This window comes from Mucilaginibacter sp. PAMB04168 (assembly GCF_039634365.2).
In the GTDB taxonomy this organism is placed as follows: domain Bacteria; phylum Bacteroidota; class Bacteroidia; order Sphingobacteriales; family Sphingobacteriaceae; genus Mucilaginibacter.
The window spans coordinates 5248105-5363447 of record NZ_CP155079.2 but is presented as its reverse complement, the minus strand read 5'-3'; the positions used below and the strand labels follow the sequence as shown (position 1 = coordinate 5363447).

At 44.0% G+C, this 115343-nt stretch carries 111 protein-coding genes and 1 tRNA gene (2 of these 112 only partly in view); 47 read left to right on the top strand and 65 right to left on the bottom strand.

Annotated elements, in window-relative coordinates; genetic code table 11:
* Positions 1-3020, bottom strand: the 5' portion of a protein-coding gene (locus tag ABDD94_RS22620) for an outer membrane beta-barrel protein (RefSeq protein ID WP_345954132.1). The gene continues 1 nt to the left of window position 1, outside the view; the window shows 3020 of its 3021 coding nt (coding positions 1-3020); the start codon lies at positions 3018-3020; its stop codon straddles the left edge of the window (only 2 of its three bases are visible, at positions 1-2).
* A gap of 528 nt (positions 3021-3548) precedes the next feature.
* Here ABDD94_RS22620 and ABDD94_RS22615 point away from each other — a divergent pair.
* Positions 3549-3821, top strand: coding sequence for a hypothetical protein (locus ABDD94_RS22615; RefSeq protein WP_345949863.1), 273 nt, complete (start codon positions 3549-3551; stop codon positions 3819-3821).
* A gap of 53 nt (positions 3822-3874) precedes the next feature.
* Here the strand turns inward: ABDD94_RS22615 and ABDD94_RS22610 are convergent, their stop codons facing one another.
* Both ABDD94_RS22610 and ABDD94_RS22605 read right to left on the bottom strand, forming a co-directional pair.
* Positions 3875-5107 carry a PDZ domain-containing protein gene (locus ABDD94_RS22610; protein WP_345954131.1) on the bottom strand — a complete coding sequence of 411 codons (1233 nt, stop codon included), beginning with the start codon at positions 5105-5107 and terminating at the stop codon, positions 3875-3877.
* 178 nt (positions 5108-5285) lie between these two features.
* The gene (locus ABDD94_RS22605; protein WP_345949865.1) at positions 5286-6260 is read right to left on the bottom strand and encodes a YihY/virulence factor BrkB family protein; all 975 of its coding nucleotides are present in this window, start codon (positions 6258-6260) and stop codon (positions 5286-5288) included.
* A gap of 75 nt (positions 6261-6335) precedes the next feature.
* Between ABDD94_RS22605 and ABDD94_RS22600 the strand changes: the two genes are divergently transcribed.
* On the top strand, positions 6336-6803 hold the full coding sequence (locus ABDD94_RS22600) for a phosphoglycerate mutase family protein (protein ID WP_345954130.1): 468 nt from the start codon (positions 6336-6338) through the stop codon (positions 6801-6803).
* Positions 6804-6915: 112 nt separating this feature from the next.
* Here the strand turns inward: ABDD94_RS22600 and ABDD94_RS22595 are convergent, their stop codons facing one another.
* The 3 genes from ABDD94_RS22595 to ABDD94_RS22585 all read right to left on the bottom strand — a co-directional run bounded on the left by ABDD94_RS22595 (position 6916) and on the right by ABDD94_RS22585 (position 10295).
* Positions 6916-8142, bottom strand: a complete 1227-nt coding sequence (locus ABDD94_RS22595; protein WP_345949867.1) for an alanine dehydrogenase — start codon at positions 8140-8142, stop codon at positions 6916-6918.
* An 81-nt stretch (positions 8143-8223) separates the two neighbouring features.
* A complete protein-coding gene (gene tsaE, locus ABDD94_RS22590; protein WP_345954129.1) occupies positions 8224-8655 on the bottom strand; it encodes a tRNA (adenosine(37)-N6)-threonylcarbamoyltransferase complex ATPase subunit type 1 TsaE in 432 nt (143 codons plus the stop codon).
* An 89-nt stretch (positions 8656-8744) separates the two neighbouring features.
* Positions 8745-10295, bottom strand: a complete 1551-nt coding sequence (locus tag ABDD94_RS22585; RefSeq protein ID WP_345949869.1) for a bifunctional response regulator/alkaline phosphatase family protein — start codon at positions 10293-10295, stop codon at positions 8745-8747.
* 143 nt (positions 10296-10438) lie between these two features.
* Here ABDD94_RS22585 and ABDD94_RS22580 point away from each other — a divergent pair, with 143 nt between their 5' ends.
* The 8 genes from ABDD94_RS22580 (at position 10439) to ABDD94_RS22545 (ending at position 20026) form a co-directional block, all read left to right on the top strand.
* Positions 10439-11665: an HD domain-containing protein gene (locus ABDD94_RS22580; RefSeq protein ID WP_345954128.1), complete on the top strand. Its 1227-nt coding sequence runs from the start codon at positions 10439-10441 to the stop codon at positions 11663-11665.
* A gap of 57 nt (positions 11666-11722) precedes the next feature.
* A complete protein-coding gene (gene lpxD / locus ABDD94_RS22575; RefSeq protein ID WP_345949871.1) occupies positions 11723-12775 on the top strand; it encodes a UDP-3-O-(3-hydroxymyristoyl)glucosamine N-acyltransferase in 1053 nt (350 codons plus the stop codon).
* A gap of 17 nt (positions 12776-12792) precedes the next feature.
* A complete protein-coding gene (locus ABDD94_RS22570) occupies positions 12793-14190 on the top strand; it encodes a bifunctional UDP-3-O-[3-hydroxymyristoyl] N-acetylglucosamine deacetylase/3-hydroxyacyl-ACP dehydratase (protein ID WP_345952126.1) in 1398 nt (465 codons plus the stop codon).
* A 2-nt stretch (positions 14191-14192) separates the two neighbouring features.
* Positions 14193-14975, top strand: a complete 783-nt coding sequence (gene lpxA / locus ABDD94_RS22565) for an acyl-ACP--UDP-N-acetylglucosamine O-acyltransferase (protein WP_345949872.1) — start codon at positions 14193-14195, stop codon at positions 14973-14975.
* A 73-nt stretch (positions 14976-15048) separates the two neighbouring features.
* Positions 15049-15678 carry an ATP-binding cassette domain-containing protein gene (locus ABDD94_RS22560; RefSeq protein WP_345954127.1) on the top strand — a complete coding sequence of 210 codons (630 nt, stop codon included), beginning with the start codon at positions 15049-15051 and terminating at the stop codon, positions 15676-15678.
* A 137-nt stretch (positions 15679-15815) separates the two neighbouring features.
* On the top strand, positions 15816-18662 hold the full coding sequence (locus tag ABDD94_RS22555; RefSeq protein WP_345954126.1) for a pitrilysin family protein: 2847 nt from the start codon (positions 15816-15818) through the stop codon (positions 18660-18662).
* Positions 18663-18714: 52 nt separating this feature from the next.
* Positions 18715-19278, top strand: a complete 564-nt coding sequence (gene efp / locus ABDD94_RS22550; RefSeq protein ID WP_345954125.1) for an elongation factor P — start codon at positions 18715-18717, stop codon at positions 19276-19278.
* A gap of 169 nt (positions 19279-19447) precedes the next feature.
* Entirely contained in the window at positions 19448-20026 is a 579-nt protein-coding gene (locus tag ABDD94_RS22545) for a 5-formyltetrahydrofolate cyclo-ligase (RefSeq protein ID WP_345954124.1), read from the top strand.
* 69 nt (positions 20027-20095) lie between these two features.
* Here the strand turns inward: ABDD94_RS22545 and ABDD94_RS22540 are convergent, their stop codons facing one another.
* The 4 genes from ABDD94_RS22540 to ABDD94_RS22525 are packed head-to-tail and all read right to left on the bottom strand — an operon-like array spanning position 20096 to position 22418.
* Positions 20096-20863, bottom strand: coding sequence for an exodeoxyribonuclease III (locus tag ABDD94_RS22540; protein ID WP_345954123.1), 768 nt, complete (start codon positions 20861-20863; stop codon positions 20096-20098).
* A 13-nt stretch (positions 20864-20876) separates the two neighbouring features.
* Positions 20877-21377 (bottom strand): GNAT family N-acetyltransferase, encoded by a 501-nt coding sequence (locus tag ABDD94_RS22535; RefSeq protein WP_345954122.1) that lies wholly within the window; start codon positions 21375-21377, stop codon positions 20877-20879.
* A 2-nt stretch (positions 21378-21379) separates the two neighbouring features.
* Positions 21380-22072, bottom strand: coding sequence for a peptidylprolyl isomerase (locus tag ABDD94_RS22530; protein WP_345954121.1), 693 nt, complete (start codon positions 22070-22072; stop codon positions 21380-21382).
* 1 nt (position 22073) lies between these two features.
* Positions 22074-22418 (bottom strand): hypothetical protein, encoded by a 345-nt coding sequence (locus ABDD94_RS22525; protein WP_345949878.1) that lies wholly within the window; start codon positions 22416-22418, stop codon positions 22074-22076.
* Positions 22419-22519: 101 nt separating this feature from the next.
* Here ABDD94_RS22525 and ABDD94_RS22520 point away from each other — a divergent pair, with 101 nt between their 5' ends.
* Positions 22520-23497 (top strand): alpha/beta hydrolase, encoded by a 978-nt coding sequence (locus ABDD94_RS22520; RefSeq protein WP_345954120.1) that lies wholly within the window; start codon positions 22520-22522, stop codon positions 23495-23497.
* Between the two features lie 150 nt (positions 23498-23647).
* Here ABDD94_RS22520 and hisS read toward each other — a convergent pair whose 3' ends face one another.
* From hisS to fumC, 5 genes are all read right to left on the bottom strand, one after another.
* A complete protein-coding gene (hisS, locus tag ABDD94_RS22515) occupies positions 23648-25018 on the bottom strand; it encodes a histidine--tRNA ligase (protein ID WP_345954119.1) in 1371 nt (456 codons plus the stop codon).
* Between the two features lie 148 nt (positions 25019-25166).
* Positions 25167-25607, bottom strand: a complete 441-nt coding sequence (locus tag ABDD94_RS22510) for a low molecular weight protein-tyrosine-phosphatase (protein WP_345949881.1) — start codon at positions 25605-25607, stop codon at positions 25167-25169.
* 89 nt (positions 25608-25696) lie between these two features.
* Positions 25697-26491, bottom strand: a complete 795-nt coding sequence (locus ABDD94_RS22505) for a S1/P1 nuclease (RefSeq protein WP_345954118.1) — start codon at positions 26489-26491, stop codon at positions 25697-25699.
* A gap of 3 nt (positions 26492-26494) precedes the next feature.
* Positions 26495-27025: a fumarate hydratase gene (locus ABDD94_RS22500; RefSeq protein ID WP_345954117.1), complete on the bottom strand. Its 531-nt coding sequence runs from the start codon at positions 27023-27025 to the stop codon at positions 26495-26497.
* A 50-nt stretch (positions 27026-27075) separates the two neighbouring features.
* On the bottom strand, positions 27076-28473 hold the full coding sequence (gene fumC, locus ABDD94_RS22495) for a class II fumarate hydratase (protein ID WP_345954116.1): 1398 nt from the start codon (positions 28471-28473) through the stop codon (positions 27076-27078).
* A 187-nt stretch (positions 28474-28660) separates the two neighbouring features.
* Here fumC and ABDD94_RS22490 point away from each other — a divergent pair, with 187 nt between their 5' ends.
* From ABDD94_RS22490 to ABDD94_RS22480, 3 genes are all read left to right on the top strand, one after another.
* Complete coding sequence (locus tag ABDD94_RS22490) at positions 28661-29218, top strand: hypothetical protein (RefSeq protein ID WP_345954115.1); 558 nt, start codon at positions 28661-28663, stop codon at positions 29216-29218.
* Positions 29219-29299: 81 nt separating this feature from the next.
* Positions 29300-29629 carry a nucleotide pyrophosphohydrolase gene (locus ABDD94_RS22485; protein ID WP_345954114.1) on the top strand — a complete coding sequence of 110 codons (330 nt, stop codon included), beginning with the start codon at positions 29300-29302 and terminating at the stop codon, positions 29627-29629.
* A gap of 4 nt (positions 29630-29633) precedes the next feature.
* Positions 29634-30497: a DUF4349 domain-containing protein gene (locus ABDD94_RS22480; RefSeq protein WP_345954113.1), complete on the top strand. Its 864-nt coding sequence runs from the start codon at positions 29634-29636 to the stop codon at positions 30495-30497.
* Positions 30498-30565: 68 nt separating this feature from the next.
* Here ABDD94_RS22480 and ABDD94_RS22475 read toward each other — a convergent pair whose 3' ends face one another.
* The 6 genes from ABDD94_RS22475 to ABDD94_RS22450 all read right to left on the bottom strand — a co-directional run bounded on the left by ABDD94_RS22475 (position 30566) and on the right by ABDD94_RS22450 (position 36023).
* Entirely contained in the window at positions 30566-31288 is a 723-nt protein-coding gene (locus ABDD94_RS22475; protein WP_345956005.1) for a 2-phosphosulfolactate phosphatase, read from the bottom strand.
* A 54-nt stretch (positions 31289-31342) separates the two neighbouring features.
* Entirely contained in the window at positions 31343-32434 is a 1092-nt protein-coding gene (gene gcvT / locus ABDD94_RS22470) for a glycine cleavage system aminomethyltransferase GcvT (RefSeq protein WP_345954112.1), read from the bottom strand.
* 45 nt (positions 32435-32479) lie between these two features.
* Positions 32480-33685, bottom strand: a complete 1206-nt coding sequence (locus ABDD94_RS22465; protein WP_345954111.1) for a glycosyltransferase family 4 protein — start codon at positions 33683-33685, stop codon at positions 32480-32482.
* 52 nt (positions 33686-33737) lie between these two features.
* Positions 33738-34394, bottom strand: coding sequence for a ribonuclease HII (locus ABDD94_RS22460; RefSeq protein WP_345954110.1), 657 nt, complete (start codon positions 34392-34394; stop codon positions 33738-33740).
* Between the two features lie 233 nt (positions 34395-34627).
* Positions 34628-35365, bottom strand: a complete 738-nt coding sequence (locus ABDD94_RS22455) for a DUF4932 domain-containing protein (protein ID WP_345954109.1) — start codon at positions 35363-35365, stop codon at positions 34628-34630.
* Between the two features lie 460 nt (positions 35366-35825).
* The gene (locus tag ABDD94_RS22450) at positions 35826-36023 is read right to left on the bottom strand and encodes a hypothetical protein (RefSeq protein ID WP_345949892.1); all 198 of its coding nucleotides are present in this window, start codon (positions 36021-36023) and stop codon (positions 35826-35828) included.
* Between the two features lie 178 nt (positions 36024-36201).
* Between ABDD94_RS22450 and ABDD94_RS22445 the strand changes: the two genes are divergently transcribed.
* Positions 36202-36783 (top strand): hypothetical protein, encoded by a 582-nt coding sequence (locus tag ABDD94_RS22445; RefSeq protein ID WP_345954108.1) that lies wholly within the window; start codon positions 36202-36204, stop codon positions 36781-36783.
* Between the two features lie 146 nt (positions 36784-36929).
* Here the strand turns inward: ABDD94_RS22445 and ffh are convergent, their stop codons facing one another.
* Entirely contained in the window at positions 36930-38258 is a 1329-nt protein-coding gene (ffh, locus tag ABDD94_RS22440; RefSeq protein ID WP_345949895.1) for a signal recognition particle protein, read from the bottom strand.
* Between the two features lie 278 nt (positions 38259-38536).
* Here ffh and ABDD94_RS22435 point away from each other — a divergent pair, with 278 nt between their 5' ends.
* A complete protein-coding gene (locus tag ABDD94_RS22435) occupies positions 38537-38860 on the top strand; it encodes a hypothetical protein (RefSeq protein ID WP_345954107.1) in 324 nt (107 codons plus the stop codon).
* 23 nt (positions 38861-38883) lie between these two features.
* On the opposite strand, the gene ABDD94_RS22430 is transcribed toward ABDD94_RS22435, so the two are convergent.
* Positions 38884-39636 carry a hypothetical protein gene (locus ABDD94_RS22430; protein ID WP_345954106.1) on the bottom strand — a complete coding sequence of 251 codons (753 nt, stop codon included), beginning with the start codon at positions 39634-39636 and terminating at the stop codon, positions 38884-38886.
* Between the two features lie 178 nt (positions 39637-39814).
* Between ABDD94_RS22430 and ABDD94_RS22425 the strand changes: the two genes are divergently transcribed.
* Positions 39815-40588: a LuxR C-terminal-related transcriptional regulator gene (locus ABDD94_RS22425; RefSeq protein WP_345954105.1), complete on the top strand. Its 774-nt coding sequence runs from the start codon at positions 39815-39817 to the stop codon at positions 40586-40588.
* Between the two features lie 347 nt (positions 40589-40935).
* Here the strand turns inward: ABDD94_RS22425 and ABDD94_RS22420 are convergent, their stop codons facing one another.
* The 6 genes from ABDD94_RS22420 to ABDD94_RS22395 form a co-directional block, all read right to left on the bottom strand.
* Positions 40936-42066: a DUF3078 domain-containing protein gene (locus tag ABDD94_RS22420; RefSeq protein WP_345954104.1), complete on the bottom strand. Its 1131-nt coding sequence runs from the start codon at positions 42064-42066 to the stop codon at positions 40936-40938.
* Positions 42067-42126: 60 nt separating this feature from the next.
* Positions 42127-42456 carry a hypothetical protein gene (locus ABDD94_RS22415; RefSeq protein WP_345954103.1) on the bottom strand — a complete coding sequence of 110 codons (330 nt, stop codon included), beginning with the start codon at positions 42454-42456 and terminating at the stop codon, positions 42127-42129.
* Between the two features lie 3 nt (positions 42457-42459).
* Positions 42460-43191 (bottom strand): hypothetical protein, encoded by a 732-nt coding sequence (locus tag ABDD94_RS22410; RefSeq protein ID WP_345954102.1) that lies wholly within the window; start codon positions 43189-43191, stop codon positions 42460-42462.
* A 116-nt stretch (positions 43192-43307) separates the two neighbouring features.
* A complete protein-coding gene (locus tag ABDD94_RS22405) occupies positions 43308-44168 on the bottom strand; it encodes a glucosaminidase domain-containing protein (RefSeq protein WP_345954101.1) in 861 nt (286 codons plus the stop codon).
* A gap of 173 nt (positions 44169-44341) precedes the next feature.
* Positions 44342-44872 (bottom strand): glucosaminidase domain-containing protein, encoded by a 531-nt coding sequence (locus ABDD94_RS22400; RefSeq protein ID WP_345949903.1) that lies wholly within the window; start codon positions 44870-44872, stop codon positions 44342-44344.
* Positions 44873-44875: 3 nt separating this feature from the next.
* The gene (locus ABDD94_RS22395; RefSeq protein WP_345954100.1) at positions 44876-45514 is read right to left on the bottom strand and encodes an O-methyltransferase; all 639 of its coding nucleotides are present in this window, start codon (positions 45512-45514) and stop codon (positions 44876-44878) included.
* Between the two features lie 120 nt (positions 45515-45634).
* Here ABDD94_RS22395 and ABDD94_RS22390 point away from each other — a divergent pair, with 120 nt between their 5' ends.
* Positions 45635-46378 (top strand): glycosyltransferase family 2 protein, encoded by a 744-nt coding sequence (locus tag ABDD94_RS22390; RefSeq protein WP_345954099.1) that lies wholly within the window; start codon positions 45635-45637, stop codon positions 46376-46378.
* A gap of 167 nt (positions 46379-46545) precedes the next feature.
* Positions 46546-47181 (top strand): NAD(P)H-binding protein, encoded by a 636-nt coding sequence (locus ABDD94_RS22385; protein ID WP_345954098.1) that lies wholly within the window; start codon positions 46546-46548, stop codon positions 47179-47181.
* A 48-nt stretch (positions 47182-47229) separates the two neighbouring features.
* On the opposite strand, the gene ABDD94_RS22380 is transcribed toward ABDD94_RS22385, so the two are convergent.
* The 3 genes from ABDD94_RS22380 to ABDD94_RS22370 all read right to left on the bottom strand — a co-directional run bounded on the left by ABDD94_RS22380 (position 47230) and on the right by ABDD94_RS22370 (position 51219).
* Positions 47230-47460: a helix-turn-helix domain-containing protein gene (locus ABDD94_RS22380; protein WP_345954097.1), complete on the bottom strand. Its 231-nt coding sequence runs from the start codon at positions 47458-47460 to the stop codon at positions 47230-47232.
* A 124-nt stretch (positions 47461-47584) separates the two neighbouring features.
* The gene (locus tag ABDD94_RS22375) at positions 47585-48571 is read right to left on the bottom strand and encodes an aldo/keto reductase (protein WP_345954096.1); all 987 of its coding nucleotides are present in this window, start codon (positions 48569-48571) and stop codon (positions 47585-47587) included.
* A gap of 218 nt (positions 48572-48789) precedes the next feature.
* Positions 48790-51219 (bottom strand): prolyl oligopeptidase family serine peptidase, encoded by a 2430-nt coding sequence (locus tag ABDD94_RS22370; protein ID WP_345954095.1) that lies wholly within the window; start codon positions 51217-51219, stop codon positions 48790-48792.
* A gap of 90 nt (positions 51220-51309) precedes the next feature.
* Here ABDD94_RS22370 and ABDD94_RS22365 point away from each other — a divergent pair, with 90 nt between their 5' ends.
* Entirely contained in the window at positions 51310-51843 is a 534-nt protein-coding gene (locus tag ABDD94_RS22365; RefSeq protein WP_345954094.1) for a GNAT family protein, read from the top strand.
* Here ABDD94_RS22365 and ABDD94_RS22360 read toward each other — a convergent pair.
* The 5 genes from ABDD94_RS22360 to ABDD94_RS22340 form a co-directional block, all read right to left on the bottom strand.
* A complete protein-coding gene (locus ABDD94_RS22360) occupies positions 51830-52486 on the bottom strand; it encodes a hypothetical protein (protein ID WP_345954093.1) in 657 nt (218 codons plus the stop codon). The genes ABDD94_RS22365 and ABDD94_RS22360 overlap by 14 nt on opposite strands.
* Positions 52483-53313 carry an ABC transporter permease gene (locus tag ABDD94_RS22355; protein ID WP_345949912.1) on the bottom strand — a complete coding sequence of 277 codons (831 nt, stop codon included), beginning with the start codon at positions 53311-53313 and terminating at the stop codon, positions 52483-52485. The genes ABDD94_RS22360 and ABDD94_RS22355 overlap by 4 nt, the downstream gene beginning before the upstream one ends.
* A complete protein-coding gene (locus ABDD94_RS22350; RefSeq protein WP_345954092.1) occupies positions 53313-54164 on the bottom strand; it encodes an ABC transporter ATP-binding protein in 852 nt (283 codons plus the stop codon). The genes ABDD94_RS22355 and ABDD94_RS22350 overlap by 1 nt, the downstream gene beginning before the upstream one ends.
* Positions 54164-54709: a hypothetical protein gene (locus ABDD94_RS22345; protein ID WP_345954091.1), complete on the bottom strand. Its 546-nt coding sequence runs from the start codon at positions 54707-54709 to the stop codon at positions 54164-54166. The genes ABDD94_RS22350 and ABDD94_RS22345 overlap by 1 nt, the downstream gene beginning before the upstream one ends.
* A 114-nt stretch (positions 54710-54823) precedes the next feature.
* Positions 54824-57718, bottom strand: coding sequence for an SNF2-related protein (locus ABDD94_RS22340; RefSeq protein WP_345954090.1), 2895 nt, complete (start codon positions 57716-57718; stop codon positions 54824-54826).
* A 183-nt stretch (positions 57719-57901) separates the two neighbouring features.
* On the opposite strand from ABDD94_RS22340, the gene ABDD94_RS22335 reads away from it, so the two are divergent.
* Both ABDD94_RS22335 and ABDD94_RS22330 read left to right on the top strand, forming a co-directional pair.
* Entirely contained in the window at positions 57902-58516 is a 615-nt protein-coding gene (locus ABDD94_RS22335; RefSeq protein ID WP_345954089.1) for an HAD family phosphatase, read from the top strand.
* A 201-nt stretch (positions 58517-58717) separates the two neighbouring features.
* The gene (locus ABDD94_RS22330; RefSeq protein WP_345954088.1) at positions 58718-59401 is read left to right on the top strand and encodes an SIMPL domain-containing protein; all 684 of its coding nucleotides are present in this window, start codon (positions 58718-58720) and stop codon (positions 59399-59401) included.
* A 163-nt stretch (positions 59402-59564) separates the two neighbouring features.
* On the opposite strand, the gene ABDD94_RS22325 is transcribed toward ABDD94_RS22330, so the two are convergent.
* Both ABDD94_RS22325 and ABDD94_RS22320 read right to left on the bottom strand, forming a co-directional pair.
* Positions 59565-60398 carry an N-acetylmuramoyl-L-alanine amidase gene (locus ABDD94_RS22325; protein ID WP_345954087.1) on the bottom strand — a complete coding sequence of 278 codons (834 nt, stop codon included), beginning with the start codon at positions 60396-60398 and terminating at the stop codon, positions 59565-59567.
* Positions 60399-60452: 54 nt separating this feature from the next.
* Complete coding sequence (locus ABDD94_RS22320) at positions 60453-61292, bottom strand: neutral zinc metallopeptidase (protein WP_345949921.1); 840 nt, start codon at positions 61290-61292, stop codon at positions 60453-60455.
* Positions 61293-61534: 242 nt separating this feature from the next.
* Here ABDD94_RS22320 and ABDD94_RS22315 point away from each other — a divergent pair, with 242 nt between their 5' ends.
* From ABDD94_RS22315 to ABDD94_RS22305, 3 genes are all read left to right on the top strand, one after another.
* A complete protein-coding gene (locus tag ABDD94_RS22315) occupies positions 61535-62959 on the top strand; it encodes a glycogen/starch synthase (protein WP_345954086.1) in 1425 nt (474 codons plus the stop codon).
* On the top strand, positions 62956-64218 hold the full coding sequence (locus tag ABDD94_RS22310; RefSeq protein WP_345949923.1) for a glucose-1-phosphate adenylyltransferase: 1263 nt from the start codon (positions 62956-62958) through the stop codon (positions 64216-64218). The genes ABDD94_RS22315 and ABDD94_RS22310 overlap by 4 nt, the downstream gene beginning before the upstream one ends.
* A gap of 75 nt (positions 64219-64293) precedes the next feature.
* Positions 64294-64482: a hypothetical protein gene (locus ABDD94_RS22305; protein ID WP_345949924.1), complete on the top strand. Its 189-nt coding sequence runs from the start codon at positions 64294-64296 to the stop codon at positions 64480-64482.
* 204 nt (positions 64483-64686) lie between these two features.
* Here the strand turns inward: ABDD94_RS22305 and ABDD94_RS22300 are convergent, their stop codons facing one another.
* The 3 genes from ABDD94_RS22300 to ABDD94_RS22290 form a co-directional block, all read right to left on the bottom strand.
* Positions 64687-65364, bottom strand: coding sequence for a metal-dependent hydrolase (locus ABDD94_RS22300; protein ID WP_345949925.1), 678 nt, complete (start codon positions 65362-65364; stop codon positions 64687-64689).
* A gap of 102 nt (positions 65365-65466) precedes the next feature.
* Positions 65467-65772, bottom strand: coding sequence for a YbaB/EbfC family nucleoid-associated protein (locus tag ABDD94_RS22295; protein WP_345954085.1), 306 nt, complete (start codon positions 65770-65772; stop codon positions 65467-65469).
* Positions 65773-65873: 101 nt separating this feature from the next.
* A complete protein-coding gene (locus ABDD94_RS22290) occupies positions 65874-67076 on the bottom strand; it encodes a serine hydrolase domain-containing protein (RefSeq protein WP_345949927.1) in 1203 nt (400 codons plus the stop codon).
* A gap of 380 nt (positions 67077-67456) precedes the next feature.
* Between ABDD94_RS22290 and ABDD94_RS22285 the strand changes: the two genes are divergently transcribed.
* The 7 genes from ABDD94_RS22285 (at position 67457) to ABDD94_RS22255 (ending at position 78258) form a co-directional block, all read left to right on the top strand.
* Positions 67457-70741, top strand: coding sequence for a SusC/RagA family TonB-linked outer membrane protein (locus ABDD94_RS22285; RefSeq protein WP_345954084.1), 3285 nt, complete (start codon positions 67457-67459; stop codon positions 70739-70741).
* Positions 70742-70751: 10 nt separating this feature from the next.
* Positions 70752-72320, top strand: coding sequence for a SusD/RagB family nutrient-binding outer membrane lipoprotein (locus ABDD94_RS22280; protein ID WP_345954083.1), 1569 nt, complete (start codon positions 70752-70754; stop codon positions 72318-72320).
* Between the two features lie 19 nt (positions 72321-72339).
* Positions 72340-73944: a DUF5689 domain-containing protein gene (locus tag ABDD94_RS22275; protein WP_345954082.1), complete on the top strand. Its 1605-nt coding sequence runs from the start codon at positions 72340-72342 to the stop codon at positions 73942-73944.
* A gap of 108 nt (positions 73945-74052) precedes the next feature.
* Positions 74053-75447 (top strand): calcineurin-like phosphoesterase family protein, encoded by a 1395-nt coding sequence (locus ABDD94_RS22270; RefSeq protein ID WP_345954081.1) that lies wholly within the window; start codon positions 74053-74055, stop codon positions 75445-75447.
* A gap of 136 nt (positions 75448-75583) precedes the next feature.
* The gene (locus tag ABDD94_RS22265) at positions 75584-76480 is read left to right on the top strand and encodes a glycerophosphodiester phosphodiesterase family protein (protein WP_345954080.1); all 897 of its coding nucleotides are present in this window, start codon (positions 75584-75586) and stop codon (positions 76478-76480) included.
* 120 nt (positions 76481-76600) lie between these two features.
* Positions 76601-77776: a formylglycine-generating enzyme family protein gene (locus ABDD94_RS22260; RefSeq protein ID WP_345954079.1), complete on the top strand. Its 1176-nt coding sequence runs from the start codon at positions 76601-76603 to the stop codon at positions 77774-77776.
* A gap of 131 nt (positions 77777-77907) precedes the next feature.
* Complete coding sequence (locus ABDD94_RS22255) at positions 77908-78258, top strand: hypothetical protein (protein ID WP_345949934.1); 351 nt, start codon at positions 77908-77910, stop codon at positions 78256-78258.
* Positions 78259-78332: 74 nt separating this feature from the next.
* Here ABDD94_RS22255 and ABDD94_RS22250 read toward each other — a convergent pair whose 3' ends face one another.
* On the bottom strand, positions 78333-78746 hold the full coding sequence (locus ABDD94_RS22250; RefSeq protein WP_345954078.1) for a transcriptional regulator: 414 nt from the start codon (positions 78744-78746) through the stop codon (positions 78333-78335).
* A gap of 6 nt (positions 78747-78752) precedes the next feature.
* Positions 78753-79193, bottom strand: coding sequence for an SRPBCC domain-containing protein (locus ABDD94_RS22245; RefSeq protein WP_345954077.1), 441 nt, complete (start codon positions 79191-79193; stop codon positions 78753-78755).
* Positions 79194-79341: 148 nt separating this feature from the next.
* On the opposite strand from ABDD94_RS22245, the gene ABDD94_RS22240 reads away from it, so the two are divergent.
* The gene (locus ABDD94_RS22240; protein WP_345949937.1) at positions 79342-79560 is read left to right on the top strand and encodes a hypothetical protein; all 219 of its coding nucleotides are present in this window, start codon (positions 79342-79344) and stop codon (positions 79558-79560) included.
* Here ABDD94_RS22240 and ABDD94_RS22235 read toward each other — a convergent pair.
* The gene (locus ABDD94_RS22235; protein WP_345949938.1) at positions 79557-79778 is read right to left on the bottom strand and encodes a hypothetical protein; all 222 of its coding nucleotides are present in this window, start codon (positions 79776-79778) and stop codon (positions 79557-79559) included. The genes ABDD94_RS22240 and ABDD94_RS22235 overlap by 4 nt on opposite strands.
* 152 nt (positions 79779-79930) lie before the next feature.
* On the opposite strand from ABDD94_RS22235, the gene ABDD94_RS22230 reads away from it, so the two are divergent.
* Entirely contained in the window at positions 79931-82180 is a 2250-nt protein-coding gene (locus ABDD94_RS22230; protein ID WP_345954076.1) for a Tex family protein, read from the top strand.
* A 142-nt stretch (positions 82181-82322) separates the two neighbouring features.
* Here the strand turns inward: ABDD94_RS22230 and ABDD94_RS22225 are convergent, their stop codons facing one another.
* A complete protein-coding gene (locus ABDD94_RS22225; protein WP_345949940.1) occupies positions 82323-82799 on the bottom strand; it encodes an Lrp/AsnC ligand binding domain-containing protein in 477 nt (158 codons plus the stop codon).
* 152 nt (positions 82800-82951) lie between these two features.
* Here ABDD94_RS22225 and ABDD94_RS22220 point away from each other — a divergent pair.
* A tRNA-Asp gene (locus tag ABDD94_RS22220) sits at positions 82952-83063 on the top strand.
* A 330-nt stretch (positions 83064-83393) separates the two neighbouring features.
* Here ABDD94_RS22220 and ABDD94_RS22215 read toward each other — a convergent pair.
* Positions 83394-83972 carry a porin family protein gene (locus ABDD94_RS22215; protein ID WP_345954075.1) on the bottom strand — a complete coding sequence of 193 codons (579 nt, stop codon included), beginning with the start codon at positions 83970-83972 and terminating at the stop codon, positions 83394-83396.
* A 115-nt stretch (positions 83973-84087) separates the two neighbouring features.
* Between ABDD94_RS22215 and ABDD94_RS22210 the strand changes: the two genes are divergently transcribed.
* The 3 genes from ABDD94_RS22210 (at position 84088) to ABDD94_RS22200 (ending at position 86704) form a co-directional block, all read left to right on the top strand.
* Positions 84088-84303, top strand: coding sequence for a hypothetical protein (locus ABDD94_RS22210; protein ID WP_345949942.1), 216 nt, complete (start codon positions 84088-84090; stop codon positions 84301-84303).
* 83 nt (positions 84304-84386) lie between these two features.
* A complete protein-coding gene (locus tag ABDD94_RS22205) occupies positions 84387-86108 on the top strand; it encodes a S41 family peptidase (RefSeq protein WP_345954074.1) in 1722 nt (573 codons plus the stop codon).
* Positions 86109-86200: 92 nt separating this feature from the next.
* On the top strand, positions 86201-86704 hold the full coding sequence (locus ABDD94_RS22200) for a hypothetical protein (protein ID WP_345954073.1): 504 nt from the start codon (positions 86201-86203) through the stop codon (positions 86702-86704).
* A 492-nt stretch (positions 86705-87196) separates the two neighbouring features.
* Here the strand turns inward: ABDD94_RS22200 and ABDD94_RS22195 are convergent, their stop codons facing one another.
* From ABDD94_RS22195 to ABDD94_RS22150, 10 genes are all read right to left on the bottom strand, one after another.
* Complete coding sequence (locus ABDD94_RS22195) at positions 87197-87847, bottom strand: hypothetical protein (protein WP_345954072.1); 651 nt, start codon at positions 87845-87847, stop codon at positions 87197-87199.
* A 35-nt stretch (positions 87848-87882) separates the two neighbouring features.
* The gene (locus ABDD94_RS22190) at positions 87883-89937 is read right to left on the bottom strand and encodes a prolyl oligopeptidase family serine peptidase (RefSeq protein WP_345956004.1); all 2055 of its coding nucleotides are present in this window, start codon (positions 89935-89937) and stop codon (positions 87883-87885) included.
* A gap of 302 nt (positions 89938-90239) precedes the next feature.
* Complete coding sequence (locus tag ABDD94_RS22185) at positions 90240-91250, bottom strand: ferredoxin--NADP reductase (protein ID WP_345954071.1); 1011 nt, start codon at positions 91248-91250, stop codon at positions 90240-90242.
* A complete protein-coding gene (locus ABDD94_RS22180; protein ID WP_345954070.1) occupies positions 91250-92248 on the bottom strand; it encodes a zinc-binding dehydrogenase in 999 nt (332 codons plus the stop codon). Before ABDD94_RS22180 ends, ABDD94_RS22185 begins: the two co-directional genes overlap by 1 nt.
* Before the next feature lie 9 nt (positions 92249-92257).
* Positions 92258-92431 carry a phosphatidate cytidylyltransferase gene (locus ABDD94_RS22175; RefSeq protein ID WP_345949947.1) on the bottom strand — a complete coding sequence of 58 codons (174 nt, stop codon included), beginning with the start codon at positions 92429-92431 and terminating at the stop codon, positions 92258-92260.
* Positions 92432-92571: 140 nt separating this feature from the next.
* A complete protein-coding gene (locus ABDD94_RS22170; protein WP_345949948.1) occupies positions 92572-93186 on the bottom strand; it encodes a superoxide dismutase in 615 nt (204 codons plus the stop codon).
* 78 nt (positions 93187-93264) lie between these two features.
* Complete coding sequence (locus ABDD94_RS22165; RefSeq protein WP_345949949.1) at positions 93265-93741, bottom strand: nucleoside deaminase; 477 nt, start codon at positions 93739-93741, stop codon at positions 93265-93267.
* A complete protein-coding gene (locus ABDD94_RS22160) occupies positions 93741-94076 on the bottom strand; it encodes a tRNA-binding protein (RefSeq protein WP_345954069.1) in 336 nt (111 codons plus the stop codon). Before ABDD94_RS22160 ends, ABDD94_RS22165 begins: the two co-directional genes overlap by 1 nt.
* A 191-nt stretch (positions 94077-94267) precedes the next feature.
* Positions 94268-94840: a peptide deformylase gene (def, locus tag ABDD94_RS22155; protein WP_345949951.1), complete on the bottom strand. Its 573-nt coding sequence runs from the start codon at positions 94838-94840 to the stop codon at positions 94268-94270.
* 205 nt (positions 94841-95045) lie between these two features.
* Entirely contained in the window at positions 95046-96275 is a 1230-nt protein-coding gene (locus tag ABDD94_RS22150; RefSeq protein WP_345956003.1) for a pitrilysin family protein, read from the bottom strand.
* 95 nt (positions 96276-96370) lie between these two features.
* Between ABDD94_RS22150 and hpt the strand changes: the two genes are divergently transcribed.
* Positions 96371-96904: a hypoxanthine phosphoribosyltransferase gene (hpt, locus tag ABDD94_RS22145; protein WP_345954068.1), complete on the top strand. Its 534-nt coding sequence runs from the start codon at positions 96371-96373 to the stop codon at positions 96902-96904.
* 125 nt (positions 96905-97029) lie between these two features.
* Here the strand turns inward: hpt and ABDD94_RS22140 are convergent, their stop codons facing one another.
* From ABDD94_RS22140 to ABDD94_RS22120, 5 genes are all read right to left on the bottom strand, one after another.
* A complete protein-coding gene (locus ABDD94_RS22140) occupies positions 97030-97167 on the bottom strand; it encodes a hypothetical protein (RefSeq protein ID WP_345954067.1) in 138 nt (45 codons plus the stop codon).
* 123 nt (positions 97168-97290) lie between these two features.
* Complete coding sequence (locus tag ABDD94_RS22135; RefSeq protein ID WP_345954066.1) at positions 97291-99453, bottom strand: xanthine dehydrogenase family protein molybdopterin-binding subunit; 2163 nt, start codon at positions 99451-99453, stop codon at positions 97291-97293.
* 132 nt (positions 99454-99585) lie between these two features.
* Positions 99586-100566, bottom strand: a complete 981-nt coding sequence (locus ABDD94_RS22130; RefSeq protein WP_345954065.1) for a xanthine dehydrogenase family protein subunit M — start codon at positions 100564-100566, stop codon at positions 99586-99588.
* Positions 100563-101207, bottom strand: coding sequence for a (2Fe-2S)-binding protein (locus ABDD94_RS22125; protein ID WP_345954064.1), 645 nt, complete (start codon positions 101205-101207; stop codon positions 100563-100565). Before ABDD94_RS22125 ends, ABDD94_RS22130 begins: the two co-directional genes overlap by 4 nt.
* A 117-nt stretch (positions 101208-101324) precedes the next feature.
* On the bottom strand, positions 101325-102065 hold the full coding sequence (locus tag ABDD94_RS22120; protein WP_345949957.1) for a CpsB/CapC family capsule biosynthesis tyrosine phosphatase: 741 nt from the start codon (positions 102063-102065) through the stop codon (positions 101325-101327).
* Positions 102066-102395: 330 nt separating this feature from the next.
* On the opposite strand from ABDD94_RS22120, the gene ABDD94_RS22115 reads away from it, so the two are divergent.
* The 3 genes from ABDD94_RS22115 (at position 102396) to ABDD94_RS22105 (ending at position 107232) form a co-directional block, all read left to right on the top strand.
* A complete protein-coding gene (locus tag ABDD94_RS22115) occupies positions 102396-103004 on the top strand; it encodes a thioredoxin fold domain-containing protein (protein ID WP_345954063.1) in 609 nt (202 codons plus the stop codon).
* The gene (locus tag ABDD94_RS22110) at positions 102991-105273 is read left to right on the top strand and encodes a response regulator (protein ID WP_345954062.1); all 2283 of its coding nucleotides are present in this window, start codon (positions 102991-102993) and stop codon (positions 105271-105273) included. Before ABDD94_RS22115 ends, ABDD94_RS22110 begins: the two co-directional genes overlap by 14 nt.
* A 126-nt stretch (positions 105274-105399) precedes the next feature.
* Complete coding sequence (locus tag ABDD94_RS22105; protein WP_345954061.1) at positions 105400-107232, top strand: hypothetical protein; 1833 nt, start codon at positions 105400-105402, stop codon at positions 107230-107232.
* A 235-nt stretch (positions 107233-107467) separates the two neighbouring features.
* On the opposite strand, the gene ABDD94_RS22100 is transcribed toward ABDD94_RS22105, so the two are convergent.
* Positions 107468-108922, bottom strand: coding sequence for an RtcB family protein (locus ABDD94_RS22100; RefSeq protein WP_345954060.1), 1455 nt, complete (start codon positions 108920-108922; stop codon positions 107468-107470).
* A gap of 139 nt (positions 108923-109061) precedes the next feature.
* Between ABDD94_RS22100 and ABDD94_RS22095 the strand changes: the two genes are divergently transcribed.
* Positions 109062-109322 carry a hypothetical protein gene (locus ABDD94_RS22095; RefSeq protein WP_345954059.1) on the top strand — a complete coding sequence of 87 codons (261 nt, stop codon included), beginning with the start codon at positions 109062-109064 and terminating at the stop codon, positions 109320-109322.
* Between the two features lie 21 nt (positions 109323-109343).
* Here ABDD94_RS22095 and ABDD94_RS22090 read toward each other — a convergent pair whose 3' ends face one another.
* Positions 109344-111023, bottom strand: coding sequence for a serine/threonine-protein kinase (locus tag ABDD94_RS22090; RefSeq protein ID WP_345954058.1), 1680 nt, complete (start codon positions 111021-111023; stop codon positions 109344-109346).
* A 347-nt stretch (positions 111024-111370) separates the two neighbouring features.
* Here ABDD94_RS22090 and ABDD94_RS22085 point away from each other — a divergent pair, with 347 nt between their 5' ends.
* The 4 genes from ABDD94_RS22085 to ABDD94_RS22070 all read left to right on the top strand — a co-directional run bounded on the left by ABDD94_RS22085 (position 111371) and on the right by ABDD94_RS22070 (position 114792).
* The gene (locus ABDD94_RS22085) at positions 111371-113185 is read left to right on the top strand and encodes a hypothetical protein (RefSeq protein WP_345954057.1); all 1815 of its coding nucleotides are present in this window, start codon (positions 111371-111373) and stop codon (positions 113183-113185) included.
* Positions 113186-113387: 202 nt separating this feature from the next.
* Positions 113388-113861, top strand: a complete 474-nt coding sequence (locus ABDD94_RS22080) for an OmpA family protein (protein WP_345954056.1) — start codon at positions 113388-113390, stop codon at positions 113859-113861.
* A 124-nt stretch (positions 113862-113985) separates the two neighbouring features.
* Positions 113986-114177 (top strand): cold shock domain-containing protein, encoded by a 192-nt coding sequence (locus ABDD94_RS22075; protein ID WP_345949966.1) that lies wholly within the window; start codon positions 113986-113988, stop codon positions 114175-114177.
* 162 nt (positions 114178-114339) lie between these two features.
* A complete protein-coding gene (locus ABDD94_RS22070) occupies positions 114340-114792 on the top strand; it encodes a cold shock domain-containing protein (RefSeq protein ID WP_345949967.1) in 453 nt (150 codons plus the stop codon).
* 109 nt (positions 114793-114901) lie between these two features.
* On the opposite strand, the gene ABDD94_RS22065 is transcribed toward ABDD94_RS22070, so the two are convergent.
* Positions 114902-115343: the final stretch of a bestrophin family ion channel gene (locus ABDD94_RS22065; RefSeq protein ID WP_345954055.1), read on the bottom strand. It continues 446 nt past the right edge of the window; 442 of the gene's 888 nt are visible here — the last part of the coding sequence; its start codon lies off the right edge, out of view; it ends in the stop codon at positions 114902-114904.

The window sequence follows — 115343 nt, the reverse complement described above, 5'->3', positions numbered from 1 at the left end:
TAGTAGATAGTTGGACCGCCCGGACCGCCACCGCCTGGGCCACCCATACCACCGCCGCCACCAAAACGACGTCCACCACGGTCATCACCGTTTTGGGATGGCGCGCGGCCTGCAAATTTTTGCAAACGGTAAGTAAATGTTAATAAGAAGTAACGGCCTAAACGGTTAACCTGCGATTGAGTTGTTGAGTTATTAGCACTAGTAAAAGAAAAACCAGTGTTCTGATTAAATAAATCAAAGCCCTGCAGGCGTATGGTAGCTGCATTTTGCTTCAGGAAACGGCGTTCCAGGTAAGCGTTTAATACGTTAGGGTTCGGAACAGCAAAGCTATAACCATAGTTTACTGTGCGAGCAAAATCGTAGCTCAAGGTCCAGTCTTTCCAAAGGTAATGTTTGCCATTAAAGGTTAATTCAAGGGTGCGGATGTTAGTATTACCATTAAGCAGTTGATTGTTGGTTAATGAGTTGGTTGTTTTGTTAATAGTATACCTCGTTCCTGCTTCTAAATCAATTTTATCTAAAATGTTAATTCTAAAACGCGGGTTAGGTGCAAAGGCTATATTTTTAGCTGTGTTTTTAAGAAAAGGCGATGCTACGTTGTTGGAGTCAACACTGTTAGTGAATGACAGGTTGTTGGTGTAACTTACATTTGCACCCAGTAACAATGTATATTTCCTTGCCGCCCACGGTTTGGCAAATAAAACGTTGCCTGACGCCTGGTAGTAACCATCAACGTTCATGTAATTTGAGAAGATGGTGTTCTTGAACGTGTTTAAGCTAGGGTTAGCAGCCAGGGCAGCGTTTGTAAATTTAACCGGATATACTGTAGAGGTAGTTACAATTTTATTGTTGGTTTGTGTAAAGCCAAGATTGGTGAAAAATATATTCCCTGTTTCGAAGCTAAACTTGTTATAACGCAAATTGAAACTGTTGGTAAACTCCGGATTTAAATTAGGATTGCCTTGTACGGGGTAAAGAGCATTTGAAAAGTTAATTACAGGTACCAACTGGTTGTAGCTTGGCTGATTATTAGAGCCGTTGTAATTAAAGTTTAAAGCCTGGCTTCTCGAAAAATTATAGCTAAAACGTGCTGTTGGTACAAAGTTAAGCGTAGTTTTATCAGTTACCGGATTTACATTCCTGCGGGTTAACACATCATAAGCGGTACCTGAACCATCCAACTTGCTGGGCAATACACCTGCACCTAAAGTGATGTTGTATTTTGGTTTAATAAACCGATAATTTAACCCTATGCGGTGAGTGGTAAAAGTATAATCATAATTGCTTGTACCCAGTGGGTAGTTATTAAATTGATTGTTGGCAACTACGGTATCGGTGCGGTTGTCGTTACGGTTAAAGGTGTGGTTATAAGCGTAGTTGAACTCTAAAAATGACACTTTGCTCAAGGGTTCAATGTAGGATAAGCTTACACCAGAATTTATGGAACGATAATAAGTATTTACCAACTGGTTAATTGGCACATTTAACCGGTTAACTGTAACCGGATCATAGGTATAAACCGGGTTGTCGAAGTTAAAATTGCGCGATGAATTAAAGTTTCCGTTGATACTTAGGTTTCGGCCTACACCATTAAAGCGGTGATTGTATAATAAGGTGGCACCATAATTCGGGGCCGATGAGGTACTGTTGGTATTAGTAACATAAGCCAGGTTAGGTCTGTTATTAATGGCCGACTGTAAATTTTCAATAGCATTAGTACCAACATCTGAGTAAGAAAATGTTGGATTAAACTTAAAATAATTTATAGTATCCGGCCTATACTCCATATTCCAGGTTAGGCGATGATTAGTGTTATTATCTGTTTGCGTACTGTTTTGATTACTAGTGGTAATAAGAGGCTCGCTAACGTTAGTAACAGGGTTAATGCGCGAGTTTGTATTAGTTTGAAGGTTTTGGCTTACAGTGTAAATATCCTTGTCCTCAAAGCTATAGCTACCATAAACAGATACTTTTCCCCACTGATCCCGGAAATTGGTACCAATGGTTTTGGTATTATTAATGCCTGGTTGGTTGCTGGTTTGGCCGCTGCTGCCCCGCCCCGCATTGCCACGACCGCCACCGCCGCCGCCAAAACCGCCGCCACGGTTGCCGCCACCACCACCACCGCCGCCGGTAGCACTACCGAAAGAGAAAGTGTTTACGTTGGTGTTATTTAAGTTACCTAAAACGGCTATTTGCTGGTCATTGTTAAACTTAAATATGTTTAACAAGCCAACATAACGGTTATCGTTACTAACGCCCGGGTTTTTAGGTAATGCATCATTTCCTTCACCTGCTGTTGCCTGGCCAAAATAGCCGTAGTTTTTATCTTTACGAATGGTAATGTTCAGTATCTTGTTAGGCTCGCCGGTTTTAATACCGGTAACATTAGCCTGGTCGCCATAATCGTCTACAATCTGGTAGCTGTCCACTAAATCGGCAGGTAAGTTTTTGGTTGCTGTTTGCACGTCGCCCCCAAAAAAGTCTTTACCGTTAATACGCACTTTGGTAATTTGTTTTCCTTGTGCGCTTACGTTGCCCTGTGCATCAACATCAACACCCGGTATTCTTTTCAACTGATCTTCAACCGGCGAGTTGGCGCGCACCTTGTAAGCGCTGGCCCGGTACTCAACCGTATCTTCTTTCAAAGTAACGGGATTGGTACCCACTACAGTAACCACCCCCAACTGGCGTGCTTCTGCTTTTAGCGTAATGGAGCCTACATCAGCAGCTTTCCCGTCGGCTGGCAGTGTGAAGTGTTTAATTACACCTTCGAAGCCTATTGAGCTTATAGTTAGGGTAAGTTTATTACCCTTTATGTTATTGAATGAGAATTTACCCGTAGCATCGGCAATCGTAGTTGCATTATCAGTAAGCTCGGAAGTTAGTTTGATAGTACTGCCCGGTAAGGATTGCTTTGTAGAGTCAACCACCATACCGTGTACTTCGCGTCCGGTTTGGGCGTAAGTGTAGGTGGCCAAGCCTAATAATAAGGCTAGTAGGGCGTAAAAACGTTTCATAAAGGTGTTGCAGACTTGTGTTATCAGTAATTATTAAACCTATTACAGTATCGGACTACAAAAGTTCAATTTCTTTTAGTTAAATAACTAACAATCATAGGATTGTTACATGATGATGTTTTGCTAACAGACCTTCTGACTTCACGTAAACTTCTTTTTATAAATTACAAGGCTTTTTTGATTAACCAATAATTAACAGCCAAATAGTTCGGTTAAAATCACTATATGAAGCAACGTTCTATATTTTAGATTATATCATTGCCGTTGATTATCAATAGGTTGCGTATTGTGCAGAACAATTTGTATGTATATTACTACTCATTGTACACAATAAGCAATGCTTAAAATTAATTGGATTAAGGACTTAAGTATAAAATTGATAATCAAACGCTTCTGTGATTTATGGCATGAATTGTGCGGGAACTTGCCGCGGTTTGAAGTAACCTGTTTTGGGATCTTGAGTCGACCCGTTTTTAATTAAAAGTTACATCAACTGTTTAGTCTTAAAACAAATCAACACGTATACCTATGAACACAATGCGCGCCAACCTCCAATCTAAAGTACATGACTGGACAACGCTTATGGGCTTTACACTTAATTCAACAGAGACCAATGAAAAAAGTAAAGTAACAACCAATCACTATTTTTTTGAGACCTTTAATTTTTTGGAAAAGAAGAAGACCAGTGAGCCTGAAAAGTCCAGGTATATCTGTTTTGATCCCTATGGAGAAACATTGAAAGTACGATCGCTGCTTGACTTGCAAACTGCATTTTTTGAAAATATCAGTCAGCTTAAATAATGATGTATGAGGCTTATAGTTAGCGTGCTTATTAGATAGGTAAGCGCGCCACCTTATATCCGCCGTTTTAAGGTAAGAATTACGGTTTCCACCTTTTTGTCGCGGGAGATTTCTACTAAAATGTTTCGTTTTTCTCTCGACTTGAACAGGTTGTCTATATCAATCATATTCATTTTTGTAACTGCTTTGAAGTTTATCGCGGTAATTTCATCATTAGCAGTTATGCCAGCCTCGTCGGCTGCCGATCCGGGCTCCACCCGGCTTATTAATATACGTTTGAAGTCGGCACCTGTGGCATAGTATTCCATGCCGCTCATATCATGTTCAAACGGTTCTTTAAACTTGTAATTGGGCTTCAAGTACATTATACCTTTCTGATAATCCAATACCAGCAAAAACTTCTTCAATATTCCCAATCCAATATTGCCATCGCGCGGTACAATGTAGCTTACATGTAAGTTTGAATCGGGGAAAGACGTAATTACATTGTTGAACTTGTATTTGCCTAAGTTTACCTCATTTACCCTACTTATATAGCCATTTATGGGGCCTGTTAAGCCAACACCCAGATTGGCTACAATGGCTTTCTGAAAGTAGGCCTTGTTCATTTGCAAATTTTCGAGCGATAGGGGATGACCAGCACCTAAATCAACTACAAATTTGTTTTCAACCGGGCATCCATCAGGCAAAGTAACTGTAGTTTTCAGGTAAGGTTTGCGTTCCTCAATACTTATGGGCAGCTGTATGCCTTTCCGGAGCGGTTTAAACCGGCCGCTCGTGCCGGCTGTTATAGTGCTGTCTGAAAAATTAATTTTCACAGCCAGCTGCGAAAAGAATTCATACCCTAATAAGCCGTGTATGGGCATGCCTGCGTAATTAGACAAACCAAAATGGTCTTGTTTTAAGATAGCTGCAGATACATCGTAGCTTTTTATTTTACCGTCCAGCATAATATCTAAAGGCGATGTAGCATAAGCTTCAAAAACATCGGCGTTACCGCTGCCATAAAGTTTAATGGTGCGTTTGGCGTAAATATTAATAGAATCAACCAAGGTGGGGTCGGTAATAATCATTAAACCAACCCCTGAATCTAAAACAAAATTGAATGGTCCTTTACTGTTGATGGTAACCGGCACAATAATCATATCACGCACCATCCTAAAACGGAGCTTTACCTGCTTTTTGTTATTGACCAGGTCAAAGTACTGCGCCTTTACAACAACAGCCTGGCATAGTACAAAAACAACTAAAAACAGGCACTTGCAAATATGAAGCACCTTTTTCACTTAAGTATAATTGGTAGTGTAAAGTTACAACTTAGCTTATTTAAAATGAAACCTTTAACTGTACAATCAAACGAAATAAGCTGCTTCATAAAAGAGCCAAATTGCCGGTATAAGGGCATAAAAAAAGGCAGACGCGTATACATCTGCCTTGTTGTTTTGATCCTTGAGCCCTTATAACCTAACCATCGGTTTTTAACTGCCCTTTAAGCTCTGGGTTTTGAGGTGGTAACTTATCTACTTCGCGCTCTGTTTCTGTTTGCTGAATATGCACCGCATAATCGGCCGGCTCAATATGGCTGCAATTGGCCTCCGCATAAACCTGCGTAAACTCGGCGCCTATGTATAAAATGGCAGCGGTATAGTAAATCCATACCAATAATACGATAATGGAGCCGGCGGCACCATAAGCCGAACCTTGTGCCGAATACTTTAAATACAGGCTGATAATGAACTGACCAATCATGAACAAAATAGCCGTAAAGAAGGCTCCCGAACGCACGTCTTTAAACTTAATTTTAACATCAGGTAAAAATTTGAAAATGATACCGAACAGCGTAGCAATAACCAAGAAAGATATTCCCAAGTTTACGATCTCAATTAGGCGTTCGGTAATATCAGGTAAAAACCGGCTAACCCGGTCACTAACTGCATTTACAATAACATTTACCATTAATGAAACTAGCAGCAAAAAGCCTAAGCTTACAATGAGCGAAAAGGACAGAAACCTGTTTTGGAGCATTTTTAACCATCCTTTTTTAGGCTTGGCCTTTACGCGCCAAATGGTATTGAGCGAATCTTGTATTTCGAGAAAAATACTGCTGGCACCCAGCAATAAAGTTACAATTCCAGACGCTAGGGCCACGCCCGACTTACCAGAAAACTGGAGGTTTTTTACTACATCCTGTATTTGCTTCGCCGCTTCCTTGCCTACATATTGGTCAATCTGTGCGTATAGTTTAGCCGATGCGGCATCAGGACCTAAAAATATACCCGCTAGTGAAAGTATCAGGATGAGTAATGGCGCAATGGAAAAAATAGTATAATAAGCTAAAGAGGCGCTTAATTTTAATCCGTTATCATTCGAGAAGCCGGAAAAAGTAGCCATGAGTACCTTCCATAAGCTTTTAAGATAGGTCTTGTTAAATATTTTCATAGATGAGCGAAACGTTTTTTTAATAAATTTTTTTTGTGCTTATTTGTTTTAAACCAAGTAATACTGCAACAGCACATGTATAAAAAGATCTGGTTACTGGCACTTGCCCTGGTATGCTTAAGCAATTTTGGTGCCTTTGCACAACAAACTACCATTTGGCTGGTTCGGCATGCCGAAAAACAAGCAGCAAGCGCCAGTATGATGTCGGCATCGGACCCTGAATTGTCTGAACTTGGTATTAAACGTGCGGCAGATTTGGCCGGTGTTTTAAAAGGCAAAAAAATAAACGCTATTTACAGCACCAACTACAAACGTACGCTGGCAACGGTTGCGCCGCTGGCTGCCGGTTTGAAGCTAACGCCTGCTACATATGATCCACGTGAGGCGAACACGCTGGCCACTAAATTAATTGAGGAAAATAAAGGAAAAGAAATATTGATTGTAGGTCATTCCAATACGCTTATACCGCTTGCTAAAGCCTTACAAGCTACCGTGCCTTTTGAGACACTGACGGATGACACTATGACATGCTGTTTAGGATAGTGATTGCAGATAACGGCAAAGCAAAATTAACCATTAAGCACTACGGCGATAAACACCATACTACTGAAATACCGGCTGCGTTTTTACAGGCAGTCAAATAGCTAGCTAATACTTAACGGTTAGCTACAATCAGTAAATCAAGATCCTTACATGGAATGTTAAACCGCTCGCTCAGATGCTTGTTGGTTAACTGACCATGGTAAATGTATACAGCGTTGCGTATCCCGGTTTTTTGCCAGATAACATTATTTATTCCACCGTTCTCGCCAATGTCCAGCAAAATAGGTGTAAATATGTTAGTTAAAGCATAAGTAGCCGTGCGTGCAACCCTGGAGGCTATGTTAGGTACGCAATAATGTATCACATCATATTTGCGAAATACCGGGTGCGTATGGTTGGTTACTTCTGATGTTTCAAAACAGCCGCCCTGATCTATACTCACATCAATAATTACCGAATTGGGTTTCATCCGGCTAACGGTCGACTCGGATATGATGCATGGACTGCGGCCGTCCTCCGCGCGCAGGGCGCCAATAACTACATCGCATGTAGTAACTGCCTTTTCGAGCACAATAGGCTGAATTACCGAGGTGAAGACCCGGCTGCCAATGTTGTTTTGCAAGCGACGCAATTTGTAAATTGACGGATCGAAAACCTTTACCTCCGCCCCCAGTGAGATAGCCGCACGGGCAGCATACTCGCCTACGGTCCCGGCACCTAATATCACTATTTCGGTTGGTGGTACGCCGGTAATACCCCCCAGCATTAAACCTTTGCCACCAAATACGTTACTTAAATACTCAGATGCAATAGCAATAGAGGTAGCGCCTACAATTTCGCTCATGGCCCGTACCACACTCAGTACGTTGCCCTCGTCGCGCAGGTGTTCAAATGATAACGCAGTAATGCGCTTATTAATCATGGCCTGCAAACACTCTTGCTTAAGCGTTGAGGGCTGCAGGGTTGATATGAGGATCTGGCCGGGCTTCATCAGTTCAATTTCGGCCATGGTAGGCGGCGCTACTTTAATAATAATATCAGCCTCGTAAACCTTTTTGGTGTCATAAACTATTTCGGCACCTTGTTCGCTGTAATTATTATCTAAAAAGTTAGCGGCTTTGCCGGCGTTGGTCTCCAGCAGTACGTTATGCCCGTTGTTAACCAGCAAGGCAACCGAAAATGGCGTTAGGGTAATGCGGTTTTCCTGGAACGAAGTTTCACGCGGTATGCCGATATAAAGCGTGTTCTTTTTATTCTTTGTTTCCAGCATCGATTCCTGCGGCTGCATCATTGCCTGCTTGGCCACATCCGAAAACCCACTATATAACCCTGAACTCATGTACTAATTATTTGCAAAAATTATTCCTAACGCGTTTAACGGCACCATTGCTTGAAGGTAAGCAAATTTACACAAACGGCGTTAAATACTTTCAAAGCTAAACTCCCGTGTTTGTTCATTACTTACCGCAATGCTTACTTTAATGTAATGTTGCGGCAGTAAATCTGGTATCTTTTCAGGCCACTCAATAAGGCAGTAATTACCCGAATAGAAGTACTCTTCATAACCCATGTCTAATGCTTCTTCTTGATTCTTAAGCCTGTAAAAATCAAAGTGATAAACCTGTGCGTCGCGCCCGGCATACTCGTTCACAATAGAAAAAGTAGGACTGGTAACCGCCTCCATAACGCCCAGTTGCCCGCACAGCGTTTTAATGAAGGTAGTTTTACCAGCGCCCATATTGCCGTAAAACAAAAATATTTTCTGGCTGCCCGCAAATTGTAAGAGGGCTTCGGCCGCAATGGGTAACTCAGATAGGGCGCTAATGGCTATGCTATTCAACGTCCGGTTCATATAAAAAACACAAATTTAATTCAGAAATACGCTAAAAACCTTGATATCGGCGGTAATAAATGACTGGTTTTGGCAAGCACCAAAGCAGCTTACTTTACGCCATAGGTGGCCACTGGTATAATCATCTCCTCCAATGATATGCCGCCGTGCTGGAAGGTCTCATTGTAAAAGTTAACAAAGTGGTTGTAATTGTTAGGGTATACAAAGTAGCTGTCCTCTTTAGCAAAGGCAAAGCTGCTGCTTACGTGCAATTTGGGCAGCATGGCATCGTGCGGATTGCGGATATGGAAAACTTCCTTTGCATTAAAGTTCAGGTTTTTACCTTGTTTATAGCGCAGGTTGGTATTCGTATTCTTATCGCCAATGATTTTGCTTGGATTTTTAACACGTATAGTACCGTGGTCGGTTGTAATAATAACCTTTACCTGCTTGGTCGATAAAAACTTCAGTAAATCGAACAGCGGCGAGTGCTCAAACCATGAAAGGGTAAGGGACCGATAAGCTGCATCGTCGCTGGCCAGTTCGCGTATCATTTGCATATCGGTACGGGCGTGCGATAACATATCCACAAAGTTATACACCACCACGTTTAACTCATTATTCATCAAGTTGTTAACCGAGTCATTCAGTGAGCGGCCTTCGTCAATGTTTAATATCTTATGGTAAGAGTATTTACATTCTTTACGCAAAACGCGTTTTATGTGGTCGCCCAGGAAAGCTTCTTCGTGCAGGTTCTTGCCGCCCTCGTCTTCGTCGTTCTGCCACATACCCGGAAAGCGTTTTTCCATATCCAGCGGCATCAGGCCGGCAAATATGGCGTTACGTGCATATTGAGTTGCGGTAGGCAGTATGCTGAAGTAAGTATCTTCTTCCTCCAGCCTGAAATACTCGGATATGATCGGGTTAATGATCCGGAACTGGTCATACCGCAGGTTATCTATTAGAATAAAAAACACGGGTATATTATCTAACCTGGGGAAAACCTTTTTCTTAAATAACTGGTGCGAAAGTATAGGGGCCGAATCGGGGTTCTTTACCCAGTCGATATAATTCTTCTCAATAAACTTGCAAAACTGCACGTTGGCTTCTGCTTTTTGCAGCGTCAGTATTTCGTGCATCCCGGCATCTTCTAGCCGTTCAAGCTCCAGTTCCCAGTAAATCAGTTTTTTATAAACATCTACCCATTCCTGGTAGCTCAGGTTATCATTGAGGGTCATGCCCAGCGTTCTGAAGTCCTGCTGGTAAGCCATGGTGGTTTTTTCGGTAACCAGGCGTTTATTTTCTGTCAGTTTCTTTATGGTGAGTAATACCTGCTTAGGGTTAACCGGCTTAATCAGGTAATCATCTATTCTTGAGCCAATGGCATCTTCCATCATGGGCTCTTCCTCATTTTTGGTAATCAGCACAATAGGCACATCGGCATTGATGCTTTTAATCTGCGTAAGGGTTTCCAGCCCCGTAAGGCCCGGCATGTTCTCATCCAAAAAAACCAGGTCATAATAATCATTCCGGAAAGCCTCAAGCGCGTCGCTGCCATTAGTCACGGTTTTAACCTTGTACCCTTTTTCGTTCAAAAAAAGGATATGCGGTCTTAGTAAATCTATTTCGTCGTCGGCCCAAAGTATAGTCGTTTCCTGCATGATATTTTAAGTATGTGTTGGATTATAACTTTTAACCACCTGTTTTGTTGTTATGATGCGAAAGTCTTAACAAAAAATAACACATCAATAGTTTACAAGCTAAGGGTAATTTAACACTTTTGCAAAACTATACCATAACAGGCTTGAACAAGAAAAAAATTATAAATGATCCCGTATACGGCTTCATCAACATACCTACCGATCTGGTATTTGACTTAATGGAGCATCCTTACTTTCAGCGGTTAAGGTATATTAAGCAACTAGGGATGACGCACTTGGTTTACCCCGGCGCTTTGCATACCCGTTTCCACCATGCCCTGGGCGCAATGCACCTCATGCAACTGGCTGTAAAAACCCTTTGCGATAAAGGCCAGAAAATCACAGCCGAAGAAGAAGAAGCGGTAATGATTGCCATTTTACTGCATGATATTGGCCACGGCCCGTTCTCGCACGCATTGGAGAAACATATTGTAAAGGGAATTGATCATGAGGATATCTCAACCCTGCTCATGAATAAGCTGAACGAGCGTTTTGGCGGATTTTTGGATATGGCTATTGAGATATTTAATGATACTTATCCTAAAAAATTCCTGCACCAGCTGGTATCAAGCCAGTTGGATATGGACAGGTTGGACTACCTGAACCGCGACAGTTTTTACACCGGTGTTTCGGAGGGCGTTATCAGTTCTGAGCGCATTATTAAAATGCTAAATGTGGTTGATGATGCCATTGTAGTGGAGGAAAAAGGCATATATTCCATCGAAAAATTTTTGGTGGCGCGCCGTTTAATGTACTGGCAGGTATATTTACATAAAACCGTAACCTCGGGCGAGCAGATGCTGGGCAAGATATTACAGCGTGCCAGGCTATTATCTTTGCAGGGGCAGCAACTTTTTTGTACACCGGCATTAAACCATTTCCTGCAAAAAAGTATCACAAAAGAACAGTTCATCCATGAGGACCATCATATTGAAACTTTTACCTGTTTGGATGATACTGATATAATGGCTGCAGTAAAGGTTTGGATTGGGCATGCTGATAAGGTATTGTCGCGCTTGTGCAAAAACTTTATACAGCGTAACCTATATCACGTAGATATCACCAATGCCAGGCCGAGTGAGGAACGCGTAGAAGTACTGCGGCAAGTAGCCATGAAAAAATATAATATTAGTTACGAAGAAGCCGGTTATTTCGTATTCACAGATGTGATAAGTAACAATGCCTATAAAGTAGGCGATGCTAACATTAAAATACTGATGAAAGGTGGTGCAATTAAAGATATTACTACCGCAAGCGATAACTCAAATTTAGAGGCGCTTGCCAAAACAGTAGAAAAATACATACTTTGTTATACGAAAGACCTAATATAACCTGTTAACAATGTGTTTATAATTTGTTGCTTAACTTTTAACCTTTAAATTTGCCCGATGCAATTTACTGCGCATGATATAAGTTTGATGCTGAATGGAAGTATTGAAGGTGACCCTACGGTGACTATCAATAAGTTGGCGAAGATTGAGGAGGCCTCAGCGGGCGCATTGTCATTTTTGGCCAATCCTAAATATGAGCAGTTTTTATACCATACCCAGGCTACTATAGTTATTGTTAACACAAGCCTGGTAGTTACAGAACCTGTTAAGGCAACTTTGATTAGGGTTAATGACGCTTATAGTGCGTTTTCAATACTGCTTGAGAAATATAATACCCTTAAATTAAACAAAACAGGTATAGAGCAACCCAGCTTTACCGACGCTACTGCTACAGTAGGCGAAAATCCATACATCGGCGCATTTGCTTATATAGGTGCTGGTGCCAAAATGGGTAACAATTGCAAAATATACCCAAACTGCTACATTGGCGATAATGTAACGCTCGGCAATGATGTAACCCTGTTTGCTGGTGCAAAAATATATGCCGATTGTGTAGTAGGCAATAACGTAATTATACACTCGGGGGCTGTAATTGGAAGCGATGGCTTTGGCTTTGCGCCTAACGGCAGCGGATCTTACACCAAAGTTAGTCAGATTGGTAACGTAGTAATTGAAGATAATGTGGAGATAGGGGCTAACACCACTATTGACCGCGCCACCATGGGATCAACCATTATACGTAATGGGGTAAAGCTCGATAACCTGATACAAATTGCGCATAATGTTGAGTTGGGTGGCAATACCGTTATAGCCGCTCAAACCGGCATATCGGGCAGTACCAAAATTGGCGCGAACGTAATAATAGGCGGCCAAGCAGGTATAGTTGGCCACATAAGCATTGCTAAAGGCTCGCAAATACAGGCACAAACCGGCGTTAACCGTACCATTACTGAAGAAGGAAAGAAGTGGGGTGGCGTAATATTGCAGCCTTACCAGGGCTTTTTGCGCTCACAATTGATTGTGCATCAGTTGCCCGAGTTAAAGAAAAAGATAGAGGATTTAGAAAAAACAATTGCTGAGCTGCGCAATAAGCAGGAAATTATCCACTGATGCAGCTGAACAAGTATATGAATGTAAAGCAAAGAACCATTAAAGCTCAGGTTGCCGTATCGGGCACAGGGCTACACACAGGCGAAAGCGTAACCATGACGTTTAACCCCGCGCCTGAAAATCACGGATTTAAATTCAGACGTGTTGACTTGGAGGGAAGCCCCATTATTGATGCCGATGTAGACAACGTGACCGATACCTCCAGAGGTACAACCATTACCCAGAACGGCGCAAGTGTGAGCACTGTAGAGCACGTACTGGCGGCATTGGTAGGTTTGGAGCTGGATAACGTACTGATTGACCTGAACGGACCTGAAACGCCGATTATGGATGGCAGCTCGATGCCATTTGTAAGTGCCCTGCTCGAAGCAGGCAGCGAAGAGCAGGATGCCGACCGGGAGTACTACCACATTCCGTATAATATTCATTACTCTGAAACCGACCGGAAGGTAGAGATGGTAGCCATGCCCTTGGATGACGACTATCGCTTTACCTGTATGGTGGACTATAATTCGCCGGTACTTGGTACACAGCATGCCACCATATCTTCTATAGCAGAGTTTAAAAAAGAAGTAGCCAGCAGCCGCACGTTTTGCTTTTTGCATGAGCTGGAGATGCTGATGAAGCACAACCTCATCAAAGGGGGCGATATCAATAATGCTATCGTTGTTGTGGATAAGCATGTAGATGCCGAAGAATTGGCACATTTAGCCAAGCTGTTTAATCGCAAGGATATTGACGTGGCCCCGCAAGGCATCCTAAATAATATTGAATTACGCCACCAAAACGAGCCTGCACGCCATAAGCTGCTTGATATGATTGGCGATTTGGCTTTAGTTGGCGTACCATTACGCGGTCATATTATGGCCGCGCGCCCCGGGCATGCGGCTAACGTAGCCTTTGCCAAAAAAATTAAGGCGTTAATTAAAAAAGAACGCAGCCGCAAGCATGTTAAGGTTTACAACCCTAACGCCAAGCCGGTGTATGATACGGTGCAGATCATGAACATTTTGCCGCATCGCCCGCCTATGCTGTTGGTTGATAAAATCTTAGAATTAACCAAGACCCACGTAGTAGGCTTAAAGGCCGTTACCATGAATGAGCCGTTTTTTGTCGGACATTTTCCGGGTGCGCCGGTTATGCCGGGTGTATTGCAGATTGAGGCTATGGCCCAAACAGGGGGCATATTGGTACTCAATACCGTGCCTGATCCTGAAAACTGGCTTACACTGTTTTTAAAAATTGAAAATGCCCGTTTTAAAGATAAAGTTTTACCGGGGGATACGCTTATCTTTAGATGCGATTTAATAGCACCTATACGCCGCGGCATTGCCCAGATGAAAGGCATTGGTATGGTTGGCGAAAAAATAGTTGTAGAAGCCGAACTAATGGCGCAAATTGTAAAATATAAGTAAGCATGATCCAGCCATTAGCATATATACATCCGCAAGCTAAAATTGCGGATAACGTGGTGATAGAGCCTTTTGTTACCATCCACAAAGATGTGGAGATAGGTGAAGGCTCGTGGATCGGGTCTAACGTTACGATTATGGACGGCGCCCGTATTGGCAAAAACTGCCGCATATTTCCGGGCGCTGTTATATCAGCCATTCCGCAGGATTTAAAGTTTAAAGGCGAAAACACCCAGGCCACCATTGGCGATAATACCACCATTCGCGAATGTGTGACCATTAACCGCGGCACTAAAGACCATTGGAAAACCGAAATAGGCAGCAATTGCCTTATCATGGCTTACTGCCACGTAGCCCACGATTGCGTAATTGGCGATAATTGTATCTTCTCTAACAACACCACTATTGCAGGGCATGTTACGGTTGGTAATTATGTAGTACTGGCGGGCATGGTAGCTATACACCAGTTTTGCAGCGTAGGTTCGCACGCTTTTGTAACCGGAGGTTCGTTGGTACGCAAGGACGTTCCTCCTTATGTAAAAGCCGCCCGCGAGCCTTTATCATACGCCGGCATCAATTCGGTAGGTTTACGTCGCCGCGGCTTTAGCGAGGATAAGATTAACGAGATACAGGATATATACCGTACGCTGTTTGTAAAAAATAGTAACGTAACCAAAGCTATGGAGATCATAGAAGCCGACTTTCGTCCGACTGCTGAGCGGGACGAGATCCTTAACTTCATCCAAAGCTCGCAACGGGGTATTATGAAAGGATTCGGCAATAATTAATTAGTTCATTGATGGTTATTGTTGCTGGCCGTTTCATGCCCGTAACATCATAGCCAAACCCGAACTATTAACAATGAACCATCAACTCAACATTACCCTTGCCAACGCCGGCCGCCGGTTTAACCGCGACTGGATTTTTAAGGGGATTAACTACACTTTTACTTCGGGAAACAGCTATGCAATACTGGGGCCTAACGGTTCCGGAAAATCCACTTTACTGCAATTACTTAATGGCAGCTTGTCTCCATCGGCTGGAACGGTAAGCTTTGGCTTTAACGATAAAGCCATTGATGTAGAGGTTGTTTTTAAGCACATAAGCCTTGCAGCACCCTACCTGGAATTAATAGAAGATTTTAGTTTAAGTGAGGTAATCGACTTCCATTTTCAATTTAAACCCTACATAGCCGACATAGATAAAGCCGGCCTTATAGATTTGCTGGGCATGCAAAGCAGTAAAAATAAATTGGTTCGATACTTCTCATCGGGTATGAAACAGCGGCTTAAGCTGGCCCTGGCTTTTTGCTCCGATACCGCCATGCTCATGCTGGATGAACCCACCTCAAATCTGGACACGCAGGGAACCGACTGGTATTTACAACTGGTTGAAAAATATGCAGGCAACCGCTTGATTATAGTAGGCTCTAACCAGGAGCAGGAGTACAGCTTTTGTAGTAACCGCCTCCATATTACTACCTACAAATAGCCATCGTCACCCGTAGTTATTTAATAACCTCCTTAAATGCAGGGGCGACACAAATAAGCGAAAATAATTTTTATAAAGTGCGCATCTAAAATCTCTGTACAATGCATTAAATTAGCTGCTTAGCTATATTTTACTGCATGAAAAAATCTCTACGCCTAATGCTTGCGCTGCTTGCTGCAAGTGCTACTACTTACGGGCAGGCCAAACTGGTACAAAAAGTAACCAAAACCGGCACCGAACTGGTTATTCCTTACGAGAAATATGTACTGCCTAACGGCTTAACCGTTATTTTACACGAAGACCACTCAGACCCGCTGGTACATGTAGATGTAACGTACCATGTAGGTTCGGCCCGGGAAGAGATAGGCAAATCGGGCTTTGCACACTTTTTTGAGCACATGATGTTTGAAGGGTCAGACCATGCGCTTAAAGGTGTTCATGATAAAATTACGATTGGTAATGGCGGTACTAACAATGGCTCTACCAACCACGACCGCACTAACTATTATGAAACGGTACCAGCTAACTTGTTGGAAAATACAATATGGCTCGAAGCCGACCGTATGGGGTTTTTGCTGGGTCAGGTAACGCAGGATCGTTTTGAGGTACAGCGTGCTACGGTAAAGAACGAGCGTGGCCAGAACTATGATAACCGCCCCTATGGCCTGGTATCGCAGTACTATAGCAAAAATCTTTATCCTTACGGTCACCCGTACTCTTGGTTAACTATAGGCTACATCGAAGATTTGAATCGCAGCAATGTGAATGATCTGAAAAACTTCTTTATGCGGTGGTATGGCCCTAACAATGCCACGCTTACCATTGGTGGCGATTTCCAAACAGCTTCTACCCTCAAAATGATCGAAAAGTATTTTGGCAGCATTCCTCGTGGTCCGGAAGTTAAACCGGTTGCTGTTCCGGCTGTTAGCTTAACAGCCAATCGCTATGCGTCCTATACTGATAATTACGCACGTTTGCCTATGCTGGCTATGGTGTATCCAACCGTACCTAACTTTGCTAAAGACATGCCGGCTATCGATTGCCTGGCTGAGATATTAGGCCAAGGTAAAAACTCTGTTTTATATCAAACTGTGGTGAAAAAGCAACTGGCCTTACAAGCATCTGCCTATAGCAGTAATGATGAGCTGGCTGGTGAGTTTGTGGTGCAATTGGTGCCCTTACCCGGCAAAACCCTGGCCGATATGGAGCAGCTTTACCGCGCATCGCTCGACTCGCTGGAGAAACGTGGTATTACCGACGAGGACATAGAAAAATTTAAAGGCAGCATGCTATCACAGTTTATTAACGGCCTGCAAAGTGTATCGGGTAAAGTGTCTCAACTGGCCGAGTACCAAACCTATACCGGCAACCCTAACATGACGGCCTCACAGCTAAAAGCTTATACCTCGCTTACCAAGCAGGATGTGATCAATGCCTACAACAAATACATCAAAAACAAGGGTGCTGTTGTTTTAAGCGTACTTACTAAAGGCCAAAATGTTACGCCGGCCAAAGCCGACAACTTTACGGTTGATACTACTCAGTATAAAGCGCCAAACTACGGCTATGCCGGCTTAAAATACAACCGCCCTAAAGATAACTTTGACCGCAGCCAAGTACCGCCAATTGGTGCCTCCCCGGTTACTAAAGCGCCTGTTTTCTGGCAAAAAACTTTATCTCCAGGTGTACAGGTTATTGGGTCCGAAAACAACGAAGTACCTGTAGTTACCCTCAACATCAGCATCCCTGGTGGCCGTTTGGCCGATGCGGCTAATTTGTCGAAAGCTGGTTTAGCAAGTTTCTTTACAGCTATGATGGGCGAGGATACACGTCAATATTCGGCCGAGCGCTTTGCTGCCGAGTTGCAAAAACTAGGTAGCAGTATACGCGTAAGTAATGATGTAGATGCGGTGGTTTTCCAGGTACAGTCACTTAAAACTAATCTGCCTAAAACTATGGCGCTTCTACAGGAGCGCATGCTGAGTCCTAAATTTACCCAGGAAGCATTTGACCGCTTGAAAAAGCAACGTTTAGAATCTTTTAAATTACTTAAAGCACAGCCGGCGGCTATAGCAAACAGCGTATTTGCCAAGCTGAACTATGGCGGCAATAACGTGCTGGGTTTGCCTGAATCGGGTACTGAGCAAACAGTTACCAACATTACTTTTAGCGACATACAAAGCTATTACGACAACTTTATGACCGCTAACGGCGCGAAAGTGGTAGTTGTAGGCGATGTTAAAGAACCAGAGGTAATTACCCAGTTGGCCTTCTTAGGCAAGCTACCCAACAAAAAGGTAACCCTTGCAGCTCCGGCAGCAGCTTTACCGGTAGCTAAAACCAAAATTTACATTGTAGATGTGCCCAAGGCTGCCCAAACCCAGTTTTCGGTGGGATATGGCAACAACCTGCGTTACAACCCAACCGGCGATTACTATAAAGCCTATATGGCTAACTACCCGCTGGGTACCGACTTCACTAGCCGCCTCAACACCTACCTGCGCGAAACCAAAGGTTGGACCTATGGTGCACGCAGCACGTTCTCGGCCGATAAATATGCCGGTTCATTTGCCTTTAGCTCAGGTATCCGCGCGGCATCAACCGATAGCGCATTAGTAGCCTTAATGACGGAGTTGAAAAACTTTAGCACCAATGGCCCCACAGCCGAGGAGGTAACTTTCCTGAAAAAAGCAATTAGCCAGGGTAATGCACTGCGTTATGAAACCGGTTTTCAAAAAGCCCGCTTTATCTCGTTGATACAAGAATACAATTTGCCCGCCGATTACATTACCAGGCAAACTGCACTACTAAATAGCATGACGCAGGATCAGTTAAAGACTGTTGCACACCAGTACATCCTGCCCGGTCAAATGAACATTTTACTGGTAGGCGATAAAGCCCGCATTTTACCTGGCCTGCAAAAATTAGGCTATGAGATTGTTGAACTGAATACCGATGGCGACCCGGCAACCGCAGGTAATTAACTGCTTGATTGTTTGCTGTTAAGTACCTAAGTTTGCACCACTAAAAATTATTATGTCTAAAGCATCAGAAATAAAAAACGGGAATATACTCCGCTTCAATGGGGAGTTAGTGCAGGTGGAGGAGTTTATACACCGTACGCCCGGTAACTTACGTGCCTTTTACCAGGCCCGTATGCGCAACGTAAAATCAGGCAAGCTGGTTGAGTACCGTTTCCGTACCGACGAAGAAGTAACCATTGCCCGCGTAGAAACAAGCGATTATCAATACTTGTATGAAGATGGTAACGACCTTGTAGTAATGGATAATGCCACTTACGAGCAATTTAACATACCTAAATTTTTGTTTGGCAATGCTGTTAAATTCTTGAAAGAAGGCGTGAACGTTATTATAGCTTTTGAAAGCGATGAGCCAATTATGGCCCAGGCGCCAGCCTCGGTAGAGTTGGAAATAACCTATTCTGAGCCCGCTGTAAAAGGTGATACCTCAACCAACGCCCTGAAAGCTGCTACAGTAGAAACCGGTGCCGAAATTCGCGTACCGTTGTTCATCAACCAAGGCGATAAAGTAAAAGTTGACACCACCACAGGCGCTTATATTGAGCGTGTAAAAGGTTAATCTTTTTACCATATTGTATAAAAGGCCTCCAATTCGGAGGCCTTTTTGTTTTTTAGCATTCATAAGTTACTGCAAGTATTAAGCATATTTGAACTCATATCCGGTTCTTGCTTCCAAAGATATTGCTTCGTATCTTGCAATGAGATGATTAAATCTTCATTTGCTGACTTTGACCAAAGCCGAAATACGTAAACTATACATTGCTAAGCGCAACCTGCTATCGCAAGCGGAGTACGATCATTTAAACCATCGGTTGCTGCGTCAGTTTCAACAACTTAACCTGGCCGGCATTAAGTGCATACACCTTTTTCTGCCTATTCATAAACGTAAAGAACCCGATACCTTTCTAATACGCAACTGGTTAAAAGATAATCATCGGGATATTTTGCTTGCATTTCCTAAAGCTGATTTTGCACACCATACCATGCAAAATTATGCTGATGATGAACAACTGGAGTTAAGTATTAATGCTTTTGAAATACCCGAGCCGGTAAGCGGCAATGCAATTGACCCGTTAACGATAGACATGATGCTGGTGCCGCTATTAGCATTCGATAAACAAGGCTACCGCGTTGGTTACGGAAAAGGCTTCTATGACCGCTTTATGGTCCAATGCCGGGCTGATACCCGTTTTATAGGATTGTCTTTCTTTGACCCTGTTGAGGTGATAGACGATGTGAATGAGTTTGACCGCAAAATAACAGAATATATTCTGCCCAAGAGCAACGGGAAAATGCCCATTGTTTAATATCAATAGCAAGAGCCAATCCACATTTCTTAAAATCTTGGTTTCGGGCTCTTGCTACTTATTTCTATTTTACAAAGCTAATTCCAGTAAAACCGGGCAATGATCAGAGTGTTTTGCTTCAGGCAAAATGGCGGCCCGTTTTATGGCACTCTGCAGTTCACTGGTCACCATGTTATAATCTATACGCCAGCCCAGGTTCTTAGCACGTGAGTTAGCTCTGAAGCTCCACCAGGTATAATTATGGGGCTCCTTATTCAGGTAACGAAAGGAATCGATGAAACCCGAGTCGCAAAACTCATCCATCCATTCGCGCTCGGCCGGCAAAAAGCCCGATGAGTTGGCGTTCGATTTGGGGTTATGTATATCAATAGGTTTGTGGCAAATGTTATAATCGCCAGATACTACCAGCTTGGGGTAAGCCCATTTCAGCTGATTTAAATAAGCACCAAATTCATCCAGGAAACGGAATTTAAACGATTGTCGCTCATCACCGCTAGAGCCCGAGGGGAAATAGACACTCATTACGGATACATCTTCAAAATCAACCCGGATACAACGGCCTTCACGGTCAAAATCTTCTATACCACAGCCATATTCTATGTGCTTGGGCATTTCTTTAGTAAAAATGGCGGTACCGCTGTAGCCTTTCTTTTCGGCAGGGTACCAGTAGTGCTGGTAGCCCAGCTGTTCAATCAGCAGCAAGTCGGTCAGTACATCGGGCGATGCTTTGATTTCCTGCAGGCATACCACGTCGGCATCGGTAGCCTGTAACCACGACAGCCAATTTTTGCTGATGGCTGAGCGTATGCCGTTTACGTTATAAGTAATAATCTTCATATCTATCGGGTGCCTAAACAGGCGGTAAAATTGATGTAGATTTAAAGGCAAGCTTCTTTTCCATTACAAAGTTGGTAAGCTCGGCTCCACGCACCTGTACGGTTTGTTGTTTAACAACCTCAAATCCCTGCTTTTCAAAAAATGGTTTAGCTGTTATGCTGGCATGGGTAGTTAAAGTTTCAAGAAATAAGCGTGCCGCTATTGTCTCCAACTCGCTTAAAAGCAACGAGGCTATGCCCTGTCCTTGCCTGTTGCGATCAACAAACATATAATCGAGATAGCCTTCGCTGGTTACGGATGCAAAACCAGCCAGCGCACTTTCTTCTTCAGCAACTATAAAATGCTGTGCAGCTACCTTGCCAGCCCAGTTCTCGCGATTATGATAGCCGGCAGACCATGCGGCAACCTGCTCATCATTATAGTGCTGCCGGTTTACTGTGGTCACGGTATCATAAAATAACTGCCGTATGTTGTCTACATCGCTCGCAGTGGCGCGCCTTATATTAACAGCCATATTTACCTGATCTGTAATAGCTTATCCAGCTGTTTGCACTCCCTTTTCTTAAGCACCTCAACGGTCATAGCCACATCTTTAAGCGGGCGGTCTTTTTTGTCCTTTTCTACGGCGGCAATCAAATCTACCATGTCAATGCCACTTATCACTTCGCCATAAACGGTATAGCCATGGTCAAGCTGGGGTGTACCACCAACAGACTTGTATACGTCGCGTTGCCATGCAGGTACTTTAAAGCCTTTGAGCCGCGTTTGTTCTAGTGTATCCAACCGTCCATCCGTAGCACGCTTGCCCTCCACAATATAAAACTGGCTGCTGCTTGATGCCTTTTCAGGATTATTATCACGGGCGGCGGCCAACACGCCTCGTTTATGAAAAAGACTGTCATTAAACTCGGCCGGTACGGTGTATTTTAAACCACCGTTGCCCAACTCTTGGCCAGGCTTAGCTGCTTTGGAGTCTGGGTCGCCGCCCTGTATCATAAAGTTTTGTATTACTCTATGGAACAACGTGCCGTTGTAAAAGCCTTGCTTTGCCAGCTTAATAAAATTATCGCGATGTTTAGGTGTTTGATTATACAACCTGATGATGCATTGCCCATAGGCGGTTTTAATGCGGACGTACTGGTTTTTAGGCGGCTTTGCCCAGGCAGCAGACGCTATTAATAAAAAGCAAACAACTAACAGTTTCTTCATATCAGGATTGCATCTCGTCAAAATAAGTAACTACAAGCGATTTCATGAGCATTTCCTGCTCCAGCAGCGTATAAGCGGGGATGGGTTTAACTTGTTTCCAGTGCGGCCAGCCATCCTGATCGGCACCTTCCAGTTCATAAAAACCAAGCTGACTAAACAGTTTGCAATTGGCTATGTGCATCAGCTCTTCTTTCTGGCGCTTGGTAAACTTTTTAGGGCCTTGCCCCAGTTCTTGTACGCCAATTAAAAAAAGCATCACTTTTATATCAGGCAAATCGGTGTCGAAGTCTTCTGCAATGCGCTGCTGCAGCTCGCTCCACTTGGCATTAATTTCAGCAGGTTTCATAGCCGGTAAAGATAGAGAGAATTTAGAAACAAGGAGCTATAGTCAAGAGTCCGGACCATAGTTTACGGAAACAAATTAAATACGCCTCTGTATCTATGTGTATGCGTAAAATATCCTTTTTTATTTTAGCCTGGTTAGGGTCAGTTGCAGCAGTGGCTCAGCCCGATACTTTGTCTATCACTTTAGAAAATGTGAAATACCCTTACCCTTTAAGTTTTATGCCGCTTAAGGTGGAGGGACAGGACATCCGGATGGCTTATATGGATGTTAAGCCGACAAGCGCCAATGGTAAAACGGTGATGCTGTTTCATGGCAAAAACTTTGGCGGCTATTATTGGGGCAACGTGATTGAAGCCTTAACAGCCAAGGGCTATCGGGTTGTTGTACCCGATCAGATTGGCTTTGGCAAATCGTCAAAGCCATTTATTCACTACAGTTTTCATAAGCTGGCTACCTTCAACAAAAAGCTATTGGATACGCTGGGTGTACAAAAAGCAACTATTATGGGGCATTCTATGGGTGGTATGCTGGCCACGCGCTTTACGTTGATGTACCCCAACACGGTTGATAAGCTTTTGCTTGAAGACCCGATAGGGCTTGAAGACTACCGCACTTTTGTACCCTACCAATCGGCAGAGCAGGACTATGCCACAGAGCTGAAAACCAGTTTTGAGAGCGTTAAGAAATACTATCAAACATCATATTTTACGCAATGGAAGCCGGAGTACGACTACCTGGTAAAAATTGGTGCTGGTGTAAGTAAAAGCGCTGATTTTCCGCGCTACGCCAAGGTTGCCGCACTTACCTTCGAAATGATTTACGAACAGCCGGTATGCTATGAGTTTGGGCTGATTAAGGTACCAACGGTACTATTTACCGGCAAAGAAGATAAGACTATAGTAGGTAAAGCCCTGCTTAGTGATGAAGAAAAAGCCCGGCACGGGCAGTACAAACTATTAGGACCTGCCACGGCTAAAAAGATACCCGGCTGCAAGCTTATAGAGTTTGACAACTGCGGACATATACCACATATAGAGGTACCCGATAAGTTTTTAAAAGAACTAATGGCCAATTTATAAGGATAGTTTAAAAGCTTTATCAGGAGCAACATGATAATGCCTTGTCATCCCGAACGACAGTGAGAGATCTTTTCGAGTTAATTAGCCAACTGCTTTGAAAAGATTTTTCGCATACGCTCAAAAATGACAAGTAGGTGCTCTTTATAGTATTTACATCACCGCCTTCAATATATCCTGTGCACCCAGCTTTTGTTGCTCGCCGCTTTGCATGTTTTTAAAGGTCAGCAAGCCGCTTTGCATTTCGTCGCTGCCAATAACAACCACGTAAGGGATATTTTTATTATTGGCGTAATCCAGTTGTTTTTTGATTTTTGCGCCTGCAGGGTACAATTCTGCATTGATATTGCTGTTGCGCAGCTTTTGCAGTAGGGGCAACCCGTACGCCTCGCCGGCTGCATCAAACGGGCAGATCAACACTTTGGTGGTTTGATTACTGGCCTCGGGGAACAGCTTCAACTCTTCCAGCACATCATAAATACGGTCGGCACCAAAGGATATACCGGCACCGGTTAAGCCTTTTAGGCCAAACATTCCGGTAAGGTCATCATAACGGCCGCCACCGCCAATGCTGCCCATAGCCACCTCATTGGTTTTTACCTCAAAAATAGCCCCGGTATAATAATTCAGACCGCGAGCCAGGGTAATATCCAGCTCAACCGTTGCTTTTTGCAGCGTAAAGCTCTGCAGGTAGGTAAATATGGTTTCCAGTTCGGCAATACCTTTTAAGCCCACAGCAGATGATGCCAGAATAGTTTTTAGCTTTTCTATCTTTTCGGCATTGTTCCCTTGCAACAGGATTACCGGCTCCAACTGATTTATATCTTCTTGAGTAAAGCCCTTTGTCAGGAGTTCGTTCACTACGCCATCCAACCCAATTTTATCCAGCTTATCAATAGCCACGGTCATATCCACAATCAACTCCGGCTTGCCAATAATTTCGGCTATGCCCGATAGTATCTTGCGGTTATTGATCTTGATGTTAAAATCGGTTAAGCCCAGCTTGCTCAGTGCTTCGTCGTATATTAATATAAACTCCGCCTCATTCAATAATGAATCAGAGCCAACCACATCAGCATCGCACTGGTAAAACTCGCGGTAGCGGCCTTTTTGCGGCCTGTCGGCACGCCATACCGGTTGCACCTGGAAACGCTTGAACGGAAAGGTAATATCGTTTTGGTGCTGTACTACGTAACGGGCAAAGGGTACTGTTAAATCATAGCGTAAGGCTTTTTCGGAAATAGAAGAAGCTACCAGATTAGAGTTACGTGTAGCTAATGCCTGTTCATCGGTTTTAGCTAAATAATCGCCGCTATTCAGTACTTTAAAAATAAGCTTATCTCCCTCTTCCCCGTATTTACCTAGCAAAGTGGCTGAATTCTCCATAGTGGGCGTTTCAATTTGCTGATAGCCGTATTTGCGGAAAACTGATTTTATAGTGTCGAATATATAGTTGCGTTTTACCATTTCGGCGGGCGAAAAGTCGCGCATGCCTTTAGGTACCGAGGGTTTAACAGAAGCCATGCGGCAAAGGTAATAAAATGGAGCGAGGTGTGGAGGCGGTACGAGGTGTGGAGTATCAGGTATGGAGAAATTAACAGAGCCCCAGCCTTTAAATAACAATAATTAAGTAATAAGAAAGGCTTTGCAATAGCTGCAAAGCCTTTCTTATTTAAGCCTGGGTATACTCCCGGATGATGTCTTTACAACCACCCTCAATTAGGCGATATACCGGTTCAAACTGGGTGTTGTCGTAATAGGGGTCGGGTACTTCTTTGTCGTTAAGCAAGAGTCGTACTTTGGTTTCATCCTGCTCGGTTCGGGCTTGTGCCAGCACATCGGCCAGGTTGTTTTTGTCCATTACCAATATCAGGTCAAACGTATCAAAATCGTTTACCTTAAACTGGCGGCATATCTGCTGGCTAATGTTAACACCAAACTGCCGTGCGGTGCGTACCGAACGATGGTCGGGACCCTCGCCTACATGCCAGTTGCCTGTTCCGGCAGAGTCTATCGTCCAGTTTAGTCCTTGTTCTTTTACCAGGTGCTGCATAATGCCCTCCGCCAGTGGCGAGCGGCAAATATTACCTAGGCAAACCATAAGTATCTTCATAAGTAGATGATGTTGCCCGCCGGAAAGGCGGGCGCTAACATTTATAAGTCTTTTAATGTCCTCCTGGAGGAGAGGATTTAGGAGGGCTTTTATCCAAAAATCTGGTTCAGTAAACCGGCCAGGTGTACGCCGGCTTTAACCAGTTGTTTATTTAGGGTAGCAACATATTTGAAATTATACTGGTAACCCAGTCTTTCATCGCGTTTGGTTCCGGCATATACGTTTTCAGCTATTTCCTTACTATCAAACAACCATTTGCTGATAGGTTCCTTTTGCCACGCAGTGCGTTGTGCCGGCGTGGTAAAGTTAATGGCAGCCACATATTCGGTATAGCTCAGGTTTTGGTACTCTATCAGTTTGCTATCCCAAACGGAGTGCAGGTTGCTGTTCTCATTAAACCACTGTACTTTGAACTTGTTACCACCTTCATCATCGGTGTGGGCGGTGTGCATGGGCTGGTGTATATCTTCTACAATATGGATCACCATGCGCAGGTACAACAGCTTTTTATCTTGAGGTAAGTTTTTCTTTCTTAACTCTCCGATCATAAACTGCAGCTTAGTGTAGGCATCTACACTGGTATCCTGCTTTAAAAAGTTTTGCAGTTCGGGATAATTATAGGGTTTATCAAAATCAACATAATGCCATGCAGACAGGTACTTGTAAGTGGAGTCTGATTTAATAAAGTCGGCCCAGGTGCTGGCCATGGCAATAGATTCGTTACCCAGGATGGCTTTGACCGCGGCGCGGGCTTTCGGCGTTAAATAGCTGGAGGCAATTTGTCCCGTAATACGGTGACCTTTATCGCCCCAGGCCATCGTTTGTAGCGGTGCATAAATAATAACAGCCGCAATAATTATTTTTTTAAGAAAGTTAAATTTCATTGATTACAATGGTTTGGGAACGCAAGTAGTTCTTTTAATTAAGTGTAGTTTAGAAGTTAAAACGCCTGATGTACTGGTTAAAGTAATTACAGAGTCTGACTGCTTAACGGTTTTAAACTGATCTTCGTACACGCCCGAACGAAAACAGCCGCCCGGATCTTTTAAGCTGTAATTAGCGTTGCAAAAAAAACCGCGTAAACGAAGGGTATCATTCCTTTCTTCATAATTGCCTTTGGCATATTCTGTCCACTGGCCGCGGTTCATACAGGTATCGGCACCGTAATTTACCTTGCTGTAAGTTTGCATGACGACGTAAAACGAATCACAGCTAAATTTAAACCGGTATAGAGTATAATTTAGCAATTGGGCGTCCAGAGGTTCCTTGTCTTGCCGCCACTCGCCCTGCAAATAGACCTGGCCGGGGCCCTGTAAATTAGCATTGGTACTGCAAGAAGTGAAGGCCAAGAGACAAGAACCAAAAGCCAGGATAAGCTTCAAGGATGAAATGCGGAGGATAAAAAGCTGTTTGCGCATAAACAAAAAAGTCCTCCCCTTTTTTAAGGGGAGGATTTAGAAGGGGCTTCTTATTTTAAACTGCCAATCATATCTTCAGGGCGTACCCATTGGTCAAACTGTTCGTTGGTCAACAGTTCAAGTTTAAGGGCCGCCTCGCGTAATGACAAGCCTTCTTTTAAGGCTGTTTTAGCAATTTTAGCGGCATTTTCGTAGCCAATATGGGGGTTTAAGGCAGTTACCAGCATCAGTGAATTTTCTAAATGCTTTTTAATGCCTTCGTAGTTTGGCTCAATACCGTCTGAGCAATGGTCGGTGAATGATACACAGGCATCGCCAATTAAACGGGCCGATTGCAGGAAGTTAGCTGCCATAACCGGCTTAAATACGTTTAATTCGTAATGACCGTTAGAGCCGCCTATAGATATAGCCACATCATTACCCATAACCTGGGCCGCTACCATAGTAACAGCCTCGTTTTGGGTAGGGTTAACTTTGCCCGGCATGATCGATGAACCCGGCTCGTTATCTGGAATATGGATTTCGCCAATGCCTGAGCGCGGGCCGGATGCCAGCATACGGATATCATTAGCAATTTTCATTAACGATACGGCAATTTGTTTCAGTGCACCGTGGCTTTCCACAATTGCATCATGAGCAGCCAGTGCCTCAAATTTGTTTTCGGCAGTGATGAATGGTAAGCCGGTGAATTGTGCAATGTACTCGGCAACTTTTACATCATAACCTTTAGGGGTATTAATACCGGTACCTACCGCAGTGCCGCCCAAGGCCAGTTCTGATAGGTGAGCCAAAGTGTTGCGCAGCGCACGCAAGCCGTGGTCCAGTTGTGATACGTAACCCGAAAACTCCTGACCTAACGTTAACGGCGTAGCATCCATCAGGTGAGTACGGCCAATTTTTACAACGTCTTTAAACGCTTCTGACTTTCTTTTCAGCGAGTCGCGCAGCTTTTCAACACCGGGGATGGTTACATCCATCAGTATTTTATAAGCCGCAATGTGCATAGCGGTTGGATAAGTATCGTTTGATGATTGTGATTTGTTCACGTCATCATTGGGGTGGATAAAGGTTTTGCCTTCGCCCAGTTGATTGCCTTGCAGCACGTGTGCACGGTTGGCTACCACCTCATTCACATTCATGTTTGATTGGGTACCCGAACCGGTTTGCCAAATTACTAACGGGAACTCGCTGGCTAACTCGCCTGCTAAAATCTCGTCACAAACCTGCGCAATAAGATCGCGCTTTTCGGCCGGTAGTACGTCCAAATCGGTATTGGTGTAGGCAGCCGCCTTTTTTAAATAAGCAAAAGCCGCAATAATTTCCTTAGGCATAGAGGCCTCTGGTCCTATTTTGAAATTGTTACGTGAGCGCTCGGTTTGCGCACCCCAGTATTTATCGGCCGGTACTTGTACCGCGCCCATGGTGTCATGTTCGGTTCTGAAACTCATCAATTTGCTTTTTTGTTGCGCGCAAATTTAGGGATTAGCCCTAAGAAAAACGGATAAGTAAGCAAGGTTACACCGCATTTTTTTAGAGGCGCTGCCGTTAACTAAAATAATTAGTAAAAATTTATTTGGACACCTTGCTAACACTAAACAAAAGTTTATATTTACCAAAAAAATTCAACAAACCTTTATGAAACAAATTTTTACATTATTAATTCTTGGTAGTTTACTTTTGGCATGCGGCGGCCCTGCCACCGACTCGAAAAGCGCTGACACGACTGAGGTTGACGGAGCCAAAAAAGAGGCGGGTAAATCCGAAGGTAGCAGTACAAAATGGAACTACACTAATGAGGTTGATAAAATGACTTCGAAGAAGAAGTACTTTGCCTCTATCGATTCAGACAATCAACTGGATTTTGAATTTCCGTATGATGGCGGGTCGACAGCCAGCATTCTAGTCAGAAAACAAGATAACAGCAATGAAGTTTTGCTAAGCGTTTCTAAAGGGCAATTTATTGTGGGTATAGACGGCGGTACAGTAAAAGTGCGGTTTGACGACAATAAGGCCATGACATTTCCATGCAGCGAGCCGTCAAGCGGGAGTTCAGACCTGATTTTTATTGGTAACGAGAAAAAGTTTATTAAAAACTTAAAGACTGCAAAAAAGCTACTTATTCAAGCTGAATTTTACGAAGCTGGTTTAAAAGAAATGGAATTTTCAACTGCTGGTTTTAAATGGGACCATTAACCATCGGTTTAACCTGACAAAAAAAGGGCATGCTAAGTAGTATGTCCTTTTTTGCTTACTAATTTTTGCATATTAGCTCTCATGACTATTAAAGAAGCCCAGCAACTGGTTGATAAGTGGATTAATACAACGGGTATACGCTATTTTAACGAGCTTACCAACACCGCTATCCTGATGGAAGAAGTGGGCGAAGTGGCCCGCATTATGGCCCGGCAGTACGGCGAGCAATCATTCAAAAAATCGGATATGGAAGTAAACCTGGCCGATGAAATGGCCGACGTGCTGTTTGTGCTCATTTGCCTGGCTAATCAAACCGGTATTGATCTGACCGAGGCCTTGAACAAGAACCTGGAGAAAAAAAGCATACGTGATGCCGACAGGCACCGTAATAATGAGAAACTTAAACCTTAATTATATGAAGCTTTATATCTTAATACTTGCCTGCCTGTATATCACGGCTTGCCAAAACGGCAATCGCTCACGTGTTGACTCAGTAAAATTTCCACCACCTATGGTAAAAGCTGATGAACAATATCGAACTCAAGAGATAATGCTTGCACCGCCGGCGGCGAATGCTCAACCAGTAGTTGCTAACGCGGTTTCTATAGATAAAAAAGTTATTAAGGAAGGAGAGATTAGCCTTGAAATTAATAATTTAAAAGCCGCTCGCAAAATAATAACAGATACGTTAAGTAAATTGGGAGGCTATATAGATGAAGAAAGCGAAAATAATAACGCTGATGTGCAACGCAAGGAGTACATACTTAAAATACGTATACCAGCCCAAAACTTCGACCGGTTTATAAGCGACGTATCGGCAAGTGCTGATCGTGTTGAATCTAAAAGCATCCGCATAAAAGATGTCACCACCGAATACATAGATATAAGCACCCGGCTAAATAACCAAAAACTGCTGGAGAATCGATACAAGGCTTTGCTACAAAAAGCCGGCAAAATGGCCGACATTTTGGAAGTGGAAAATAAGCTAACCGAAATTAGAACCAATATAGAAACTACACAGGGCCAGCTTAACTATCTCAACAAACAAATTGCTTACAGCTCGTTAGAGATCACCTTTTTTACCCAAAGCACTGTAGGCAAAAATGAGGGTGATGGGTTTGGTTATAAGTTTAAATCGGCAGTAAATCAAAGCTGGCAGTTACTGCAAGATATCTTTTTTGGCATCATCACTATTTGGCCGGTAGTAATTATATCCATCCTTCTCTTTTTTGTTTTTAGAGCCGTGTTAAGGAAACGTCGGCAAAGCAAAGGCATGTGATTGCTGTTATCAAACAAAAAGGTCTGTCAAGTATATTGGCAGACCTTTTTTATTTAATTGTTAATGTTTTACAGCTTTACCAGCTTCTCGCCTTCTAACACGGGTATAGCGGTAGTTAAGTCTACTTGCAGGCAAAAAGCAATATCTTTTTCAATTCCCAGTTTCTTTAAGCGTTCGCCGTGAGAGGTTTTTTGCAGGTACTCGCCAATATCGTGTTTGCCTAATTGGTACAGATCATTTGCGGCCAGGGCGGGGTCGTCTAGTTTGTAATTGCCTCCTTTGAGATGTTCAATAACCGCACCGGCAAACAGGGTATCCTCCAGGTTAAAGTTATTTTTCCAGCCGGCGCATACCAGTAGAATACTTTCGTGCTGTATTTTTAGCCAGTTGCTTAGCGCTGTCAGGTTGAGGAAAGAACCTATTACAATTCTTTTTGCCTTACGAGACAAGTGTAATGCATGAGTACCGTTGGTGGTGGTTAAAACAACCGTTTTGCCGGCAACTTTTTCGGGCGTATAAGCAAAAGGGGAGTTCCCAAAATCAAATCCGGAAACCACTTCACCGTTACGCTCGGCGGCCAGCAGGTAGCCCATGCCCTTTTCGCGGTAAGCGGCACACTCCTCTACTTCCGATACCGGGATAATGGCCTCGGCACCATTTTCTATGCCGTAACAAATGGAAGATGTGGCCCGAAAAATATCGATAATAACAACAATGTAATTTTCAACGTTGTACAGCGGCAGCAATGCAGGGGTAAGGCAAACTTCCAGGCTTTTAGTTCCGGTAACCATCAACTGGTTTTCTATTTCATTAATCACAACAAATGCTGAATAAATGTCTATAAGTTATGCGCCTGCTTTTGGTGCAAACGGCAGTTTAACAACCTGGGCTTTTACTTTATTGTCGCGTATCTTAATAAAGATCTCGCCGCCTTCTTTAGAAAAAGGCATGTTAACATAACCCATACCAATGGCTTTTTGCAAAGATGGCGACTGTGTACCTGATGTTACCCGGCCTAGTGAATTGCCTTCGGCATCCACAATTTCATAATCATGACGAGGTATGCCGCGCTCAATCATTTCAAAGCCTACTAACTTTTTGGTAATACCTTGCTGTTTCTGTGCTTGTAAAGCTTCTGAATTGGTAAAGGGCTTGGTAAATTTAGTGATCCAGCCCAAGCCGGCCTCTAATGGCGAAGTAGTATCGTCAATATCATTGCCATATAAGCAAAAACCCATTTCCAGGCGCAGGGTATCGCGTGCACCCAGCCCAATTGGCTTTATGCCAAACGGCTCACCTGCTTTAAATACAGCTGCCCAAATTTCCTCAGCATGCTCGTTGTCAAAATAGATCTCAAAACCGCCGGCACCCGTATAGCCGGTGGCCGATACTACCACATTATCTATGCCGGCAAATTTGCCCTTTTTAAAAGAATAATATTCCATTGACCCAAGGTCAATTTCGGTGAGGCTTTGCAAAGCTTCAGTAGCTTTTGGACCCTGTATAGCCAGCAACGAGGTGCGGTCCGAAATGTCTTTCATCTCCACACCGTAAGTGTTGTATTTGCTTATCCAGTTCCAGTCTTTTTCAATGTTGGAAGCGTTGACGACCAGCATATACGTTTTTTCGTCAATGCGGTAAACCAGCAAATCATCCACAATACCACCTTGCTCGTTAGGCAGGCAAGAGTATTGCACTTTACCATCATATAGTTTAGATGCATCGTTGCTGGTTACGTGCTGTATCAAATCAAGCGCTTTATCACCTTTCAGGATAAATTCACCCATGTGGCTTACATCAAACACGCCTACGGCTTTGCGTACGGTATCATGTTCAGCATTAATGCCTGCATATTGTACGGGCATATTGTAACCGGCAAAAGGTACCATTTTAGCACCTTCGCGTATATGTATATCGGTTAAAGCAGTATTCTTCATTGCGGATAATTCTGGCCGCAAAAGTACGGAAAAATAGACTCAATATCAGGCTAAAAGCGTTTGCTGGTAAAAATTGACCAGGCGCTCATTTATTTTGTGCGTATCGTGTTCTTCCTCCACCAGCTTACGTGCGTTTAAACCTATTTGCTTGCAATAATTCTCATCGGTTATGCAGCGTTTAATAGCTTTGTAAAACTCCTCGGGCGTATTGGCAATAAGGATGTTCTCTCCGTTCTTGTAATTAATACCTTCTGCCCCTAATGATGTAGAAATAATACATTTTTGCATGGCCATGCCCTCTACAATCTTAACCCGCATACCACCGCCCGATAGCAACGGGACGATCATGATGGCTCTGGCATTTACAAACTCCAGCGCGTCGTCAACTTCGCCGTGTATAAAAATCTTGCCCACCACCTCATAGTCATCAAAGCGTTCCGGAATGTCGTTACCTGCCACGTAAAAGCGGGCATTAAGATCGCCGTGTACCAGCTCATTCGAAAAATTTTCCAAAAACCACTCTATACCCTCGCGGTTAGGCATCCAATCCATAGCGCCTAAAAAGAACAGACTCGGAAACTCCGTTTTAAGATAATCGGGATTATAGCGCGACAGGTTCAAGCCTACCGGAATGATCTCAACGGCTACCGCTGCTGATGTGTGCTGTTTGATCATTTCTTTATCCTGATTAGTAAATACGGCAATGGCGTTAAACTCATCAAATTGCTTTAATTCGAACTGTTTGATGCGCTTGGCAATTAAACGCAAATAATACTTTTTAATCGGATCGTTTTTTTGCCGGGCCAGCCGCTCCCAAACCAGATACTCAATGTGGTGGGCGCGGTAAATAAGCTTCGCCTTGGTTACCTTCCGTAAGGCAGGCAGGTAGCGTGTTACAAACAATCCTTCAAACTGAATGATATCGTAATTGCCCTCGGTAACCTCTTTCACCAGCAGGCGTTCAAACTCTGCATTATAAAACCTGTCAATCGTATAAAGCTTACGGTTAAACAAGCTCATAACTGCGTGCTTCAGTGAAATGCTGGTATCGATGCTGTGGCAGTAGTAGTTGATATGGCTAATCAGGTCATCGGTAGTATCGTGACCAAACTTTTGTTTCTGGGGGTTAAGAGAGAACAACGAAACCTGGTGTCCCGAACTAACCAGGCCTCTGATGGTATTACCCACAACAATAGGATAACCGCTGTTTTGCGGAAACGGAGCAAGGTGGGTAATGATAAGTATTTTCACAAAGGCTAATTGGTTGCTAACAAAAATATTAACCCTTATGGCCTTATCAAAATTAAAAGATACTTAGTTGCGGATTTGTGACATTAAAACTACGCCTGTGATGCGGTGTAAATCCATACTGCATAACCATATTACGATGCTTAATGGTCGGATAGCCTTTATTGGTGTGCCAATCATACTCAGGATGCTCAAGTGCCAGTTGCTGCATATAGTCATCGCGGTAGGTTTTAGCGAGTATAGAGGCTGCCGCAATGCTAAAGTATTTGCCATCGCCCTGTATAATGCACTCGTGCGGCGTGCTTTGATATTTGTTAAAACGGTTCCCGTCAATAATCAGAAACTCGGGTTTAATGTGCAACTGATCTATAGCGCGGTGCATGGCCAAAAAAGAGGCGTTCAGGATGTTGATCTCATCTATCTCCGTATTGCTTACCGAGGCTACAGCATAGGCTACGGCCTGTTGCTCAATTTCGGTGCGCAGCTGGTAGCGGTCGGCTTCACAAAGCTGTTTGGAGTCGTTCAGCAGGTTGTGCTCAAAATTGTGGGGTAATATAACGGCGGCAGCAAATACCGGCCCTGCAAGGCAACCCCGGCCAGCCTCATCACAACCAGCCTCAATCAGCTCATGCTGATAACGGGCCAGCAGTACGCTTATCTCGGGCTTAGGTGCCTGGGGCTTCAGTAATGGCGCTTTTTTAATTTTAGGCATTGCTATGTTAACGGTAAATTATGACGTTTTCTTATTACGGAGTGCCACAATTTGTGCAGTTCATTTTTATTGCAAATTTACATTTTTGCTGCTTTATGCGCCGCTTTTAAAGATTTTTTATGTGCTTAGGAACCGAAAACATCCATTTTTAGGAGAAGCAAATCTGGTGTTATTTACCAAAAAAAGCCATGCAAATTTTTATCTGCATGGCTTTTTTTAAAAGTTGTTTTTATTTATTCTGATTTTGGACCTTTGATAGCTTCTTTCATGGCATAGCTCCTGCCTTCTACAGCCAGGCGAGGGAAAATGATGCACTCGCTGTAAGCATGTCCTTTAATTTCCATTGTACCTGCATAGACTTTTGTTAACGGCGATAATACTACTTGGTAGCCTTTAACAGCTCCATTTACGGTTTTTTGTGCCTCTTCATAAGTATAAGTGCTATTAGCCTTTTGTACCATTTGAGTGTACAAATCGGCATGCTGTGCATAAAACTCGTGAAAGTTGGTTGCTTTGTAGAACTTTTCGAGCAGGATGGCGTAGCGCTTAAAATCAACCTTGTTTAAATCTATACGGTAGCTGCTTTTTAAAGCAAAACGGCCATCGTTCAGTTGGAAAGCATATAAACCATCTAAGTAGCTTTTTACCAGTTTAGGGTTACGGCTCAGGTCGGCATTAAGTTGCTTAACGCCTTTGTTATCTTTGTATTTGTTAAACCAGGCCATTAACTCACGGTAATAAGCCGTGTTTTGGTTAATAATGGAAGTGTCTTTCTGAGCAAGATCGGTTAAGGCCAGCATGGTATAGCCCAATTCAAAGTTCTCGGGTACTGTTGCATTTAACTTACCGCTATTTGCACTTATATATTTTGAGTTGAAACGTGAAGCAACATTATAGCTTTTGCAGCTAGTGAAGAACATAGCAGCAGCTGATACTAGTAACGCAGCAGTTTGAGTGAATTTACGTGTCATCTTAATTAGGGGTTATAGTTTTTTTAATCAATTATGCTTGAATATAGGCAACATATATGCCGCTACACAGTAATTGCGCGGGTTGGTAACCAAAACGGTTATTTATTGAGAAAACAATGGTTAATTTAGAAGAAACAATGAGAAAACATCAATAACATTGCTTAGGGCAATATTTGAGGTGGGTATACTTAACCCTGTTGCTGTTGAATTACATCCCCAAAGGTGGGGAAACAAAGCGAGGAACAACCATGATGCCTTATAGCCGCGTATGTATGCTGTTTTGGGTTATGCACCACACGTAAGCTTTTCGTAGATGGATAACCCTATTTTGATTCTGCGAAGAAGTACATCTATAAAATAAAAACAGCTTTGAAACGCTCCTGAAAGCAGTTGTCAAAGCTGTTTTTGTATTTTGCTACGGCGCAGATTATGCGACGAGCAGTAATAAGGCTACCGCTGTTTACAGAACCTTAGTAGTAAACGGTTTTATAAATTCGGGCTGCCATTGGCCGTCTTCTTTATTAAGCACGTACTTGGCTTCATACCTTACGCCTTCTTCATCAAACGGAAATTCGATTTCAGATTGGTTCTTATCCTTGGCAATCAGTTCTTGCAGATAGCGTTCGGCTATGGGTTTTAATTCTTCAAAGCTTTTCATGGTTCTTGTAGATTGTTAGGTTTCAATTGCGGCAAAAGTTGTGCCTGTATTTAAACACCAAAGACTAAATCCAATCGCCCCCATACCGGTGTAGAAAACCTTCAATAATTATCGTTTAAAACAAATAAGATGTACAATTGTCCCTCACTTAATTAATGGTTAAATAAAAATAAGCTAAATGAAAAAATTTACTCTTTTAACAGTACTTGTTCTAATTACATCTGTCACGTTGGTTCGTGCTCAAATTCAACGTGGTAATGTTTTGGTTGGAGGTAACTTTGCCAACCTGAGTTTAGGGCTGGACGATTCTAAAGTAATCAGCTTTGATATCACGCCAAAGGCGGCTTGGTTTATTCAGGATAATATTGCACTGGGTGGCTATGTAAACTTTGGCCTTCAAACTGCGCACAATTCCAGCACCACCATTAAATACGGTGTAGGTGGCTTAGGCCGATACTACTCTGGTGCCGATGTAAATGTACTGCGCCATGGCCGGTTCTTTGGTGAAGCTAATTTAGGTGTAGGCGGTATTAACGTGAGCGATGGCGGTGGCCATACTAATGGCCTGGATTATGGTTTTGGACCGGGCTTTGCCTATTTTATTACACCTAACATTGGGTTAGAGACTTTATTGAAATACAATGGCGTTGCTGGTTTTGGCGACGCAGGCGCCCAAAGTAATCTGAACTTAAGCTTTGGTTTACAAATTTATTTACCTGGCCGTAGCACTGCCGCCAAGGTAAAAGGCGATGTACGCTAACTAAATTCCTTGCTGTACATGCTTTCTAAGTCTGCGTTTTAACACGGGCTTAGCTCCGGATTACGGCACAAAAGAAACGCCATGCTGATCAATTCAGCATGGCGTTTTTATATAACAATCTTATTCCTGGTTTTGGAGACAGAAACCTACATTTTAGGCATCCTACGCATCATGTTGGCCATGGCTGCCGGGTTGCTTACCTGTTTCATGATCTTGCGCATATCTTCAAACTGCTTAATAAGGCGGTTTACTTCCTGCAAATCGGTGCCTGAGCCTTTGGCTATACGTGCACGGCGGCTTTGGTTAATGCTATCAGGGTTCGATTTCTCAAACGGGGTCATGGATGATATAATGGCTTCGATGTTTTTGAACGCATCATCACCAATTTCTACATCCTTCATCATTTTGCCTACGCCCGGTATCATGCCCATCAGATCTTTCATGTTACCCATTTTTTTGATCTGTTGTATCTGGCTGTAAAAGTCGTTAAAGTCGAACTTGTTCTTCCTGATCTTCTTTTGCAGTTCGGCAGCTTCTTTTTCGTCAAACTGCTGCTGGGCACGCTCCACAAGCGATACCACGTCGCCCATGCCTAAAATACGCGAGGCCATACGGTCGGGGTGGAAAACGTCAAGCGCTTCCATCTTTTCGCCCGTGCCTATGAACTTGATTGGCTTGTTGACTACCGATTTAATAGACAAGGCCGCACCACCGCGGGTATCACCATCCAGCTTGGTTAATACGGCGCCGGTAAAGTCCAGGCGGTCGTTAAATACCTTTGCCGTGTTCACCGCATCCTGACCGGTCATGGCATCTACCACAAAAAGTATTTCGTGCGGGTTAACGGCAGCTTTAATCTGCTCAATTTCCTGCATCATGGCCTCATCAATAGCTAAACGGCCGGCGGTATCAATAATAACCACGTTGTTGCCGTTTTGCTTAGCCTGTGCAATACCTTCGCGGGCTATAGCCACGGGGTCTTTACTTTCCAGGTTGGCGTAAACCGGTATGCCTACCTGCTCACCCAAAACCTGTAGCTGGGTGATAGCCGCTGGGCGGTAAACGTCATCAGCAACCAATAAAGGCTTTTTGTTTTTCTGCGTTTTTAAAAAGTTGGCCAGCTTACCGCTAAATGTGGTTTTACCTGCACCGTTCAAACCTGCAATGAGGATAACAGTAGGTGTAGCCGGAAAATTCAGTTCGGCCGTGGTGCCACCCATTAGGGTGGTCAGCTCATCATTCATGATCTTGGTGAGCAATTGGCCCGGCGAAATGGTAGTTAATACGTTTTCGCCCAGTGCTTTCTGCCTTACATCATCTGTAAAGGCTTTGGCTGTTTTATAGTTCACGTCGGCGTCCAGTAAGGCTTTTCTAATTTCCTTCATGGTTTCGGCCACGTTGATCTCCGTAATGGTTCCCTGTCCTTTCAGGACCTTAAACGCCCTGTCTAACTTATCGGAAAGATTTTCAAACATGCTTGCTTTGTGCTTTATTTTGAGGTTACAAAGGTAAGTTTTTTTGTTGTAAGTTACGGATTGTAAGTTGCAGGAAATGAGGTTTAGTGTAGGTAGAGTGGGTGCGGAAACTTGAACAAAAAAGAGAGGACCACAGCCCGAAGCCCTCCTTAAAGGAAGTCGGCAATCGATAAATAAGAAATTAGTAACATCTATTGAGCGTGGATTTAGTTAATTATATTAACTAAATAATTAGTTATTTGCATCTTTTAGTATATTGCTTTATTAGCAGCATTAATATGAACGCCTTTCAACAATTTGCAATTAAAATTTATACTGTAGCAGCAGTTTCTGCACTACCTTTTATAGGTTACATGCTGCAACAGCCAGTACCCAAAACAGTAACAATTACGGGTAATAAAACAGAAATCAATTTGCCTATTAAAGACGAAGGCGGCAAAGTGCTACAGCACCAGGACATGATCAACTTAACCCGCACCGGCGATTACAAGGTTATCAGGACGCTTGATAAAAATAAACAGCCTTACCTATTGGTAAAAAAGGCGCCGGGCTTTGCGCCGCGGCCTCAATCAGCCCCGGTAGTGGTTAAGCCTAACCGGTAGCTTACCGGCATTTTGCATAATAACTATAGCGTAAAACTCAGTTTTAATTGCAGGTTATGCGCTGGTATTTTTTGTTTACCGAAGGTATTGCCTGCTTTGCTGTCATAAGCTTCGTAATTGCTGTTTACCTTGCCCGATACATAATCGAGTGACAGCCCAATAGCTTGGCGGCGTAGGGTGATACCAAAGTTGGTGGCAACACCAAAGGCTATACGGTTTTTTACACTTTCTCCGTCAAAGTCATCCTGCGCATTATTGGTGAAAGAAAAATAACGGTCGTTACCTGTATTCTCATCTCCATCCGAATAATTAAAGTCGAAAAAACGCACGGTAGGTGCTATCTGAAAGCGTAAATCAACCACCAGCTTTTCAAGCGGGTTAAACGAAATAACGGGTCCTAACTTAGTAGATGCCGCTGCTGCTATTTTAGTACCATCCACATAAGCATTTGGCGCACCGGCTGCCATGGCATAGTTTTCCCATTCATCCATTTTATTGTAATTCAATGAAATTATAGTCCAGTCTAAACCATAATTAATAAGGGTAGCATTTTTCTTAAAATAGTATATGTGACCTTGCTCCAATACGTATCCGGTTCCGGCGCCAAAGCGGCCATCAAAAATATTTTCTCTGGGTGTAAGGTTTGGGCTTAAATCGCTTCCTAACTGATTGAGACCTAGCCTTAAATAACCTTTGCGAAATACCGAACGCTCTTGAGCGTATAACTGCATATTTGCCATTAATAAAACAAGCAGAAGTAAGTTTTTAAGCTTCATAATTGTGATAGGTTTAGTGTTAATTTTTTGGTTTTATAATTAATTTATTAAATTCATGCATTAATCACATCACACAAAAATATTGAGCCGTTAATGCGCTATCAATACCCACAAATGGGTATTCTAAGAATAGGGCACTTGTATTTGCGTCAAAATTGTTTCTTTTTAAAACAAGCATATGCAATACACCAATCCTGCAATTTATCAGGAAGCTCAAAAAATATGGGCCACTATAGCATCAGACGAACGCCTTAAAGGCCTGGGGGCTGAAATAGAATTACACCAAAGCCTGTTGCATCTCTTTTGTGTAGGCAGCTTTTACCATTATATGTTTAATATCCGAAGAATGGACTTTGAGTTTATCAGTCCGGAAATGCCAGGTATACTTGGATATAGGATAGAACAAATTAATGCACCGTTCTTTTTAAGCCTGATACATCCTGATGATCTTCCTTATTTTATGCTTTTCGAAAAGCAGGTAGTTAAATTCTTCAACCCTATGGAGGAGGAAAGGATTGTAAAATACAAGGTTAGATATGATTTCAGGATAAAAAGAGCGGATGGGCAATATATCAGGATTTTACATCAAATGCTTAATATCATCCCTGACCAAAGTGGCATTTTTGTAAATACACTTTGCGTTCATACAGACATTACCTACTTAAAAAGAGATGGTACCCCCACGTTATCTTTTATTGGTATGCAGGGGGAGCCCTCTTATATAGATGTTGGCGGAAAAGCAGCTTGTGCATCTTTTCTCGAGTCATTAAGCCGGCGCGAAAGGCAGATTGTCATCTTATTAACGGAAGGTTGCACCAGTAAAGAAATTGGAATGAGGCTGTTTATAAGCACTGCAACCGTATCTACTCACCGTAAAAATATTCTTAAAAAAACAGGTCTGGCGTCAACGCCCGAACTGGTAGCCAGTGCTATTACTCAAGGTTGGATTTAAGATTAAATAACTCGTTTGCGAATACACGCTAAGGAAAAACAGGTTACATAGGCTATCAACAAGCCTCACTTGCCAATAAAAAAGCGCCGGGCTTTGCTCCTTGGCCGAGCTGGTGCCTGTGCAGTGAAGCCTTAGCCGTAAATTAATTTAACCCTGCCCGCGTATAATGAGCTGGAGCTGCCGGTGTGAATGAAACCGGCCTTACTAATGACTAACGATCAGTGCGACAAGAGTAATATATTTGCTGCGGTTGACAAGCTGGGTTTGGTTCTTGAAAAAGCAGAGTGACCAGTTAGGGTTAAACTTGCATTGTTAGCTGCAACCCTGTTATGTAATAAGTGATTACTTTATGGGAACCGATACAGAACGCCTATAGCCAGGTTTTCGTTAGCCTGAATGCCCGGGTCTCTTCCTGAGTTTTTGTTGGCATCCTGGTCATACAAAGCTACGCCGGTAATGGTTACCGCAATTAAGCGGTTTACCCGGGCAGCCAGAGTAAGGTCGAGGCGGTGATCAATATCAGCGAAGCTGCGGCCATAGGGAATAAAGAGCTGGTAACGGCTGGTAAAACGCAGGTTCTGCATAATTTCCTTGTCAAACAAAGCCACTACCTGAAACGCAAGCTCGTTATATACTCTTCTTCCTTTTATTACATTGTAAACAACAGAGTCTCCTGTGCTTGATAATGTATATTTTAGCTTATCAGTTAATACAAACGTTTGCCTTGCGGTACCGGTACCTATACGTAAATCAAAATAGTTGGTTGGCTTATACTCCAAACCTAATGACTCGGTTACATAACCAGGCGCCATAAACTGTGAAATGAGTATGGGTGCACGCTTATTATTGGCATCGTAATTAAAGCCCTTATCAAATTGCGATTCAAAACTTAATGATCCGAAAAAGAACCAGCTTTTGGAAAGTTGTGTAGCTATCTTGTTATCCCAAAAAATACGGTCGTTGCTTTTTCGGCTCATCTGGTTCTTGTTTTTGGTTTTGCCGTATTGCAAAATAAGCTGCGAGGTATATACGAATGGCTGTTTGTTATACTCCAGTTTATAATCGAGGTTGCCACCTAGTGCAAAGGCGTTTACACCACCACCCGTCCAGTTATCACTAAAGCCCGCTTGGTTAAAGTTTATACCAAAAATTACCGCCTTGTGCCAGTAGCTTACCTTATAATCGAGCATGGTAACGGGTATTAGCTCGGGGAGTATTTGTACGGGTCGCAAACGTTGGGGCAGGGCATTGCGCCTAGGGTCAACACGGTAACGGTTAACCAGGTTGGTATCAATTTTTATACTATCGCGGCGCAGGCTGTCGGCACGGCGCAAACTGTCGGCTGTACGCTGCTGGTTTTGGGCCGCCACCCGGGCTAAACTATCGGTAGCACGGCGCAAACTGTCGGTTTGCTGAGCCATAGCCAATGATGACGTGATTAAGAAAGCAAAAAAAAAGCCGAGTGCGGTTCTTAACATATTAGACAAATAACGCAAAAACGCGCTTTTTATTAAAATATCATTTCAATTAGATTGCTTTTACTTGTTCATATACCTTAACCAGGCCCAAAAAGGGCGGTTTTTAAGGTAGTGTATGTTGCGCTCGTTACGGTAAGCCTCACGTTCAAAAATTATTTGTTCATACGCCTGCTGGTGACCTGGGTACTTAAACCGGTTTATGAGATAATTTACAAGATACAGCATGTAAAAAGGAAGGATAAACAACTCCAATGCCTGCTTGAGGTGAATAGTTTCATGCCTGATGAGTACCTGATCTTGTTTAAGCCTTTGGCTTTTTACCAGTATAAAAGGAAACAGCGCCATACCATCTACTTTTAAAAAAGGTGCGATAACAACAGGGTAACCCATATTTTATTTAAGCGAGGGCATGGAAGCCGCATTAGGGTAACGTAAAAAACGCTTGAGGTTTGCTTTAATGTAACTGGCAAACTCATAGTCGGACGCGGTGGTAGCCATATAGTAGCTGGGCCGGTACTTTACCATAAAATTGGTGAGTTGCGGCTCCTGCAAGCCAGTTAGTTGTTGTACAAAGGTTTTGTTAAAGCGCTGGTCTATTACGTTTATCTTGTAATCCTGCTCAATAATCTGGCGCAAGTGCTCGGCGTTGCGGCCGCTTTTGCTAATCATGTTCCAAATAGCATCAATACCAATACCAGCACCGCCTCCGGGCGATACGGTTAGTAAATCGCGGTTACTGAGCGAGCCGTATATTTTGCTGTAATCGCGTTTGGTTTTTTCCAGCTTTTTTTGCGCGCTTAGCACAGTGTCGCGCACGTTCACCTCATTCAGCATAATGCTGCTGGCTTTAAGGTACACCATCTGGTCTGCATAACTTTTCAGTGTAATGGTATCAGAAAAATAATTTTGCTTGCTAATGATTAGCACATCGCCCGGCCGGGCCATTATTTTAAACTCGGCCTTCAAATTATTATATACCGATTGGCCGTTGCGCAGGTTACGTACGTTTACTTTGGCTATACGCTCGTGGGTGGTTTGGTCAAACACCAGGCCGGCAACAGGTTTATCCTGTGCAAACACGTGGATTGCCGTAAGGCAAAAAATAATACTTAACCATAGTTTCATTAAAACACCCAGACTTAAACGGATTTGCAGAGATAACAGATTATAAACACTTAGCTGCTAAATTTAACCATTTTTAACACCATTGGTTTAATTAGGCTGCACATCCGCGCTATAAATTACTTACCTACAATAAGTGGCTGGCCTATTTTAATGTTGTTATCTAACATATTGTTCAGCGCCTTCAGTTCGTCAACAGTAAGGCCAAAACGCTTGGAGATAGAATAAAGTGTATCGCCGGTGGTTACTGTATATAGTTTATTAGCAGGGGCGGTTCGTATGAGCGAGTCTTTAACCGATTTACCTATGTTTTGATTAATCTGGCTCAGTACGCGGTCTTCGCGCTTAATTTTAGCCAGTTCGCCCTCTGGCCGGTCATATTGGTCGAGGCCATATTTTTTAATGGCGTTGATGATAAGCTGCGGGTACTGCGGGTTGGTTGCATAACCACATTCTTTTAAACCGTAAGCCCAGCCTTCATAATCATTCTTATCTAACTCAAACAACCTTGCATAGCGTTTGCGTTTCAAAAATTCAGAATGATCGCGGTAGGAGTCTTCAGGATTATTGTAAACCCTAAAGCAATCATTCGGGTTGTCGTCATCCTTATAATAGCTGCGACCGGCCCAGTCGCTGGTACATTTAATGCCAAAGTGGTTATTAGCTACACGTGCCAGCTCACCATTGCCGAAGCCCGATTCAAACAACCCTTGCGCCAGAGTAACACTGGCTGGTATGCCATATAAGTTCATCTCTTTTATGGCAATGCCTTTAAAGCGATCAATGTAGGAGGTAACAGTATACTTTGAATAACCGTTTATAGCGCTCTGATTCTCGTTACGTACCCGCTCGTTGTTCCGTTTAGCCGCCTCACTTTTGGCATCACGGTTTACATTGCTACTGCCTTGCACACGTTTACGGGTTGAGCAGGATGAAAGCAATGCAGTAATCAACAGCAGATATAGGGTGTTCTTAATCACGATTTAAAAATTTGGGTATGCGACAGGCGAGTAGCGGAAAAAAAAGTGTCTGAAAATAAAAATGTCATTTCGATTCATAATCAGAAATCTTGTTTTAAGCCAGTGGCTTATAATTTGAACAAGATCTCTCACTATTGTTCGAGATGACATTATAGTAGATTATTGATTTATGCTTAGTGCCTCTTTGGTTCGGCAGCTTTTACAGAGTCGGGCTGCTCATCATAAGCATGCAGCTCGTATTTGTTAATCAAGCCCAGTACTTGTGCGCCCCACTTTTTGCTGCTGGCGTAGCCACTACGCTGTATCCCTTTTACCCAGCTTTTGTAATCATAATGCGAAAGCGATTGCGATAAGTGGCTAAATTGCTTGCGCTCTGTCATGATACGGGCAAAATCCTGGAACGAGTCTGCGTCAGAGTCGTACTGTTTGTAGGATGATCTGGTGGGCTTGCGTCCGGTATAGGATACAGGGCTTCTGCCTTTTACACCAAAGTGATTGTTTTGCGTACGTGCTAATTTGCTGTTTCCGCTGGCACTTTCGTGCATGGCTATAGCTAAAATGATGCTGGCCGGCACACCGCTCTCGTGCATAATGCGAATGGCATTATCTTTGAACTTATCGATATAGGATTTCGAAGTGTTTTTTTGTGCTGAAGCTGCAAAAGTGGAAGTTAGCAAACATGCAAACAGTAAGATTTTCTTCATAATTTACTTTTTTCTGATGATCAATACGCCATCGCGTACAGGAAGAATTATTTTTTCAACCTGTGTGTTAACAGCTATTGTGTCATTTAGTTTTCTGAAAAGTTCGGTGTCGGCATCCTTAGCATCGCCGTATACCTTACCTTTCCACAAAACGTTATCAATTATTATTAAACCTCCCGGTCGTAATTTGTCAATTATCAACTCAAAGTAAGCCAAATTGCTTTTCTTATCTGCGTCGATGAAGGCAAGGTCGTAAATATTTTCTGTAAATCCAAATATAACCTCCCGGGCGTCGCCTATGTAAAGCTCTATACGGTCTTGTACGTCAGCCAGTTCGAAATTGTTGCGCAGCGTTTCTTCCAGTTCGGGGTTGCCTTCAATGGTATGCACTTTTCCGTCCTCAGCCAGCCCTTCGGCCAGGCAAATGGTAGCATACCCGGTAAATGTGCCAACTTCTAAAACCAGTTTTGGTTGCACTAATTTGCTCAGCATACTCAGTAAGCGGCCCTGGTAATGCCCGCTCAACATATGAGGCTTTAATTGCTTTAAGTGAGTGTTGCGGTTAATTTTCTTAAGCACTTCGGGCTCGGTATCGCAATGCGTTTCGAGGTAAAGCTGCAGGTTTGGATCTAAAATCTCCATGTGGCAAAGATAGGTATTTTAAATTTTGCGTTATTTTAAGGCCTCTCTGTGTCACTTTAAGATATATTCGTACCTAATAACTTTTACTTTTAAGCAATGCCCCCCCTTATTATAAATAATATGAAATTCAGCTTCGTTGTTTTGACCTGGAACCGTTATAAATTTTTGGAGAAATGCCTGGAAGAATTAACTAACAGCCTGGCTAACCCAATACAATGCGAAATTATTGTGATGGACAATGGCTCTACTGATAAAACGGGCGAAGTGCTTGACCGTTATAAGGCCAATAAATTAATACGCATTATTCGCCGTAAAAAGAACTACGGCTTAAGTTCTTACAAAAAGCTATTTGGCTACGCCAGGGGCGAGTATATTGTGGTGGTTGATGATGATGTGCTGGCCTTTCCGAAAAATATGGACAGCACTTTTGCCGATTACATGCAAACGTTTTCCAATTATGGTTTTGTTGCGCTCAACGTTATCCAGGACGAATTTACCAATGGGGCGAAACCACCTGCTGAGCATTACACAGAAGAGACGATTGATGGTAAGACCATACAACATGGCCCAACCGGCGGCTGGTGTACTTGTTTTAGAAAGAAACAGTACCGCAAGCTCTGGTGGAAATTTATGTTCGCCGATATTAATATGAAGACCGGCGAGGACGGCTTTTTAGCAACTGCTTTCAGAGAAAAATTGGGGCTAAAATCGGGCATTATTAAAAATGCGGTTTGCTTTCATGCGTCAGGCCCTTATTACGCCCGGCAATATGGGCACTTAGACCGGGAGATTGAAAAATATGCACAGGCGGGCCTTCATGACTTTGTTGAAACTTATCAAAAATATCAGGAGGGCGATATATAAATTTTCTCGAACAACTGAAACATTATAAACAGTCTTTATCTTTACGGCATTCTACTGTCTTTATAAAATATAGCTTTCTTACAAAAACGGATTAACAGGTTAGTCCGGACTCCTTTCTTATGCTCAAATTTTCGGAGCATTTATTGAATATTTATAAAGACAAAAAAATGAAGAACACAACTATAGCGCTTTTGGGCGCTACCGGCAAAGCTGGTAGATATATTCTTAAACACCTAATAAATCGAGGTTACACAGTAAAAGCGCTGCTGCGCAAGCCAGATGGTTTAGATTTTCGACACCCTAAGTTGGTAATTGTACCTGGCGATGTGCGCGATGCTGAGACGGTTTCGGATTGGACAGCAGGTTGCACAGCGGTAGTGAGCGCCCTTGGGCAAACACCCGGCGAGCCGCTTGTATCGGCTTTGGTAGCGCGGCATGTCATTAACGCTATGCAGCAGCATAATATAAAGCGATACATTTTTTTAGCCGGACTAACGGTTGACGTGCAAGGTGATCAGAAAAGCGAAGCCAACCAGGCCAAAAGCAACTGGATGCGACAACATTACCCTGGTGTGGTTGACGATAAGCAGCAAGCCTATCAATTGTTATTACAATCTACTTTAGAATGGACTATGATACGCCTGCCCTGGATTGAACAAACGGAACAGCGACGAAATCTTGCCATAAATTTACATGATTGCCCGGGCGATGTAATTAGTACAGCAGACCTGGCAGCTTTTATAGCACTGGAACTAAGTAGTGCTACCTATGTGCATAAAGCCCCATTTGTAGCAAGCATTTAAGATTAACACAAAAGGCTCAACCAGGAGCCTTTTGTTGTTCTGTTAAAATTACATCGTTGAGGGCGCCATATCGTAGGCCTTTTTAAAGGCGAATGAAAAGTGAGACAGGTGCTCAAGGAAAGCCTCGGACGGGCGGCGGCCTTTTTCTTCAAGTAGATGGTAAGCCTCCCGCAGGCGTTGTTGTTGCAGCCAGCGGCTGGGCGTGGTATGAAAACGTTTTCTCAAAATCGCGCTTAAAGGTAGCCAGGCTGCGGCCGGTTGGGTATGAAAAACGTCCATGCTGCGAGTATGGTAACAGGAGTACAGTATCTTCAGCAATGGGTCGCTTGTAATGCAGTCATCATTCAATTCATTATAGTTAAAAGCCTTTTTAATATTGCTGTAATAACACCTTGAAACATTCTTAACTCTTGTCAACCTGTTTCCAGTTCGCTTCGCTGTAGCGGTCGCCGGTATTGGGGTATTTGGCCAGCAGTTCCTCAATGTTTTTAAAATCGGTATCGGTTAAGGTTACATTGGTGCATCCTGCATTTTCTTCGAGGTACTTACGCCTTTTGGTGCCCGGTATGGGTATAATGTGCTCGCCTTGCGCCAGTACCCAAGCCAGGGCCAGTTGCGATGGTGTGCATTGTTTGCCGGCAGCTATTTGGGCAAAACCGGCGGTAAGCTTGCTGTTGTTTTCCTGGTACTGCTCCTGGTAACGTGGCAGGGTTTTTCGGAAATCGCCATCCTTTAGCTCATTGGTGTTTAGCGTGTTGGTAACCAAGCCACGCGCCAGCGGACTAAACGGAACAAAGCTTATACCTAATTCTTTGCAAAGTGGAAGCACATTTTCTTCCGGCTCGCGCGTAAGTAATGAGTACTCGCTTTGTAGCGCGCTGATTGGATGCACAGCATGCGCCTTGCGCACTGAGTTGGCCGATGCTTCTGATAAGCCCAGGTAACGCACTTTTCCTTCTTTTACCAGTTCAGCCATGGCGCCAACCATTTCTTCAACCGGTATGTTGGGGTCAATACGGTGGGCGTAATACAAATCTATCACATCAACTCCTAACCGTTTCAAACTGGCTTCAACGGCCTGTTTCATGTAGGCCGGCGAACCATCAAACGACATGCCTTTGCCATCGGCATTCGCTCTGAAGCCAAACTTAGTTGCTATAAATATTTTATCGCGGTTTGGTACCAGCACCTTAGATATCAGTTCTTCGTTTTTGCCGTTGCCGTAAACATCTGCCGTGTCCCAAAAGTTAACGCCTAAATCAAGCGCCCGGTGCAGGGTGGCTATCGATTCCTCATCATCGGGTTCGCCATAAGCATGGCTCATACTCATACACCCCAAACCTATAGCCGAAAGCTGTATGCCCGTATTGCCTAATATTCTGTATTTCATTTTCTTATTGTTTAAGTAAGCAATCACATCTCTTGTTAGTGCCTACTTCATTACAATTGAGTAAAAAATGAGTTTTAGAAGCGGAAAGATATACCAATGCTAATTACACTTATTGTTGGCTACAAATACTAATAAACAACCTTGTGTTATGCAAAACATACCACTTATCAATTCAAGTGAAATTCCCTGTGGTATTCATTAACAGTTGTGTTTATGAGCTATTGCTGCTTAAGCGTTTCTTCAAACAATTTGTAAATGCGCTTATACTCATCGGTCCAGCTACTAGGTTGTACAAAACCATGGTCTTCAACCGGGTAAGAAGCTAGTTCCCAATTGTTTTTGCGCAGCTCAATTAGCTTTTGCGAAAGGCGGACAATGTCCTGGTAATTTACGTTTACATCTACCATACCGTGGGCCATCAGCAAGCGGCCTTTTAAGCCGTTTGCAAAATAAATAGGCGAGCTTTGCTTGTAAGCATTTTCGTCATTGTAAGGCTCATTCAAAATATTAGCGGTATAGCCATGGTTGTAATGTGCCCAATCGGTTACAGAGCGCAGGGCGGCACCTGCGGCAATAACATCGGGTTGGGTAAACATGGCCATCAGGGTCATGAAACCGCCGTACGAGCCGCCATACATGCCCACGTGTTTGGGGTTCACGCCATATTTTTCAACCAAAAACTTTACACCATCTACTTGGTCATCCAGGTCCTTACCGCCCATGTGGCGGTAAATGCCGGTGCGCCAGTTGCGGCCGTAGCCGGCACTGCCTGTGTAATCAATATCAATTACGGTATAACCGTTATCGGCGAGCATATTATTAAACATGTACTCCCTAAAATAGGAGCTCCACCAGTAATGTACGTTTTGCAGATAGCCGGCGCCATGCACAAAAACAACGGCCGGTTTGGCTGGGTGCGCTATTTTGGGCGTATACACACGTGCGTAAACATCAATGCCGTAACGGTTTTTAAAGGTCACCATTTCCGGTTCGCGCCAGGCATAGGAGTTAAACTCAGCCGATATGGACTGCGTTACCTTAATTGGCTTAGCGCCCGACTTGTTAGGCTGTATATAAAGCTCCCAGGGCTTGTTAGAATAAGAATAACGTATAGCCAGCCACTTCTCATCGGGAGATAGCTCAACCTCGTTACCACCTTTAAGGCTGGTGAGTTTAACCGGTATACCCCCTGTTACCGGCAAGCGGTAATAGTGCGTAATGCCCGGATGCTCTAAATTGCCGGTAAAGTAAAAGCTCTTTTTATCGACCGATAAACTTAAGCCAGATACCTCCCATTTACCACTGGTTAGCTGCTTTTTAGCGCCGGTGTTTACATCAACTGTATAAATGTGAGAGTAACCGCTAGCTTCACTTTGAAAATAGAAATGCTTATTATCCAGCCAGCCCGTGCTGCCCGCACTGAACCCGCCGCCGCCAATGCCCGGGCCGCCAATCCAGGCTTCATCGTGTTGGCGATCCAGCAAGCTTAACTTACCTGTAGCCGGGTCAAGCTTCATCACCCAGCGGTCTTTGTTATCCTGTGCGGTAACAATAGCTATGGCATACTGTGAGTTGGGGCTCCAGATAGGGCCTTGTACAACAACCTTACGGTCTTCGTTACTTTTGGTACGCTCATCCAACTGCTTGGGGTAATCCTTTACATAATCGGGTAAGTCTTTAATGCCCGGTATCTCTTTAGTAGATATGGAATAAACGGTATCACGCTGCGTATCAAATAGGAAAGATTGCGAGCTGGATTGCGGGCTGCCAACTTTTATACGGTTGGGAATATCCTCGGTAAAGCCCGAAGCATTTACATAAGCAGGTACCTGGGTGATTTTGGCACCATCAGCCGCTTTTATGAGGCGGTAGGTGATATAACGGCCATTAGGGCTAAGCTGCACAAAGCTAAGTGACTGCTCGCCAATAGGTATGGATTTTAAAGCTTTGGACTGTAATTCCCGACGCTCAGCGGCATCTAGGCGGTCATTTTTGGCCTTTTCGCGCACTACTTCAAAAAGTTCGGTTTGCTGGTTACGCAGCCAGCGTTCCTGCGGATTGCCTGCTATCGCAGCGCCTTGTTGCCCTCCCACCTGACGGTTGCCTCCTCTTTGACTCAACCCGGTTGCTGCAACAGGTGCGGTGCCCGTGCGCGTAAAATTGGTTAGCTGTGCCAGCTCCCCTCCGTTTAGCTTGAGTGCGTATAGATTGTCATTGCGCATAAATAAAACCTTGGTTTCATCGCTGCTAAATGCCGGGTTGCTTTCGCGGTCGGTAGTAAGGGCAAGCGGTAATACCTTGCCCTGCTTTAAGTCTGACAGGAAAATATCGCCGTTACGTTCAAATAATTTTATCGTGTGCTTTTTATTCCAAACACCGTTGCCGGTTAGTGCTTTGCGTTCTTCCAAACTAACTGGTTGCGGTTTAACATTGCCGGGCGTAATGGCATAAAGGCTACTGCGATCAGCGTTTTGTGGGTTCCAGTTAAAATAAATCTTCTTACTATCGTCGCTCCATCTTACGCCATCGGGCGAGGTGCCCATCCATTTGGGGTCACTCATTATTTTTTCGATGGTTAGCGTTTCAAGTTTCTGTGCGCTAACACCAGTTGCAGATAGAATTAAATAAAGCGTAAACAGTTTTTTCATGCTGAAGAGAAGGATAAATACAGCCTAAATATAACCTCAAATTGCGCATTTTGCTAAGTTTATGCTAATTTACCATGCAATTTTTACACGATGGAATTAATGGGTTCGGGCTTTGTTTTACGTCCATGGCACCTGGAGGATGCCTTATCAATACAGCACCACGCTGATAATCCTAACGTGAGTGCTTTTTTGGCCGACCGTTTTCCGTACCCGTATACACTCGATGATGCCATGAGCTGGGTGAACCTGATGCAGAACCAGGACCCACTGGTAAACTTTGTTATTGCTGTTGACGGGAAAGCCGTTGGCGGCATAGCTTTGGAAATGCGTCAGGATGTGCACCAGAAAACACCTTTGCTGGGTTACTGGTTGGGCGAAGTGTACTGGGGTAAGGGCATCATGCCTGAAGCTGTAAAACTGATAACCAATTATGCCTTTGCGCACCTGGACATTATATGTATACAGGCCTTTATTTTCAGTGGCAACCCAGCATCAATGCGGGTGTTAGAAAAAGCAGGTTATGAGAAACAGGGTGTTATAAAACATTCAATAGTTAAGCGCGGTAAAATATGGAATGAACACGTGTATGCTATGCTGAATCCGCAAGCGGTTACCCTAAATTAATATCGTAGTTGCTCAACCGCATCTTGATCTTACCCGTCTTAGTATCCATGCTGCGCATTTTTTTGCGATCAATTTTGGTGTCTTTTCCCATAAAGTTGAAAGGGATTTTGAGGCGCTCAATGGCAAATGCGGCTTCTACATAGTTAGGAAGGATGTTGTTGGCCGCAGCGTATTGCATCAACAAAGTATAAGAGCCATCCTTACGGGTATTAATCTCCGATTCCATAATGCGGCTGGCCCGGGCATCCATATACAAGGTAACCAACACAAGGTCTGATTGGGCATCGGTTGGTATAACGTTAATTACTTTCAGCGTTTTGCCATTGCGCTTTTCCTGTCCCCTGTCCACGGTGATAAAAGGGTGCTTGAATATCTCGTTCATCGAAAAATCAAGACCTCTTTTAGGGAGCATTACAAAATCTTGCGAGGAAAACTTCATGCGGCTGCCTTTGGTGTACTTGATCTGCGCTTTTTTGGTAGGCATGCGTATAAAAGGCACATCAAGATCGAGCGTTACCGTAGCCGAAAAATGCTTAACCGAATCCATGCGTTGTTTAATGCGTATTAAATCGGCATCTATCTTTTGAGCCCGTATAACTTGGGCGCTTAGTAAAAACAGCAGGCAATAAACTATCCTCATCATCCAATATCCTTTTTTTGAAAGATTAACGTACCCACCGCCGCAAACAATACACTGTACAGTACAAGTATCAGGTTGTTTAGTCCTATTTTAAACCAATCGGCCTCATAATTAAATAGCTGCTGCCAGGTATCAATCAGTTTAGGGAAAAAAAAGAGATTAAATTGAGCCGGTATAAAATCGGCCTTGAGCAGCAAGTTGGTAATGATGAGGAACAGTGCTGCGGCAATCCAGGTTTTAGCGGCTTCCTTAATGCAAACAGCCAGGGTAATACTTACAATGCTGTAAAACACCATAGCCACACTGCCCGATGCAAAAGCCCAGCATATACGCTGAAATGCCTCTTTAGCCGGGAAAAAGTTGAGCGTGCCAATGTAAACCACCAGGTCGCCGCTGCCAAAAATGGCGTAAGCCAGCGCAAAGGTGCTCATCATCATAACAGCAATTACAAACAGTGTAAAGGCAGCGGCCGTTATGTATTTAGCCAGCATAAATTTCCATTTTTTTACCGCCTGCAGCATTACGGTTTGTACTGAATTATCCTTGTACTCATCGGTTACAATGCCCGATGTAACGATCATCAGTATCAATGGCACGTTAAACCAGAGGGAGTTGAGCACAATGTACATGATGAGGTTACCGTTTAGCAAGGTGCCTTCAAAATAAAAGGACTGCCGGAGATTGTTCAGCAGCAAATCCAATATAGCGCTGCCCTGGTAGTACGCGGTAATGAAAATAAGCAACTCAATTACGAAAATAGCAACCAGGGCATAATAGGTTTTACTTTGCTTAACCAACTTCAGAAATTCTGCAGATAATAGTGCCCTCATTATGCCGGTTGTTTTACTAATTGCTCGAGTGACAGCTCGGGCGTACATGACGTAATCTGTATGCCTTCGGCCAAAATTTCCTGAAGCAGTTTTGGTATTTGCATGGCGTTGCAGGCTACCCGGGCATCGTTTAAGCCCATTTTAACATCGTAGTTTTTGAGCGCTTGTGAGGCTGCAAGGTTAGGGCCGGTTAGGCTATAGTGCTTTATATTATCATTAATTAACTGGTTGGTTGGCCCGGCATTTACCATCCTGCCCCTATCCATTACATACAGGTAATGACAGCACTTGCTCAACTCTCCCATTAAGTGCGATGAAAGCAGGATAGAGATACCGTCATCGGCCGCCAACTGATGAATCAAATGAATAAGCGAAGCAACGCCAATTGGGTCGAGCCCCGAAAAGGGTTCGTCTAACACAAGATACTCCGGATTATTCAACAAGGCAATGCCAATACCCAGGCGCTGTTTCATTCCTAATGAAAAATTGCGTACCGGGTCTTTGCGGTCAAGTGGTAAGCCAACTTTGATTAACGTTTGTTCGATTGCGGTTTTATGAGCCGGGGCGCTTTGTATACCTGCAAAAATGCGAACGTTATCATAGGCATTGAGGTAAGGATATAAGCCTGGCCTTTCAATAATGCCGCCTATGGGCTTGGGCCGGGTCGAGGTAATATCAACACTGCCAGAATCGGGCTTTACCAGGCCGCACAAAATACGGAACAATGTAGTTTTGCCAGCACCGTTTCTACCGAGTAAGCCGCAGATCTGCCCGGGCTCCATTTTAATGGATACGTTATCTAAAGCTTTACCCGAAGCATAGGTTTTGCTAAGCAAGTTTCCGGTAAGCATTATAGCGAAATTTCAGGCCTCAGCTGCCTGTAGTTAAACTTAGGCTCGTAACGTTTCTCGAGAAAGGTGCGCGACCAAAAATATTTTTTAAACAGGAAGAAGGGGTCTTTTATCATAAAGTGCGGCACAAAGTGATACCATTTAATACCAAGCCTGCGGTAATAGCGTAACACTTCATCTTGCATACCCAGCTCGCGGGCAGCTACTAAAAACGCGGTGCGCTGGCATTTGGAGCCTTTATACAAGCGGGCAATTTTGGGCGTAAAGCCATGCACAAAAAGGTAATCTTTTATACGCTTGTAATTTTGATAGCGCGACCATCCATCCATCACCACCATAAAAATATGGCTAAAGGCAAAAAGGACGCTGCCAAGCCAAAACAGGCTTAATAAAATGGCTTCATTAATATAAGCTTCTTTAAACTTGCTCCAGTAAAAGAAAGATTCCAGCATAAACAGAGCGCTCGAGTAATACAGCAAGCTACCCACATTCCAAAAGGAAATGGCTACACTGGGTTGTTTGGGTAGCTTATGGATATCTAACATGCTGTAGAAGCGAAAAGGTAATTGCGTGCCTTAAATAAATAACGGCGAATTAATGATACCAATATATGCAATTGCAACAAATTCTAAAAGGATGGTTTATACATGGATGATTGCTTATCCTAATATCTCCCTTATATCATCAGCCGATAATGACTTTATAAAGCTTTCCTCCGTAGTAATGAGCGAACGTGCCACACTGAGTTTGCGTTGCTGCAGGGCCAATATCTTTTCTTCTACCGTATCTTTAGTAATGAATTTATAAATGAACACGTTTTTGGTTTGGCCAATGCGGTGCGTACGGTCAATGGCCTGCTGTTCTACAGCGGGGTTCCACCACGGGTCGAGTATAAACACGTAGTCGGCTTCAGTAAGGTTTAAACCTACACCACCGGCTTTTATGGAGATGAGGAAAACCTGCGTTTTGGCATCCTGCTGAAAACGTTTAACTACCTCACCCCGGTTTTGCGTACTGCCATCCAGGTAAGTGTACTTAATATTTTGCTGATCGAAATACTGCCTGTATATGTTGAGCTGCTTTACAAACTGCGAGAAGATAAGCACTTTGTGATTTCCATCCAGCACATTGGCCAGTGTGTGTACCACGTTCTCAAACTTGCCCGAATCGCCTTCATAAGTTTCATCAATCATAGAGGGGTGATTGGCTATCTGGCGTAGCTTAATCAAGCCTTGTAAAACCTGTATTTGTGTTTGTGCAAAGGTGCCATCCTCCAGGCTTTGCAGCAATTCGTTGCGGTATTCAGATTTTACCTTTTCGTATACTGCGCTCTGTTCATCGCTCATTTGGCAATAAAACAGCTGCTCGGTTTTGGGCGGCAGCTCGGTGGCTACCTGCTCTTTGGTGCGACGCAATACGAAGGGTTTAATAAGCGCCTGTAAACGATGGGCTTTGTCCTCATCCTTCTTTTTTTCAATAGGCGTTACAAACTCGTTTAAAAAGAACTGCTGGTTACCCAACAAGCCTGGGTTAATGAACGACATTTGCGTCCACAGATCGTTCACTGTATTTTCAACGGGTGTGCCGCTCAGGATGAGTTTGTGGCGTGATTTAAGCTGCTTAACCGCCTGGTATGATTTGGACGAAGGGTTTTTGATGTTCTGACTTTCATCCAATATTACATAATCGAAAAAGAAAGCTTTGAACAGTTCCACATCAATGCGGCTGATGCCGTACGTGGTAACCACCACATCATACTTGCCAAATACATCAGGCGATTTATAGCGAAATGCGCCGGTATGCACCATCATGCGTAACGAAGGCGTAAACTTGGCAGCCTCATTTATCCAGTTATAAATTAACGAGGTAGGCATAATGAGCAGCGATGTACTGGTTGCGCCAATAGCCTCGGCATCCTCCTTGTTTTTTTGTAGCAGGGCAAGCGTTTGTATGGTTTTACCCAAGCCCATATCATCGGCCAGGCAGCCGCCAAAGTGGTAATCTTTTAAAAAGTGGAACCAGTTATAGCCTGCCTTTTGATACGGACGTAAGCTGCCTGCAAAGTTTACCGGCGGATCAACATCTTCCAGCTCGTCAAAGTCGGTTAGCTTTTGTAGTTTACGGTTAATGGTAATGCTGGCCAACTCGCCTTCGGCCAAATCATTAATGAGGCCTATATGGTGTTTACGTAGTTTAAGGTCCTTGTTTCCTTCCGAGAAATTAAGCAGGTTGCCATACTGCGAAAACCATTCTTCGGGTATCACCGCTATCTCGCCGCTAGGGAGTACAAATTCTTTTTTGCGGTTAAGGATATGATTACGCAGATACATAAACGGAATTTGGTATGGCCCAAAGTGTACAATGGCATGAATGTCAAACCAATCGTTGTTTTCTTTTACCTGCAAATCAATCTTGCTGCTGCCAAACAGGTAGCGTTTCTGACCCTCGGGTTGCTCAATTTCAAACCCTGCTGCCACCAACTGATTATGGTGCTGGTTGAGCCAGTCGAACACCGAGAATGAGCGGTCGGCCTCCTCATTTTCATGCTTAACCTCCAGGTTCTGAAACAGCGACGACGAGGTGGTAAGGCCCATATCCTCCAATTGCTGCAGCTTGTTTTTTTCCCAGATAACAGAACGCTTAATACGATGGAATGTATATGTATCGCCGTTACGGTCAATCTTAACCGAAATTTGCCGCCCATCACCATAGGGAAATACATAGCCGGCGTATTTAAAGTAAAGTTGTATTTGCGAAGTGCCGCCCGCTACGTAAATAGGTTTAACCACCGGCCGGGCATCATACTTTTCGGTATTAATGGTAAAGCCCTCGGCATGTACATGGTGTTTTTCAATAAGGGGGGCCACAAACTTTTCGAAGTAAGATTGTTCGGCACTGCGCGGAATGGCAATATACCGCTTGTTTAAAAAGGGCTGTAGCTTTTTGCCTTCCACATCCTTATCAAAGTAGTAGAGGGTGTCGTCCAGCATCATCCAGCCCGGCTGGTTGCATACAATATCGGCCCCTTTAAACATAAACTCGATCTTCATACCCTGGTATTTAATAGTAGGGTAATAGCGAATCTCGTTCTCATCGCGCTTAAAGTGGAAAAGAACGGTGGCCGGTTCTTGTGCCAGGTGCAGCTGTTTTTCGGCAGGATAGCCCTCCTTGCTCATCAGGAAGATTTTCTTATTGGTCATCAGGCTTAGCGCCTCGGCCATTTTCTTTTCAATCTTGGGGCGGATCACGTCGAAAAGCTGATCGTTAAACACCTTGCTGAAAAACTCGTACGGGCGCACGGGCTTTTTATGGTATTTTTTAATGATGTGCCCCTGCTCCATATCTTCGAGCAGCTTAATGAGCTTCAAGTCGGTCTCATCTATGCAATTGCTAAACTCCTGGGCGGTGTTAGAGAACAGGCGCTGATGTGTAAGCGAAAACTCGCCGTTGGGATTAAGCTGAACAATATGCGGCTCTATCAGCCACGAGAGGTACTCATGGCGGGCAAGTGCATAAATAAGCTGGCAGGGTTTGCTGCTGTCAACACGTAGCATAGAGGAATCCGATCAAAAATTTGTTGAAGCTACATCAACAAAAATTTCAAACGTATAAAGAATTTACAGCAATTAAAAGTACAATTTGCTATTTGTTCGAAATTGTGAAAATTGTAATTATGAAAGTTGCTTTAATACTGGCTTTACAAGGCGCATATTTTTAAGAACTTTGTGGTTATAGTTATGGAAACAAACAGCCAACAGAAATACGATGCCCTGGTTAAAATTAGTCAGGAAAATTTCAAAGCGTTCTTATACGATTGCGATGGTACCCTGGCCGATAACATGGGCGCCCACACCGAAACTTACATTAAAGTAGCAGCTGATAAAGGCGTAACTATAGACGGTGCGATTATTGACGAGTTTGCCGGCCTGCCTATTGTGAATGTGGTAGAACAAATAAACCACCGCTACCAAACCTCTTTTGACCCTCAGGAGTTTAAAGAACAAAAATATAAGCTGTTTTTGGAGCAGTATATTGAGCAAACCCAACCGATAGATTATGTGGTAAACCACTTGAAGAACCACGCAGGCCAAGTGCGCATTGCCGTAGTAAGCGGCAGCAGCCGCATAGCAGTTGAAAAGACGTTGCAAATATTGGGCATATGCAACCTGGTGGAGGTAATAGTATGTGCCGGCGAAACTGAGCACGGCAAACCCTACCCCGACCCTTTCCTGAAAGCGGCCGAACTGCTGGGTGTAGCCCCCAAACACTGCCTGGTGTTTGAAGACGGCAATGCCGGTGTGCAAGCTGCCGAAGCGGCTGGTATGCGCTGGGTGCGGATCGATAAGCTGTAGAGGCTTAAATGTGCAGATGAAACAAAGCACACCTGCCGGCTTATTCAATACTGTTATTCGTTAATTCAGTAAAATTCTGATTTGGACCAATAGCTCACTAAACTATTTCATCGGCCAACTGTCCATTGATTTAAATAGGCGGGCTTGTTACATTAGTTTGGCAGGCTTCGTCTACATCAACAGAACTAACACATAATAACTATGAAAAGACTATTCATTTTAGCCGCTCTATTAACCATTACCATTACTTCGTTTGCACAAACTACCGATCTGCGCCGCAAAATTGAGGTAATGGGCAGCGCCGAACAAGAAGTTACCCCCGATATTATTTATGTATCTATAGCACTTAAGGAATACATGAACGGTAAAAATAAGGTGGACATCAGCACGCTTGAAAAACAGCTGCAAAAAGCCGTTACAGAGGCTGGCATTGCTAAGGATGATTTCACTGTAAATAACATTGCTGCATATAATATCATCATTGACAAAAAGAAGAACCCCGATTTTTTGGCCAGCAAACAGTATCGCATTAAGCTGCGCGACCTGAACAGCATTAATACTATCTTAAGTAGGGTTGATGACAAAGGCATCCAGTCGACCGGTATTGATAGTTATGAGTATTCGAAACAAGCGGACTTGCGCCGCGACCTGAAGATTAAAGCCTTGCAGGCTGCCCGCGAAAAAGCGACTTACCTGCTCACCAGCATAGGCGAAAGACTGGGCGGTGCAATTGAAATTCAGGAGATAGATAACGAGCCTATGGGCAGACAAGTGTTTTCTAACATGTCCTTTAAAAGTGCAGATGTCGCTGTGCAATCAGACATCGACTTTAAGAAAATTAAATTGAATTACCAGGTAAGGGCAGTGTTTGAAATTGCCAAATAAGTATTAAGCATAAACAAGAAAAGCCGCTTCAGTGAAGCGGCTTTTCTTGTTTTATATAGTGCCTTAAAAGCCTTATTTTTCACTCGAGCAAAAGTTATTAAACACTTCCATACAAGGGACCTTCCTGCAAATACTTAATGGCAATATCAAGGCATAGATAATTTCAATACTTTTTGTAAACATTATAAAGCACGTTTAAATCCAACTGTGTAAGTTGAGGCTTTACGTCGGTTTGAATAAAATGGAGTTTAAATGCAGTAATGGCTCCTGGCAGTTTTTGGGTGTCATAACCAATAATACGCAGGGCGCTTACGTAATCAAAGTTTTCGGGAGCCAGTTCCAAAACGTCATCACTCCAAAAGCCAAAGCCGTTTTGAGCAAGCGTTTTCCATGGGAAATATGCGCTCGGGTCGGTTTTGCGTGGAATGGCAATATCCGAATGGCCAAGAAAGTTAGCAGTGGGAATATTGTATGTCTTTTTTAAATAAGTCAGCAGCGAAAGCAGGCTTTTAATCTGTGCATCCTGAAAGGGTTCAAGGCCATTATTATCAAGTTCAATACCTATCGAACAGCTGTTCATATCGGTAATACTACCCCACTTGCCCACGCCGGCATGCCACGAGCGCAGGTAATCGTTCAGCATATGAATCACCTTGCCATCGCGCCCTACAACGTAGTGTGCGCTAACCTGGGTGCGGGCCAGGGTAAAGGTATGGAGCGTTTGCTGTGTAGAATCCTGGGCTGTATGATGTATAATTACATAGTTGGGCTTGCGTAAGTTAAAGTTTACGGTAGCCACAAACTGCGATGGAATAGGATGGCCGGCGCTATCCGCCAGGGCTACAGTATCCATTGCCTTGGTTAAATCCAGCAGGCTGTCCATCTGGCTTTTATAAACCTTTTGGCTATTGTTAACTACAATAACCGGCTTACGGCTTTTACAGGAAGAAAGAACAATTACAGAAAGTAAAATGTACAATAAAGGCTTAAAATTCATAATGCGTGTTGACAGCTAAGGTAAGTAACATTAATGAATTTTAGCTTAATCAACCTACTCCAAATCTGCACTGGCAAAGGTGTTGCCTTGTTTTACATCGCCTGTTTCGAAACCTTTTTTAAACCAGTACATGCGCTGGGCGCTGGTGCCGTGTGTAAACGAGTCGGGCGATACGCGGCCTTGAGTAAGACGGTCGTCGCCAATGGCATTGGCCGCATTGAGGGCCTCCTCAATGTCGCCGGTTTCCAGCAGCCCGCGTTTTTTTTCGTAATAAGCCCACACGCCTGCATAAAAGTCGGCCTGTAATTCCAGCTTTACCGATAGCTTGTTGTATTGTTCCTCGCTCAGCTGCTGCCTGGCCTGGTCCATTTTATCTGATACACCCAATAATTTCTGCACATGGTGGCCAACTTCATGCGCTATTACATACGCGCGGGCAAAATCACCGGCTGCGCCAAAGCGCTGCTCCAATTCCTGAAAGAAAGATAAATCCAAATACACTTTTTGGTCGGCGGGGCAATAGAACGGGCCGGTTGCCGATCCGGCAACACCGCAGCCTTCGGTATTTACACCTTCTTCAAAAAAGTGTATAGTGGGTTCTTTATAAGTGCCGCCCATTTCACGGAAAAGCTGGTTCCAGGTGTCTTCCGTATCGGCCAGCACCACGCGGGCAAAACTTTGTTCTTTACTTTTTGACTCGGTTAAGCGTGTGTTGGTTTGCTCCTGTTGCTGCCCACCGCCTGTGTTCGGAATTATCTGCGACACGTTTACGCCTGTAAACATGTATATGATGGCACCAATAATGCCAACTATACCGCCACCTATGGCCAGGCCACCACCACGGCCGCTGCCTTCTTCTGCGTTACTGCTTTCGCGTCTGCCCATCCATTGCATAGTATCTTCAATTTAATGTAGGGTTATAACACCTGTAAGTTTAATATTGTTTATAAAATGCTGCTACTGTGGATACAAGATGCAAAAGGGCCTGATTACGCACTAACTGTATTAAATCTGCGTACACTAAGCCCGGTATATCACACAATAAATAGCAGTTTTGTCAAAACACATTTATTACTTACAGGTTGTATTTTGGTAAGCAAACTTTTGCTTACATTGGAGGCAATTATACCTATAAAATGAAAGTTTATCACTTAGCGGCAGAGTGCTATCCTGTAGCCAAGGTTGGCGGATTGGCTGATGTTGTGGGCGCCTTGCCTAAGTACCAAAATGAGGCTGGTTTACAAGCCGCTGTAGTATTGCCTTATTACGACCGTAAGTTTGTGCAAGAGAGCGAGTTTGATGTAGTATTTGAAGCGTCGAACCTGCTGGGCGCTAAACGTTACGAGTTTGAGATTTGGAAAGAACGAACCAATAAGCTCGGTTTCGAACTTTTTTTGATTTATATGCCCGGGCTGCTTGATCGCCCTGAGGTGTATAGCTATCCCGATGAACGCGAACAATTTATTGCCTTTCAGCTGGCCTTTTTAGACTGGATCAACTGGTCGCAGCAAAAGCCTGACGTGATTCATTGCCACGATCATCACGTTGGCCTTATTCCGTTTTTATTACAACACTCGGCCCTTTACAAGCGCCTGGCTAAAACCACTACGGTATTTACTATACATAACGGGCAGTATCACGGCGCTTTTGGGTACGATAAATTTGACTATCTGCCCGAGGTTGACATGGCTTATGCCGGTTTGCTGGACTGGGGAGGCGGTATCAACCCGCTGGCCTGCGCCATTAAATGTTGCGATAAGTATACTGCCGTTTCGCCCAGTTACCTGCACGAGCTTTCTATCAACTCAAACGGGCTGGAGTACTTGTTTTACATCGAAGGGGCAAAAGGCATGGGCATTATTAACGGGATTGATACTGAAGTATGGAACCCTGTAGCCGACCCTATGATTGCCGGGCCTATTGATGCTAAAGAGCCCGATGCAGGCAAACTGGCCAACAAGCAAGCTTTATGTGAACGCTTTGGCCTTGATGTGAATAAACCTCTGGTATCTTTTATTGGCCGTTTGGTAATTGAAAAGGGTGCAGATTTATTGCCCCAGGCCTTAACCCAAAGCCTGCGCGAACATGCAGGCGATTTAAATGTGCTGGTTTTAGGCGCAGGTGATAAAGATACCGAGGCGGCATTGGTACAATTAAATGAGCAGTTTCCGGATAGTTATAAAACTTACATAGGTTATAATGAAGCCCTGGCGCACCTCATTTATGCCGGCAGTGATTTTTTGCTGATGCCGTCGCGGGTGGAGCCTTGCGGGCTTAACCAGCTGTATGCTTTACGCTATGGTACAGTACCTATAGTGCGCCGTACCGGCGGCCTTATTGACACAGTTGTTGACTTTGGTGACGAAGGTGGCTATGGTATTTGCTTTAACCAAAGCAGTGTAGATGATATTACCCACTCGGTACGCCGGGCAATTGAACTTTACAAGAACCATGAACACCTGCATTTGTTACGTAAACGTATGATGGCCCTTGATTTCTCCTGGACCCAATCGGCCAAACAGTACAACCAATTATATGAAAGCTTAAATCCAATTATATGAACTCCAAAGTAATCAGCATAGTGCTTGGCGGGGGCCAGGGAACACGCTTATTTCCGCTCACAGCTACCCGGTCAAAACCAGCAGTACCTATTGCAGGTAAGTATCGCTTGGTTGATATTCCTATTTCTAACTGTTTACACTCGGGTTTCGAGCGTATTTTTGTATTAACACAATTTAACTCGGCATCGCTTAACAAGCATATTAAGAACACCTACCATTTCAGCAGCTTTAGCGATTCATTTGTTGATATATTGGCGGCCGAACAAACACCTTCAAACGTGGGATGGTTTCAGGGTACAGCCGATGCCGTGAGGCAAAGTCTGCACCATTTAAGTGTTCATGAATTTGATTATGTGCTTATCCTGTCTGGCGACCAGCTCTACCAACTGGATTTTAAAGACATGGTTGAGTCGCATATCCGTAGCAAAGCCGATATTTCTATTGCTACCATTCCGGTGCATGCTAATGATGTTCCCGGTTTTGGCATCTTAAGAACCAATGAGGAAAGTGAAATCACTGATTTTATTGAAAAGCCTAAAAGCAATTTCGAAAGCTGGGCATCAGAGGTAAGCGAAGAAATGGCAGCGCAGGGGCGTTTTTACCTGGCCTCAATGGGGATCTACATTTTTAACCGTAAAACCCTGTATGAGCTTTTGCAAGGTAATGAGCACCCTGATTTTGGTAAGGAGATCATTCCGCAGTCTATCAAAACGCATAAAGTAACCAGCTATCAGTATGAGGGCTATTGGGAGGATATAGGTACTATACCATCATTCTTTGAAGCCAACCTGGGCCTAACGGATGACATACCACAGTTTAACCTGTTTGATAAGCGCCATATTTTTACGCGCGCACGTATGCTGCCACCATCTAAAATATCGGGCACTTTGTTAGAAAGGTCCATTATTTCTGATGGGTGTATTATTAACGCCAGCCGTATAAAACGCTCTATTATAGGTATACGTACCCGTATAGGTTTTGATACCGATATTGAGAATTGCTATGTAATGGGTGGCGATAACTACCAAACCCTGGAGCAAATAGAAGAGCTTAAAGCCAGCAATTCGCCTATTATGGGCATTGGCGACCGGTGTAAGATTAAAAATGCGATCATCGATAAAAATGCACATATAGGAAACGATGTGTGTATTAACTGCGGTGAAAAGCTGGAAGATGGCGATTATGGTGCTTATACTGTGCAAGATGGTATCGTAGTTGTGAAAAAGCGTGCTATCATACCAAATGGAACAGTAATATAAAGTTTTGATATGCAGCAACATATGGAGAGTCGCGTTGTTTAATAATTAACTATTAATCAAATTAATGCAGCTGTTATGAAAAAAGTATGTTGTATGATTGCCTTAGCGGCAATCTCGTTCGGAACCGTTTTTGCACATGGTATTACCCCGGCAAAAGCTGGCGTTATGCAGACCGACACTACTAAAAAGAAAAAGAAAGACGGCAAAATGAAGAAGAAAGGTAAAAGGGATACTACAAAGAAAGACACCATGTCGAAAATGTAAGACCTCCTGATTCTTCCCCCGAGGTAGAAGATTAAGACAAGAAAGCCAGGCTCATTACAGCCTGGCTTTCTTGTTTTATTTCTTTTAGGTTTTTCGTTATCTCAGATAATAAATAGGAGATATCTTGTTTTTCATGCACCTCGCACTAATAACAGCGTTTCGTATCTGCGACTCAAAACGAAGGGAGCGGTTGGCATATAGTTTTTAAAGCTCCATGCTATCGCCAATAGCGGGAAGCTTTAAGTTAAGGCCGGCTTTAAGAAATTTCTCCAGTGCTTCATTCTTATCGATTTTAATAACCGGCATAGTATCATAATGCACACCTATAACGTCTTTACAGCCAATAAAATCGGCCGCCTTAATGGCGTCATCAATACCCATGGTATAGTTATCGCCTATTGGCAATATTGCCCAGCTTAACTCCTCTTCGGCCAGTAGCTTCATATCATAGGTAAGCGCTGTATCACCTGCAAAGTAAATCTTTTTACCCTCGGCATATATAACAAAGCCTGCCGGTACGCCGCCGTAGCTGCCATCTGGCATAGAGCTGGAATGTAAAGCGTATACCATTTTAACACGGCCAAAATCAAAGTTAAAACTGCCACCAATGTTCATGCCATGCGCATCGGCCACGCCCTGGTTGCCTAACCAGGCAGCTATCTCTGCAATACAGATCACCTTGGCGCCGCTGTTTTTTTGAATGGGCAGTAAATCGGCCACGTGGTCGCCGTGCCCGTGCGAAATTAATATGTAATCTGGCTTTAGCTGGTTAATATCAATATGCTTAGCCAGTTCATTTGGTGTAATAAATGGGTCGAACAACAGGGTTTTTCCACCCGTTTGTATCTCAACGGTAGAGTGTCCGTAATAGGTGAGTTTCATAAGTGCTAATTTGATTTATGCTGCAAATGTATAACTTGTTGTTTAAACATGCATTTGAATACAATGTTTGCTACCGGAAATTAGGGAACTTTCGGTTAGATATTACTTACCAAACATGCTGCCCAAATCGCCAAACATTTCTTTGGTCATGGCCGCTGTTTCGGCTTGGCTTACGTTTTCGGCTTGCTCAAGCGCTTTATTTACAGCAATTACGAGCAGTTCTTCCAACTCTTCTTTATCAGCATCTCTTAAAAAGGCATCATCAATAGCAATGCTTTGCAAAACCTTATTGCCATTGGCTGACACCGTAATTTTTCCACCCTCAGCGGTGCCAGTTACAGTAATAGCATCCAGGCGTTTTTTAACTTCGCCTGCTTTTTGCTGTGCTTCAAATAGTTTATCGAACATAATGTACTTATTAAGTTATTCCGTTAATGATAGCTAAATTGTGGCTGTATCGGTAGGTAGGTAAGCGTACCAAGCAAATAGCTCTGCAACTTGTAACCCACTTAGTCATCGGCTGTTTCGCCGGTACCACGGTAGGCGCCCTTGCGAACCACGGGCATGCCGGTCATTTTATACAAATCGTCCAGGTGCAGCAAGCTGCCGTTTACTAAGTTACCTAACAAAACAATGGTCACATCGTTTTTCATATCGCGTAAAAAAATGTGCCTGAAACCATGCCACCAGCCGGTATGATATACCACCTTCTCGTTAGGCCCTTCAAAAATACGCCAGCCGTAACCATAATTAAAATGACCGCGAATAGCCGGATTACGACCTGTATAGGCCGAATCCTGCGTGGCTGGTTTGATTAAGCGGCCGGCTTTCAGCGCCTGGTCAAACAGGTACAAATCGCCAATGGTGCTGTAAATGCCTTTATCACCTACGGGCCCATCTAAAAAGTTTTGGGCAACCGAGTAGCGCCAGCTGTTGCGGTCATGTCCAACCACGTCAACCGGTATTTTATCATAGGTAGCTTTGGAGTATACAGCCGTATGGGTCATGCCTGCGGGTTTAAATACGTTTTGCTGCATATATTGAGCATAGGGCATGCCGGTTACTTTCTCAATAATAGACCCCAATACCATGTAGTTGGAGTTGTTGTATAAGAAGCGCTTATTGGGTTGATTAAACGGTGCAGGTTTATATTGTGCAATCAGGTCCATAACCTCTCTGTTGGTGATGCCTTTTTGCTGGTTTAAGTGCTGTGAGCGGTACAAACCATCCACAAAGTAAACATAGTTCATCATGCCCGAGCGGTGGGTAAGCAGCAGGCGTATAGTAACACCCTGATAAGGAAAGTTCGGAAAAAAGTCCCGAACGTCCTGGTCGAGCTTTATTTTGCCTTGCTCCCACAACTGCATTATCGCAGTGCCGGTCATGGTTTTGGATACGGATGCCAGTTCAAATTTCGAATCTAGTTTAAGGCTGTCGCGTGTGAGATGATTAGCCCAGCCAAATGCGCCTTCATAAATGATCTTTCCTTTTTTAGCTACCAGCACATTGCCATTAAATGCGCTTTTTTGGTGCAGGTGCTGCATAAAAGCATCAATTTCTTTGTCAGCATCTTTAGGATTGTACTTTAAAAGTTTTTGCGGCTCAAAAGGCTTATCGTTGTGTGCAACGCTATTTTTTTTGGAGTGAGAGCAGGACGAAAACAACCCCAGGACCATTGCCCCAGCTAACATACTTTTATACAGTAACTTCATAATTCGATATACACACTTAAAACGATCGCGAAAATCAGAAAATTATACCGCAGGCAGAAAGTAAAGTTCAAATAAATTTTAGTTTAAGTTAAAGCAGGGTTATAAAACGGTTAAACCTGTTTTTACTTCCTGTTAAGATTGCCTTATAAGAAATAGCTGCAAGTTGTTTCGTTGCTTCGGTATTTATCAGATATCAAAATTATTCCTTCAAAATATTCTTCTTATCTCAAATATGTTACAAATCATTGCCAAAATGGTAATGTAACCATCACGCACTTTTAACATTCCCTTAACAGCCTTTTTCAACTTTTGCCTGAAAGTAAATACACGCAAACTAAGCGCTCCAAACACAACAGGAACAAGTACTACAGGCATTAATTATGAAAAAAACTTTTACTTATTTTAAAAGTAGGCTTTCCATAAACATCGTATTCCCGCGGCGGGGTTATACTATGCAATTGGTTGGCCTGCTGGCAATGATTGCGGCGGCAACAGCCACAGTTGCTCCTGCAACGGCTGTAGCTGGTACATTGCAAGCGCAGCCACGCACCGTTATGGTGAGCGGTACAGTGATTGATAATGATGATTCAGAACCGCTTATAGGCGTTACTATTAGCGATAATCAAAAAAGAACACTTACTGTAACCAATGTTACCGGTAGTTTCACGGTTAGGGTGCCGGTAGGTACCGAAATAAATATTGGTTATGTAGGCTACACAACGCAAAAGTTTACATTAAACAATAACCAGCAGAAGCTTACTGTGCGCCTTAAGCGTGGCTCAAGCGAGTTAAACGAGGTTGTTGTTACCGCACTGGGCATCAGAAGAGATAAAAGGGCGTTAGGTTACTCAGCTTCGCAGGTAGACAGCAGCGCATTTACAAACGCTCCGGCCAGTAACTGGACAGATGCATTATCGGGAAAAGTAGCTGGCTTGAACTTGGTAAGAAACAGCGGCCCTGCCGGATCGAACAAAATTATTTTACGGGGAGAGAATAACCTTACCGGAGATAATGAGGCGCTTATTGTGATTGACGGTGTAGTGGCAAGTAGCTCTTCACGAAGAACAGCTGCATCATCGGGCGGTGTATATGGTACCTCTGGTGATATCATGCCTCCCGACTTCGGTTCTGCTTTGAACGACTTAAATCCTGAGGATATTGAAAGCGTAACCGTGTTAAAAGGCCCTGGCGCATCCGCGCTTTATGGCCAACGGGGTGCAAATGGTGCCATCATCATCACCACCAAATCGGCTAAAGCAAAGAGAAAACTGAATATCACCCTTACTTCTGCCAACACCTGGGAGTCGGTTAACAAAAGCCCCGACAGGCAAAGTGATTTTGGATCAGGATTAGGTGGTGTAAATTATTACTCTTATGGAGATACTAATGATGGTGGCAGTACAAGTGGCACCAGTTCAACCTGGGGGGCACCCTTTACTGGCGGACGAAGTTATTTTCAATATGATCCGGAAACTCAAGCAAGAGGCCTGACCAGAACGCCATGGGTAGCTTACGAAGATCCGATTAAATCATTTTTTAAAACAGGATTTGAAACGTTAAACTCTATAACCATAGATGGTGGCTCGAAAAAGGTAGGTATGCGGTTTTCTGCCAGCCATGGAAACGATAACTGGATTGTGCCAAATACTGGTTTAAATCGTACTAATATTTCGTTCTCGGCAAACAGTGAAGTTACCAAGAGATTAAATATTCAGCTTAAAGCTATTTACAACAACCGCAATAGTGATAACCTGCCAGCTACCGGTTATGGCAACCAGTCGTTAATGTACTGGTTCATGTTTGCTCAACCCAACGTTAATACCGATTGGTACAGGAATTACTGGGCAACCGGACAAGAGGGCCGAAAGTTTGTGAACATTACCACAACTAACCCTGAAGGTCCTTACGCCATTTCGGAGCAATACATCAATAAACAAGGCAGAAACGGTGTTATCGGAAACTTACAGGCCACCTACAAGCTAACCAATGAATTGAGCTTGATGTTACGTGGTTCAATAGATTACAATAAAGATGTGCGCGAAACACTGCGCCCCTGGGATGCTGCAGGTAACAAGTTTGCCCAAGGCTCTTACCGTGTGCAGGACATTAAATCGTATGAAATCAATGCCGATTTCTTGTTGAGATACAACAAAAAGATATCAAGATCTGTCCAAATGAATGCGTCGATTGGTGGTAGCCAGTTGCGTAATGAATATAAGAAATCTGAGCTCAGGGCTGATGGTTTGGTAATTCCGGGAGAATATAGATTAGATAATAATGCTAATCCTTTAATTTCGGTTCCGGATACCGCACGTTACCGCCTTAACAGTTTTTACGGCCTGGTGTCTTTTAGCCTGAAAAGCTATCTGTATCTGGATTTAACAGCCCGTCAGGATTGGAGCAGTACCTTGGCTACGCCGTTAAGAACAAATAATGTGGGCTTCTTCTATCCATCGGCAAGTGCCTCGTTTATTGCTTCAGATTTTTGGCACTTACCTAAATTCATTAACTATTTAAAATTAAGAGCATCTTTAGCTCAGGTGGGTAGTGGTAGTACCGTTCCTTACCGTACATCGTATAATTACACGCTTGCTTCTAACGGCATTTATCCGGATAGTGCGATGACTAATCCAGGTGTGTTGCCCAATCCAAACTTAAAGCCCTTAAAAACGACTACAACAGAGTTAGGTACCGAGATACATTTATTTAATAACCGGTTGAATTTCGATTTAGCAGTCTACAAAGGCAATACCAAAAATCAAATCTTAAACAGGGTTGTAGACCGTTCAACTGGTTATAACGTAGCCGTATTTAACGTAGGTAATGTTCAGAACAGAGGTATCGAAATTTCTTTGAGCGGCACACCTATACAAACCAAGAAGTTCTCTTGGCAGCTTACCGGTACGTTCACCGCCAATCGCAATAAAATAATGGAACTGGCAGATAGTTCTGTTGTGCTCAGAACAGGTCCTTTGGGCGGCGCAGCTATTGTAGCCAGCGTTGGCGGCAGCATGGGCGACTTATACGGAAGAGATATTGTGCGTGCTCCTGATGGTCAAATTCTTTATGATGCGGTTTCTGGAAATGCCAAGGCAGGTGATGCGCTTGTTTACCTGGGCAATACCATGCCTAAGTTCAGATTCAGCTTTGGTACTACGGTTACTTATCAGCGCTTCAGTTTGTCTGGGTTGTTTGATGCACAATTGGGTGCAGTAGCACATTCACTCACCTTTTCCAGGATGGCAGCGTTGGGTAAGCTAAAAATTACCGTACCCGGACGTTACAACGGCATTATTGGTGACGGTGTAGTACAAAACCCGGATGGAACTTACCGTCCTAACGATGTAATAGCCTCTAACGTAGAATCTTTTTATAACTCGTTATATGGCTCAGATCAGGCAGAAGGGAGCATATTCAAAACTGATTATTTAAAATTTAGAGAAGCCAACCTGTCTTACAACTTCGACACCAAGTTAGTAAGGAAGATTGGTGTTAATAAACTGAGTTTAGGTATATACGGACGTAACCTGTTCATCTGGTCGCCTTGGCCGGCGTTTGATCCTGAGTTTGGTACACTATCAGGTACCGATATTGTTCAGGGATTTGAAACAGGTCAGTTACCATCCACCAGAAGTTATGGATTTCGTTTAGTTGTAGGGATATAAAATAGGAATTATGAAATCGTTAAAGAAAATAACCAGCTATATATTACTGTCGGCCGTTACTGCTTTAGCTTCTTGTACAAAAGATTTTAATGAAGTAAATACCGACCCAATAGGTAAAACAAGTACCACAGCAAACCAGTTATTAGCGCCGGCGCTAGTGAATATTTTACAGGCTAATATGGTGCGTAACCGAGGCTTTAACAACGAGTTAATGCAGGTTACGGTAGATGTAAGTGATTCGGAGGGCAGAGTTTTTAGGTATGATGTAAGACGTAACTGGGCAGATTACACCTGGAACGCCTGGTATCCGGAATTGACCAACCTGCGCGATATATATACGATTGCCAGTCAACCCGGCTCAGAAAATTCATCATACAAAGGCATTTCGTTAATTACCCAGGCCTGGGTTTTTCAATTGCTAACTGATGTTTACGGCGATGTGCCTTACTCACAAGCTAATCAGGGCAAAGAAGGCAGTTTACAACCGGTGTACGATAAGCAAAAAGACATCTATCTTGATTTGTTTAACAAGCTGGAAGAGGCTAACAAGCTGTTGGCCGAAGGAAAGGAAATTATCAAAACAGGCGATCCGGTATACCAGGGCGATGTTAGCAAATGGCGCAGGTTTGGGAATTCGTTGTACCTGCGGTTGCTGCTTCGTGTTTCAGGCAAGGCAGAAGTCAGCTCACAGGTAATTGCCAAAATTAAGGAGATTGCCGAAACCAATAAGGGAAACTATCCTATTATGGAGGATAACACCCACACCGCAAAAATTTTGTGGAATGGAACTAACAGTAGTACTGCAGTATATTCTTCGCCATTGATGATTAACGTGCGGCCGGTTGACTTCAGAACGCCGGCTATCACCAGTTTCTTTTTAGGAAACCTCACCAACTGGGTTGATCCGCGTATTACTACCGCTACGTATGGCACTAATGGTTACAATAGGTTTGGCATTGCAAATGGCCCAAATGGTTTAGTTGGTGTACCAAGTGGTTATGATATTGGTTTGGGATTAACAAAGCAGGCTTATTTTTATTCTGACGCACAAAGCGCGGCTGTTACTTTGCAAACTGACCCATATACTGGCATCATCATGAACTGTGCCGAGGTTGATTTCATTTTAGCCGAGGCTGCTGCTAAAGGCTGGATTAGTGGAACGGGCGAAGCATATTATATTAAAGGTATTGGTGATGGATTAAATTACTGGTTGCCTAACTTTTTCAAAACAGCTTCAGACCCTGCTTTAATCGATTATATAACCAAAGCTGATATTGATTGGGATAACAGCTTGCCGCTGAATACCACTACACCGGGCACACCCAGCAAAATGGAGTTAATTCAGCTGCAGAAATATTACGCCATGTTTCTGGTCGATTTTCAACAATGGTTTGAGTATCGCAGAACGGGCCATCCTTTTCTTCCAAAAGGTACGGGTTTGGCTAATGGCGGCAGAATGCCTGCAAGGCTAAATTATCCTTTGGCTTCTCAATCAACAAACCCTACAAGCTATGCCAATGCGGTAGCATCGCAAGGCGCTGATGATATTAACACATTAGTTTGGTGGCAAAAACCATAATTATATCACACGATTTAATATGAAAAAGACAATACTTTATATTACTGCACTTTTGGTGATAGGTGCCGTTTGGATGGGTTGTAAGCGCGAAAGCGATTATATACCGATTACCGTTAGCCCATACATATCCTTATACGATTTACGCGAACTATACAGCGGCACGGACGTAACTTTAGCTAAAGAAAACATGTATGGATGCGATAAAATTACAGGAGTGGTAATCTCCGATTATGCACAAGGTAATTTGCCTCCCGGATTTTTGATATTGCAAGATAGACGCCGCCTTTCGCAACTAAGGGGTATTGCCATACCAATTGGTGCCGATGCTACAAAATTTGTATCGGGCGATTCGGTAGTTGTAACCGTAACCGGCGGTACATTAACCAGGGCCGATAACATATTACAAATCAAAAATATTCCGCTAAGCGCAATCAATAAAATAGCGAGCGGTAAGCCCATAGCTCCTAACCGGGTTAATAGCAGCGCCATTCTTGCCGATCCGCTTAAGTACGAAAGTACCTTAGTGACCATTGTAAAAGGTGGTTTTGACCCTATACCAACGCCTAGTGATAAGTTTGCCGGCAACAAATTTGTAAATGACGGTTTTGATAACATTACCCTGCATACCGAACCCGGCGCTGCATTTGCCAACAACGTTCTGCCGGTTAGTGCTAACTTCTACGGCATTGTGTATAATACTACCAGTGCCGATGGTAAGTTAACGCCTCAAATCAGGATGCGCAAAGCGGAGGATTCGCAACTGCTTAGTTCTACGATATCACTTACGCCAATTGTTATCAGCGGTTTCATCAACGACGTATCGGGCGGCGACGGAAATTATGAGTATATACAGTTGTTGGCCACACGCGATATCGATTTTGCGGTAACACCGTTTTCAGTAGTCGTTACTAACAATGCAGGCGGCTCTACACCAGGCGGCTTCCCGGCAAACGGCTGGGCTACGGGTGGTGGCTCTGTTGCAGTCGGTTCAACAGCAGCTACAACATTCCGTACCTTTAAGTTTAATTTAACACAAGGCACGGCCAAAAAAGGTACGTTCTTTTATGTAGGCGGGGCTGGTAAAATGATAAACGGATCATCTTCAACCAGCATGGCCTCATCTAACTGGATAAGGTCGTTTAACTATACCACTACCGATGGTGATGGTTTCGGCATACGTAATACCGGATTTTTTGCCAACAGTGGTAACGCATTTGGTATGGCTGTATTTAATGGTACAGCGGTAACTAAAGATAGTGAACCTATCGATGTGATGTTTGTGAGTACCGGCGGTAACCTGTTCTCAGCCGGCCCTCCGGCGCTAGGCTATAAAATAACCAACACCGATTTTTATGATGTGGTTAATCCAATTACCTTACAATCACAGCCGTATTACAGGCAGGGTACAAACACAACCGCCCTCACCTACACCACTCCTTCCGATCAGGGCTTTTATTATAAACTGGGCGGTACTTATAATACACGCTTAGGCAGGTGGGTAAAGGCCCGTACACAATCTATCATTCAGTTAACCAAAACATCATCAATTAACGAAATAGAAGCAGAGTTTCCGGTGGCAACTGCCGATAAGCCGGGCGTTGCACCTACCGGTTTGAAAGATTAATTAAATTGACCCCCTTGTAGCCGCACATGATATGAGCATGTGTGGCTATAGCATTATAGATAAATTTGGACGCTGGAACCTTATTAATCCGGACTATAAAAAAATAAAATGAACCGCAGACTATTTATACAACGATCGCTGATTTTAACCGGCGCGTTAACACTAAAATTCAGAAACACTTTCGGCTTTGGCAAAAGTGCAGCTATAACCGGTAAGGTAACTGCCGCAGGCAAGCCGCTGGCTAACGTGCTTGTATCAGACGGGTTTAACATTGTACCTACGGCGGCCGATGGTACTTACCAGCTTGCTACCGATGCAAAGGCCGAATTTGTGTTTATCAGCATACCCTCAGGATATGAGTTTCCGCACGAGCATTATATTGCCCGCCATTACCACCGCATAGCCGATGGTGGCAGCATGGACTTTACGCTTGTGCCCCTTAAAAAGAATGATAGTAAGCACACCTTCATCGTATGGGCCGACCCACAGGTAAAAAACAAAAAAGACGTTGCCCAAATGATGGCGCAATCGGTTCCTGATACACGTAAAACAGTTGAAAGCCTGAGCGGCGAGCTGGTACACGGTATAGGCGTAGGCGATTTGGTGTGGGATAACCATGAGTTGTTTGCCGATTACAATAAAGCCATAGGGCAGATAGGTGTACCGTTCTTTCAGGGCCTGGGCAACCATGATATGGATTACCGTTTGGGTGGCGATGAAACATCTGATCAGACTTTTAAGAAAATGTACGGCCCTACCTATTACTCCTTCAATCGCGGTCGGGCGCATTATGTAATGCTGGATGACGTGCGTTACCTGGGTAACGAGCGTGAGTACGACGGTTACATAACCGAGCAGCAGTTAAACTGGCTGGCTAAAGATTTAAAGTATGTAAAAAAGGATGATTTGCTGATCATTTGCCTGCACATACCGGTGTATAACCAGGTGAAAAACAACCAGGAATTGTACAAGCTGTTAAGACCATTCAAGAATGTGCATATCATGTCGGGTCACACGCATTACAATGCCAATAATATTGATGGCAATATTTATGAGCACAACCATGGTACTGTATGTGGCGCCTGGTGGACCGGGCCTGTTTGCGAAGATGGCACCCCGCGTGGTTACGCCGTTTACAATGTTGAGGGAAATGACATGAAGTGGTATTACAAAGCGATGGATACCGATAAATCGAACCAGTTATCGCTTTATATAGACGAGCAGAAAAAGCTAACCGCTAATGTTTATAACTGGGATCCGCAATGGAAAATAGAGTATTACATTGACGGCCAGTACAAAGGTGTGCTGAAAAATCAGCAAGGGCTTGATCCGGTTGCCACAAAGCTTTACCAGGGCGATATGTTACCCGCCGGCCGTCATTTCCCTGAGCCACGGCAAACCGACCACTTGTTTGTAATGCAGTTGGGCAAGGATGCTAAAAAAGTAAAGGTGGTAGCTACCGACCGCTTTGGCAACAAGTACGAGCGCGAAATGGAATCGTAAAAAAGACTAAAAATGTTTCTTAAATATTAATTTCATTCGGGGCTGAAGCGAGGTATTTATGCGCTGTACTATAACAGCGCATAAATACCTCACTTTCGTTCGGGATGACAACCTTATTAATACTTATTTGAATTTTATGAAGGCAGTAATGAGCTTTGCTATAATTGCCCTGATGCTGGCAGCACATAGCTCCAACGCACAAAAAGCCGCTCCTGCTTTTCCGGTATTTGATACCGAGGCACACCGGGGAGGTCGTGGTTTGCAGCCTGAAAATACGATACCGGCCATGCTCAACGCGGTTGCCCTGGGTGTAACCACACTGGAAATGGATGCGCATATTACTGCTGACGGTAAAGTGGTTTTATCGCATGATGACGCGTTTAACCCCCTCTTTGCCTTAACGGAAGACGGGAAAGAGATAACCAAGGCAGATGCGCACAAGTACGCCTTGTACCGAATGAAATATGCGGATATAGCCCGGTTCGATGTAGGTTCAAAGCCTTATGATAAGTTTCCGCAGCAACAAAAGCTTAAAGCGCATATCCCATTGCTGGCTGATGTGATTGACAGCGTGCAGGCAAAAATTAAAAAAGCCGGCAAACCACAGGTTTTCTATAACATTGAAACCAAAAGCAAGCCGGAAGGTGATGGCATTTATAACCCCGACCCGGAAAAATTTGTGCAGTTACTAATGGAAGTAATTGAAAAGAAAAAGATTACGCCTTACATAGTTATTCAGTCGTTTGATAAGCGTACCATACAGGTGCTGCATCAAAAATATCCGCAGGTAAAAACATCTTTTCTTGTCGAAAATAAAAATACACTTGAATCTAATTTAACCGATATCGGCTTTACGCCCTACATTTACAGTCCTAACTATAAACTGGTAACGGCCGATATGGTTAAAACCTGCCATCAAAAAGGTATTAAGGTTATTCCCTGGACAGTGAATACGCTGGAAGAAATTGCAGCATTGAAAGCCCTGGGTGTCGACGGCATTATTTCTGACTATCCAAACTTATTGGTAAAGTAGCTGCTCATATATCAACCTGCTATCAAGACTACCGCAGTGATGCAGCGCTAATATTGTTTGAAAACGCTCCTGTAAATAGGTAGCTTAGCTTTGTGCAAAATGACACATTGCTAAAGGAAAATGTTTGAAGGAATAGTTTGTAAGCAAAAGGGTTTAAAATCTTTTTTAAAGGCAGCTTTGAGTGTGCTGATAGGTTGTAGTATAGCAGCCTGCCGTCAGCCCGAAAATAAATCTACCAGTCAACCAAAACAGCAGGAAGAGCCCAAAAACAAGAAAAAAGCGCTGTGTTGTGAATCTAATATACCATCGCGGTTTGCCGGCGCACGGTTGGAGCAGCCGAAGCCATTAACATCAGTAGCTGACTTAAAAGCGCATACCGGCATGGTTTGGATTGCTGGCGGAACCTATCAGATGGGAGGCGACAACAATGAGGCCTCGGCCGATGAGTACCCTAAGCACCGGGTAGCCGTAGGCGGCTTTTGGATGGATGCAACAGAAGTAACCAACGCCGAGTTTGAAGCGTTTGTAAAGGCTACCGGTTACATCACTACTGCCGAAAAAAAGCCCGACTGGAATGAGCTGAAGAAGCAGATGCCACCCGGCACTCCCGAGCCCCCCGACAGTTTAATGGTTGCCGCCTCGCTGGTATTTCACCCCACTAAGAACGAAGTTAATCTAAACGACTACAGCCAATGGTGGACCTGGCAAAAGGGGGCAAACTGGCGGCACCCACATGGGCCGGGCAGCAGTATTAAAGGTCGTAGCAATTACCCCGTAACGCAGGTTTCATGGTTCGATGCGCAGGCTTACTGCCGCTGGGCAGGCAAACGCCTGCCTACCGAAGCCGAGTGGGAATGGGCCGCAAGGGGCGGTTTGCCGGGCAAGGTATATCCATGGGGTAACGAGCCCGTTACGGCGGGCATAGCTAAAGCCAATATTTGGGAGGGTAACTTTCCGTACAAGAATACGCTGAAAGACAAATACTACCTTGCATCTCCTGCAAAAACTTTTAAGGCTAATGGCTATGGCTTATATGATATGGCTGGCAACGTGTGGGAATGGTGCAGCGATTTCTATCACCCCGATTATTACAGAACAAGCCCCACTGAAAACCCGCAAGGACCTCAAAACAGTTTTGATCCGCAAGAGCCGTATGCTGTTAAGCGCGTAATACGTGGCGGCTCATTTTTATGCAATAACAGTTATTGTTCGGGTTTCCGCGTGGCGCGCCGTATGAAAAGTACAGAAGATAGCGGAATGGAACACTTAGGATTTAGGTGTGTAACCGATAAATAATTGATTTGAGTTTGCTTGTAAGTAGATTGGTTTAAGGGCAACGAAACAAAATCTAATAAAATATAGTACTTTGTATTGCATATTACTATGTTTTATTTACCTTTGTGCTGTGCCCCAAAATCTTACATCAAATGAAAAGGTTAATCTTACTGCTTGTTACTATGGTAGGCCTCCTGATTGGTTCATGCCATCACCGAAAAATCACTAAAATGTCTATTTGGACTAATGCCGATTATTTAAAAATTGAATACAGCGGCAATATTGTGTTTAATGACGCCAATACAGACATTGTGTACATATCGCCCAATGGGTACTTTAAGTGCAAGAACAAGGAAGATGAATTGATTGCTCAAAGCACGGCAAAGAACCACATTGATTACGAATTAAACGGCGAACGGCAAAATGCGCAACTTAATACACAAGGGCGTATGTTGTTAAAAGATGCCATTAAAGAAATTGCCAAGCAGCGGCAAGCTAATTAAGCCGGTGCATGGTTCTGCATAACCATGCAAACAAGGTGCTGTGTAATCGCAGCTTGCATATTTATATAAGGTTATTATTCCGGCTTGTCTCTCAATTTAACCATACAAATTACATCATTGCCAATATAGCGCTCAATGCACCATGCTACCGGGTCTAATTGGTGTGTGTGCAGTAATTGTTGGAACGCGCTGCCTATAGCCTGTATGTTGTCCATAAAGTTATAGACAGTAAGTGTAATGTAATTGCCTCTTTCCATAATATAAGTTTCCAGGCCGTATGGCGTAGCTTCCTCTGGGTTAAGCCGTAATACGCCTGCCCGGTACACAATAGTGCCTCTGTCGGGTTTCGACAGCCCAAAAAACTCACGGTTGCTGCTGCCACCAATTAAACGCTCTAATTTTTTAAAAGCTGCTTCAATACCTTCCGGAAAAGAATCGGCCGTCACATACATAATGTGCAGGTCCTGGGGCTGATGGTAACTTTCCATACAATGCTATTTTGCCTCGGCCAGTTCTTTGATCTTATCCATTGCCGGGGGCCAGGTTTTCAAAAAGTAATCTTTAAAGTTAGCATCGCTATCCATCTCTATCACCAGCTCTGTCTGTCCGTTGGCCTCATTCAGCGTGTAATTTTCGTGTGCGCCGGCCCATTGTTTTACCTTGTCGCTTTCGGTATCCTCAACGCCGTCCTTCACCTCGCCCAAGTGTTCGAACGACATGTACTCTGGCTCGCGGCGCTCAGCAACGGTTGATACCATGCCTGAACCCTTGCCATCTAAAAACAGCACTTTACTACCTTGCTGCCAATCCGTTAAGGCATGCGAACCTTCACAAAAAGCGCTTGTCCACACCGGGTAAGTTTCATCGCTCCATAAAATGTTCCATACCGTTTTGCGCGGTGCCTTAATTAGGGTGTTAAAGGTTAACTTCTCCATGGCATTAGATTTTAAGGTTATTAACTCATGCAAAGATGGGGTATAGGGTTAAAATGCGTAAGGTGCATTTGCGACAAAACATGTGGGCAATTATGAATTAATTTGCTGCTGCCTACCTCTTTAGCCGAATAATTTTTATCTTTAAATTATGAAGTCGACCCTAACCCTCAGGCAAAAGCTTATCATCCCCTTTATCATTTTTACCGGAATGATAGTAGTGGGTGTACGGAGCATGTACAAAGGCATGTTGCTGCACCAAAACTGGCGCATTGCACTGGCCGCACTTGGTGTGGTTTGCTTTACTACCTTACTGGTGTTTTTGCTTATTACGGTATCGCGCGAGGAGAGGCTTAAAGCTAAAGTTTAACTGAACGCTTCTCTAAAGGCTACCATAATAGCCAGCCGTGTATTACGATCTAAGTCAACCTCTTCGGGCATGTCCGGGCGCTGCGGGCGGCCGGCTTTATATTCAATAGGAAACAGCGCCACAAACTGCTGCAGCGGCAACTCGTACTGTAACCATTCCGTTCTGTTATATATCTCCGCCAGCTTTAATTCAAATAACCGCACTTGCTGTGAATCCATGGAGCAAAGATAATTCTTAGAGCCAGGAAACAAGAAGCAAGAACTAAAACAGGCATCTATAAGATAAAATACGCACAAAAATCTTGGCTGTTGTCTCTTGTCTCCTGGCTCTTATATTTACTACCTTCGCCTTTTCAAACAGATACGTGTACATGATTAATCATTTTATAAAAATTGCGCAGGAGTTGTCGGTAGCCTCCAAGCAGGTAACGGCAACAGTGAGTTTATTAGATGAGGGGGCAACGGTTCCTTTCATTTCCCGCTACCGAAAAGAGCTAACGGGTAGCCTCGACGAAGTGCAGATTACCGCTATCCGCGACCGCATACAGCAACTGCGCGATTTGGATAAACGCCGCGAAGCCATTCTTAAATCACTTACCGACCTGGGCAAGCTAACGCCCGAATTGCAGAAGCAGATTGATGAGGCCGAGACCATGGTGACCCTTGAAGATATTTACCTGCCTTACCGCCCCAAACGCAAAACCCGGGCAACTGCCGCCCGTGAGAAAGGCCTGCAACCACTGGCCGATTTGGTAATTGTGCAAACGAAAGTTGACCTGCAAGCCGAGGCCAATAAATATGTAGATGCCGAAAAAGGTGTAAACACACCTGAAGAAGCCCTTGCCGGTGCCCGCGATATTATTGCCGAAACCATTAGTGAGCATGCCGAAATACGTGCTCAGCTACGTGAGCTGTTTATAGAAAAGGGTTCGTTTCAGGCTAAAGTTGTGCCCGGTAAAGAAGAGAGTGGTATAAAATATAAAGACTATTTCGACTGGACAGAGCCGGTTAAAACGGCGCCGTCTCACCGGGTACTGGCTATGCGCCGCGGCGAAAAAGAAGAGATATTATATCTGGATATACTGCCGCCAGAGGATGAGGCTATTGCGCTGTTAGACCGAACATTTGTTACAGCAAATAATTCATCATCAGACCAGGTGCGTTTGGCTATTGCCGATGGGTATAAACGCCTGCTTAAACCATCAATGGAAACTGAAGCCCGTTTGCTGACCAAAAAACGCGCCGATGAAGAGGCCATACGGGTGTTTGCAGAAAATGCCCGCCAGCTATTGCTGGCTGCACCACTAGGTCAGAAGCGGGTAATGGCTATTGATCCGGGTTTTCGTACCGGCTGTAAAGTGGTGTGTTTAGATGAGCAGGGTAAGCTGTTAGAATATACTGCCGTTTTCCCGCATACAGGTGCTGGGCAGGCACGCGAGGCCGAAAAAACGGTTAAGCACCTGTTTGAGACTTACAAAGTTGAGGCTATTGCTATTGGCAACGGCACGGCCGGTCGCGAAACGGAACTGTTTGTACGCAACCTGCAATTGCCGGGAGTTACGATTGTGATGGTTAACGAGAGCGGCGCTTCTATTTATTCTGCATCAGAAGTGGCGCGGGAAGAGTTTCCGGATAAGGATGTTACCGTGCGCGGTGCAGTATCAATTGGTCGGCGTTTAATGGACCCATTGGCTGAGCTTGTTAAAATCGATCCAAAATCTATTGGCGTTGGCCAGTATCAGCATGATGTGGATCAGAACAAGCTGCAAACCTCGCTGGATGACACAGTGATTAGTTGCGTGAACGCGGTTGGTGTAGAATTAAACACGGCGTCAAAACAAGTACTGGCTTACGTATCAGGCTTAGGTCCCCAATTGGCTCAGAATATTGTTGAATACCGTAACCAGAATGGTGCTTTTAAACGTCGCGAGCAGCTAAAAAAGGTGCCGCGCTTAGGCGACAAGGCATTTGAACAGGCGGCGGGTTTTCTGCGTATTCAGGGATCAGACAATCCGTTGGAGGCGAGCGGTGTTCACCCTGAGCGTTACAGCCTGGTTGAACAAATGGCTAAAGACAGCAATGCCTCCATACGCGATCTGATGACCAATGAAAAGCTGCGTAAGAGTATCCCATTACAAAAGTACGCGTCAGATAAGGTAGGCTTGCCTACCCTGAACGATATTATGGCCGAGCTGGCCAAACCGGGCCGCGATCCTCGTGAGCAGTTCGAAGCTTTTAGTTTTACCGAAGGTGTAAACGAGGTAAAAGATTTGAAAGTGGGGATGAAGCTGCCGGGCATTGTAACCAACATAACCAACTTTGGCGCCTTTGTAGATATTGGTGTACACCAGGACGGTTTAGTGCATTTAAGCCAGATAACCAACCGTTATATTAAAGACCCTAATGAAGTATTGAAGGTACACCAGCAGGTTGAAGTAACCGTTACCGAAGTGGATGTGAACCGCAAGCGGATATCACTCAGCATGAAAGAAAACGAGCCCAAAAACAATAACGGCACTGCCAGAAAGCCTTTGCCGTCTACGCAGCAAAACCGCGGCAAAAAAGAACCTGAAACGGATATGCAAAGCAAATTAGCCGCACTTAAAGCTAAGTTCAAATAGCGAGAGAGGTACTCTGCGAATGTGTCATTTCAAGCGGTAGCGAGAAATCTTTTCAAGGTAATTAGCGCGTATGCTATTCAAAAATATTTCTCGCTACGGTTTGCGATGACTGTGCTTTTATAAATAAGTTGGCCGCTCAGTATTAATCTAAAGTAATCTGGCGCTTTATAGACTCTTCTAGCGAGATGAAGGTTTCGGTACGTGAAATGCCTGGTACGCTCTGTATGTTTTCATTCAAAACTTCGCGCAGGTGGTTAGTATCATGGCAAACTATCTTGGCAAAGATACTCCACTCGCCGGTGGTATAATGCAGTTCTACAATCTCATTAATTTCCTTTAGCTTTTTAACAGCTTCATGGTATTGTGACCCCTTTTCAAGATAAATACCTAAAAAAGCAGTTACATCAAATCCCAGTTTTTGAGGGTTTACCTCTAAACTAGCACCTTTAATTACGCCCATCTCTTCCAGTTTCTTCATCCGGACGTGTATGGTACCACCCGAAACAATCAGATCTTTAGCGATTTCAGTGTAAGGCGTGGTAGCATTTTTCATTAAAATAGAGAGAATTTGGATGTCCAAATTATCAATTTCTAAATTTTGGGCTTTTCTGTGCGGCATAAATTTGTATTTATCTATTTATACACAAGGATAATTAAAATTTGAATAAAAATGCAAATATTTTATTGAAATATTTGCAAGAAAAAGCTTTGGGCTTTAAATTTGTATTAAGCATATAAGATAATTACATGCTTGTTCTTTAAACAAAACAATGTTGGGTGGTGAAATTTTTGGCAGACACACCTCCTTGTCCCGGTGGCGGAGATAATGGGAAACCCGAAGCGGGCTAACCACTCTTTGAAGGTTCGAATCCTTCCCCAACAGCTCTTCTCATAATTTAGGTTTATAATTGGTTAGTAAAAGTCCCCTGCCCATCAGGGGGCTTTGCTGTTTTATAAGGTTTTTGTAAACTGGATTATCATTTTATTTCGTAATGATTCCTGGCTCTAAATAGTGCTCTTCATATTCGATCTTTTGCAACAGTATATTTTGGGGGTTTGCCTACGGCATCAATCATAAAAAAAAGCTGTCACCCCGAACTTAGGTGAGAGATCTTTCTGATGTAAAAGCTTATCGCTTTAAAAAAGATTTCTCGCTATCGTTCAAAGTGACAGCCTTAAAAGTCCCCTAGCTTTGGGGAGGATTTGCGGTTTGCTAAAGTATTTTAAAACCAATGCTCAACGCCCACAGGTTTACGCGCTGACCATATTTTTCATTTATCTTGGTAAGTCCGCCCTCGTAGCGTAAATCGGCAGTTATGTTACCAATATCCACTCCAGCGCCGGCCTGAAAGCCCAGGGTGCTGTTTTTATAATTGCCAAAATCATCAGCTACATTGCGCAGAGTGTTTTTATCGCTTAAATTATACGAATAAATTGGGCCGGCCATTGCACGTACGTTTAACGAACCAACGCTAACTAATTTTCTGCCTAATAAAACAGGCACGTTTAAAGTAGTAAATGTTACTTTACCGCTGGCGCTGGCTGTATTACCGGTGCCGCTGCCTTCAAACTTACCACCGCGGCTGCCTAAGTAAACTTCGGGCTGCAGGTACCATACATTACCAACCCGTGCAAATACACCGGCCTGGTAGCCTGCCGTGGTTGATTCACTAAGGTTATCCGTATTAATTTTCGAAAAGTTGACGCCGCCCTTTATACCAAAGGTACTTTGCGCTTTAGCACCTGCAATGGTAGCTGCTAAAAGGGCTAGGCTTAAGATGTATTTTTTCATGTGTAAATAATTTAAGTTAATTGTTAAGATGGTTATAATAGAAAATGGTTTAACATGCCGAACAGAATTTTTGTTGTAGTTACTGAGCCTTAGGTTTTTTTATATTTTTGTATCCATGGCACAAATCAGCATTAGCAACAAAGACTGGCCCCGGGTTAAAATTAAACTTCAGCGCAAATATAGAGATCTGAGCGATGATGAGCTGCAGTATAGCGAAGGTCAGGAAGAAAACTTAATTAACCGCCTGGCCGTCTTGGTGAATCGCGACCCCGAGTACGTAATATTTACCTTGAAAAAGGCCTTGGTTAATATTGATAATAACAGGCTCTGAAAAAATAAAAGCCCTTTTGAAAAACAGAAGGGCTTTTTTGTATCTTTAACATACATTGTTGCGTAACAGTGAGTTTGAAGGACATGAGCGTGAAGCATACCTATCGTAAAGCAGGTTTATTTGTTGGGGCCACCCTGCTGGCAGCTACCGTATTTAGTTTTAAGGATGATTTATTTCAGATCTCTAAAAATCTGGATGTTTTTGCCTCTGTATACAAAGAAGTAAACCTGAACTATGTGGACGATATTAATTCGGCCAAAATGGTTAAAACCGGAGTAGACGCTATGCTCAACGGGTTGGATCCTTACACCGAGTTTGTGCCCGAGTCTGAAATTGAAGATTACAAGCTGCATTATGTAAGCACCCAATATGGGGGCATTGGTACTTCCATTTTTTCGCGAAATGGCAAAGTGTACGTATCTGAGGTGTTTGAAGGTTTCCCTGCACAAAAAGCTGACATACGGGCAGGCGATCAGATTGTAAAGATTAACGAAATTGAACTTACCAGCCGCAACAGCGACCAGGTTAGCCAACTGCTTAAAGGCAGCAAAGGTGCAGGCATAAAATTGCAGATTAAACGGGGCGACGAACCCATCATAGAAAAGAGCCTGATTAGGGAAGAGATTAAGCAACCGAACGTATCCTATTATGGTATGGTTGATGGCAATATCGGCTATATAAAACTTGATAAGTTTCTGGAGAACTCTGCCGACGAGGTAACCAATGCTTTAATAAACATTAAGAAGAATAATCCTAATGGTATTATACTGGATCTGCGTTCAAACGGAGGTGGTATTTTACAGGAAGCTGTAAAGATTGTAAACCTGTTTGTACAAAAGGACATCGAAGTAGTATCTCAAAAAGGAAAGATCAAGGAGAAAAATTTTACTTATCGTACCGTTTCGGCTCCGCTTGAAGGCAACCTTCCACTAGTAGTGCTGGTAAACGGTCGTTCGGCATCTGCATCCGAAATTGTGGCCGGGGCATTGCAAGACCTTGACCGTGCGGTTATCATCGGTCAGCGCAGTTATGGCAAAGGGCTGGTACAGCAAACATTCAGTTTGCCTTACAGTAGCCTGGTAAAAATTACGATTGCCAAATACTTCATTCCATCGGGCCGTTGCGTGCAGGCGTTAGATTATGCACATCGGAAAGATGATGGCAGTGTAGTAAAAATGGCCGATTCATCGCTGCACGAATTTAAAACACATGCAGGCCGCTCTGTTTACGATGGAAGCGGTGTATTCCCCGACCTGGCAGTTAAACAAGAACGGTTTGCTGATGTAACCCAAACACTGGTAACCAAGTACCTTATATTTGACTATGCTAATGCGTACCGTAATACACATGCTAAAATTAACCAGGCAAAAACGTTTAGTTTGAACGATACTGAATATGCTGACTTTGTTAAATACCTCTCAGGCAAAAACTACAGCTACAACAGTGCCAGCGAAAAGATATTGGCTGCCTTGAAAACTGAGGCATCTAAAGACAAACAATACCCCGAGTTGCAGCCTGAGCTGGAAGCGTTAAAGAACAAACTGGCCAGCACCAAAAAGAATGATCTGCAGGTACATAAGTCTGAAATTAAGCAGATTCTGGAGAATGAAATTGCATCACGCTACTATTTTGAAAAAGGGCGATATGAGGCCAACTTTAAGTATGATAAGGAATTGGCCAAGGCCCTGGGGGTTTTGCAGGATAAAGCACTTATTGCATCCATACTTAAAGGCGAAGGCAACTATAAGGTAATAGGTAAACCACAAGTTACCCTGGCTGCCGCTAAGGTTGATGATAGTAATTAATTGTTGTAACAACAATTGTAACTAAAGAGATACAGCAGGTAGTTTAAACTATATTGCTGCAATGCTTGTCATACTATCAAATTTAAGATACTATGAAAAAGATCATCATTGCAGCCGCCATTTTAGTAAGTGGTCTTGCGTTCAATAAATCAGCCGATGCACAAATTAGGGTAAATGTTAATATTGGCAGCCAGCCAGATTGGGGCCCTGCTGGTTACGATTATGTAGATAATTATTACCTGCCCGATATTGATGCTTACTACTCGGTGCCTACCCATGAGTATGTATACTTAGATAATAACCGCTGGACCCGCTCACGCACCTTGCCAGCCCGTTACCGTAACTACGATATTTATAACAGCTACAAAGTAGTAGTTAACGACCGCAACCCATGGGAACGCGACAATACCTATCGTAGCCGCTACGCCAACTACCGTGGCCGTCATGACCAGGTGATTATTCGCAACAGCAAAGATGTAAAATATAAGAACCACGGCCGTAGCGTTGTGGTTAAAGAAAAAAAGGTAAAGTACAAAGGCAACAACGGCCGTGGTAACGGCTGGAACAATGGCAACGGTCATGGCCGTGGTCATTAAGCTATAACACTGTACCAAAACAAAAGCGCCGCTGTAAAGCGGCGCTTTTGTTTTATAATAATCTCCTCATGCGTCACTGCAAGGTACGAAGCAATCTCTGCTGAGGACAACGCTTGTGCGTGGTACTTTGTTAGTGCAAGCTGAAATTTCTTCAATGCTTTATTACTTACTTCGTCCGCTCATTGCCGCCGAGGCTAGTTCTTTTGGCATAGCCCCAAAAGGACCAAAAGTGCCTAGCTGTTGCGATCGCCTCACAGCCGCACTGGCTTTTACTCTGGCCAGGGCGCAATAGCGGGCCTCTCCGCTTTTTTCTATTGGTTTGCTTCCGTTCCATATTACTCAAAACTTCCTTGCCATGTCATTGCCAAGAGCGAACGTGAACTGGCAAACTCAGCTTGTGAGTCTTTATTGGTTAGGGCGGAATTGTGATGCGCAAATCTAAAGGTGCAAGCTACCAATAGGTATAATTTGCTGTATTGACAAATAATCAAATTAATTGGGCGCTCCTTCACATAAAAACTCTGAGATTGCAACATCGGCATATTTAGTCCCTGGATATACACTAACAATTTTGAATTTTAGCCGATCACCGTTTTTAATTTCATAGCGGGCTTTTAGGTTTTTATTGGCCCGTTTGTTTACAAAAAGCTTAGATAAATCAAAAGATTGATAATGCCAAGTATCCTTTAAATTGACATTGCAAACAGGTTGATCGTTAAAATAAATCAACAATGACTTAATCCGGGCATTTTCTTTCCAGGTCTTGTCAGATTTACAGTATCCATTAAACAAGTTGCAGATGCCTTGAAATTGATAGGCGCTTGAGTAGCTTGTGTTAGCAGGGTATTTAAACACAAATTCTATATAAGCATCAGATGTATTATTGAAGTTTTCGAAAACGTATGCGGTGTTTAAGTTATAATCTTGTATGTTTTTCTTGTTGTATTGATTATGTATCCCTGCTTTGTTGACTGTTGAGACAGTTAAGGTTTCACTCAAAGGCATTGACCAATTTCCCCAAAATTCGTTCTTTTTATATCCATTAATTGATTTTTCGAAATAATCGCTTGAACGATCAATGTAAGAATGCACCCAAGGAATGGGATTAGTAAACAAGAATAAAATACAGAAAAGTACTTTCATATTTTATATAAGTCGTTTTTGATGAAAATCAGCCTCTACTTATAATCCACTCCCATATTCATCAACATAAACGCCCACTTATCCGTCTCCTGCCCAATTATTTGCGCTGTTGAACGTCCGGCGCCATGGCCGGCGTTGGTTTCGATACGGATAAGTGTAGGAGCTTCGCCTTGTTGGTACTCCTGTAGCCGGGCAGCAAACTTAAAAGAGTGTGCAGGAACCACACGGTCGTCATGATCGGCAGTGGTAACCATAGTGGCAGGATAGCTGGCCGGCTTAAGTGCGTGGTAAGGCGAGTAGTGGTACAGGTACTCAAACATTTCGGGGCTGTCTTCGGCGGTGCCATAGTCATAAGCCCAGCCGGCGCCTGCTGTAAATTTATTATAACGCAGCATATCCATTACACCTACAGCCGGGAAGGCTACCTTACACAAGTCGGGGCGTTGCGTTATGGTAGCGCCTACAAGCAAACCACCGTTTGAGCCGCCTGCAATAGCCAAATAGTCTTTGGATGTATACTTACTTTGAATGAGGTACTCGGCCGCAGCAATAAAATCGTCAAATACGTTCTGCTTGCGCATCTTGGTGCCGGCTTTGTGCCAGGTTTCGCCATACTCGCCGCCGCCGCGCAGGTTTGGAACGGCGTAAACGCCGCCCTGCTCTAACAAAACAATATTAGAAGTGCTAAAGGCTGGCGTTAAGCTAACACCAAAGCCTCCGTAAGCATATAGCAAGGTTGGATTTTTGCCGTTAAGAACCGTACCCTTTTTATAAGTGATAATCATAGGCACCTTGGTTCCATCTTTTGATTTATAAAACACCTGCTTGCTTTCATACAACTCTGGGTTAAACTGCACTCCCGATTTCTTGTATACATCCGATTTCCCGGTAGCCAAATTGTACTTAAATATGGTTGATGGGTAAGTGTACGATGTAAAGGTATAGTAAATGTCTTTTTCCCCCTTCTTAGCGCTTAAGCCCGATGCCGTACCTACCGACGGTAATGCAACCGTATGCTCCAGCTTGCCGTTCATATCATATTGCTGTATCAGGGTGGTAGCATCTTTTAGGTAATGTGCAAACAGTTTGCCGCCAGCTGTCGAGACCTCCAGTACGTTTTTCGATTTAGGAATCAGGTCCTTCCAGTTGCTCGTTTGCGGATTTGCGGCATCAACCGTTACCAGCTTGTAAGTTGGGGCGTACAGGTTGGTATGGATATATAGCTTGTCGCCTGCGTTATCTACCACGTGGTGCACATTGTCCATATTATTCACCACGTTTACGATCGGGCTATTGGCCTTGCTAAGGTCCTGTATATATAGCTCATTGCCGGTGGTTGAGTTGGCAGCCGTAATTACCAGAAAGCGTTCATCTTCGGTAAGGTAAGCGCCAATGTAGCGGCGAGGCGTTTGCTCGCCGCCAAATATAAGCTTATCAGCACTTTGCGGCGTACCTACCTTATGGTAGTACAGCTTGTGGTACTGCGTCATGCCCGAAAGCTGACTACCTTCTTTTGGCTTATCGTAACTACTATAATAAAAACCCTCGTTACCCTTCCAGGCTATGCCCGAGAACTTGATGTCTTTGAGCATATCACCAACCACGCTCTTGTCGCTGGCTTTGATAACTACGGCGTTGGTCCAGTCGGAGCCGCCGGTGGAGAGCTGGTAAGCGGCCAGGCTGCCATCGGTAGTGAACGAGATACCCGCTAAAGACGTGGTGCCATCTTTAGAGAATTTGTTGGGATCCAAAAATACTTCGGGCTGGCCGCCCTCCGTTTGGCGGTACAGCACCGACTGACTTTGCAAACCATCATTCTTATAAAAGTAGGTGTAATTACCTTCCTTAAATGGTGCACTGTATTTTTCGTAGTTCCATAACATTTCAAGACGTTTGCGGATAGCCTCCCGGTAGGGTATCTGTGAGAGGTAGCCCTGTGTAACTTTGTTTTGCTCCACCACCCAGGCTTTGGTATCGGAGGCCTGGTCATCTTCCAGCCAGCGGTAGGGATCGGGTACGGTGGTGTCGAAATAGGTATCAGTTACAGTCCCTTTTTTAGTTTGCGGGTAGGCAGATGGTTTGATATTCATACGTTGGGCATAAGTAGTGCTGCAAAGCAAAGCAGCAGCTACCAGTAAACAGCTAAATTTGTTCATGGGTTTGCATTATTAACGGCAGCGTTGGGCCGGTTTGTATTAGCAAACACTAAATAACTGATTTTTAGGCTCAAGTACAACAGGGCGGATTTGAGGGTAGCGGAGTTTTAAACCAATGCCATGAAAGCTGAATGCACATGGTAATACAGTTTTCATACAAAACACCTCATTATCAATGAACAGAGCTCCGGAGCATATGTTGTTTGTATCGGCATAAATCAACGTTAAGGCGCACCTTACAATTCTAACACCACATCATCGCTGGCAGCATAACCGGTGCAGGTGAGTACCCAGCCCTGTTTTATTTCGGCATCAGTAAGTACTTCATTTTTAACAATGGTTACTTTTCCGCTTTTGCACTTTACAGCGCAGGCAGCACAAACGCCGCTACCACAACTATAAGGTAAGTGTAGCTGGTTTTGCAAAGCCGCCTGTAAAATCGTTTGGTTTTCGCCAGCCATCAGGTCATGCCACTCATTATGGAAATGTATACGCAGTTTGCGTGGCACAAAGTTATTAACTGCAGTGCTTTGCGGAACGGTTTCCAGTACAAAATTCTCTTTGTGGATGTATTCTGCAGCAATGTGCATATACAACAATGTAAGCCGCACCATGCGCATGTATGTGTAAGGTCCGCACAGGTAATATTTGGCTGTGGCAAAATCATTTGGGATGTATTTACGCACTAATTGTTCGGCTACAATGTTGTTAAGCCGTTTACCCTCCTCACTTACCAAATGTGTAATTGTTAACTGCTCGGGGTGCTGCTTACTGAGTTGTTCCAGATCATCCTTAAATATAACCGACTGCCAGCTCAGATTACTGTAAAATAAGAATATGCGACAATTAGTATGATGTTTTAGCAGGTACTTAATATGTGCATATACAGGTGAAATACCGCTGCCCGCGGCAAAATATACATAGGGTTTAATGGTTAAAGCTTCCGGGAGGTTAAAACGGCCTGCAGGTGGCACCACATTCCATATATCGCCAACCTTGGCGTAGGTATGCAGGTAGCGGGTTATTTCGCCGTTGGGTATACGCTTAATGGTGACGGCCAGCATATCCTCATCAGGCGAGGAACTGAGGGAGTAAGAACGCCGTATTTCCTCGCCATGATGATTGATAACCAGTGTAATAAACTGCCCTGCTTTATAAAGCACACGATGACCCGACACCTCCCTCAAATAAAAGGTTAGCGTATCGGCCGTTTCGCGTTTAATCGTTTCAACTCTTAATTGCAGCATCAGGACACCCGTAATACCAGTTTGCCAAATTGCGATGAGCTGCCCATTTTATCAACCGCTTTTTGTGCATCCTCCAAGGGGAACACTTCATCAACTACCGGAACTATCTGGTGTTCATTCACTAAATTCAGCATAGCCGTAAAATCATCAGGAGTACCCATCATGGTACCTAATAGCTGTATTTGTTTGGCAAAAAGCGTACGGGCATCCAATTCTGGGATGTTACCAGCCGTAGCACCAAAAAATACAATACGGGCGCCGGGGTTACATAAACCCGGCAGCTTGGCAAAATCTTTACCCAGGGCGCTGTCTATAATCACATCAAAGCCGCCGGCCAGGTGCTTCAGTTCTTCGGCCCAGTCCTGGGCTTTATAGTTTACGCCTGCAGTTGCACCCAGTTGCCTAGCGCGCTCAATTTTTTCGCCACTGCCCGAGGTAACAAATACCTGGCAACCTGCAGCTACGGCAAACTGGACCGCAAAAGTACCGGTACCCGCGCCTGCACCCACAATAAGCACTTTGTTGCCCGCTTTGGCACCACCTTTAGTGAAAAGCGCACGGTAGGCAGTTAAGCCAGCCAGCGGGATAGCCGCAGCTTGCTCAAACGTGAGGTGCGCTGGTTTAGCCTGCAGATATTCGGTTTTTACCTTAACATATTCGGCCATTGAGCCGTCTTCCGGCAGCCCCATTATTTTAAAGTCTTTACCCTGGTACGCCGGGTGATCGCCCCACTCGTGCCCCGGATTAATGATCACTTCCTTGCCCAGCCAGTATGGGTCGGTATCTGGCCCAACCTCGGTCACCACACCGGCACCGTCAGACCCTAAAATGGTAGGATACTTTATGCCGGCATATTTGCCGATGGTTATCCAGTAATCGCGCCGGTTTAAGGCTGCGGCTTTAATTTGCACCAATGCCTCGCCGGTGGCCAAGGATGGTTTATCAACTGCTTGTAGGGTAAGAGGCTGATCGGCCCCAACTAATACCATTGCTTTCATATGTAGAATTTAGCGGTTGCTGCCGCCACGAAATTTAAGAATGAGATAAATAATTAATATGACGATGAGTACAACGATACTAACGCCCACGTAGAAGCCGGCTTTAAATATGCCGCCCACAATTTCACAGCTGCTTAAAAACAGCAGCATAGAAAACAAGGTAGGGAAAACAAGCTTTTTCATACCTTAATTAATAGCAAAAGCGGCAGGATTGTTTATCCTGCCGCTTTTTTCTATTGAGCCGAAGCTTAAAGTTCTAGCCTTCGCATTGCTTTGTCCTCACAATAACAATGCTTTGGCTCTTGCTTCTTAAATTCTGATCCTTACTTTGCTTTTTTGTAAAGCTCAGCAACGTGGTTCCAGTTAATTACGTTCCAGATAGCTGCTAAGTAATCCGGGCGCTTGTTCTGGTATTTCAGATAGTAAGCGTGTTCCCAAACGTCGATACCTAAAATTGGCGTGCCTTTAACCGCAATTTCGGGCAGGTCCATTAATGGGTTGTCTTGGTTAGGTGTTGAGGTTACAGCCAGTTTTTTATCGGCAGTAACTACTAACCATGCCCAGCCTGAACCAAAACGGGTTGCACCAGCTTCGTTCATTTTGGTTTTCAGTTCATCAAACGAGCCGAAAGTGCTTTTAATAGCATCAGCCAGTTCGCCGGTTGGCTCGCCACCACCGTTTGGTGATAATAAAGTCCAGAATAAAGTATGGTTGTAATGGCCACCACCATTGTTACGTACAGCAGGCGGGAATTTAGAAATGTGCTTAACAATTTCTTCGATGCTGCTGGTTGCCTCAGGTTTGCCTTCCAAAGCTTTATTTAAGTTGGTAACATAAGCCTGGTGGTGCTTGCCATGGTGAATTTCCATAGTAGCTTTATCAATGTGCGGTTCCAGTGCGTCGGTAGCGTATGGTAACGCTGGTAATTCAAATGCCATATGACTAATTTTTAAGGTTAAATAAGATGTATCTCCACAAATATAAAGGGTTGACCCACATATTTGTTCAGATTATTGTTAAGTTTTGCTGCGTTTGCTCCTGAAGAATTCCCTAACCAGCTCGGCACATTCATTTTCGCGTATGCCGCCGGTAACAAGGGTTTTGGGATGCGTGATTTTTTGATTTAAACGACCAAAGCCCAGCCGCGTATCATAAGCGCCAAATACAATTTTACCTATTTGGAACCAATACGATGCTCCGGCACACATTACACAGGGCTCCATAGTAACATATAGCGTGCAGTCTTTTAAGTACTTACCTCCTAAATAGTTGGCAGCCGCAGTAAGAGCCTGCATTTCGGCGTGGGCCGATACATCGTTAAGGCGCTCGGTAAGGTTATGCCCCCTGCCAATAATCTTACCCTGGCAGGTTACAATAGCGCCAATTGGAATTTCATCTTCGCTATAGGCAAGCCTGGCCTCGCGCAGGGCCTCGTTCATGAAAAATTCATCGGGCGAAACCGAACTTTCGTTATCAAAACTTATAAATCGCATTAAATCAGTTTGCTGCCGTTGGGTACTGGCCTTTCAACGGTGGTTAAAACAATATCGCCATTGTGATCGGCTAACCCGGTAACCAAAAATTGCGACATAAAGTTTGCTATCTGTTTTTCGGGAAAATTAACTACGCCTAATATCTGGCGGCCTATCAATTCTTCTTTAGTATAATGTTTAGTGATCTGTGCGCTCGACCATTTAGTGCCAAGCGGACCAAAATCAACCTTTAATTTGTACGCCGGCTTGCGTGCCTGTGGAAAGTCATGCACTTCTAAAATAGTGCCTGCACGGAGCTCAACCTTTTCAAAATCGTTCCAGGTGATGGTTTGCATGGGGCAAATATAGATGATTAGGATACAGAGTTATGAACACCGATTGATCTATTGCAAGGCGTCTTTTTAGGTATAAACAACAATGTCATCCCGAATGATAGTGAGCGATCCTTTCCGAAGTACAAGTTTGTTGCATAGAAAAGATTTTTCATTATCACTAGAAATGACACGAGTTTTTAAAGCACCGGGGCTTACCGGCCTTTTTTAGCCGCCGGAAATTTCATTTTATAATCCACCTTCACTATCCCTCTCGAAATATCACCGAGGCGTTTTTCGAGCAGGCGTTTGCGCAGCGGGCTTAGTTTGTCTGTAAATAGTTTACCTTCAATATGATCGTACTCGTGTTGTATAATGCGCGCCGCCATACCTTTAAAGGTTTCCTCATGTTGTTGCATGTCCTCATTATAATAGGAAAGGCGTACAACCGGCTGGCGGTAAACGTCTTCGCGCACGTCGGGTATGCTCAGGCAACCTTCATTAAAGGCCCATTCTTCGCCTGTTTCTTCCAGTATTTGCGGGTTGATGAATGCCTTTTTAAAATCCTTTAATTCGGGCTCCTCATCATCAAAAGGGGTAGCGTCAACTACGAATAAACGCTTTGATAAGCCTACCTGGGGTGCAGCCAAACCCACGCCACGGGCGGCATACATAGTTTCATACATGTCAGCAACCAGCTGTTTTAAGCCAGCTATTTCTTCTGTCTCAAAATCAGTGGCTTTTTTTCTCAATACCGGATCCCCGTAAGCTACAATAGGCAATTTCATGCTGCAAAATTACAGATTTATGCTTGTGATAGAAAATTTACTAATTTGATAAATGATTAACATCGTGTCATTTCAACAATAGGAGCAATTTGGCCGCCGCCTTAATTGTTGAACGTATAGTGCACTGCGCCTAAAACCAATACACTTTGTGCCAACACAAGCGCAACTATAGTTTGCTTGTTAGAAGCGGCTAATGTTATTAAGCTTAATCTTTAGGCTCGAACAGCAGGGTTAACAGGCTTGCTTCATCAAACACCTCGTTGGTAATTTCCAGAATCTGCTCGGCTGTAACTATGTTTATCTTGTCAAATACTTGCTGCAAGGTATCGATACAGTTAAAATCGACCAGGCTTTTGGCCATGGAGATGATGAGGCTCAGGCGGTTTTCTTCGGCCAGTGCAATCTGGCCTATAAACTTTTGCTTGGCCTGGTGCAGTTGTAAGGCTCCCAGTTTGTTATCACGAAGCTTTTTGAGTTCCTTGTGGATAAGTTTCATGGCCTTAGCGGCCTTTTCCTCATCGGTGCCAAAATAAATTGAAAATATACCGGTATCGGTTAAAGGTGTATAGTTCGATTCGATGGTGTAAGCGATGCCATGCTTTTCCCTGATTTCGAGGTTAAGGCGGCTGCTCATGCCCATGCCACCCAGCAAATTGTTTACCAGTAGTAAGCCGCTTTTGTGCTGGTGGGCCGAATCATAAGCCAAACTACCAATAACGCCATGGGTTTGCGAAATAGGCTTTTGAAAACGCAGCAGCTCACCCTTAGGTTTACCCGGCTTTTGCCGAACCTTGGCCGATGTGTTGGCAGGCACAACCCCGAGGTACTTTTCGGCAAGTTTAATGAGTTTGTTAAAATCATAATCGCCAATTACGGCAAACACCATTTCGTGGGTGTTATAGGTGCTGGCTATAAACCCGGCAATATCTTCACGGTTTAATTGGTTAACCGATTCCTCGGTACCTAAAATGTTATTACTTAAAGCATGCCCTTTAAACAGCATGCCCTCAAAATCATCCTGAATGGCTTCCTCGGGCTGGTCCTGGTATGAGGCAATCTCGTCTAGTATTACGCTGCGTTCTTTTATCAGTTCCTCTTCAGGAAAGGTGGAGTGGAAGATAATATCTTCAAATAAATCCAGTGTGCGCTCCAGGTGCTGTTTGCGCAGGGAGGCGTGTATGCAGGTGTACTCTTTGGTGGTATAGGCGTTCAGGTCGGCCCCTACCAGCTCCAGCCGGTTTAATATCTGGTTGGTGTTGCGGCGCTCGGTTTGCTTAAATAACAGATGCTCAATAAAATGCGCCAGGCCATCTTTGTGCGGCTGCTCATCGCGCGCGCCGGCATTTATAACAAAGCAGGTATGGGTTATATTAGTTGCGGCATGCTTGTATAATAAGCGGATACCGTTTGGTAGGGTATGTACCTGATAATCTATCATGAAACGGCAAAGATACGCTAAATTATATCTTTTGCTGTGACAGGATTAAGTCAAGTAATACGTATAATTGTAAAGAAAATAGACGAGTGACCATGAAGATTGACGACCTGACATTCGAGCCGCTGATTGAAGAAGAAGCTATAGCCAAACGCATTAATTTACTGGGCGAACAGCTTAACACAGAGTATGCCGGCCGTACCCCTATCTTCATTGGTGTACTGAATGGCAGCTTTCTGTTTGTGGCCGATTTAATTAAGCAGATTACCATACCCTGTGAGGTAACTTTTACCAAACTGGCTTCTTATTATGGTGGCACCAGCACAACCCGCAAAATACGCGAGGATATTGACCTGAGTGTTGATATTAGCGGCCGGCACATCATCATTGTGGAAGACATTGTGGATACCGGCAATACCCTGAGCTATTTAATTGAAAAGTTAAAGCTGAACGCCCCGGCTTCTATACGTGTTTGTTCCCTCCTGCTCAAACCCGGTAAGCTCGAAATATCAATTGAAGAGTTACGCTACGTAGGCTTTGAAATTGATAACGAATTTGTGGTAGGTTACGGGCTGGATTATAAAGAACTGGGTCGCAACCTGAGAGATATATACCGGCTGATTAGTTAAAAGCACTGACTGTCCTTCTACCGGTTTAGTACCTTCGCTTAAACTGCCCCAATTTTAATTACGAAGTGTTCCAATTGTGTGAACCTTTTATCCCTAATTCTTACTGACTTTAGCTACTCATCCTTCTACCGGTTCTGCAAACCATTTAATAAAAAACCAACGGCCAGGCCTATACAAATACCAATAGCCAGTTTTCGGGTAGCAATGCCTATGGCCACGCCTATAATCAAGCCAATTGCTATGTAATTTCTGCGTGTTTGCATGGAACAAGATAAAATAAAAATGTCATTCCGGGCGGGAGCGGGAAATCCTTTCCATGCGATTAACGTTTGAAAAGATCTCTCACTGCCGTTCGGGATGACATCATTAATAGAACAACTCACAACTTATCCCATCACCTTATCAGGCGTAATAGGTAGCTCGCGAATGCGTTTGCCGGTGGCATTGTAAACGGCATTGGCTACTGCGGCCGACATGCCGATCAGTGCTATCTCGCCCATGCCTTTGGCACCCATAGGGTTTACCTTGTAATCGGGCTTATTTACAAAAAGTGCATCAATTTGCGGTATATCGGCGTGTACAGGTACGTGGTAACCGGCCAGGTCGGCATTTACGTACCGGCCAAAGCGATGATCAATTACCCCTTCTTCCATCAGGGCCATCCCAATACCACCAATGGCGCCACCCACTATTTGGCTGCGGGCTGTTTTAGGGCTCACAATATGGCCCGAATCGGCAACAGAAACCACTTTGTTAATGCGCACCACACCGGTAGTAGGGTGTACCTTTACCTGCACAAAATGTACCGAGTAAGAGTAGCTCGAGAAATTGCGCATTTCGGATGTACCTGATGAGGTTATAGTTACATCCAGCTGCGGCATGTTTTTATCCTTCAGTACCTGGGCATAATCGGGCTTATCGGTACCGCCGTTGCCTATTAGTTGTTGAAACTTTTCCTTAAGCGCCAAACAAGCTTCATGCACGGCCGAACCTACCGTTGAGGTTATCATAGATCCACCTTGTGTTGGTGATGGTGGCAGGGAGGAATCGCCCAGCTCGAACTTGATCTTGTTAACCGGAACAGTGGTAAACACTTCCGATGCAATCTGCGTCATGGCGGTGCCGGTACCTACACCTATATCGGTTACGGCGGTTTGCAGTAATAAGGTGCCATTAGCCAGCATAGTGGCCTTTACGGTTGCACGGCCGCGGCCTGCACCAAACACACCCGAACCCATGCCATAGCCAATCAGCCAGCCGTCTTCCTGTACCGACCGTGGCTTATTTTTACGGTTTTGCCAGCCAATTTTATCGGCTCCCATCTGGTAGGCTTCTTTTAGGTACTTGGTGCTGAACGGCTTACCATTTTCGGGATCGGTATCGGCGTGGTTGCGTACGCGAAACTCAATAGGATCCATGCCCAGCTTATCAGCCAGTTCATCAATGGCCGACTCTAGTGCAAAAGCGCCGGTAGCTTCACCCGGTCCGCGCATCCAGGTAGGCGTGTTTACATCAACTGGTACAATTTTATAAATGGTGCCTACGTTAGGACAGGCATACATAAAGCGGGTCATGTTTACGGTACCCTCGGTAAATTCCTCAAAGCTGGATGTTTGTGCCCGTGCCTCATGAATTATGCCGGTAAGCTTACCATCGGCAGTTGCACCAAGACTTACTTTTTGCCAGGTATAAGGACGGTAGCCTACGGTATAAAACTGCATTTCGCGAGGCAAAACCAGTTTAACCGGCCGTTTAACCATTTGGGCAGCCATAACGGTTGCAATTTCATGCGGCCAGGTACGCAGGGCATTGCCAAATGCGCCGCCTACAAACTTGGCGATCACCTGCACGTTATCAAGCGGCAATTTGAATGCTTGGGCTACGGCGTTTTGCGTTGATTTTACACCCTGGGTCTTATCATACACGGTAACCTTATCATCGGCTGTCCAGTGCGCAATAATGGCGCTCAGTTCCATAGGGTTATGTACCTCAATAGGCTGAATGTATTCCGTTTCGATTTTAACCGGGGCACTTTGCCATTCATCAGGGTTGCCGCGTTTGTAATCTGCAAAGCGGGGGCCTTTTGGTGTAGCGGCCTTATCTAACACTTTAGAAGTATCGGTTTGGTGCGCTTCCTTGGCATAATCTACTTTTACCAATGAGGCGGCGTGCGTAGCGCGTTCAAAGCTATCTGCAATCACCATGGCTACAGGCTGGCCGTTGTATTTAATGCTGTTATCCGCAAAAAATCTTAACGGTCCGCCGCCGGTAGGTGGCTTGCTGGGGTCTTTACCTGTTTCATAACCAGGTATTTTGGGGGCATTTAAATGCGTAATTACCATTAGCACGCCCGGTGCACGTTCTGCAGCTCTGGTGTCTATGGTTTTTACAGTGCCTTTAGTTATGGTGCTGGTTGTAAAAGCCGCATAGCTCATGCCCGGCACCTCAAATTCGGCAGCATATTTAGCGGCTCCTGTAACTTTCAGGCGGCCGTCTACCCGGTCAATGCCTTCGGTAAACGGGGGTATATTGAGGAGTTCTTTTTCCATTTTAGTTTGGTTCTGGCTTCGGAGTTGCAAGCTTGGCTTTTTAGGCTATGTGTTCTGGTTACGGATGATGTGTTTCTAAGTCTCTTACATCTACAGCTTACGTAAACCATAGAAATCAGAACACACAATCACCTAAACCAATCCTGCTGCGTGTTTTAATGCTTCAGTTATGGTGGCCGGAGCCATTGTTAATTTAAAGGCGTTGTCTTTAAATGATTTGGCGCCTTGCATGGCCACTTGTGCTGCCTGCTCAAAAGTAGCCGCGGTAGCGGGTTTGCCTCTTAAAGCTTGCTCGGCAGCAGTTAAGCGCCATGGCTTGTGTGCTACGCCACCCATAGCCAGGCGGGCATCTTTAATTATACCATTCTGTATATCCATCGCCGCGGCTACCGAAACCAGTGCAAAAGCATAAGATGCCCGGTCGCGAACTTTAAGGTAATAGCTGTGATTGGCAAAATTATTAACCGGTATTTCTACGCCTGTAATCAGCTCATCTTTAGCCAGGTTATTATCCAGTTCAGGTGTATTGCCCGGCAAGCGATGAAAATCGGTAAACTTTAACCGGCGGGCACCCTTACGGCCTTGTATAAGCACAGTTGCATCCAGTGCAGCCATAGCCACGGCCATATCTGACGGGTGTACGGCAATACACTTATCACTAAAACCAAAAATGGCGTGCATGCGGTTAAAGCCCTCCAGCGCACCACAGCCTGTGCCCGGCGAGCGCTTGTTGCAGGGCATGGCCACATCATAAAAATATGGGCATCGGGTGCGCTGCATCATATTGCCACCCACGGTAGCCATGTTACGCAACTGTGCAGATGCGCCTGCATTTAAGGCCTGTGATAATAATGGAAACATGGATTTTACCAGCTTATCTTCGGCTACCTGGCTGTTAAGGGCCAGCGCGCCAATGTGTAAGCCACCTTTAATGTCGCTAATATTGCGCAAAGGCAGCCTGTTAATATCCACCAGCTTATCGGGCGTCATAACGCCGTGCTTCATCAGATCCACCAGGTTACTGCCGCCGGCAATTATTTTGGTGCCGGGCTGTGCTATGGCAGCCAGTACATTTTGCTGACTGGACGGGCGAACGTATTGAAACTGCTTCATACCTGCTGCCCTCCGTTCTTCACTTCCTGTATAGCATTTACAATGTTCGGATAGGCGCCGCAACGGCAAATGTTACCGCTCATGTATTCCCTGATTTCTCCTTCTGAGTTGGCATGACCCTCGCGGATGCAAGCCACTGCAGACATGATCTGCCCTGGTGTGCAGTAACCGCATTGGAAACCATCGTGCTTAATGAAAGCTTCCTGCATTGGGTGCAACTCATCGCCTTTAGCCAGGCCTTCAATGGTGGTTACTTTTTTACCGTCAGTCATCATGGCTAGCGTAAGGCAGGAGTTTACCCGGTGCCCATCAACATGCACAGTGCAGGCACCGCACTGGCCGTAATCACAGCCTTTTTTGGTACCGGTTAAGTGCAGTTGTTCGCGCAGCAAATCCAAGAGGGTTACGCGGGGTTCTATAGAAACTTTATGTGCTATTCCGTTCACCGTAATATTGAGCGGCAATTTTTCGAATACAGCCGCAACTTTTTCGTCCAGATGATTTTCGGCAGCTTTTACAGCTACGCCGGGCGTTAGGGCCACGGCAGTAAGGAGCGATGATTTCTTTAAAAAATCACGCCGTGGATTATCTTTCGGCTGATGATTATCATCTGCCGAAAACCCGTTATTAAGGTCTTCCATAAGGTACTTGGATTATCTATACCAAGCTACCTGTTTTTTATAAAAGGGTGTGCATTAAAAGCTTATTTATACTGATTCCAGAAAAGCAATCGATTTAAAAAAGCAGTGCGGTAAGGCTTAAAGCAGTTCAAGATTCAGGAGCTTGCCTCCATCTTTCAGCTTTTGCAGATAAGGCATTTTTAAGGTGTTTTTGAGCGCCAGAGCATGACGCGGGTGGTGCATATCGCTTGATATGTAATCAATAAATCCTTCATCAACCAAAGCCTCGGCGCTTTTTTTAACCTCTTTACCATAGTAGCCGGTTAAAGCAATGGTGTTAGTTTGGATACGGCATCCCCAGCTGCGCAAGCTTTCCACCTCACTAAGGGTAAGGTACGGATAGCGCTCCGGATGGGCCAATATGGGTGTAAGTCCTTTATCGGTTATTCGTTGTACGGTATGAATTAAATTAGGCGGTTTGCTGGTAAAGGCCAGTTCAAATAAAACAAACTGGTTATTGATAAGCATTAATTCGTTATTATCAATCAGTTTTACAAAAAACTCATCAAAGTAATGCTCGGCAGCGGCCTGTATAGGTATCTCAATGCCTTCGGTCTGTAAATGATCATTTAAGCGGTTGAGGGCATCATTAATGGTTGTGGCGTTATTCTTATAATAATCGGCCATGATGTGCGGCGTGGCAATTATTTTTTTTATGCCCACGCTCATCATTTCCCGTATCAGTAAAACCGAATCTTCTACCGTTTGTGCACCATCATCAATGCCCGGCAGTATATGCGAGTGCATATCAACCGAAACAAAGCTGTAGTCGAAAGTTTCCTGTGGTTGTTTTTTGCTTCTGCTAAATAATCCAAACATATTAATTACGGCAATGCATTAGTGGGCGACGACGTAAAGTTACGCTTTTACATCACACGATTAAGCAACATACCTGCAAATGGTTTACTAGTATTATGTAAATTTTAACACATTTTGCTTCTCTTTTTGCACAAAGTGGTGCTGTTTCGCCATTTCGTTATGGTAAAGGTAATTTTTAACCGTGTAGAAATATTCTTTTTAGGAGTAATATTGCCTTTTTAAAACGAATAATAATCATAAAAATTTCGTAATATAGCTTATCCGCTTTTTTGAAGCGACGGTATAAAAAAGTGTGTTTTTCTTTTTCTAGCCGTTATTTTCCTTATTTAAATGAAAAAGCTGTTGATTAGTTTTTGGCTGGTGATATTGGTATTTACCATAGGCGCTTTATTTTGGTACAACCAATACCGTTATAGTTTGCCTACACCCGTGCCCAACGGTTACAAAACGGTAAAAAGCGGTACGTTCATCCACTTAACTTCTGGTTTAAATTTAACAGGGCAGAAGCCGGTACTGCTGCACTTTTTTAATCCCGACTGTCCATGCTCACGCTTTAACCTGCAGCACGTAAAATCGTTAATTAAACAATATCATAATAGTGTTGATTTTGCGCTTGTACTGGTTACCGCGAAACCTTATACCGCACAGCAGATACAGGATAAGTTTGATTTGCAGATACCCGTAATTGCAGATAAGACGCTGGCTACTGCGTGTGGCGTATATTCCACCCCGCAGGCGGTGTTGTTGAAAGCAAACCGGCAGCTTTATTACCGGGGCAATTACAACAGCAGCCGTTACTGCACTAACAAAAAAACCGAGTATGCACGCATGGCATTAGAAAACCTCCTGCATGGTCTGCCGGTGCTTAACAACCCATTGTCTACCACCGCTTATGGGTGCCGTTTGGCCAATAACAATAGTACGTATGCAGCCCAATAACGATTATCAAACCTATAAATATGCCTTGCAGGCCGAAGTGAAAGAACGTTCGGACCGGTTAATGGATTATTTTCTGGTTGCCTATGCGCTAACCGGATTGGGGCTGGCTGCTTATTACGATACCTGGGTAATGGCCATATGTATTACCGGGCTATGCTTAACTGCCTATTACTCGGTAAAAATAGCGTTGCCTAAATCTGATCTGTACCAGTATGTGCTCAGTGCGGTGCTGGGTATTTTTATGGCGCAATTTATTTACCAGATGCATGGCATGTTCGAGATGCACTTTTTTGCATTTATTGGCAGCGCCGTACTCATCACTTACCAGAACTGGAAGCTGCAGATACCGGTTTTCGTGGTTGTGGGCTTACATCATGCTACCTTTGGGTACCTGCAAAACCAGGGCATTGAAGGTATGTATGTAACCCAGCTCGATTCATTCGACCTGCAAACAATAATCATACACCTCTTATTAACCTGCATCATCTTTTACATTAGCGGCTTGTGGGCTTATCAGCTAAAAAAATATGGTACTGCGCAGCTTAAGCAAGCTATTAAGTTGGGCGAGCTGCAGAAAGAAGCGGTATTAATAGAAGAGATTAAGCAGCGCGAAGAGGCACTGGCGGTATACAATAAAAAGTTGTTGCAAAGTAACCAGGAACTCGAAATGGCCCGCCATGAGGCCGACGAGGCCCGCCAGGAAGCTGAGAAAGCTAATCAGGCCAAAAGCATTTTCCTGGCCATGATGAGCCATGAGATACGTACACCTATGAATGGGGTAATTGGCATGTCGGGCCTGCTGGCCGAAACGGCCTTAACCGAGCAGCAGCGTACCTATACCGACACTATTAATAATTGTGGCGAAAACTTGCTGGTACTTATCAACAACATTCTCGATTTCTCGAAGATTGAGGCTGGCAGCATGGAGCTGGAGCGAGAGGATTTTAACTTGTTTTACTGTATTGAGGATGTGCTGGACATGTTCAGTAAACAAGCCTCGCAAAAAGGTATTGAGCTGGCCTATATTATTGACCGCCACGTGCCTGCACAAATTGTAGCTGATAAAGTACGCTTGCAGCAGATTTTAACCAACCTGGTAAGTAACGCGCTTAAGTTTACTACACACGGCGAGGTAGTGGTTAAGGCAGCGCTGACTAACAAGGCTAATGATGGCACCATTTCCCTCAGTTTTGAAGTTAAAGACACCGGCATTGGCATCCCGCCCGAAAAAATTGACCGCCTGTTTAAGGCATTTACACAAGTCGATTCCTCAACCACACGCAAATACGGCGGTACAGGTCTTGGGCTGGTAATTTGTGAAAAGCTGGCGGGTTTAATGGGTGGCAGCATTTCGGTGCAGAGTACACCCGGCAAAGGATCTGCCTTTACGTTTACCATACAAACCAGCGCCGGTACTAAAGAATTAAAACCAACGGTAACCCATTTCATGGGCGATCAGGCTGGAAAAAAAGTACTGGTAATTGATGACCATGCCACCAACAGGGCCATCCTTAAGAACCAGCTCGAAAACTGGAAGCTGGTGCCGGTAATTGTACAATCAGGCCATGAGGCGGTGGATATGCTGAAAGGGGGTCTGAAACCTGACCTTATTATTACCGATGCACAAATGCCTGATATGGACGGCGTACAACTGGCTCAGCAGGTTAAGCAGCAATACCCTGGCATTCCTATTATCCTGCTCAGCTCCATAGGCGATGAACATGCCCGGCAGCATGCAAGTTTGTTTAGCTATATTCTAAACAAACCCATAAAGCAGGATGATTTGAGCCGTTATGTATTTAACAGCCTGCACCTGAAAGCTCAGCCTGTAAACGAGGAGAAAACCACCAAGAGCCGCCTTTCTCCTGATTTTGGCGAGCGCAACCCACTCCGTATACTTATTGCAGAAGATAATAAGATTAATCAGAATGTGATTATGCACATTTTGGGCAAGCTGGGTTACCAGCCCCAGGTCGTAGAAAATGGCCTTGAAGCCGTTGCAGCCTGCCGCAAAAATACGTACGATTTAATCTTAATGGACATGCAAATGCCCGACATGGATGGCCTGGAAGCAACCGTGGTTATCCGCAAAGCGCTGGGGCATCAGCCGGTTATTATTGCGCTTACTGCCAATACCATGCAGGGCGACCGTGAGGAATGCTTGCTGGCGGGTATGAACGATTACATCAGCAAACCGGTAAAAGTGGAAGAGCTGATGGATAAGCTGCAACAGTGGCACAACTTTTTAGAGCATACGCCTATACAATAACCATTACAGGTGTTTAAACGCTCGTAAACAGAAGAGCAACTAACAACGGGTATACGGCGTACAACATGCAACTTGCAGATTCGGAGCTAATGTGTATATTAATGCCAGAAAACTTTACTTACTATCATGAGGATACTATTTTCGGCACTGGCTATTTGGGCCGGTATGGCCGTTGCTGCGCATGCGCAAGAGAAATACCAGTACGCGGTTGATATTGCCAATATTCAGAACGATAAGGTGGCCGTTACCTTAAAAACACCAGTTATAACCCAGCAAAATGCTGTATTCTCGTTCCCTAAAGCCATACCCGGATCGTACGCCCGTAAGGATTATGGCCGTTTTGTAAGCAGCTTTGCTGCGTTTAGTAAGGATGGTAAAAAATTAAAGACCGAAAAGCTAGGCGCCAACCAATTCCGCATTAGTAACGCCAGCGAACTGGCAAAAATTAGTTACCTGGTTGATGATACCTGGGATACCAAGCACAGTGACTTTATTTTTCAGCCGGGCGGTTCCAACATCGAAGCGGGCACTAATGTGGTGATGAATAACCATGCTTTTTATGGTTACTTTGAGGGCCTAAGCAACTTGCCCTATGAAATAACAGTAACCAAGCCTGCCGAGTTTTATGGAGCAACACACCTTGATGTAACGCATACCTCCACTACGCAAGACGTGCTCACCGCCAAGAACTATGTATACCTGGCCGATAACCCGGTTATTTATGCACGGCCCGACACAGTTTCCTTTAATGCCGGCAACAGCCAAATTAATGTGTCGGTTTATTCGGCCACAGGGAAAGTGAAGGCCGCTCAGGTTGCTGGTTATTTAAAACCGCTTTCGGCTGCGCTAACCAAATTCTTTAATGGCTTGCCGGTAAAATCATACCAGTTTTTGTTTTATTTTGAAGACCCCAAAAAAGCCCTGACTGATCGTAAGGGCGGCGAAGGCGGCTATGGTGCGCTGGAACATAATTATTCATCGCTTTACTACTTGCCCGAGGTGGCTTTTGAAAAGGACTTAATTTCGATGGTACACGATGTATCGGGCCACGAGTTTTTGCATATACTAACGCCCCTCAACCTGCATAGCAACGAAATTGAGAACTTCAACTTCACCGAACCGGTAATGTCGCAGCATTTGTGGCTGTACGAAGGTGTAACCGAATATTTTGCGCAGCTTATACAGTTGCAAAACGGACTGATAACACAAAAGAAGTTTTTTGAGGAAATGCGCAACAAGATAAACCAGGCAGAAGAGTTTGGCGATTTTTCGATGACGGAAATGAGCCGCCGGGTGATGGAAGACAGCTTTCAGAAAAAATACAGCAGTGTGTACAATAGGGGGGCACTCATTGCCCTGTTGCTGGATGTGCTGATACGTGAACGGACTGAAGGCACTAAAGACCTGAAGCAGGTGATGCTCACGCTTACTCAAAAGTATGGCCCCAATAAACCCTTTGATGACAACCAGCTTTTTGATGATTTTGTAGCCGCCTCACACCCCGATGTAAGGCAGTTCATCGATAAATACATTATTGGCAGCCAGCCGCTGCCTTATAGCGAATATTTTAATCGGCTGGGTTATGACTACCAACCGTCCAAAGATGTAGCTGCTTTTTATCCTGGAAAGATGGGCTTAAAATATGAAGAGGCCAATAAAGCATTTGTATTTACTGGCGTTGATAAAAACCCGTTAGGTGTGAAGGAAGGCGATACGTTTCTGAAGATTGACGATGTGGTGGTATCGGCCGAAACCATAGACGATATTTGGGATAAATACTTCAATACCAATACTGATCATCCTGAAATTAGCATAACTGTGCTACGCGACGGCAAGCAACAGGTATTGCAAGGCAAGATATTTGACGGCCATTTTAAACTGAAAAACTATTTGGCGCCTACCGCAACCGTTTCGCAAACCCAGCAGCAAATGCTCAATAAGCTGGTTGGAAAAAGCTAACCGGTTTATTTGGTCAAAGCACAACACTTTTTCGCTGATTTTCAACCAGGACATTGGTTTAAAGTTGGAAACCAGCGTGAATTTGCCTAAGCGAGCTTTACCAGCCATATGCAGTATCGGATTTTAAGATACATAGCGTATCTCGCCTGAGAAACAGTTACTGGCAAGTTAGACGACTATTATAAAGGAGCGGTAATTACCTTAAGATAGGTTAAAAAAGTTAGCTTAAATCAAATTAATCTTCTGGTCTTTCTTTGGCATCAGCCATACGCACAATGCGGGGCTGGAACTTTGCCAGTACGTCGACCAAGTTATGCTGGGCTTCCATTACGGCATGGATATTTTTGTACACCATAGGCGCTTCGTCAAGGTCTGCCCCCACGAGGGTTATCTTTTTTTCCAGCAGCTCTGCCGTTACCAGATCGCGCTTTATTGTTTTAAAGGCAGCATTGCGGCTCATTAACCTACCCGCACCGTGCGATGCTGAGTTGATAGACTGCGCATTACCCTTGCCACGTACCACAAAGCCGGGCGTACTCATGCTACCGGGTATAATGCCTAATACGCCGTTGCCTGCCGGGGTGGCGCCTTTGCGGTGTACCATTACCGGCGTGCCATCGGCCAGTCTTTCCTGCCAGGCAAAGTTGTGGTGATTTTCAATACGCAGCAGCGGTTGCAGCTGCATGGCTTTGGCAATCTTATTGTGTATTTCATGATGGTTTGCGCTGGCATAATCACCAGCCAAGTTCATGGCAATCCAGTATTCCTGGCCTTCATTACTATCTAAATCCAACCAGGCCAGGTGCTTGGCCTCGGGTGGCAGCTTAGTTTTCTTCATGGCAAGGTCAGAGTAATAGCCTGCTATACCCGCTCCAAAGCCGCGTGAGCCGGAGTGAGAGAGCAATGCCAGGTAGTTGCCGGCCGGCACACCCTCTAATGCGCCGCCCTGTACGGTAAGCTCTCCCCATTCTACAAAATGGTTACCTGTACCCGATGTGCCCAGTTGTTTATAAGCTTTGTCTCTCAGCGTACGTATTTGCTTGGTTGCTTTCCAGTCGGGTTTCTCAAACAAGCTGTCGTCATCATGCCACTTACTTTCGCTGCCCATGCCAAAGTGGGTGTTTTTAAGTAAAATGCTTTTTAAATCGTCGGTTTTATCATCAACAGTATGTGCAGGTAGTTCAAAAATGCTAAGGCACATTCGGCAAGCAATATCCACACCTACGGCGTAAGGTATAATGGTATTGGCCGTTGTGGCCAGTACGCCGCCAATGGGCAGGCCGTACCCCTGATGCGCATCGGGCATTAAAGCGCCGGCCACGGCTATAGGGAGTTGTATAGCCGTACGCATCTGGTTGAGGGCGCCCGCCTCGATATGTTCTATGCCGTACACCGGAAAATCAGCAATTTCCTTTTTAAGTTCATTTATGGGGCGTTGCGGTTTAATTAGCTGGCCTTGCTGCCGTAATTCCAGCACCTTTTCGGCCAGGTTTTTAAACTTGCCGCCGCGTTTAAGGGCATAAGGCTCGGGCTCGGCAATGAGGGCTTCCAGCTCGGCCAAAATTTGTTGCTTGTTCATCACCTTGTGCTTCAACAAGCCGTTGGCTACCCGGCTAAAAAGGATAATTGTATCCAAATCTTCAACTCCTAAATCGCTGATCTCGCTATTGGTTATCTTCTCTTTTTCCATGTTGGTTTACACTTTGGCTGCCATTACTATAACAACAAAACAGCCATTTTGCGCGCGTAATCTTTACAAAATTGATTCAGGCAGGAAACGCAAGCAACCGCAAATTATCTTACCTTGCATTTTAAAATCTATAGCCACCATGAGCAAGACCAGCACCATCGGGTTTTCTTACAAAGTAGAAAGTGTAACGCTGCAAACCATTGACGATACTTTACGCACCACCAGCGGCTTTATTACCCGCGATATTATAGATGCCATCAACGAAAAACTTAAGGGCCAAAATTTTAAAGTAGATGAAAGCTCAATAAGGCCCAAATATGTAGCCGATCAGTTATTCATTGAAGGGTTTGCCGTAGAGATTAAAGAGCCCAAAACGGTTGGCTTTCTATCAGGTCGATAGATCTGTCAGGTTGTTAAGACCTTAATTAACCTTTATAAGATCTTTTTTATTGAGCCAGCCTTTACTTACCTGGCCCTGCTCGTTTTTATAAACTACATAAATGTATCCGTTTATATCATCAATGGCGGTGAGGCGGGCATTGTTCCAGCGGTTAATGTTGGCCTTGCGTACACTTGAGGCATCGGGCCGGTCGTGAAAATAGGCGTAGCTGGCAAAGAGCGTAAAGGTTTTGCCAGCATCTTTTCCTTTGGGGTCGTTGGCAGGTGGCTGTATGGTTTTTTTTGGCTGCGTTTTAGCCTCTTCTTCTTTAGCCACCGTGTCTGTCACTTCGTTTTTCACTTCAGATTCGGTGGCGGTATCTTCTTTAACTACAGCTGCTTTCTTTTTTGCTTTTGGTTTACTTGTTTTTTTAACCGGCTCAGTGTTTTTTTCAACAGCAAGTGTCTGGCTCACCGGAGTCTCCTGCTTGGCATTTGCTGTAGTAGGGAACAACAGATGTCCGGCATATGCGCCCAAACAAGCTACGATAAGGCCTATCCATAACGCAGCCGCAACGGATATACCTTTTGATTTGCTTGCAGTAACAGTTGGCTGTGCAACCGGGTTAGGTGTCGCCGGCCTTGCGCTTCTCAAAGTCATTAGCTCGTTATTGCTTTGCGCTAAAGTTTGCTTGGCCTTTGTTATTTCCTGCTCGTAAAGCGCGGCTTTTTCACATTCCTGGGTTAACAGCTTCTGCAGACTTTCGTTCTCGGCTTGTAACAGGAGGGCTTCTTCTGTATTGCTCTTGGCGGCAAGGGCGCTGTTTTGGGTCAGAATAGCTTGGTGAAGTTCAGTGCCGTCGGCAAAGCGGTCGGCAGGTTGCTTTTGCAAGCAGCGGTTAATAATTTGTAACAGCCATTCGGGTACTTGCATTTCCCAGGCCTTCTTTTGATCGTCCCAGGTATTGGGCAGGTTGGCTTGTCGCAATTCGAGTAAATCGGGCACGGGCGCTTCCAGGTGCGCAATCATGATGTTATTACGCGCCGTTTGTGCGTTAGCCGTCAACGGGAAGGGTACTGCCCCCGCCAGCAGTTCGTACAAGATGATACCGTAGCTATAAACATCACTTTGTGGCAGCATGATGCCTTCGTTTTGCTCGGGTGCCATAAACTCCACTGCGCCCGCATTTCGTAAACTATCACGGCGCTGCTCATCGGTCATGATAGCCAGGCCAAAATCAAGCAACACATAATTGCCTGTGTGGATATTGTATTTAACGTTATTGCTTTTAACATCGCCATGCTTTACCCCAACCTTGTGGCAATGGCTCAGGGCGCTGGCCAGTTGGTCGGCCACCTTAATTACTTCATGAATGGTAAAGACCGGATCGTGAGGCGCGTTTAGGAGTTCGCCCAAATCTGGCCCTTCAATAAACTCCATCTCAATAAAGGGCAGCGAGCCACTCTCAGTAATGCCCGAACTAAATATTTTTACAACATGCGGCGTCGGGTTCTCATTTACTTTTTTTAATTTCTCTACCTCATTCCTGAAGTTCTTGAAATTTTTATCGTCTTCACTTTCGGTATGAATGGGCGTGGGCAGAAGTTTTACAGCTACGATAATTTCGCCTATACGACGAGCCTTGTAAACTGAGCCCTGGCCTCCGTTTCGCAAAGCACCCATATTTTCGAGTCCCTGAGTTATGGTAAACACTTTACCCATATTGTAATAGCTGTAATGTAATAGGTTTAAACTTATCAGGTACTAAATAGTTTGAAACAGATTTTGTTTACAATATCTGACGGGAAAATCCATTGGGGGGTCTAAGCAGCAGCACGCCTGCCTTTTGCTACAAACGTAGCAATGTTAGCTATTCGTATTTAACAAAAAGCACACTGTTAATAGCCATACGTTTTAAGCGTTAAAGGTCATTATCAAACATTTATCATCAAAACATGTACACTATATAATAATACACGAGAGCTAACCATTTACACCTCAATAAAGCTTTTACCTGCCACTATACTTTCTGCGGCTCTCTAAATTTATTTTAACAGTTAGGTATAGTTATGTACAAGAGTGACTTATGGCCAGCGCTTGGGAGCGGGCTGCTGCATTATTGGTTGATGATAAAAAGCTATTTAAGTACGTATAAATACTTCTTTATAGTTATTATAACCAGTATGCTGGCTGGCGCATACCTTTATCAAAGCAACAGGATATCGCACTATGAGGCAAGCGCAAGTGTACGGTTTGAGCCGGCGCGGGACGCTGCCACCCAACAACAGCTTTTTAAAGAGGTTTATAATGAGTTGACGGCCGACTATAACCTTACCGCTGTAAAACCGGCAGGCCGACCAAACACCTTAACTGTAACGGCAACCGGCGAAAGCGCTTACAAAGCCGAGGCGGCTATAACAGCGTTAACGGATAGTTACCGATATAAAGCTTTAAACCATGTTGGCAAGCAAGTTAACACCCGCCGGTTTAATGATAGTGTAGCCGCTTTAAAAGACGAGCTGAGCACTTTAAATGAAAAGATACGGTTAGGGGCTTTGCAAGCCGCCGCCAACCCGGCTGAACGTGCTGTTTTGAAAGAAAAGTTTGTAAAGCAGTCGAGGATATTAGACGTAGTGGTAAATTACGTTAGTAAGCCCATTAGTAGTTTTGTGGTTATACCCGACAGCTTTATACCACCCGACGATGACTTGCTTAAGTCTATCAATAAGTTTAATGAGTTACAGTTGCAAAAACAAAGCTATTTGGGCGCCAAAAGCTTAAACGACCCCAATACGGTGAGGTTTAACCAGCAGATTAATTTTTTGCAGGAGCAGATTAAACGCCAGGTTGTTGTTCAAAGAGCGTACCTCCAAAAGCAACTAAACCCGGGTACTGATACTGCTGCTTCGTTACAGCAATATCGTTTGCAGTCAGCCCATATTTCAGCCGCTATTGATTCGCTAACCGCTTTAAAACAATCTGCAATAGGCAGGCCGGCGCCGGCAAGTTCGGCTATAGCGGTTACTTCTTTTAAAAGCCGGGCAATGCACGCGCAATCGCCGTTATTTTATATAGCCGCAGTTTTAGCAGGGATATTATTTTCGGTTTTAGCTGTTTATATTTTACAAATGCTGAATAGAAAGATTCACAGCGTTGCAGATATAAAACGGACAACTAAAATTCCGGTTGTTACAGAACTTGAGCCTCAGCAAAATGAAGGTGAACCGGGCGCCGACATTTCTGTTAATGCATTGGCCTCTTATATATTCAATGTTCACAGCCATCATCAAACAATTTGGGTTACGGCAAATACCGACGAGGAAGGCGCGAGGCAACTGGCGTTGCAACTGGCACAAGCGCTTGCTCATACCGGCAAAAGTACCGTTTTAGTTGATAATGATATGCCCGATTCATTATCATATGATGAGTTGGGCCTTCCGTACAACAAGGGATTATATGAGTACCTGAACGCAGATATAGTTACTATCGATGACCTGATCGTACCTGTTCAGGGGGCCGATAGTCTTTACTTTATCGGGTCGGGCGTTGCTAAAAACCAGCACAAGGCAGAGATGGTATCTATGCTGGGGTTATTAGATATTTCGCCAAACTTATCGGCAGAGGCCGACCCGATACAAAAAGCAATGCCAGATAGGAAGTTTAACCAGCTTATAAACCAGTTACACAAGCAGTTTGATTATATTGTTGTAAGCGGCCCGTTACTCGAAGATTACGCACACCCCATGATTAGCCGTACCGATATTACGTTTTACCTGGTAACCTATAAAATTACTGACAAGGCACAGCTTGTACGGCTTAATGAGTTGTGGCAAGCAGGACAAATTAATAGCCCGGCAATTGTAGCCAAACACGCTGCGCATTAATAGTATAAATAGCCGATACGCTGTGCAAATACCAATTTTGCCAGAATTAATACTCTATAAAAGGCATCAATAAAACCAAATACCTGCCGGCCTATTATTTAAATATAAACTCAGTAAGCAATTATTAAAAAGCCGTTATGCCGCATGCCTTTAAGCAGTGCGGATGACTTACCGGCTAATTTATTTACCAAATTATAGAATTATGAAAACCAATTATTTAAAGTCAGTTATTTTAGCGCTTGCCATGGTGGCTATGATGTTGCCTGCCGTAGCAAAAGCAACCGAACCTTCCAAAAATAAAAAAAGTGAAGCCAAGTCGCCGGCTACTAAAATCGACCTCAGAAGCGTAAAGATTAAGAATGTCCAGTTCGGGTTTGATCGTTCTGCTATTAGTGCGGAAACATACGCACGATTGGATAAAGTGGTAAAATTAATGGCCGACAATAATGCAGCGGTTAAACTAAGCGGACATGCTGATAACAAAGGCGGTTATGTGTATAATTGGAAACTGTCACAAGCGCGGGCTAACACGGTTAAAGAGTACATGGTTAGTAAAGGTGCCGATTCATCGCGCATTGCTTCAACCGAATTTGGCGATACCAAGCCCATTGCTTCTAACAAAACCAAATTAGGTCGGCAGCAAAACAGACGTGTGGAAATTGAATTTGTTCAATAACCCGGTTTATAGCACATAAACAGCTAGAATCACTGCAGGGTTAAATAAATATTAATTATTTTCACCAAAAGGAAATTTATACGGATATTTATTCGTACCTTGTAGACTTATTAAAAGCAATATAATGCAACAAGGAACAGTAAAATTTTTTAATGAAACAAAAGGTTTCGGATTTATCACACCTAATGATGGTGGAAGCGAAATCTTTGTTCATTCATCAGGTCTGATTGACAATATTCGTGAGAATACTGTTGTTAGTTATGATGTGGAAGAAGGCCGTAAAGGACCAAACGCAGTAAATGTAAAAGTAGCTTAACACACTATAAATTATTGTGAGGCATCTTCCACTATAGGAAGATGCTTTTTTTGTAAAAATTTTTCCTTGCAAAGTTGGCCCTCAACAAGCCGGTTATAGCAGCTTAAATATTAATCAGAACTTCGGAAAAATAGAAGTTCTAAGTTACACTTAAATTAAAATATGGGTAAATCCACAGAAACATTCAGTAAAAAAGAACGGGAAAAGAAAAAAGCCCGCAAACAGTTAGACAAAAAAGAAAAAGCCGAAGACCGGAAAGCTAATGCTGTAAAGGGAAAAGGTTTGGAAGACATGATGGCTTATGTTGACGAGAATGGCAACATAACATCTATGCCGCAAGAGCCCGGTAAACGTAAAAAGATACTGGTAGAAGATATACAGATTGGTACGCCTAAGCAGGAAGAGATCGAATACGAGGTGGTTAGAACCGGAACCGTATCGTTCTTCAATGAATCGAAGGGCTACGGCTTTATACGTGACCTGCAAACTCAGGAAAGCGTATTTGTGCACATTAATGGCATTATGGAGCAGATCAAAGAAGGCAACAAAGTTACTTTCGAAGTTGAACAGGGACAAAAAGGCCCCAACGCCATCAAAGTAAAAATTGCCAAATAATTTCAGAACACCGGCTTTTAAGCTTGTGTATTTAAATTACTGCAATAAAAAAGGCTGAAGACGAAATCTTCGGCCTTTTGTTTTTGTACTTGCCTGATGCTTTTTATTGTTACATGATATAATAAGATGCAGGCGGTTCAATTTTATATACCGGCGGTTCGCCAACCATCTCCATTAGCGTGTTTTCTATCGACATGGATAAAGCCGTCATTGGCGTATCGGTTGGCCGGTTCTCAAATGGGTCCTGCATTAAAATAGCTGTTTGTTCTATAGCAATGAATAATACGGGGACGATAATCGTGAGCGATACTTCTACCAGTTTACTTTGATCCTCCAGGCCAAACGGCAGCATGGTCATGAGTACATAGATCAGAAAGTGGATCAGCACACTATAAGCTCTCGGGAAAACGGTGTTTTTAATCCGTTCACATTTTCCCATCGAGTCGCAAAGCCTGGCCAGCGTAGCGTCTATTTGTACCTGCTTATTAGCATTGATGTTAAACTGCTCGCTTGCTGCAGCAAGTGCATCTGCATGTTGGTCTAAAATGAGG

Coding starts and splice junctions, on each gene's coding strand:
- fumC (WP_345954116.1), bottom strand. CDS start 28,473: ATGAGTTTCAGAACCGAACATGACACCATGGGCGCGGTACAAGTACCG.
- ABDD94_RS22330 (WP_345954088.1), top strand. CDS start 58,718: ATGAAAAGACTATTCATTTTAGCCGCTCTATTAACCATTACCATTACT.
- ABDD94_RS22605 (WP_345949865.1), bottom strand. CDS start 6,260: ATGAAAATATTTAACAAGACCTATCTTAAAAGCTTATGGAAGGTACTC.
- ABDD94_RS22085 (WP_345954057.1), top strand. CDS start 111,371: ATGTACAAGAGTGACTTATGGCCAGCGCTTGGGAGCGGGCTGCTGCAT.
- ABDD94_RS22435 (WP_345954107.1), top strand. CDS start 38,537: ATGAACGCCTTTCAACAATTTGCAATTAAAATTTATACTGTAGCAGCA.
- ABDD94_RS22390 (WP_345954099.1), top strand. CDS start 45,635: ATGAAATTCAGCTTCGTTGTTTTGACCTGGAACCGTTATAAATTTTTG.
- ABDD94_RS22270 (WP_345954081.1), top strand. CDS start 74,053: ATGAACCGCAGACTATTTATACAACGATCGCTGATTTTAACCGGCGCG.
- ABDD94_RS22555 (WP_345954126.1), top strand. CDS start 15,816: ATGAAAAAATCTCTACGCCTAATGCTTGCGCTGCTTGCTGCAAGTGCT.
- ABDD94_RS22160 (WP_345954069.1), bottom strand. CDS start 94,076: ATGCAAACCATCACCTGGAACGATTTTGAAAAGGTTGAGCTCCGTGCA.
- ABDD94_RS22365 (WP_345954094.1), top strand. CDS start 51,310: ATGGAATTAATGGGTTCGGGCTTTGTTTTACGTCCATGGCACCTGGAG.
- ABDD94_RS22175 (WP_345949947.1), bottom strand. CDS start 92,431: ATGAAAAAGCTTGTTTTCCCTACCTTGTTTTCTATGCTGCTGTTTTTA.
- efp (WP_345954125.1), top strand. CDS start 18,715: ATGTCTAAAGCATCAGAAATAAAAAACGGGAATATACTCCGCTTCAAT.
- ABDD94_RS22525 (WP_345949878.1), bottom strand. CDS start 22,418: ATGAAACCTGCTGAAATTAATGCCAAGTGGAGCGAGCTGCAGCAGCGC.
- ABDD94_RS22360 (WP_345954093.1), bottom strand. CDS start 52,486: ATGATGAGGATAGTTTATTGCCTGCTGTTTTTACTAAGCGCCCAAGTT.
- ABDD94_RS22415 (WP_345954103.1), bottom strand. CDS start 42,456: ATGGGTTACCCTGTTGTTATCGCACCTTTTTTAAAAGTAGATGGTATG.
- ABDD94_RS22300 (WP_345949925.1), bottom strand. CDS start 65,364: ATGAAACTCACCTATTACGGACACTCTACCGTTGAGATACAAACGGGT.
- ABDD94_RS22280 (WP_345954083.1), top strand. CDS start 70,752: ATGAAATCGTTAAAGAAAATAACCAGCTATATATTACTGTCGGCCGTT.
- ABDD94_RS22350 (WP_345954092.1), bottom strand. CDS start 54,164: ATGCTTACCGGAAACTTGCTTAGCAAAACCTATGCTTCGGGTAAAGCT.
- ABDD94_RS22490 (WP_345954115.1), top strand. CDS start 28,661: ATGAAACAAATTTTTACATTATTAATTCTTGGTAGTTTACTTTTGGCA.
- ABDD94_RS22290 (WP_345949927.1), bottom strand. CDS start 67,076: ATGAAGTTACTGTATAAAAGTATGTTAGCTGGGGCAATGGTCCTGGGG.
- ABDD94_RS22455 (WP_345954109.1), bottom strand. CDS start 35,365: ATGACACGTAAATTCACTCAAACTGCTGCGTTACTAGTATCAGCTGCT.
- ABDD94_RS22235 (WP_345949938.1), bottom strand. CDS start 79,778: ATGGATTCACAGCAAGTGCGGTTATTTGAATTAAAGCTGGCGGAGATA.
- ABDD94_RS22595 (WP_345949867.1), bottom strand. CDS start 8,142: ATGAGTTCAGGGTTATATAGTGGGTTTTCGGATGTGGCCAAGCAGGCA.
- ABDD94_RS22305 (WP_345949924.1), top strand. CDS start 64,294: ATGAAAAAAGTATGTTGTATGATTGCCTTAGCGGCAATCTCGTTCGGA.
- ABDD94_RS22485 (WP_345954114.1), top strand. CDS start 29,300: ATGACTATTAAAGAAGCCCAGCAACTGGTTGATAAGTGGATTAATACA.
- ffh (WP_345949895.1), bottom strand. CDS start 38,258: ATGTTTGAAAATCTTTCCGATAAGTTAGACAGGGCGTTTAAGGTCCTG.
- ABDD94_RS22295 (WP_345954085.1), bottom strand. CDS start 65,772: ATGTTCGATAAACTATTTGAAGCACAGCAAAAAGCAGGCGAAGTTAAA.
- ABDD94_RS22180 (WP_345954070.1), bottom strand. CDS start 92,248: ATGAAAGCAATGGTATTAGTTGGGGCCGATCAGCCTCTTACCCTACAA.
- ABDD94_RS22395 (WP_345954100.1), bottom strand. CDS start 45,514: ATGGAGATTTTAGATCCAAACCTGCAGCTTTACCTCGAAACGCATTGC.
- ABDD94_RS22500 (WP_345954117.1), bottom strand. CDS start 27,025: ATGCGCAAACAGCTTTTTATCCTCCGCATTTCATCCTTGAAGCTTATC.
- ABDD94_RS22240 (WP_345949937.1), top strand. CDS start 79,342: ATGAAGTCGACCCTAACCCTCAGGCAAAAGCTTATCATCCCCTTTATC.
- ABDD94_RS22505 (WP_345954118.1), bottom strand. CDS start 26,491: ATGAAATTTAACTTTCTTAAAAAAATAATTATTGCGGCTGTTATTATT.
- ABDD94_RS22265 (WP_345954080.1), top strand. CDS start 75,584: ATGAAGGCAGTAATGAGCTTTGCTATAATTGCCCTGATGCTGGCAGCA.
- ABDD94_RS22355 (WP_345949912.1), bottom strand. CDS start 53,313: ATGAGGGCACTATTATCTGCAGAATTTCTGAAGTTGGTTAAGCAAAGT.
- ABDD94_RS22570 (WP_345952126.1), top strand. CDS start 12,793: ATGAATGTAAAGCAAAGAACCATTAAAGCTCAGGTTGCCGTATCGGGC.
- ABDD94_RS22510 (WP_345949881.1), bottom strand. CDS start 25,607: ATGAAGATACTTATGGTTTGCCTAGGTAATATTTGCCGCTCGCCACTG.
- ABDD94_RS22310 (WP_345949923.1), top strand. CDS start 62,956: ATGAACTCCAAAGTAATCAGCATAGTGCTTGGCGGGGGCCAGGGAACA.
- ABDD94_RS22475 (WP_345956005.1), bottom strand. CDS start 31,288: ATGGTTACCGGAACTAAAAGCCTGGAAGTTTGCCTTACCCCTGCATTG.
- ABDD94_RS22400 (WP_345949903.1), bottom strand. CDS start 44,872: ATGAAGAAAATCTTACTGTTTGCATGTTTGCTAACTTCCACTTTTGCA.
- ABDD94_RS22080 (WP_345954056.1), top strand. CDS start 113,388: ATGAAAACCAATTATTTAAAGTCAGTTATTTTAGCGCTTGCCATGGTG.
- ABDD94_RS22115 (WP_345954063.1), top strand. CDS start 102,396: ATGAAAAAGCTGTTGATTAGTTTTTGGCTGGTGATATTGGTATTTACC.
- ABDD94_RS22615 (WP_345949863.1), top strand. CDS start 3,549: ATGAACACAATGCGCGCCAACCTCCAATCTAAAGTACATGACTGGACA.
- def (WP_345949951.1), bottom strand. CDS start 94,840: ATGAAATTGCCTATTGTAGCTTACGGGGATCCGGTATTGAGAAAAAAA.
- ABDD94_RS22535 (WP_345954122.1), bottom strand. CDS start 21,377: ATGGCTGTTAATATAAGGCGCGCCACTGCGAGCGATGTAGACAACATA.
- hpt (WP_345954068.1), top strand. CDS start 96,371: ATGAAGATTGACGACCTGACATTCGAGCCGCTGATTGAAGAAGAAGCT.
- ABDD94_RS22165 (WP_345949949.1), bottom strand. CDS start 93,741: ATGCGATTTATAAGTTTTGATAACGAAAGTTCGGTTTCGCCCGATGAA.
- ABDD94_RS22320 (WP_345949921.1), bottom strand. CDS start 61,292: ATGCAATGGATGGGCAGACGCGAAAGCAGTAACGCAGAAGAAGGCAGC.
- ABDD94_RS22130 (WP_345954065.1), bottom strand. CDS start 100,566: ATGAAGCAGTTTCAATACGTTCGCCCGTCCAGTCAGCAAAATGTACTG.
- ABDD94_RS22205 (WP_345954074.1), top strand. CDS start 84,387: ATGAGCGTGAAGCATACCTATCGTAAAGCAGGTTTATTTGTTGGGGCC.
- ABDD94_RS22090 (WP_345954058.1), bottom strand. CDS start 111,023: ATGGGTAAAGTGTTTACCATAACTCAGGGACTCGAAAATATGGGTGCT.
- ABDD94_RS22370 (WP_345954095.1), bottom strand. CDS start 51,219: ATGAAAAAACTGTTTACGCTTTATTTAATTCTATCTGCAACTGGTGTT.
- lpxA (WP_345949872.1), top strand. CDS start 14,193: ATGATCCAGCCATTAGCATATATACATCCGCAAGCTAAAATTGCGGAT.
- ABDD94_RS22375 (WP_345954096.1), bottom strand. CDS start 48,571: ATGAAATACAGAATATTAGGCAATACGGGCATACAGCTTTCGGCTATA.
- ABDD94_RS22100 (WP_345954060.1), bottom strand. CDS start 108,922: ATGGAAAAAGAGAAGATAACCAATAGCGAGATCAGCGATTTAGGAGTT.
- ABDD94_RS22125 (WP_345954064.1), bottom strand. CDS start 101,207: ATGGAAGACCTTAATAACGGGTTTTCGGCAGATGATAATCATCAGCCG.
- ABDD94_RS22190 (WP_345956004.1), bottom strand. CDS start 89,937: ATGAATATCAAACCATCTGCCTACCCGCAAACTAAAAAAGGGACTGTA.
- ABDD94_RS22425 (WP_345954105.1), top strand. CDS start 39,815: ATGCAATACACCAATCCTGCAATTTATCAGGAAGCTCAAAAAATATGG.
- ABDD94_RS22430 (WP_345954106.1), bottom strand. CDS start 39,636: ATGAAGCTTAAAAACTTACTTCTGCTTGTTTTATTAATGGCAAATATG.
- ABDD94_RS22095 (WP_345954059.1), top strand. CDS start 109,062: ATGAGCAAGACCAGCACCATCGGGTTTTCTTACAAAGTAGAAAGTGTA.
- ABDD94_RS22230 (WP_345954076.1), top strand. CDS start 79,931: ATGATTAATCATTTTATAAAAATTGCGCAGGAGTTGTCGGTAGCCTCC.
- tsaE (WP_345954129.1), bottom strand. CDS start 8,655: ATGAACCGGACGTTGAATAGCATAGCCATTAGCGCCCTATCTGAGTTA.
- ABDD94_RS22530 (WP_345954121.1), bottom strand. CDS start 22,072: ATGAAGAAACTGTTAGTTGTTTGCTTTTTATTAATAGCGTCTGCTGCC.
- ABDD94_RS22460 (WP_345954110.1), bottom strand. CDS start 34,394: ATGCCTAAAATTAAAAAAGCGCCATTACTGAAGCCCCAGGCACCTAAG.
- ABDD94_RS22325 (WP_345954087.1), bottom strand. CDS start 60,398: ATGAATTTTAAGCCTTTATTGTACATTTTACTTTCTGTAATTGTTCTT.
- ABDD94_RS22075 (WP_345949966.1), top strand. CDS start 113,986: ATGCAACAAGGAACAGTAAAATTTTTTAATGAAACAAAAGGTTTCGGA.
- ABDD94_RS22600 (WP_345954130.1), top strand. CDS start 6,336: ATGTATAAAAAGATCTGGTTACTGGCACTTGCCCTGGTATGCTTAAGC.
- ABDD94_RS22445 (WP_345954108.1), top strand. CDS start 36,202: ATGAAAAAATTTACTCTTTTAACAGTACTTGTTCTAATTACATCTGTC.
- ABDD94_RS22420 (WP_345954104.1), bottom strand. CDS start 42,066: ATGTTAAGAACCGCACTCGGCTTTTTTTTTGCTTTCTTAATCACGTCA.
- ABDD94_RS22260 (WP_345954079.1), top strand. CDS start 76,601: ATGTTTGAAGGAATAGTTTGTAAGCAAAAGGGTTTAAAATCTTTTTTA.
- ABDD94_RS22070 (WP_345949967.1), top strand. CDS start 114,340: ATGGGTAAATCCACAGAAACATTCAGTAAAAAAGAACGGGAAAAGAAA.
- ABDD94_RS22520 (WP_345954120.1), top strand. CDS start 22,520: ATGCGTAAAATATCCTTTTTTATTTTAGCCTGGTTAGGGTCAGTTGCA.
- ABDD94_RS22185 (WP_345954071.1), bottom strand. CDS start 91,250: ATGCTGCAATTAAGAGTTGAAACGATTAAACGCGAAACGGCCGATACG.
- ABDD94_RS22385 (WP_345954098.1), top strand. CDS start 46,546: ATGAAGAACACAACTATAGCGCTTTTGGGCGCTACCGGCAAAGCTGGT.
- ABDD94_RS22345 (WP_345954091.1), bottom strand. CDS start 54,709: ATGTTAGATATCCATAAGCTACCCAAACAACCCAGTGTAGCCATTTCC.
- ABDD94_RS22315 (WP_345954086.1), top strand. CDS start 61,535: ATGAAAGTTTATCACTTAGCGGCAGAGTGCTATCCTGTAGCCAAGGTT.
- ABDD94_RS22560 (WP_345954127.1), top strand. CDS start 15,049: ATGAACCATCAACTCAACATTACCCTTGCCAACGCCGGCCGCCGGTTT.
- ABDD94_RS22215 (WP_345954075.1), bottom strand. CDS start 83,972: ATGAAAAAATACATCTTAAGCCTAGCCCTTTTAGCAGCTACCATTGCA.
- ABDD94_RS22120 (WP_345949957.1), bottom strand. CDS start 102,065: ATGTTTGGATTATTTAGCAGAAGCAAAAAACAACCACAGGAAACTTTC.
- hisS (WP_345954119.1), bottom strand. CDS start 25,018: ATGGCTTCTGTTAAACCCTCGGTACCTAAAGGCATGCGCGACTTTTCG.
- ABDD94_RS22540 (WP_345954123.1), bottom strand. CDS start 20,863: ATGAAGATTATTACTTATAACGTAAACGGCATACGCTCAGCCATCAGC.
- ABDD94_RS22200 (WP_345954073.1), top strand. CDS start 86,201: ATGAAAAAGATCATCATTGCAGCCGCCATTTTAGTAAGTGGTCTTGCG.
- ABDD94_RS22585 (WP_345949869.1), bottom strand. CDS start 10,295: ATGCAGGAAACGACTATACTTTGGGCCGACGACGAAATAGATTTACTA.
- ABDD94_RS22250 (WP_345954078.1), bottom strand. CDS start 78,746: ATGGAAAGTTACCATCAGCCCCAGGACCTGCACATTATGTATGTGACG.
- ABDD94_RS22225 (WP_345949940.1), bottom strand. CDS start 82,799: ATGCCGCACAGAAAAGCCCAAAATTTAGAAATTGATAATTTGGACATC.
- ABDD94_RS22335 (WP_345954089.1), top strand. CDS start 57,902: ATGGAAACAAACAGCCAACAGAAATACGATGCCCTGGTTAAAATTAGT.
- ABDD94_RS22410 (WP_345954102.1), bottom strand. CDS start 43,191: ATGAAACTATGGTTAAGTATTATTTTTTGCCTTACGGCAATCCACGTG.
- ABDD94_RS22285 (WP_345954084.1), top strand. CDS start 67,457: ATGAAAAAAACTTTTACTTATTTTAAAAGTAGGCTTTCCATAAACATC.
- ABDD94_RS22210 (WP_345949942.1), top strand. CDS start 84,088: ATGGCACAAATCAGCATTAGCAACAAAGACTGGCCCCGGGTTAAAATT.
- ABDD94_RS22170 (WP_345949948.1), bottom strand. CDS start 93,186: ATGGCATTTGAATTACCAGCGTTACCATACGCTACCGACGCACTGGAA.
- ABDD94_RS22275 (WP_345954082.1), top strand. CDS start 72,340: ATGAAAAAGACAATACTTTATATTACTGCACTTTTGGTGATAGGTGCC.
- ABDD94_RS22110 (WP_345954062.1), top strand. CDS start 102,991: ATGCAGCCCAATAACGATTATCAAACCTATAAATATGCCTTGCAGGCC.
- ABDD94_RS22450 (WP_345949892.1), bottom strand. CDS start 36,023: ATGAAAAGCTTTGAAGAATTAAAACCCATAGCCGAACGCTATCTGCAA.
- lpxD (WP_345949871.1), top strand. CDS start 11,723: ATGCAATTTACTGCGCATGATATAAGTTTGATGCTGAATGGAAGTATT.
- ABDD94_RS22195 (WP_345954072.1), bottom strand. CDS start 87,847: ATGAAAGTACTTTTCTGTATTTTATTCTTGTTTACTAATCCCATTCCT.
- ABDD94_RS22135 (WP_345954066.1), bottom strand. CDS start 99,453: ATGGAAAAAGAACTCCTCAATATACCCCCGTTTACCGAAGGCATTGAC.
- ABDD94_RS22380 (WP_345954097.1), bottom strand. CDS start 47,460: ATGGACGTTTTTCATACCCAACCGGCCGCAGCCTGGCTACCTTTAAGC.
- ABDD94_RS22340 (WP_345954090.1), bottom strand. CDS start 57,718: ATGCTACGTGTTGACAGCAGCAAACCCTGCCAGCTTATTTATGCACTT.
- ABDD94_RS22140 (WP_345954067.1), bottom strand. CDS start 97,167: ATGCAAACACGCAGAAATTACATAGCAATTGGCTTGATTATAGGCGTG.
- ABDD94_RS22105 (WP_345954061.1), top strand. CDS start 105,400: ATGAGGATACTATTTTCGGCACTGGCTATTTGGGCCGGTATGGCCGTT.
- ABDD94_RS22245 (WP_345954077.1), bottom strand. CDS start 79,193: ATGGAGAAGTTAACCTTTAACACCCTAATTAAGGCACCGCGCAAAACG.
- gcvT (WP_345954112.1), bottom strand. CDS start 32,434: ATGAAGAATACTGCTTTAACCGATATACATATACGCGAAGGTGCTAAA.
- ABDD94_RS22255 (WP_345949934.1), top strand. CDS start 77,908: ATGAAAAGGTTAATCTTACTGCTTGTTACTATGGTAGGCCTCCTGATT.
- ABDD94_RS22480 (WP_345954113.1), top strand. CDS start 29,634: ATGAAGCTTTATATCTTAATACTTGCCTGCCTGTATATCACGGCTTGC.